We start from the raw sequence: 114,067 nt of genomic DNA on the forward strand, positions 1-114,067 counted from the left end.
TCTTCGGGATGCGTTTGTTGTCGTAAAAACGATGCAATCGGCGGTTGGTCATGGCAAGGGAATGCTGAGCTGATCGCAGTGTGATCGGCTGAGGTTCAGAACACTGCGGGCGGCATAGTCCGAAGAACGGAGAGACGAGATGTTTCTGGAATTGATCGGCACAGTCTTTGCAGGCATTGCGTTTGCGGGCGTTGTGATGGCGCTGAACAAACTCAGCGGCGGCCGTCTGCCCCGCTGGGCGGCACCGGTCGCTGCGGGTGTGGGCATGATCGGAGTAACCGTCGCCAGCGAGTACTCGTGGTACAACCGACAGCTCGAAAACCTGCCCGAGGAGTTGGCGATCATTCAGGAAGTGGAAAGCCGCGCCTTCTATCGTCCGTGGACCTATGCGGTGCCCTTCGTAGATCGATTTGCCGCCATCGACACAGTGTCCGTGCGCACCAACGATCAAGTGCCGGACCAACGTCTGGTCGATCTGTATTTCTTTGGCCGCTGGGCTCCGGTCTCGAAAATGCCCGTGGCTGTAAACTGCGCCGAAAACCGCCGCGCCAATCTGGCGGATGGTGCCGAATTCGCCGATGATGGGCGCCTGTTGAACGCAGATTGGTTCACCGCCGGATCAAGCGACCCCATCATCGAGGCCACTTGCGGAGTGTAGTTATGCTGACCCGTCTGAGCCTACGGATCAGAATTTTCTTGTTCTTCTGCTTGCTTGCCTTGGGCGGGTTGGTTGTCAGTTCCGTCGCGCTTTGGGTCAGTTATGTCCGGTTGGACAATCCAGAACTGCTGACCGCCTTTGTGTTTGCTGAAATTCTGATCGGATTCGGAATGCTGGCAATGGTTGCCGGGGTTTGGCTTTTGTTTGACGACAACATAGCCAAGCCTATTGAACGACTTTCCGCCGAACTGCGTGCCCGGGCGCATGCCGGGGTTAGTACAGATATGGACCTGCAAGCCGCCAGGTATCTGGGCGATCTGGCCCCCGCTGCGGCAGGTCTGGCCGATCAGCTTTCTGACAAGACCCTCAACATCGCCGAGGCGGTCGCCGTTGAAACCGCACATTTAGCAGCAGAAAAGCAGCGATTGACCGCCCTTTTGACCGAGATCCCGGTGGCCATGTTGCTGGCCAGCCCGACCCATAAGATCGTCCTGTATGATGCGCAGGCTGCCGAAGTCCTGGCTCAGATCTGCCACCCCCGCCTGAACGCTTCGCTGTTTGAGTACCTGAAACCGGGGCCGTTAGAGGACGCCTATTCCAAACTGGTGAAAACCGGGATGGACGTGGAATGCAAGCTTATCAGCATTGACGAAAACCAGAGCTATTCGGCACGCATGAAACCGTTGGGTGATGCTCCAGGATACATGTTGATTTTCGAAGACAGCACCGCGCGCATCTCGCCTGATGCCGCGCGCCCACTGGTTTATGATTTTGAGCTTCTGCACACTGCAGCAGAGGACGCGTTAGAAAACCGCGCCTTGCCCGATTTGTGTTTTGTTGTCTTCGACACCGAAACCACCGGCTTGCTACCGCATAAAGACGAAATTGTCCAAATCGGCGCGGTGCGGGTCATCAAGGGTCGGATCGTTGACTCGGAACAGCTGAATATGCTGGTGAACCCGGGCATTCCGATCCCGGCCGCCTCGACCAAAGTACATAAAATCAATGATCGGATGGTACAGGGCGCACCAGATATTGCCAAAGCCGGAAAGGTGTTTCATCAGTTTGCACGCGACGCGGTGATCGTCGCGCATAATGCACCTTTTGATATGGCTTTTCTGCGGCGGCACGCCGATGACATGGGCGTCGAATGGACCCATCCCATTCTGGATACGGTCTTGCTATCGGCGGTTTTGTTTGGCGCCAGCGACACGCATACGCTGGATGCGCTATGCGAACGGCTGGACATCACCATTCCTGACGCGTTGCGCCACACAGCGCTGGGGGATGCCCTTGCGACGGCCGAAGCTTTGGTCAAGATGCTGCCCATGCTGCAAGCCCGAGGCGTGACCACATTTGGCGCGGTCTTAGTTGAAACGCGCAAGCATGGACGGTTGCTGGAAGACCTGAACTGATCCGGACAGCCTTGCGGGCGCTGTCAGCTTTCCATGGACAATCTCTTCGGGTCATGGCACCTGATGCGCGAGCACAGAACGAGCGCGTCATGACCGAAAGAACCTTCTCACCCGGCCCGGATCAAAGCGGCGCGTTCCGCGAGGCATTGGGATGTTTCGGCACCGGCGTAACCGTTATCACGACAAATACCGAAAACGGCCCGCGCGCGATTACCGCAAACTCGTTTTCGTCGGTGTCGCTTGATCCGCCTTTGGTCTTGTGGTGTCTCGCCAAAGACTCCAACCGCTTTAATGCGTTCAGTAAGTGCCAACACTATTCCATCCATGTTATGGCGCAGGATCAACAGGATCGCGCCTTGAGATTCGCGCGTGACGGAACAGATTTCTCGCACGCTGAATGGCGAACGGATGACGCCGGACGTCCGCAATTGACCAATTGCCTGGCGCGGTTTGATTGCCACCTGCACGCCCGACACGAGGCAGGTGACCACCTGATTGTGGTCGGCCATGTGGACCAGGTGATGTATCGCACAGGCAAAGGTCTGATCTTCAAGCGCGGCCAGTTCGGCGGCTTTGTCGACTTGATCTAATCGTCCAGCGAGCCGTGAACGGCCAACGCCTCCAATTCGGCCTCTTGCGGGGTGATCACTCGAAACGCTTCACGTACACCTGTGTCCGTCAACTCACGTGAAACTGTCAGCAATGTATTTGGATCGTGGGCATCGCAAAGCTCTGACATATGGTCAATTTCAGCTTGCGCGACGCCCATTGCGGCCTCGGCTGACGGTGCGCCATAGAATTGCACAAAATGCTCGGCCAGGTTCTGTTTTGCCCGTTCGATTTCCGCTGGTTCAATCTGTGTCACGGCCACGAAGGTGACGCGCCCGAAAGTGTCCAGACCCAGCCAGCCGTTGGCGAAAGCCTGACGTGGCTTTCCTTCCAGATCCCCCGGGCCCCAGTTGGAAAACTCGAACCCGCCCGAGATGCACCATTCACCCGTGCGTGCAGGAGAGTGAAAGACGTTCATATCACTTTCATCAAAGTGAATAGCACGGGCCAGTTTCATCTGTCAGTCTCCAGCAATTGTGTGAGAGGGCGCAGATGCGTATCTGATCCATTCCGGATGAGCATTCCAAACCGCTCATCCGTTCCTAGAAAGACACCCTCTTCTCCCAGCGGTTCTCCGACGCCTTGCAGCAATCCCAGCCATTCGCTGTGCAAAGGTGCATTGCCATCCTGTTGCCAGCGGTTCAGCCAGGTCAACATGTGGCGTGACCAGCTTTCGACCAGCTGTGAGGCCGACACATCGGCGCAGCCCTCGTCATAAAGCGCTGTGACGTCCGGCGTATCTCCGGGGGCATCACTGGTCTGCAACAAGGACAGTTCCCACCCCACAACAAGCCAATCGGGAAAATCTGTCGGCTCGGTCGTGGACGCTGCAACATCGAACTGCCCACATTTGGCACCGTTCACGCAGATCAGCCCGTCCCACCCAAGATGCACTGCAACTTCGGGTGGGGCCAAAGCGCCCAGCGCGTTCTGAAACCCTACTGCGCATAAGGGCAGCATAGCCATCGCATCCTGCAAGGAAACCTCGGGGGCAAACACGATGGCTACACGCAGCCTGTCAGCCTGGATGTTGTAAACAACGGCCCCTGCATCGCACCCGAGTGCGGCCATTGACTGCGCGCGCTCAAAGGGATCTTCCCCTCCCTGCACAGGGTGGCCTGATAGCAGTGGTGGGAAGACGAGCTCGCTCATGCAACGCCTTTTGTGATCAGATCGCGCGCAATTTTTCGGAACGCTTCGGCCTGTTGGCTGTCAGGCTTGCTGACCACGATTGGTGCGCCACCGTCCGCGGCGACGCGGATATCCAGATGCAGTGGGATCTCTCCCAACAACGGAACGCCCAGCGTTTCGGCCTCTGATGCAACGCCGCCATGGCCGAACACATGCTCTTCGTGCCCACAGTGCGAGCATATGTGCGTGGACATATTCTCGATCATTCCGACGATTGGTGTCTGGAGCTGGTTGAACATGTCGATCCCCTTACGAGCATCGATCAACGCTACATCCTGCGGGGTTGAAACCACAATGGCACCATCCACTTTGAACTTTTGGCTCAGCGTCAGTTGCACGTCGCCGGTCCCGGGCGGCAGGTCCACGATCAGAACGTCCAACGCGCCCCACTGGACCTGGCTCATCATTTGTTGCAAAGCGCCCATCAACATAGGTCCGCGCCAGACAACGGCCTGCCCTTCGTTGGTCATCAGCCCCATCGACATCATTGTGACGCCATGATTGCGCAGCGGCAGGATTGTCTTGCCATCCGGGCTGGCCGGACGACCAGAAACCCCCAACATCCGGGGTTGCGACGGGCCATACACGTCAGCATCCAACAGACCGACACGACGTCCTTCTGCGGCCAGTGCACAGGCGAGATTGGCTGAGACAGTAGACTTGCCCACACCACCCTTGCCAGAAGCTACGGCAATGATCCGATCTACGCCGGGCACGGCTTGCGGACCAGTTTCCGACGGCCGAGGCTTGGGCTTCAATTCAGGCGGCGCCTTGTCTGAATGCGCCGTCATCATCGCCGACACGTTACCAACACCCTCAACCATCTGTGCGGCCTGTTCGGCAGCCGCACGTACTGGCTCCATCCGTTCGGCCTGCTTGGGATCGACCTCAAGCACAAAGCGGACGGTATCGCCTTCAACATTCAACGCGCGCACCACGCCAGCGCTGACAATATCCTGCCCGGATACGGGGTCGGTTATCTTTTTCAGGTTCGCAAGAACCGCATCGCGGACACTCATGCCTCAATCCCTTTGAACTGCGCCACCGTGTGGTTGCTTTTCATTGCATGTGTCTCCGTCTTTAACCGTTCATTTGACGCATTTGCCCCTTGCCCGTTAGGCTTGGTCATGCGCTTTGTCCTTTTGTGCCTGAGCCTGACGCTCACCGCCAGCCCCTCTTGGTCGCAAGAGGCAATTGGCCTCGCCGCCCCGGCCGAGGTTTCGGGCTCTGGCCTGTTGCAACATATTCTGCCCCGCTTCTCTCTCAAGACCGGCATACGCGTGATCGCAGATGAATCCGGTACAATGTCCATTACGACTACACCATCCGGAGACCCTGTCTTTGCCCGTGACGGGATTATCTACCACCTGAACATTGACGACGATCCCCGTCAGGATCGGTTCCGCGAGTGGATGCTGTCCGATATCGGCAAGCGTACAATCGAAAGCTATGCGCCCCCTCAGGGCTCGGCGTTCAGCGCGAGTTTTGAAATCACTGCAACAGAAGAAACCACGACCTTGGATGGTGACGCTGTATTGGGCGAGAAGCTGTCGATGACCCATTGCGGGCGATGCCATGTGATCGGACCCAAAAACCGAATGAACGGTTTGGGTTCGACCCCGTCTTTTGCCGTGTTGCGCGCCATGCCGGATTGGTCGGATCGATTTGAAGCGTTCTTTGCATTGAACCCCCACCCGGCGTTTACGCAAATCGACGGGATCACGCCTCCTTTTGACCCGGAACGTCCCTCGCCCATTTATCCGGTTGAAATGTCGGTGGACGATCTTGAGGCGATCCTTGCCTTTGTCTCGGTCATCAGCGCAGCCGATCTGGGCGCGCCTCTGCAACATCAGTGATCTTTCCGTTTTGAAAGATAATCGTCTGTCGTAACGACACGTGGCTTTGGTTTGGATTGAAACGGATTATCCTTAAGCTGAAACTGCGCATTCACCCTGCAATCATCGCACATCTGGATCATGCGCGCCTGCTCGGACGTGGCAAACATCGGATGTGTTCCTGACAGCTTGTCCATAATGCGCTCGACCGTCGACTTGACCCCAAACAAAGCGCCGCATTCGACACAGGCAAATGGTTCCTCTTCATTCAGCACTTGCTGGGACAAGGCCGCATCGCTCAGATCAAATTGGGGAACCAGGGTTATGGCAGTCTCGGGGCAAATCGTCCGACACAGCCCACATTGCAGGCACGCGTCTTGCTGAAAGTTCAGTTGCGGCATGTCCGGGTTATCGATCAACGCACCCGAAGGGCACAGCGATACACAGCTGAGGCACAATGTGCAGGCGTCAGTATCTACCGCAACGGCCCCATAGGGCGCATCTTTCGGCAGTGGCAGCGGGGCCTCGGCCTGTGGGTTCAACGCTTGTGCAGCAAGCCGTGCGATCTGTCTGCGATTGCCCAGCGGTAACACCGGATCGGCCAACGGGGCCGGAACCGTTTGGTCATAAAGACGGTTAGACATTGCATCGGGATCGGCGTCATCAATCAGGCCCAATCCAGCGTCTCCGGCGATGGCCTGCGCCAGCTCAAGCTCACGATCCAACGCATCCCGTTCGGTTGTTGGCGACAACAGGACATCGACCCGCGCAAACCCATGCGCTAAAGCGGCGAGCATCTCGGCATGGCCAAATCCTGAAATCACGCCAAGCTCCAAGGGGATGACATCCGCTGGCAAGCCCCGTCCAAAGCGGGCGGCCAGGCGGATCTTCTCGGCCCCATGTGCATCATGCACCAACAAACGCGGCGCGACACCCCCCGCGCGGCGGTAACTGCGGGCCAGAATGTGCATCCGTGACAGCAGCGCCGATACCGGAGGATCTTCATATGTGATTGCGGTTGAAGGGCAAACCGCAGCGCACGCTCCGCACCCGGCGCAAACCATTGGATCGATTGAGACATGTTCACCCGCGGGTGTGATCGCCCCAGTTGGACAGATATCCAGACAGTTCGTGCAAGCAACCTGTTCGGCCCGGGAATGAGCGCACAAGGTTTCTTCCATGCGGACGTATAAGGGTTTCTCAAAAGTTCCGACCAGTTGCGCCGCTTCAAACGCCAAACGTTCAACTGCAATTGTATCTCGGGGGTCGGCGCGCAAATAGCCTTCGCGTTTGGCCGGGGCCGACACAAAAGCCTTTCCCCCGGTTAGGTCTATCAGGATGTCACAAGACGACCGTGCACCGTCCCGAGGGTCGGTCCAGCCAAACGGGCCACGCCCACCAGGTTCTAGTTGTTGCAACGCATCCAATTTGATCAAAAAACCACCCAATGCGCCTTGGACCGCCCGAACCTGGCCGCGGACCACGTCATAAGCGCGCGAAACAGGCTGAGAGTCGTCTGAAACCACGACCGTGACAGCCAGCGTTGCAGACAGCCGCTCTGCAAGGTCAAACGCCACATCTCCAGGACCGATAATGCAACAAGTGCCTTCGCTCATCACATCTACGCTTTGTGTGACCGGCAGCGGTAAAAGGGCCTCGGCAGCCAGGGCGGCCATCTTCGCGGACGCATCCTGCCCTTGTTCCGACCATCCCGCGCGGTCGCGCAGATCGACGAAAGCTGGGGTTTCCATGTCCAGATCTGCAGCGAGATCGCGAAACACATCCTGCTCCTGCCCACAGGCGATCAGAACGGCTTCGCCATCTTTCATAAGCTCAGCAGCGGTGCTCATTTCGCGAGTACACAAAGCGGTATGGACCTTCGAGCAAGCGACATCACAGGCTAAAGCGATCTGGTCCGCATCCAGTGATTGCGTCCCCTCGCAATCACAGAGCAATAGTTTGGTCACCATATTCCTCCCCCGGACAGCTTCCATTCTAACAGGACATTAGGCTGTACCCCCCCAGACGCAATGTAAACCCTGCGGGCCACGTCGTTTTCAACAACCCGACACATCGTTAACACCTAAAAACAGGGGCGTCCGACAACAAGATCACGAATACGTAACCACTTCTAAGACTAAGGTCGTACACTGCGGGCTTGGCACGAGGCCATTTTGTGTACCATAGTGGACGCAGGGGAAGGCTGGGGAGAGCCTTCCGGGGAGGACGCGTGGCAAAAGCCGCAAGCCAAATCGAAATGCCTGTTGGCGTAATCGTGCGCAAGACACCCGGCGTGACCCGTTGGGCAAAATGGTGCTGGCGCGCGGTTGCCGCCTTGCCCGGTGCCGGACCTGCCGATTGGCAGGAGTTGCGGCGCGAAGGCGACGCCATCGAATACCATGCCGCCACACTGCCCCTGGTGCTTTGGGCTGACGAGGCTGAGGCCTATATGGTCAACCTTTCTGACGGGCAGCCTTCGATCTATCTGGTCCTGCGGGATGAGATAAATGGTGAGCGACCGATGGACGCTGTTTTGATCACAGCCTCTCCGTTCGAAGGTCAGGATTATGCTGATACCGGCGAAGAGATTGTAGAGAAGATCCCGATGTCCGAAGGCCTGATCGCCTGGGTTCGGGATTTCGCCTTGGAACATCACCGCGATGAGGTTTTCGTCAAGCGCCGTCGCGACAAGAAACGGACGGACCTTGTTGAAGACGGCAAAGGCGACGCCCGCATCCGGCAGGACTCGGACGTTTACCGCGCCCCGCGGAGGGTCGTGCAATGAGCGAAGCCCGCGATTTCTGGTCCCGCCGCAAAGCCTCCGTTCAGGCCGAGGTTGACGCCGAGCACGCAGCTGTCGAGGCACAGGTTGTCGCCGCGCAGCAGGCTGAGCTTGAAGAAAAGACCGATGCCGAGATACTGGCAGAGCTCGACCTGCCCGATCCGGACGAGTTGCAAGCAGGTGACGATGTCTCAGGCTTTATGGCCAAAGCAGTGCCTGACCGCCTGCGTCGCCGCGCATTACGCCGGTTGTGGCGGCTAAACCCTGTTCTGGCCAATGTGGACGGGCTGGTGGATTACGGTGAAGATTACACCGACGCCGCCTGCGTGGTCGAAAACCTGCAGACCGCCTACCAGGTTGGCAAGGGAATGCTGGCACATATCGAAGCTTTGGCTGCCACCGAAGACAAAAGCGAGACCGAGGTGGAAGCTGAACCCGAGCCGCAGGAGCCAGAAGAAGAGACGGCACCAGATCCTGCGCCACCTGCGCAGACCGTCGAATTGGCCTACGCGGACGAGGTTGAAGAAGCCGAAGTTGCCCCTGCTCCGCGTCGTATGACATTTAAATTTGAAGGATAGCGAAATGGCCGCAAACAACGCACAAAATCTGGAGGTTTCGGCCGAGGATCGCCTGCGCGCGGATTTCTACAATTTTCTTGGATTGCTGCTCTCAGGTCCGCCCGATCAGATATTGCTAGATCAGATGCGCGGGCTGTCGGGGGATGAAACAGATTTGGGACAGGCCATCCAGGCGATGGCCCGTGTTGCCAAGGTGACCAAACCGCCAGCGGCTGAACGCGAGTTCAACGCCCTTTTCATCGGCCTTGGACGCGGAGAGCTTCTGCCTTACGCCAGCTTCTACCTGACAGGGTTCCTGAACGAAAAGCCATTGGCGCAGTTGCGCAACGATATGGCCGCGCGCGGTGTGACGCGCGCCCAGAATGTGTTCGAACCCGAGGATAACATCGCCTCGCTGATGGAGATGATGGCAGGGATGATCGTGGGCCGCTTTGGCGCACCCGCTTCGTTAGATGAGCAAAAAGAGTTCTGGAACAAGCACATCGGCCCGTGGGCCGCGCATTTCTATTCGGATTTGGAAGCCGCTGAAAACTCGGTTCTCTATGCCTCGGTCGGTACGGCCGGTCGGGTCTTTATGGAGATCGAACGTGAAGCGTTTCGAATGACGGCGGCATAGCCCGCCATTCACCGGTACCCGACGGGTGCCACACCGCAAATGGGAAAGGAGACCCCCATGAGCAAGACCAAGGAAGAAGGTGCCACGCGCCGCGACTTCCTCAAACTGGCCGGAACCGCAGCGCCCGCTGCCGTTGCCGCAGTCAGCCTGAGCGGAGATGCCGAAGCAGCAGAGCTGCCGACGGATGAGACCCGCATGCAGGACACCGCGCACACGCGCGCATATCTGGACAGCGCCCGGTTCTAAACCGGACGGCGTCATACCCGACAGACGGTTGCGATTGGCCCTGACGTCGGTTTCGAGAAGTACCAAGCCAGCCATGGCTTACATGGCCAGCAAGGGAGGAAAGAAATGCTTAGGAAAAAGACCAACGGGGTTGCGAGACGCCCCCAGCGGACAAGTATCCTGTCCCAGGTCGGCGAGAAAACCGTCGATCGCCGCGCGTTCCTGCGTGGCTCGGGCCTGACGATCGGCGGCCTTGCCGCGATCAGCGCTACGGGTGGAACCGTAACGCCAGCCAGCGCCCAGACAGCGGCCAATCAGGCCGTCGAAAACATCAAATCAGTCTGCACCCACTGCTCAGTGGGCTGTACCGTCGTTGCCGAAGTGCAGAACGGCGTCTGGATCGGGCAGGAACCCGGCTGGGACAGCCCCTTCAACCTGGGTGCGCACTGCGCCAAGGGAGCCTCGGTCCGCGAGCACGCCCATGGCGAACGCCGTCTGAAGTATCCGATGAAAAAGGAAGGCGGCGAGTGGAAGCGCATCAGCTGGGAAGAGGCGATCAACGAGATCGGCGACGGCATGATGTCTATTCGCGAAGAATCCGGGCCAGACAGTGTCTATTGGCTGGGTTCAGCGAAGCATAACAATGAACAGGCCTATCTGTTCCGCAAATTCGCCGCCTATTGGGGCACGAACAACGTGGACCATCAGGCCCGTATCTGCCACTCGACCACCGTTGCGGGTGTTGCGAACACATGGGGCTACGGCGCCATGACCAATTCGTACAACGACATCCATAACTCCAAAGCCATCTTCATCATCGGCGGCAACCCGGCCGAGGCGCATCCGGTCTCACTGCTGCACGTTCTGCGCGCGAAAGAACAGAACAATGCACCGCTGATCGTCTGCGACCCGCGCTTTACCCGCACCGCAGCGCATGCCGATGAATATGTCCGCTTCCGCCCCGGCACCGATGTGGCGCTGATTTGGGGGATGTTGTGGCATATCTTCGACAACGGCTGGGAGGACAAAGAGTTCATCCGCACCCGTGTCTGGGGCATGGATCAGATCCGTGAAGAGGTCGCCAACTGGACGCCGGAAGAGACCGAGCGCGTCACCGGCGTACCGGGTTCACAGCTGAAACGCGTGGCGCGGACTATGGTTAACAACCGCCCCGGCACCGTGATCTGGTGTATGGGTGGCACCCAGCATACCAATGGCAATAACAACACCCGCGCCTATTGCGTGCTGCAGCTTGCGCTTGGCAACATGGGCACCTCGGGTGGTGGCACCAACATCTTCCGCGGCCATGACAACGTGCAGGGCGCGACAGATCTTGGTGTTCTGTCCCATACCCTGCCCGGCTATTACGGCCTGTCGAAGGGCGCTTGGGGCCATTGGGCACGCGTTTGGGGCGAAGAACCCGAGTGGCTGGCTGGTCAGTTCGCCACGATCAAGGACAAGGAGGGCAAGGACAAACCGCTGCAGAACGAGCGCGGCATCCCGGTCTCTCGCTGGATCGATGGTGTTCTGGAAGACCCCGGAAATATGGATCAGGACAACAATGTCCGCGCCATGGTTCTTTGGGGGCACGCACCGAACTCGCAAACACGCGGGACGGAAATGAAGACGGCGATGGAAAAGCTGGACATGCTGGTCGTGATCGACCCGTACCCAACTGTTTCCGCTGTTATGCATGACCGCACCGATGGTGTTTACCTGCTGCCGGCCTGTACGCAGTTCGAAACCCGTGGCTCGGTCACGGCCTCGAACCGCTCGCTGCAGTGGCGCGATAAGGTGGTCGATCCGCTGTTCGAAAGCCTGCCGGACGAGGTCATCATGGCCAAGTTCGCCAACAAGTTTGGCTGGGCCGACCGCTTCTTCCGCAATATCGAGATGGAAGACGCCGAGACCCCGAATGTCGAGAGCATCACGCGCGAGTTCAACTCGGGCCTCTGGACCATCGGCTATACCGGTCAGTCGCCGGAGCGTTTGAAAAGCCACATGGCCAACCAGCACACGTTCGACAGAACCACGCTGCAAGCCATCGGTGGACCCAACGACGGCGAGTATTACGGTCTGCCCTGGCCTTGCTGGGGTACGGCAGAGATGGGTCATACAGGGACACCAAACCTCTATGACATGTCGAAACCGGTGGCCGAAGGTGGTCTGACCTTCCGCGCCCGCTTTGGCGTGGAACGTGATGGCGACAACCTGCTGGCCGAAGGGGTTTACAGCGCTGGGTCGGAGATTCAGGATGGTTATCCCGAATTCACGATGCAGATGCTGATGGATCTTGGTTGGGACGGAGATCTAACGTCCGAGGAACGCGCAGCAATCGACGCCGTTGCGGGGCCGGAAACCAACTGGAAAACCGACCTGTCCGGCGGCATCCAGCGGGTTGCAATCGAGCATGGCTGTGCGCCCTTCGGGAACGCCAAGGCCCGCGCGGTTGTCTGGACCTTCCCGGATCCAATCCCACTGCATCGCGAACCGCTCTACACGAACCGGCGCGATCTGGTTGAGGACTATCCGACCTACGAGGACCGTCAGGCCTATCGCCTACCCACGCTTTACGCATCGATTCAAAAGAACGACTTTTCAAAGGATTACCCAATAATCCTCACGTCTGGTCGTCTGGTCGAGTATGAGGGCGGCGGCGATGAGACACGGTCAAACCCGTGGCTGGCTGAACTGCAACAGGACATGTTCGTCGAGATCAACCCGCGTGATGCCAACAACCTTGGTATTCGCGACGGGGCTCAGGTCTGGGTCGAAGGTCCCGAGGGTGGCAAGGTCAAGGTGATGGCGATGCTGACCAACAGGGTCGGTGCCGGTGTTGCCTTCATGCCCTTCCACTTTGGCGGCCATTTCCAGGGCGAGGACCTACGGGACAAGTACCCCAAAGGCGCTGACCCCTATGTACTGGGTGAAGCTAGCAACACTGCCCAGACCTATGGCTATGATTCAGTGACCCAGATGCAGGAGACCAAAGCCACTCTCTGCAAGATCTGGTCAGCGTAAGGAGGAATAGAGAAAATGGCAGCAAGAGCAAAATTTCTCTGCGACGCCGAACGCTGCATCGAGTGCAATGCCTGCGTCACCGCGTGTAAGAACGAGCACGAGGTGCCGTGGGGCGTGAACCGCCGCAGGGTGGTGACGATCAATGACGGTGACCCGGGCGAACGCTCGATCTCGGTGGCCTGCATGCATTGCTCGGACGCGCCTTGCATGGCGGTGTGCCCGGTCGACTGCTTCTATCAGAACGAGGAAGGGGTCGTACTGCATTCCAAGGACCTGTGCATTGGCTGTGGTTATTGCTTCTATGCGTGCCCGTTTGGCGCGCCGCAATACCCACAGGCGGGCAACTTCGGATCACGTGGCAAGATGGACAAATGTACCTTCTGTGCCGGTGGTCCCGAGGAAACGCACTCGACTGCAGAGTTCGCCAAATATGGTCGCAATCGGATTGCCGAGGGCAAACTGCCCATCTGCGCCGAGATGTGTTCCACCAAGGCCCTGCTCGCCGGTGACGGCGATGTGGTCTCGGCCATCTACCGCGAGCGCGTCGTCGCGCGCGGGTTTGGTTCGGGCGCTTGGGGCTGGGGCACCGCCTACGACCAGAAAGACGGCTGATACGCCACTTATGTGAGCGACAGATGACCCGCCCCAAGGTGGGTCATCTGACTGGGAATTTTGACTGAGGTTCAGATGTTCCGCCTACTCATCGCATTTCTGTTCACCGTTGGATTGACTCAGAGCGCTATAGCGCAATCGAGCGACAATGAAGTCGTCACACAGACCGACGAACGCACCTCGACCGGAGGCGCGACGACGTTGGAAGACATTCTCGCACGTCAACGTGGCGAGAAGGTGGACGACAGTTATCGGTCCGAGAACACCGGGCAAGGCAATGTCGAAGGCCTAATGGGTCAGTTTGGCGCCCGTGGTGTTGCGTCGGACAGCGATGTCTATCGGGCGCTTCGGTATGGATCGGCTGATGTGACCGTGTCATCCCGAGGGCCCGCCGATAGCGTTTTGATTCAGGATGGCGGTATGTGGTGGCTGAGCTTTCGCACTGGCCCCTTGCGTGACTACGGAACTTATATTCTCGGCGGTATGCTCGTTGTCTTGCTGCTGTTTTTCCTGATCCGTGGGAAAATCAGAATTGATGGCGAGAAAACGGGGCGGACCGTGACCCGCTTTAACGGCTTCGAACGGTTCGGCCACTGGCTGTTCGCCGGGTCGTTTCTTGTATTGGGCGTTACCGGCCTGCTGACACTTTATGGCCGCGACTTCCTGATCCCTATCTTCGGAAAAGAAGGCTTTGCGATGGTCGCCCAAGGGTGCAAATGGCTGCACAACAACCTTGCCTGGGCATTCATGTTGGGATTGGTGATCGTCACCGTGAACTGGATTGCGCATAACATACCCAACCGCACAGACCTGAAATGGCTGGCCGCCGGCGGCGGGTTGTTCACCAAGAACAGCCATCCCCCAGCCAAGAAATTCAATGCCGGGCAAAAGATCATTTTCTGGCTTTGCATTCTTCTGGGCGTATCGATCAGCCTGTCGGGCCTCTCGCTGCTGTTTCCGTTCGAGATGCCGCTCTTTGCCAAGACGTTCTCAATTGCCAACTCAACCGGCCTGCCCCAGATGCTGGGCCTGAGCCTTCCCGCGCAGATGTCACCTCAGGAAGAAATGCAGTATGCCCAGCTCTGGCACGTGATCGTGGCCTATGCGTTCATCGCGATCATCCTTGCACACATCTATCTTGGATCAGTGGGCATGGAAGGTGCGTTTGATGCCATGGGCACCGGCGAAGTCGAAGAACAATGGGCCCGCGAACATCATTCGCTATGGCTTGAAGAAGTTCAGGAAAAAGAGGCCAGCAAGGCATCGGCCTCACCCGCCGAATAGATGCGGGGATTGGTGCTGGTCCTGGCGCTGCTGCCCCTGCCCTCCTGGGCAGAGTTCTTTACTCTGAAAGGGCATGGCGGACCGATCATGGGGATCGCCACTGCACCTGATGGACGCATTGCAACTGCCAGTTTTGACAATTCCGTCGGACTGTGGACCGGGCAGACCCCGGAATGGCTGGAAGGGCATGAGGCCGCGGTGAACTCGGTCGCCTTCAACGGCACCGCGATCTACTCTGCGGGGGACGATTTCACCCTGCGCCGTTGGCCCGGTGGTGGGATCGTCGGTCAACATAAGGGCAAGATTGTCGGTTTGGCCGCCTCGAAAACCCATGTCGCCACAGCAAGCTGGGATGGAACGATTGGTCTTTGGCCGGTTAACGGATCAGACCCGAATATGCTTGGCCCAACCGGCAGTGGCGTCAACGCTGTGGTGTTTTCAAGCGATGGGTCGGAGCTCTATTCAGCGGGAATGGACGGAACCTTGCGCATTTGGGATGTGGCCAACGGACAGGAAACAAACCGATTGGTGGAACATGGATTCGGCATCAATGAGCTTGTTTTAAACGCGCAAGACAATTGGATCGCGTATGGCGCAGTCGATGGCGTGACCCGCATTCTAGACCTGGAAACCGGGGAAGAGCGCGATTTCACATTGGACCGACGCCCGATCCTGGCGCTTGCCCTCAGCCCTGACCGAAATCTTTTGGCCGTTGGGGATGGCGAAGGCTACATCATGGTCATCGACACCGTCGAATGGCGCATCGCTCAGGATTTCCGGGCAACCTTGCGTGGACCGGTTTGGGCGCTGGCTTTTTCGGTCGATGGCGAGAATCTTCATGCAGGCGGCATTGATGAGGCTATGTACAGCTGGCCGGTTACCGCCTTATCGGATCAGAAACAAATGGCGACGGCGCAACCAAGCTTTTTGAAAAACCCTGAAAAAATGGGGAATGGGGAACGGCAGTTTTCGCGAAAATGCTCGATCTGTCATAGTCTAACGCCAGATAGTGCGCGACGCGCTGGCCCAACCCTTCATGGCATCTTTGGGCGATCTGCTGGAACGCTGCCGGGATATTTGTACTCGGATACGCTGCAAGACTCTGATATCATTTGGAATGACGAGACGATAAATGCCCTTTTCGACGAGGGCCCAGACCACTACATTCCGGGATCGAAAATGCCGATGCAAAGGATTGCCCAACCGCAGGACCGAGCCGATCTGATCGCCTTTCTGCGCCGTGCAACGGCAGACCAAAACTGAACCGGAGGAGATCATGAAAGCCTTTCTCACCGCAATCGCGGCGATGGTCGTCATCACAGTTGCAGCACCGTTTGTGCTGGATCAGATCGGGTTTAGTGCCGCAGATGCGGGCTCTGGCTCTGCCGTGCGTCTCGACTGAATGTCCGAATATCTGACCACCCGGGAACTGGCCGATCTTCTGCGCATTGGCGAGCGGAAGGCCTATGACCTTGCTTCATCCGGCGAGGTCCCTTGTGTCCGCGCCATGGGGAAGCTGCTGTTTCCCAGGGCCGAAGTCATCGCCTGGCTCAATGCCTCACGCTCGGGTCCGCAGGTGGCGGAACCGCCTCTGCCCCCGATCGTCGCAGGCAGCCACGACCCTTTGCTGGACTGGGCGCTGCGAGAAAGCGGATCAGGTTTGGCCACCTATTATGACGGCTCATTCGACGGATTAAGCCGCCTTGGCGCCCGCACGGCTCAGGCTGCCGCCCTGCATATCCACGAGGAACACGGCTTTAACACGCAATCCTTGCGCGATGCGCTCGGCGAAGCGCCGGTGGTTCTGTACGAAGTGTCCCGAAGAGAACGCGGATTGCTGCTGGCACCCGGTGTCTCGGATATTGCGGGGTTCGACGACCTCAAAGCCCGTCGGATCGTCTTGCGCCAGAACAGCGCTGCCAGCCAGCGGCTGTTTGACGCGCAGCTTGAGGCGCATGGAATGGCCAGAGACGATCTGGAGACCCTACCCACCTGCGCCCGTACCGAAGAAGAACTTGCCGTCGCCCTTCACGACAGCAAAGCTGATGCTGGATTTGGCTTGGGTGCGTTAGCGGGGCTGTACGGGTTGGGCTTTGTGCCCACCCACACTGAACGGCTTGACCTGGCGATCTGGCGACGCGCCTATTTTGATCCACCGATGCAGAAGCTATTACGCTTCATGCGGTCTGATCGGTTTGCACAAAGGTCTGCTGAATTCGGCGGTTATGATCTGGCGCAGATGGGTGATGTTCACCACAATGGCGCCAGCGGATGAGCACAGTGCTGTTCATTCACCGGCGTTTGGGAAGAAAACCTGCTGCCCATCCAACATGTAGGACGCGATCGCCGCTTGCCCGTCCGGTCCGATCAGCCAATCAATAAACCGCTGCCCGGCATTTGCCCGCACGTGCGGGTGAGTTGTTGGGTTGACCAGGATGACGCCATATTGGTTGAACAGGCGCGTGTCTCCTTCGACGAGTACCTCAAGGCTGCCTTTGTTGCCGAAGGACAGCCATGTTGCCCTGTCGGTCAGGGCATACGCATCCATTCCGCTGGCAACATTCAACGTGGCACCCATGCCGGATCCGGTTTCCCGGTACCACGTGCCTGATGCGTCTGTTGGGTCAACACCAGCAGCGCTCCAATGGCCCATCTCGGCCTTGTGCGTTCCGCTGTCATCCCCGCGCGAAACAAACGGCGCTTCGGCAGCTTCGATGGCGGTCAAAGCCGTCAATATATCAGCCCCTCCCCCAACCGCAGCCGGATCGGACTTAGGTCCAACCAGAATGAAGTCGTTGTACATGAGGTCAAACCGCTCGACCCCCCAGCCGTCGGCGACAAACTTTTCTTCATCAGGCTTGGAATGGACCATCAAGACATCACCGTCACCGTTGACGGCATTTCTGATGGCCTGACCCGTTCCCACTGCGACTACACGCACTTCGATCCCGGTTTCCGCCTCGAACCCTGGCAGAATGAAATCCAACAGGCCCGAGTTCTGGGTCGAGGTTGTGGATTGAACCACTATGAAAGGCTCCTCGGCCCAAGCGGGTCCAACCACCAGCCCAAGGGTCACCAATGCCGCCCGAATGCAATCCCGGAACATCAAATTCTCCGTCTCTTTGTTTTAAGTAATCAATCCGCCTGCCAAATAACGGCGCGATGCTTCGGTTTTTGGCGCAGCCAATACCTGTTTCGCTGGGCCATGTTCAACGACATTCCCGGCCTGCATCATCACCACATCCGACGCCAAACGACGTGCCTGTCCGATATCATGAGTCACCATCACGATCCGGACACCCTTTTTCGACGCGCGCAGAACCATCCGTTCGATCATTTGCGTGGCGCCCGGATCAAGCGCACTTGTGGGCTCGTCCAGCAGCAGAGTTTCCGGGTTCAGAGCCAGTGCGCGCAATATGGCAAGGCGCTGCGCCTCACCGCCAGAAAGAGATCGGGCAGACTGTCGCGATTTGCCTTCCAGGCCACCCTCGGCCAACAGCTCAACAATCCGTCGCTTGCGGTTCGTCCAACCAACCTCCTGCCGCCTGAGAACAAAGTCCAGATTGGCCGCCACCGACCTCCGCAACAACACCGGCTGTTGAAATACCATGGCCTGACGGGCCTTGTGATCCGAATTTAGCGAGGTGCCATCCTGCGTCACTTGCCCCTGGTTCGGTGTGATCAACCCATGCAGACAGCGCAACAAAAGGCTTTTTCCAGATCCGTTGGGACCCAAAATCAAAGTGGGGCCCGGACCGTCCAGTATCAGTTCGGGAACATCCAGCAGCGTTTTTCCGTTGCTCTGAACTTGTAACTCACGCACTCGTAGACACGTCGTCATTTCCGACACCAGGTCACGCATGATGCAATCCTTCCAGCTCGGCCCGCAGACTCAGCGCGCTGACCATGGCGTTCACGGCCACGGCAATGCCAATCAGGATCGCACCTAGGGCCAACGCGAGCGCCAGATTGCCTTTTGAGGTCTCCAACGCGATGGTCGTGGTCATGACACGCGTGACGTGGTTGATATTGCCACCGACGATGATCACCGCTCCGACTTCGGCAATCGCGCGTCCGAAACCAGCCAACAGAGCCGTGACCAGCGCAAGGCGTGCGTCCCATAACAACACAGGGACAGAGGACAACCGGGACACTCCCAAAGACCTGAGTTGCTCGGAATATTCCTCGGCCAACATCTCGGTCACTTGTCGCGTCAACGCGGCGATGATGGGCGTGACCAGAACCACTTGGGCGAGGATCATAGCGGTTGGTGTGTATAACAGTTCAAGCACACCCAACGGCCCAGAACGCGACAACATAAGATATACCAGCAGGCCCACAACTACGGGCGGGAGCCCCATCAGAGCGTTCATCAACACAATCAGCACCCGTCGGCCCGGAAACCGTGCAACAGCCAACGCCGCCCCGACAGGCATACCGATAATCGCAGCAATCAACACGGCAAACATAGAAACACGCAGAGACAAGAGCACGATTGCCCAAAGCTCTGAGTCTCCTTCGAAGATCAAAGAAAGGGCATTGCTGAATTCTGACGCAAAATCCTGCATTTTCTACGCACTGAGCCTCACACCGTATGAAATGCTTGTAATTTCACTGAAATACTACCGCAATTCCCACTCAAGTACAGTTACGAATCCGACATCGTGAACGAAAAACGCGGCCCGGATTGGACCGCGTTCATCTACGTTACTAAGGGGTGCTTTAGTTCAGGGCCGCATCCGTGATTTGATGGGTCCAGGCACCGTCGGGCTGCTGGGTGATCACCGGATCCGAACCACCTGCAAGCAACGTACCTACTGTGCGCTCAAAATCTGCAGGATCCAATGCACCGTTTGAGCCTGCCGTCAGCTTGGCAATCTCGCCCATCATGCGTTTCTGATGCTCTTCGGTCTGCGCACCGGTTTCGTCATTCTCAAGCACAATATCAGCCGCTTCATCCGGGTTTTCTTCGGCGTATTTCCACCCCTTCATCGAGGCACGGACGAAGCGCTCCATCTTGTCGACAAAGGCAGCATCGCTCAGGTTTTCCTCAAGCACATACAAGCCATCTTCCAGCGTCGCCACGCCCTGGTCCTCGTATTTGAAAGTCACAAGTTCTTCCGGAGCAACACCCGCGTCGATGACCTGCCAGTATTCGTTATAGGTCATGGTACTGATGCAATCGGCCTGACGCTGTAACAGTGGGTCAACGTTAAAGCCCTGCTTCAGTACCTCGACACCACTTTCGCTTTTGCCGCCGGTGTCGATGCCCAACTGGCTCATCCAGCTCATGAACGGGAATTCATTGCCGAAGAACCAAACGCCCAGCGTGCGGTTCTTGAGGTCCGCAGGTTCGGCAATGCCAGCATCTTTCCAGCAGGTCAGCATCATACCCGAGCTTTTGAACGGCTGCGCGATGTTAACCAAAGGCAGGCCTTTTTCCCGTGCGGCCAAGGCTGCTGGCATCCATTCGACAGTCACGTCGGCCCCGCCCCCCGCGATCACCTGTGTCGGTGCGATGTCCGGACCGCCGGGCAGGATCGTGACATCCAGACCCTCTTCTTCGTAAAAGCCTTTGTCCTTGGCCACGTAATAGCCTGCGAACTGCGCTTGTGTGACCCACTTGAGCTGTAACGTCACCTCATCCGCAGCAAGCGCTGCGCTGGCGGCCAGGCTAAAGGCGGCAACCGCCCCGCTGAGTAGCTTATTCATCTTCATTTCTCCTAGTTGCTAATTGCGCCCCGTTCACGGGGTCTGTTGAAGTATTTCCTTTGTTATCCGCGTTGCGATGGGTGCCAGAACGTCACCGCTTTTTCGATCATCGCGACCAATCCGTAAAACGCTGTACCAGCCAGCGCGGCCACAACGATCTCGGCCCAGACCATATCGAGCGACAATTGCCCGACGCTGGTTGATATCCGAAACCCCATGCCCAAAGTGGGCGAGCCAAAGAACTCTGCCACGATAGCGCCGATCAACGCCAGAGTGGTGGAAATCTTCAACCCGTTGAAAATGAATGGCATCGCGGCAGGCAGACGTAGTTTCAGGAAGCTTTGCCAATAACTCGCCGCGTAGGTCTCCATAAGATCACGCTGCATGGCCGTGGCCTCGCGCAGCCCGGCGACGGTGTTCACCAACATGGGAAAAAAGACCATAACCACCACGACGGCCGCCTTGGAATGCCAGTCAAACCCGAACCACATCACCAGAATGGGCGCGGTCCCAACAATCGGCAAGGCCGCCACGAAATTGCCAACCGGCAACAGACCAAGGCGCAGAAAATCCCAGCGATCCACCGCAATCGCCATTAGGAACGCCGCGCCACACCCAAGGAGGTATCCGCTGAGTGCCCCCTTGATTATGGTCTGAACAAAATCTGCCCACAGGATGGGTAAGCTGTCGGCAAAACGCACGGCGATCACAGATGGTGCGGGCAGAATGACCAAAGGTACTTCGAGCCCGCGCACCAACAACTCCCATATCCCAATGATTGTCAGACCAAAGATCAACGGAGCCAGAAACCGGACCATACGCGTGTCGGCTTGCGGTCCGCTGGCCAGACGACCGTTCAACCACCAGCCAAGCAGCCAAAGACCGAATGCAAATAGCACCAACATCATTGCGCCATCCCCATCCTCTTAAGCACTGATCGCTCCATCAGGCCAAGTAGCCCGACCAGACACGCAGCCAGAATGGCAGCCGCAAACAGAGCCGACCAAATCTGGACCGTTTGACCGTAATAGCTGCCCGCCAACAGCCGCGCACCCAATCCAGCGACCGCGCCGGTTGGCAACTCTCCGACAATTGCGCCGACCAGCGACGCGGCGATACCGATCTTGAGCGACGTGAACAAGTAAGGCATCGATGCAGGCAGACGCAGTTTCCAAAACCCCTGCCCCCTGGTTGCGTTGTAGGTCTGTAGAAGGTCAAGCTGCATCGCATCTGGGCTGCGCAGGCCTTTGACCATCCCAACGACGACGGGGAAAAAACTCAGATAGGCCGAGATCACTGCCTTGGGAATAATCCCCTGAATGCCCACCGAATACAGAACTACTATGATCATCGGTGCCAACGCGATGATCGGAATGGTCTGACTGACGATGGCCCAGGGCATGACCGACAGATCCATCACACGGCTATGCACAATCCCAACGGCCAACAGAATGCCCAGCCCTGTGCCAATCGCAAATCCCAGCATTGTTGCGCTGAGCGTGACCCAGGCGTGATAGATCAAGGACCGTTTTGAAGTAATCTTTTTGAGAACAGTCGTTTCCCACAGCTCTACCGCGACCTGATGTGGCGCGGGCAGACGCGGGCGGTCCTGTGCCCATGTGGCCGGAATGGCAAAGTTGTTGTCTAGTGTCAGGCCGATCTCGCTCATATCCCGACGGTCTTTGGCCGACGGGGGCTGTACTTCGGCCCCAGCGCGTTCCTGTTCGGTCAGAACGCCTTTGATGTTCATTGGAACACAGGCGGCGTACCAAAGCACGACAATCGCGGCGATCACGGTCAGGATTGCAAAAACCTGCTTCATGCCCGCCACTCCATCCGGATTACCGGCAAAGTCTCGGGCGGTGTCGGCGGTTCCATTCCCGTTGCCTCAAACCCTTCGCGCCGATAGAATCTTTGTGCGGATTTGTTTGGCTCATGGGTCGTCAGCCAAAGGTAGTCGCGACCTGTCTTGGCTTTGTCTAACAATTGCTTCCCGATCCCTTGTCCGGTTCGCAGACAGTACAAGGCACCGACTTTGTTTTCTTTGGGATCAACGGACATGTAACAATCCACCGGGTCGCCTGCGACCCAGATTTTCCGGCTTGGGAAAGCTTCGCGGATCAAGGCCGTCATCACTTCTTCCGGCAGCTCGTCCGGCATCCAATCAGTCTGCGCCGCCCATGTCGAAATGACATGCCCACAGGCCGAAATGTCATCCTGCGTTGCTCTTCTTATGTCGGCACCCGCCATCAGACGTCATCTCCGTGCCCGGCCCGCAAACCCTCGCGGACTCGGTGGGCGACTTCGATAAACTCTGGCGTATCACGGATGTCCAGCGGCCTTTCCTTGGGCAACGGGCTGTCAATCACATCGGTAATCCGCCCGGGCCTGGGGCTCATCACTACAATCTTGGTGCTCAGATAGACCGCCTCTGGGATCGAGTGCGTTACAAAGCCAATGGTCTTTTCCGTGCGCGCCCAAAGGGCCAACAGTTGTTCATTCAGATGATCCCTTACGATCTCATCCAGCGCGCCAAACGGTTCGTCCATGAGAAGAATGTCAGCATCAAATGCCAGTGCGCGCGCGATGCTTGCACGTTGCTGCATGCCCCCCGAAAGCTGCCAAGGGAATTTCCCACCGAACCCTTCGAGATCAACGAGTTCCAGGACGTTTCTGACCCGCTCCGCTTGCTCTGCAGCCGAGTAGCCCATGATCTCAAGCGGCAGTTTGACGTTCTTTGCAATGGTCCGCCACGGGTAGAGACCCGCAGCCTGAAACACATAGCCATAAGCGCGGTTCCGGCGCGCTTCATCAGGGGTCATACCATTTACGGTAAGTGTCCCCCCGGTCGGCGCCTCAAGCGCCGCGATACAGCGCAAAAAAGTAGTTTTGCCACAGCCCGAGGGCCCGATGAAACTGACAAATTCACCCTTGTCGATAGTAAGGTTCACATCTTTGAGTGCATGAACCGGCCCGTCATTGGTCTGGAAGGTGAGGTCGAGATCGGCAGCTTCGATAACGCTGGCCTGCTGCTCTGTCGTTGTAGTCACTTTCACACTTCCTATTTTTTCCGCTTTTTCAGCATCTTTTCAATGGTGAGCAACCCAAGGGCCACGCCAAACGTTGTCGCTAAAGCCGAAAGCACGACCGGTGAAAAATCGACCAGCGGTTTCAGCGATACCGGCACGCCCCGTGACCCGACAACTAAAAATGCGCCGATCCCCAACACGATCACAACTGATGTGAGGACTGCGATCAAAAATGCCTGAGCTTCTGGGATTCGTGTTTTCAGTATGTCATGGACCAACAGAATCAACGGGGTCAAAACGATTGTTGCCACCGGAACGACAAACGCACTCGCCAAAAGTCCCCATCCCCCAATTGCAACTATCAAATCCCCGATCGATTGGGGGCAGATAAAGTCGCAGCGCGTCCCGAACAGTTCAAAGTAGACAATCGTCCAGAGGACAGCGTTGCACAGGAAACAACTGACAAAGACCACAAGCGCAAGACGCTTCGCCAGCTTCCACGGAGAAGTCATAGGTCGAAAGTTAAGGCTCATCGCCCCCACCATCAAACACCCGTCGCCGGTATACCCGACCGCTCAACCGGCCGCGGCGCTGTCAGCTCTTTCCACGTACTCAGCGCTTTGTTGACATGGCTGTTCGGTTCCCGGGCAACAAAGTCGCCATGACCTTCCTCCGTTCGAATTTCGCCGTCATGCACCGCGACCTGACCTCGTGTGAGTGTGAAGCGCGGCAGCCCTCTGACCTCTTTGCCCTCAAACACATTATAGTCGATGGCAGATTGCTGGCTGTCAGCGCTGATCGTCTTGGATTTCTCCGGATCCCAGACGACGATGTCCGCATCCGCACCAACCAAAATTGCCCCCTTTTTAGGATAGCAATTCAATATCTTGGCAATATTTGTTGAAGTAACCGCAACGAACTCGTTCGGAGTCAAACGTCCAGTCCCCACACCGTTGGTCCATAACATCGGCATCCGGTCCTCCAGCCCCCCTGTACCGTTGGGAATCTTGGTGAAGTCCCCAACGCCATAGCGTTTTTGCTCGGTCGTAAAGGCACAGTGGTCAGTCGCCACAACGCTTAGTGAGCCTGATTGTAGACCAGCCCACAAACTGTCTTGATGCTGCTTGTTACGGAAAGGCGGGCTCATGACACGACGCGCAGAATGGTCCCAGTCAGGGTTGAAATACTCGCTCTCATCCAGCGTCAGGTGCTGGATCAAAGGTTCGCCCCAAACCCGCTTGCCCTGCATCTTGGCGCGACGGATCGCTTCGTGCGCCTCTTCGCAGGACGTGTGGACGACGTAAAGCGGTACACCCGCCATATCGGCGATCATGATCGCGCGATTGGTGGCCTCTCCTTCAACTTGCGGTGGACGGGAATAGGCGTGTGCCTCCGGCCCGGTATTGCCCTCAGCCAGTAGCTTGGCGCTCAGTTCCGCGACCACATCACCATTCTCGGCATGCACCATTGCGATACCACCAAGTTCGGCCAACCGCTTGAACGAGGAAAACAACTCGTCATCATTCACCATCAGCGCGCCCTTGTAGGCCATGAAGTGCTTGAATGTGTTGATGCCGCGCGTTTCGATCACCGTCTTGATGTCGTCAAACACCTGTTCGCCCCACCATGTGACAGCCATGTGAAACGAATAATCGCAATTCGCACGCGTCGATTTGTTGTCCCAGCGCTTCAGCGCGTCCAGCAGGCTTTCACCCGGGTTCGGCAAAGCGAAATCGACCACCATCGTAGTCCCGCCCGCCAGCGCTGCACGCGTACCGCTTTCGAAATCATCACTGGAATAAGTGCCCATAAACGGCATTTCCAGATGCGTGTGCGGGTCGATCCCGCCGGGCATCACGTAACAGCCGGTGGCATCCAGTTCCTTGTCGCTTTTAAGATCCAGACCGATCTCGGTGATGACACCGCCTTCGACCATAACATCCGCCTTGTATGTCAGATCAGCGGTAACGACTGTTCCGTTCTTGATCACAGTGCTCATTTTCAACTCCCTGATGCGGTCTTCGCCGCTTGCTTCATCTGGCCAGAAATATCCCGGGGGAGTCGCCCAACGGGCGACGGGGGCAGCGCCCCCCTATCCCACAATCTCTGCCGTTTCGACGACGGCATGCAACAGAACATCCGCCCCTGCTGTGGCCCAGTCTTTGCTGATCTCTTCAGCTTCGTTGTGGCTGAGCCCATCAACACAGGGGCACATGACCATGGCCGTCGGCGCCACCAGGTTGATCCAGCAGGCATCATGCCCCGCGCCCGAGATGATATCGGTATGGGAATAGCCCAACCGCTCGGCAGCGCTGCGCACTGCAGCAACGCAGGCCGCGTCGAATGTTACAGGATCAAACCCGCCAACTTTCTCGAACTCGATCTGCAGACCCATTTCTTCGACAATGTCTTCCGCTGCAACACGCAGGCGGTTTTCCATATCCGTGATCACGTCCAGATCAGGTGATCGCAGATCAACCGTGAACACCACCTTGCCGGGGATGACGTTGCGAGAGTTCGGATAAACATCGATATGCCCCGCCGCGCCAACCGCATGTGGCGCGTGGGACCATGCGATTTCATCCACTTTTTCCAAGACCCGCGCCATCGCCAGCCCAGCGTTCTTGCGCATCGGCATCGGGGTTGACCCGGTATGTGCATCCTTGCCGGTGATGGTGATTTGCGTCCAGCTTAGGCCCTGCCCGTGCGTGACGACGCCGATATCCTTTTCTTCGGCTTCAAGGATTGGTCCCTGTTCAATGTGCAGCTCGAAAAAAGCGTGCATCTTGCGTGCGCCAACCTCTTCATCGCCGCGCCAGCCGATCCGGTTTAATTCATCGCCGAACTTTTTCCCCTCGGCATCCTCGCGGTCATAGGCCCAATCCTGCGTGTGCATGCCGGTAAAGACGCCCGAGGACAACATAGCCGGGGCATAGCGCGTGCCTTCTTCATTGGTCCAGTTGGTCGCTATTATCGGGTGTTTCGTTTTGATGCCCAAATCATTCAGGGTACGGATAATTTCCAATCCGCCTAACACCCCCAGCACACCATCGTATTTGCCGCCGGTCGGCTGCGTATCCAGATGCGATCCGACATAGACCGGCAAGGCCTCAGGCTCGGTGCCCTCGCGCCGGGCAAACATGTTGCCCATCTGGTCCAGTCCCATTGTGCATCCAGCGTCCTCGCACCACTTTTGAAACAGGGCACGCCCCTCGGCGTCATCATCCGTCAAGGTCTGACGATTGTTGCCGCCCGCAACACCGGGACCGATCTTGGCCATCTCCATCAGACTATCCCATAGCCTATCGCCATTAATCCTGAGATTTTGCGCCGGAGCTGCCATAGTCTTTCCCCTATTGCTTGCGATTTGGCTCGCTTTTGGTGTCTTGATTTGACCATCTGGTCAAACTCACGCTATCACGGGTTCGACATCAGTCAAGAAATTGCGCGACATAGCCGAAATTTTCGGCGTATTTCGCATCTGCATGACGGAAAAAGAGACACGCTGGAAACATGCCCAAAGACCGCGCACCGACCCGAATACAGAAAAAGAATCGCGCTGCGATTATCGAGGCCGCCCTGAATGTGTTTTCAGCGCATGGATTTCGCGGTGCAACCGTGGATCAGATTGCGGCCGAGGCAGGCCTGAGCAAGCCAAACCTTTTGTATTACTTTCCGTCGAAAGAGGCGATCCACACGGCATTGCTGTCCGGCTTGCTCGACGTCTGGCTTGCCCCGCTACATGATCTGGACGAAACCGGAGACCCGCTGCAGGAAATCCTGTCCTATGTTCATCGCAAGCTTCAGATGAGCCGCGAGTTACCAAGGGAAAGCCGCCTGTTCGCCAACGAGTTGGTGCAGGGCGCGCCGCGCATTCACCAGGCATTGTCGAATGACCTGAGGGTTTTGGTCGATGAGAAGTCCGAAATTCTGACACACTGGATGGACCAAGGAAAGATTGCGCGTCTTCATCCCCACCACCTGATCTTCTCAATCTGGGCGTTGACGCAGCATTACGCTGATTTTGACGTGCAAGTTCGGGCAATCCTAGGGGATGAAGATCCCTTTGAAGGTGCTGAACCGTTTATTGATACGCTGTATCGGAAGCTTCTTACTCCATAAAAAAGGGCCGTGAACCGGCCCCTTTTTGCGAGATTTGCAACCTCTATTCAGCCGCTTTGGCCATTGGGTTATTGGGATGTGTTGTCCAGTTGGCATATTCTTTCTGCACAACGGTGCCCGTGCGCGGATCCACTTCACCGGCGTCCATCGGCACCATCGAGATGCACCCCTCAACCGGGCACACATCTACGCAGAGGTTACAGGCGACGCATTCTTCGTCGATCACTTCGAATACACGGTCAGGCGTCATTGAAATTGCCTGATGGCTGGTGTCCTCGCAGGCGGCATAGCACCGGCCGCATTTGATGCACTGATCCTGATCGATCTTCGCCTTGGCGATGTAGTTGAGGTTCAGATACTGCCAGTCCGTCACATTCGGAACCGCGCGGCCAACAACTTCAGAGACGTTGGAATATCCTTTTTCATCCATCCATTCAGACAGCCCGGCAGTCAGTTCATCAATGATCTTAAAACCATATGTCATGGCCGCCGTGCAGACCTGAACATTGCCGCATCCCAAAGATATGAATTCCGCTGCATCGCGCCAGGTGGTCACGCCTCCGATGCCCGAAATTGGTAGACCATGCGTGTCAGGATCGCGGGCAATCTCAGACACCATCGACAAAGCAATCGGCTTGACCGCCGGCCCGCAATATCCGCCATGGCTGCCCTTACCATCGATCGAGGGTTCAGGGCTGAACGTGTCCAGATTGACGCTGGTGATCGAATTAATCGTGTTGATCAGCGACACCGCGTCCGCACCGCCATTTTTGGCTGCAGCAGCAGGCTTGCGAACATCAGTGATGTTTGGCGTCAGCTTCACGATGACCGGCCGATCATAGTATTTTTTGCACCACCGGGTGACCATCTCGATATATTCAGGTACTTGCCCAACGGCGGCGCCCATACCGCGTTCGCTCATCCCGTGGGGACAGCCAAAGTTCAGTTCAATTCCATCTGCCCCGGTTTCTTCGACGCGCGGCAGAATAGCTTTCCAGGCCTCTTCCTCGCACGGCACCATGATCGAGGCGATCAAGGCGCGGTCCGGGTAGTCAGCTTTCACGCGGGCCATTTCTTCAAGGTTCACTTCAAGCGGTCGGTCCGTGATCAGTTCGATGTTGTTGAGACCCAACAACCGACGATCTGCGCCGTAAATGGCGCCATAACGCGGACCGTTCACGTTTACGACCGGCGGCCCTTCGGACCCCAGAGTTTTCCAAACGACACCACCCCATCCGGCCTCAAAGGCGCGGCGGACGTTGTATTCCTTGTCAGTCGGCGGTGCTGAGGCCAGCCAGTATGGGTTAGGGCTGGAAATTCCCAGAAAGTCAGTTGTCAGATTGGCCATGGGTACTCCTTCCCGGCTCCTCAGCCGGTTTTCTTGAAAATCATTTCCGTCGGGCGAATGCGCCCGGCTTCAAGGTTTGCGACATAGTTTTGGAATTTTTCAGGTGCCGTCTCGCCCATCATCAGGTGAATCCCCAGCGGCGCTGGTCCGCTTTCGGCAACACGTTCAAAGACCTCTTGGAAAAATGCGATCGCGAATTCCGTGCGATCGTTTTCCGCGACCAGTTCCATGCCCGCAGCCGCCGCCGCATTCTTGTAAACATCAGGCGAGTCGACGAACGATGTCTCGGGCAGCGTCGACCACGGCAGTGGGAACGCCAAAGGCTCTTCAACGGACCCACCCATAACATCGAACAACGCAAAGGTCCCGTCTGTGGCCAGAGCGCGCGCCACTTCAGAAAACAGCCCGGCCTTGTCATCGATATTCATGCCAACATGCAACATCACGGCCAGATCGAAACCAGCATCCGGTACCGGTAAATCCAACGCACTACCTACCTGAAAGCTCATCTTCTGCGACAGGCCGACAAGGTCGCTAAGCGCAATCGCCGTCTCGACAAACTCCGGTGTCAGATCAACTCCGGTGACGTTCGAGTCGTAATGATCCACGACGTACCGCGAAGTGCCACCAATGCCGCAGCCAATATCCAAGACGCGCGTGGCATGGGTTGGTGCAAGCTGGGCAAACAAATGATCCGTCGCCGCAACTCCGCCCGTGTGGAACTCATCACCAGCCTTCAGGTCCGCGACCGTCGCCGCATCAGGATCAACGCCACTGGCCTGCAAGGCGTCGCGCACCCGTTCTGTCAGGGCACCGGTTGTGTAATGTTGAGCAACTGCATCTTCGATCTGGGACATGGGGATACCTCAGCGATATAGGAGAGTTGGATGTCTCACCCTATCACGAAACAAGCGTTGCGTGGATGTCCATCGCGGCATCCCGACCCTCGGCAACCGCTGTCACGGTCAGGTCTTCCCCGCCTGTGGCGCAGTCTCCACCCGCCCAGACACCGGTAATCGACGTCCGCCCTGCACCGCTGACAGCGATCTTGTTTCCGTCCAAGGTCAACCCTTCCGGTGCACCTTCCAGGGTTTGGCCAATCGCCTTGAGAACCTGATCCGCCTGCACCCGGATAGTTTCTCCGGTCCCGGACAGTTTTCCGTCTTGGCTGGCGGTGTATTCCAACTCAATCTCTGCTGCCGCGCCATTTCCATGGATTGCAACCGGCTGGACATTGGTCATGATCCGCACCCCGTGCGAGGCTGCAAGGTCCTGCTCGTACCGGCTGGCCCCCATTGCATCGCGACCGCGACGATATGCTATCGTCACATGTTCCGCGCCCAGCAGTTTGGATTTCACAGCCGCGTCTACGGCCGTCATTCCGCCGCCAATCACCACGACATTGCGCCCGACGGGCAGATGCGCCAGATCTGACGCCTGCCGTACGTCCGATATGAAATCGACCGCATGTCGCACGCCCTCTTTCTCGGCACCTTGCGACCGCAGAGCGTTCACGCCGGCAAGGCCAATGGACAAGAAGACGGCGTCATAGTTTTCCTGCAGCCCTTGCAATGAGATCGTCTCACCAAGAACCGAGCCCGTTTCGATTGCGATGCCGCCAATCTTCAGCAGCCAATCAACCTCGGCCTGCGCAAAATCATTAGTCGATTTGTAGGCTGCGATTCCGTATTCGTTCAGGCCGCCCGGCTTGGGTTTGGTTTCGTGGATCACCACGTCATGGCCCAACATCGCCAAACGGTGCGCACAGGCCAGACCCGCAGGCCCTGCCCCGATCACCGCGACTGTCTTGCCGGTCACCGGCGCGCGTTCAAAAGGATGTTCGCCTGTGGCCATCAGGTCGTCGGTGGCAAAGCGCTGCAAGCGTCCGATCTCAACCGGTTTACCCTCGGCCGCTTCGCGCACGCAGGCTTCTTCACACAGTGTCTCGGTCGGGCACACGCGGGCGCACATGCCACCCAGAATGTTCTGTTCCAAGATCGTTCGCCCGGCCGCCTGCGGCTGACCTGCCTGAATCTGGCGAATGAAAAGCGGTATATCGATATCCGTCGGACAGGCCGTGATACATGGCGCGTCGTAGCAAAAATAACAACGATCAGCCGCAACCGCAGCTTCGTGCGGCGCCAATGGCGCATGCAGATCGCTGAAATTCGAGGTCAGCTCATCGCTGGAAAGCCGCCCGGAGACAATGCCGGGTGCCATCTGGCCCTGTGCCATCACTCTACTCCCTGTAGATATGTTCGTTATGGCACCAGCTTGCCACATTCTCATTTTTTATCAATTGGTAAAATTTGCCAAATGGTCAAAAAATGAAAAATCCGGGCCACAGACCCGGATTCCAGCGAAAATCGCCTCAATTTCGTGCAGCTTTTAACTCAAACCATGCTGCTCAGGTGACCGGATTTGGTCCAAACACGTGCTCCGCCCTCTCCTGCGATAGCCTGAGATTGCGTTCCCGGCGGCAGGCGCAGCCAATCCCAAACCGAGAATTCTTCGCCCCCTTCGGCAAAACTGCCGTCCACGACAAAGACCTCCAGCCCCTGATCAGCATCCAATTGGACGACCTCACCGGCGCGCCAAGTTTGAACCCGCACATCCTCATGCGCGTCCTGAAACAGCTGCAGGTCACCATCACCGCTGATCGAGCGATGAACTTCTGTTCGGTCTTGCGGATCGAACTGATGCAACTTGACCAGAATTGTCGCGCCTGCCATCGCTGATGGCGTATGCGACGTGGTCGGCGGGTTGCGCACATAACTACCCACGGGGAAATCTCCGCTTTCATCCTGAAACACGCCGTCCAGAACCAGATACTCCTCGCCACCATCATGCGTATGCGCGGCAAAGGCGCTGCCGGGGGCAAATCGTACGATCGTGGTCGCACGCGCAACTTCGTCTCCGATCCGGTCCAGCATCTTGCGGTCTACCCCGGTTGCTGGGGACGCCACCCAATCGGTCTCATCAAAATGGACCGCAACACGTTTGGTGAAGTCTGCATTGACCCGCATCATCTCTCTCCTGAACAGCCGTCATGTCCCAAAATGGATTGGTTTGATCGAAATTCAAACCAACATCTTTTGACGCCCCTTGTCGCTTACTGTAATTCCGATGAGAGGGGCCGGAAAACAGACCCCCAACAGGATCGGGCTGGAATGCAGGCACCTACGCAGAAATTCAACATCGTCGTCATTGGGCAAAACAATCGCCTTCAATACGAAGCTGTGTTGTTCGCCGCGTCCCTGCGGCATTCGTCGCCCGACTTCGAAGGGAAACTGTATGTCGCCACCCCCAAACCGGGGCCGCGTTGGAGCCAGAACCCAAGCCTTCAAAACGAAGATGTTCTAAAGGTGTTGGGTCAGTTGGATGCCGAGATACTGCCGTTTGACTCGCACGTTTTCGGTGAAAGCTACCCTTATGGCAACAAGATCGAAGCACTTCTTGCCATGCCCGAAGGAGAGCCGTTTGTGTTCTTTGATACCGACACTCTGATAACAGGTGATTTGAACGGCGTGCCGTTCGACTTTGACCGACCCGGCGCGTCGCTGAAGGTCGAAGGTACCTGGCCAAAGCCGACACTCTATGGACCCGGATTTGACGGGATTTGGCGCGCGCTCTACGACCGTTTTGGGCTGGATTTCAAAAGCTCGGTGGATGACAGCCAGCCACATGATCACTGGCGTCGTTACCTGTACTTCAATGCAGGGTTTTTCTTCTACAAATGCCCGCGTCAGTTCGGCGAACGGTTTCTTGAATACGCCCTGGCCATCCGCAATGAAGCCATACCCGAGTTAGTCGGACAAAACCTGGATCCATGGTTAGATCAGGCAGCTTTGCCCCTGGTGATCCATTCCTTTGGTGGCGGGCGGGATGCCTTGCCGGACGGTTTGCTGGATGGTTCGGTCAGCTGTCACTATCGCCTGTTCCCGCTGCTCTATGCCCGCGAAAGCGATCATGTGATCGAGGTTCTGGAAACGGTTGTGGCGCCGAATAGGGTGAAAAAAGTTCTGAAAAACTACGACCCATTGAAAAAACTGGTGGTTCAAGGCAAAGGCAAGAAAATTCGCGAGATGTTCGATCAGGACAACCTGCCGAAACGCGAGCAGGTGTATCGCAACCGGATCAAAAGCAAAGGCCTGTGGATGCGCTGACAGGATCGTTGTGCGCAGGCGGGCAATGCCCTACAGATTCGACCAAACGAATTCCAATAGGAGATGTTCAAGATGTCTGATGGCCCGACCTACGGTTTCGACACATTGCAAATTCACGCGGGCGCCCGCCCTGACCCGGCCACCGGAGCACGTCAGACACCGATCTATCAAACGACGGCTTACGTGTTCCGGGATGCGGACCATGCCGCAGCTTTGTTCAATCTTCAAGAAGTCGGGTACATCTATTCCCGCCTTACAAACCCAACCGTCGCCGTATTGCAGGAGCGTGTTGCAACGCTGGAAGGGGGCGTTGGCGCAGTTTGCTGTTCATCCGGCCACGCAGCCCAGATCATGGCGCTGTTTCCACTGATGGGGCCAGGCTGCAACGTCGTCGCCTCAACCCGCTTGTATGGCGGCACGGTCACGCAGTTCAGCCAGACGATCAAACGCTTTGGATGGTCGGCGAAGTTCGTGGACACTGACGATCTGGACGCAGTTAAGGCGGCCATCGATGACAACACCCGCGCGGTATTCTGCGAATCCATCGCCAACCCTGGCGGCTATGTTACAGACATCCGCGCTTTGGCTGATGTGGCCGATGGTGCTGGCATTCCGCTGATCGTCGACAACACTTCGGCCACGCCATACCTCTGTCGTCCTATTGAACATGGCGCGACACTGGTGGTGCACTCGACCACGAAATACCTGACCGGCAATGGCACAGTAACGGGTGGCTGCATCGTGGATTCAGGCAAGTTCGACTGGTCGGCAAATGACAAATTCCCTTCGCTCAGCCAACCGGAACAGGCCTATCACGGGTTGAAGTTCCACGAGACTTTCGGGCCGTTGGCCTTCACCTTCCACGGCATTGCCATCGGCCTGCGCGATCTGGGCATGACAATGAACCCACAGGCGGCGCATTATACGCTGATGGGGATCGAAACCCTGTCACTGCGGATGGAGCGTCACGTCGAGAACGCACAAAAGCTCGCCGCATGGCTGGAGGCGGATGACCGGGTGGAGTACGTGACCTATGCGGGTCTGCCGTCGTCACCTTATCAGGACAGGGTTAAAAAGCATTACCCACGGGGTGCAGGCGCGCTGTTCACATTCGCGGTCAAGGGTGGGTATGATGCCTGTATCAAGTTGGTTAACGCGCTGGAGATATTCAGTCACGTGGCCAACCTGGGCGATGCGCGGTCGCTGATCATCCACTCAGCCTCGACCACCCACCGTCAATTGACTCCAGAGCAGCAAGAGGCTGCAGGCGCAGGTCCAAATGTGGTCCGTGTGTCCATCGGGATCGAGGACATAAACGACCTGATTGCCGATCTGGATCAAGCACTGTCCAAAGCCAGCGCCTGACTATGACAAGGAACGAAACGAACGACCTTGGACAACCCATCGGATGGCCGGTAGAGGGCGACTTTCCGCGCCCGACACCGCCCTACACACCGATGGAGGGCCGTTACTGTTCAGTCGTGCCACTGGATGTGAATCGGCATGCGCCCGGACTGTTTCGGGCGTTTGCCAACGATACGGACGGGCGTAACTGGACCTATCTGCCGTATGGCCCGTTTGAACGCGAAAACGACTTTTTTGAGTGGGCGCAGGCCAATTGCATGGACGCTGACCCGATGTTCCACACGGTTCTGGATCAGGACGATATCCCGGTCGGAATGGCATCTTTTCTAAGGATTGAACCCGCAGCCGGCGCTATCGAGGTCGGACACATCCATTTCTCGCCCCTTCTGCAGCGTAAACCACAATCAACCGAGACCATGTATCTGATGATGCGCCGCGTGTTCGACGAGTTGGGATATCGCCGCTACGAATGGAAATGCGATGCACTAAACGCGCCATCCTGCCATGCGGCCAAACGACTGGGCTTTACCTTTGAAGGCGTGTTTCGTCAGGCGACCCATTACAAAGGACGCAACAGAGATACTGCCTGGTATTCAATTGTAGATAGTGAATGGCCACGTGTTCGCGCAGCTTTCGAGACCTGGCTATCCGCGGACAATTTTGACGACGCGGGCCAACAACGCCAACCGCTGAAAGCCCGCGCAGACGCTTAGGTTTACTCGGAAATCCCGAATTCCATCGAGACAGTGACAGAGACCGAAATCTCGCCGCCTGCAACGGGCACACCGCCTGTATCCGCCATGGCCATCTCACGCATTGCCATCATCGGGCGAACGCCCCCGGATTGTTCCGAAATCGACTGAACAGCGCCCAGCGTTACACTGGCCGCTTGCGCCAGTTGTTCGGCCTTCGCCATGGCTTCACCAACGGCCTTTGCACGGGCCTGCGCCTCGACAGGCTTGGGATCCTGAACACCAAAACTCAGCCCTCCGAAATCATTAGCGCCGTCCTGAATGACCGCGTCCATGATTTGTCCGAGATTGTTCAGATCGCGCACACGCACAAAAACCCGGTTGGATGCCACAAACCCGGTGATCTCGGGCTTATCAGCGTTTTCGCCCAGACGGCCAGACCAAACCGGCGTCAGCGACAGGTCACGGGTCTGAACGTCCCGATCCTCAATTCCCATCTCGTCGAGGCGCGCCAATACCTGCGACACCGCGTCCGATGTGGCCTGCATTGCCGCCGACGCTTCGGCGTTTTCGTTCGTCACACCCAGCGTAATCGTTGCCATATCGGGTGCAACCTGCACGGTCCCAGTGGCATCAACGGTGATGCGACGTTCTTCCGCATGGGCGATTCCCGCAGCCGCGACAGCCAATAATGCGATCAGAAAAGCGAATGTCTTCAATGTCATCCCTCCAATTTTCTTTGTCCAAACATGGGTCGGCAGGGCATTGCCATACAAGAGGTGAGTATGCCTTTTTCTTTCCCTCGGCGGGTTCCTGCTTTAATATCGGTCTGCAGACATAAAGTCGTTTGCATTGACGATGACAATTATGGTTCCTCCGGATTATGAAACCCGCCTTTGCGCTGTCTTTTTCGGCCACCGGAATTTCGCTTAAGCACCAATCGGATGACGATTGGTTCGATATTGGCGTTGTCCCGTTGGATGCGCCTGACCTGACCGAGCAGGTGCAGGCCTTGCGGGACAAAGGGTTTGCGCTGGAAAACGACCTGAGTTGCAAGGTGATCATTCCCGCCGATCAGGTTCGGTATCTGACAATCTCGACCGAGGGTATGACCGCGGAAGACATCGAGCAAAAAGTGCACGACGCGCTGACAGAGGCTACGCCCTACGAGATTTCTGAGCTGTCCTTTGATACAGAAACTCGGGGACCGACAACATATGTGGCGGCAGTTGCGCACCAGACTTTGGCAGAGGCACGGAGCTTTACTACCGATCATGGGTTTATCCCTGTTCGCTTTAGCGCGGAACCAGGTGAAGACGAGTTCCCTGAGGAGCCTTACTTCGACCTGGTCATGGATGCGGTCACGGAACCGACTGAAACAGCTGTTGTGTCCTTGCCGGAACTCGATGAACAGCCTTCAGCACCGGAACCAGTCCTTTCTGATGTTGCCGCGGAACAGTCCGAAACAACCGTTGCGCCCCCCCCCGAAACCGATGAAGAGCCGAAGACACTGAAACCGGCACTCTCTGAAAATGACGATGAGCCCGAACCAACTGTACATGCAATTGCACATGCAGCCGCGCCAGACATGTTTCGGTCTCCCGAGCCTGCCAATACGCCCGCAGGTGATAGTCATGCGATGATACCGGCAGAGGCGAAGCGCTTTGTCCTGCCCACTATTGCTGCGTTGATCTTTATCGGCGTTGCTATCGGTGCATGGTCTTTGCTGGGGTCGCGCACTGACAGCGATCTGACTGAAGCCGAAACAGCGGCACCAGATACATCGCCCCCGGAACCCGAAGTCACTGCAGGGGTGACGCCAGAAGAAGCCGAACCAAATACTCAGGTCGCCGTAGCTGCACAGCCCGAAGTCGCAAATCCGGAACCTTCGACAGAACAGAGTGTTGCAACCCCTGAAGACAGCGAAACGGTGATGGGTGTTCCCACTGTTGAACAGCCGGAACTCACACCCACAGACGCAGCCATTCTGGAAGCCTTGAAGGTTCAGCCAACCCCCGTCGAGGAGATCGAGCGCGACCCGGAAGCGCAGGAAGACCTGGAAACACTCACAGGGTTGAACCTGTCACCACCGGCGTCGCTTATCGAGCCAACTCAGGTCGAGCCTGACGATCTGTATCAGGCGTCCATCGACAAATCTGACCTGTCCAGCGATGCGATTGCCCTGCCCCCAGCTGAAAGCTTCGACACGGATCAGCCATTTGACCAAGCTGCGCTACCCAGCATCGCCGGTACACGTTTTGATCTGGACGAACGCGGCCTTGTCACGCCAACGCCGGACGGCACCCTCAACCCGGACGGAATATTGGTTTATGAAGGCAGCCCATCGTTGGTCCCCCCCGAAATTCCGGTCCGGTTCGAAGAAGAACCGATTGTTGAAGACACTGAATCGCGTCTGGCCCGGCTGCGCCCGCAGCCACGTCCCAATGATCTGGTTGAACAGTTTGAGCGGGAACAACTCGGTGGTCGATCCCTAGAGGAGCTTGCGGTTTTACGTCCGAAACTCCGCCCCAAGTCGCTGCAGGATGAAATCCAGGTGGATCAGACACCCACCGCATTGGCCGTTGTTCGTGTCCCTAGGCCGAAAACACGTCCCGCTGGAATAGCGGCAATTGTTGCCAGCGCGACAAAGCCCAGCACGTCCAATCTTGGCTCAACGGCTGCGGTTGATCAAAGCAACGATACCACCGAAACGGTTCAGCCAAGAACAGTCTCGCCCAAGATTCCGACCACCGCATCGGTTGCGAGACAGGCCACAATAGATCGAGCGATCAACCTGCGCAGACTGAATCTGATTGGTGTCTATGGTACACCCGCAAACCGCCGCGCGTTGGTGCGCCTGCCAAGTGGTCGATACAAAAAGCTGAAGGTCGGGGACAGGATCGACGGCGGTCGTGTGGTTGCGATCGGGGACAGTGAGTTGAGGTACCAGAAAAAGGGCCGCAACGTCACCATAACGATGCCACGTGGCTGAGCCGAGCCAGCAGAAGATTATCGAAGGTTATGAACAGGCCGCGGCTGAGCTTATACCAATCTACGAAAACCTCTCGCCGGAAATCGTCTTGGCACCCGTGCTCGACTATTTGCCCGAAACAGGGTCCGAGGTTTTGGATATCGGTGCGGGTCCTGGGACAATAGCGGCGTGGCTCGCGTCACGTGGAAATCACGTGACGGCGGTCGAGCCGGTCTCGGAGTTTCGGACGTATGGTCAGAAGACGTACCAACACCTGAGTATTTCGTGGTGCAATTCACACCTGCCCGAGCTCACCCATTCTCGTCCATGGCGCCGTTGTTTCGACATTGCGTTGGGCATCGGTGTTTTGCATCACCTAAACCCGCCAGACCAAGATCGCGCTATTCACATCCTTGCGTCCTGTCTCAAACCTTCCGGGCGAATGATTCTGTCACTGCGCCATGGCCCCTGCCCTGATGATCGGCCCGGTTTTGAGATATCCGTCGAAAAGGTCCTGCACAGCGCTGAATCCGCAGGGATGCAAGTTCAGTACACTTCCCACCGAGCATCCATTCAAGATGGCAACCGGCGCGCCGGGGTCACTTGGACCTGGTTGGTTCTGGGCGCACCGGGAGTAGCGTCTTAAGCCGCAGAAATCTCACCGCTTTCGATCTGTTCGCGTTCGATGGATTCAAACAACGCTTTGAAATTCCCTTCACCAAAACCGTCATCGCCCTTGCGCTGAATGAACTCGAAGAAAATCGGGCCGATGACTGTTTTTGAGAATATCTGCAACAGGATGCGTGTTTCACCACCATCCACGACACCCTCGCCATCAATCAGGATGCCGTGCTTCATCATACGGTCCAACGGTTCGGCATGGTCCGTCACACGTTCTGTGGACAGCTCATAATAGGCTTTGTTTGGCCCGGGCATGAATTTCAGCCCGTTTTCGGCAATCGCATCGGTGGATGCGTAGATATCCTCGCTGCCAACTGCGATATGTTGAATCCCTTCGCCTTTATACTTCTTGAGGTAGGCCACGATCTGGCCTGTCTCGCCGCGATCCTCGTTGATCGGAATGCGGATACGACCACATGGTGACGTCAGAGCGCGGCTGAAAAGCCCGGTGAACTTGCCCTGAATGTCGAAGAAACGGATTTCACGAAAGTTGAACAGGTCGCCGTAGAATTTGAACCATTTGTCCATGTTTCCCTTGAAAACGTTATGCGTCAGGTGATCGAGGTAATAAAAACCCTCGCCGCGTGGTTTTGACTGCTGAATCCACTCGAACTCATGATTGTAAGGCGATGTGTCGTAATACTGATCAATGAAATACAGCAGCGATCCGCCGATCCCTTTGATCGCAGGAACATCCATTGTCTTATCAGCCCCTTCATAAGGTTCTGCACCCTTGGAAACGGCGTGTTCAAATGCCTTTTGTGCGTCCACAACCCGCCAGCCCATCGACGGCGCGCAGGGCCCATGTTCTGCAACAAACTTGTCAGCAAAGCTGTCGGGGTCAGCATTCAGGATGTAGGTGATATCGCCTTGCTGCCAAAGCTCGACTGCAGGTTTGTCCTTGTGGCGGGCAACCAGTTCGAACCCCATTTTTGCAAACAGATCGCGCAACTCTTGCGGCTCGGGGTGGGCAAATTCGACGAATTCAAACCCGTCGGTTCCAGCCGGGTTTTCTTCGCTGATGACAGATTTCGGGGCGTTGTGTGGGAAAGGACCCATGGTGTGTCTCCTCGGGAAACAGGAATTTCTTTGCTGATTCAAAAATACGACTTATCCAACGCTGTTTCTGCGCATAGTTTTCGTGTAACCTATAGGTAAATGCGTGAATTACGCATAAAGTAAGAAAAATTTGGGATAATTCCGCATATGCTGGATGCCACAGATACGCACCTTCTGTCTGCCCTTCAAAAAGATGCTCATCTGACCGCCCATCAACTGGGCGAGATGTTGAACCTGTCACCCAGCCAGGCAGGCCGCCGCAGGCAACGGCTGGAAGCAGAAGGGTACATCACAGGCTATGCCGCCCGACTGGATCCGCTGAAACTGGGGTTACAGGTGCAAGGTTTCATTCAGGTCCACCTGGGTACCCATGGGCCGGAACAATCCGCAAGTTTCGCCCGTATGGTCGAAACCCGCCCAGAAATAACAAGCGCCTGGACGATGACGGGTGAGGCAGATTACCTGCTGCACGTCTATTGCGACGATCTATCCGGCCTGAACAGCTTGCTTCATCAGGTTATCCTGCCGCATCCTGCGGTTGCACGGGTTCAAAGCCAGATCGTAATGGACCAACTCAAACGCGACGCGCCCCTGCCGACCTGAGCGGGGCAAGAGGAAGAATATGGACGATTTCCTTTACCAGGCTTCAATCTATCTGGCTGCAGCTGTAATCGCTGTCCCCTTGTCTGCCCGTTTGGGTTTGGGGTCCGTTTTGGGTTACTTGGCTGCCGGTATCATCATTGGCCCTGTGTTCGGCCTGGTCGGCGCCGAAACCGAAAACCTGCAACATGTCGCAGAATTCGGCGTTGTGATGATGCTGTTCCTGATCGGATTGGAACTGGAACCGCGCGCCCTTTGGGATATGCGCGACCGGTTGCTGGGCCTTGGCGGGTTACAAGTGTTGCTGTCCACCACCGTTATTGCAGGGGTGGCAATCTATGCCAATCACCCCTGGTCCGTCGCGCTGGCGGTAGGCTTAACTCTTTCCCTATCGTCAACAGCCATCGTCCTCCAAACCTTGTCCGAAAAAGGCTTGATGCAAACCAATGGCGGCAGGGCCACATTTTCCGTTTTGCTAACACAGGACATCGCGGTCATTCCGATACTGGCCATGCTGCCATTGCTGGCCCTGCCCGCAATGCCGCATATCGAGGCCGATGGATCGATTGATCGTGGGGCGGACGATCTGCACGCCGCAGGCCACCACAGCCTGTCGCTTGTCGAAGGCCTGCCGGGTTGGGCGGTAACTCTGGTAACGATCGGCGCCATTGCTTTCATCATACTGGCTGGCATCTACCTGACTCGGCCTTTGTTCCGCTTTATCCATGCAACGCGTCTGCGCGAGATGTACACAGCGCTGGCCCTTATGATCGTGGTCGGCATTTCGTTTCTGATGACACTTGTCGGGCTATCACCCGCTTTGGGGGCCTTCCTGGCCGGGGTCGTGCTGGCCAGTTCGGAATTCAGGCACGAGATGGAAAGCGACCTTGAGCCGTTCAAAGGCTTGTTCCTGGGGCTTTTCTTTATCACCGTCGGGGCCGGGATAGATGTGGCATACTTCTTTAACGATCCACTCGATTTGATTGGCCTGGCGCTGCTGGTCATTCTGGCCAAGGGGATCATCCTTTATGTCGTGGGCAAGGCCTTCAAGTTGAAAGGGCGGGATCACTGGCTGTTCACGCTGGGTCTGGCGCAGGCAGGGGAATTCGGATTTGTGTTGCTGGCCTTTTCCGCCCAGCAGAACGTCATCCCACCTGATTTGTCGCAAAAGCTGTTGATGATCATCGCCTTGACGATGCTGATCACGCCGCTTCTGTTCATTATCTACGACCTCCTGTCCCGCAAAATCGGCGACACAAAAGCGGAAATGGAACCTGATGAGATTGATGAGAAGGGGCCCGTCATCATTGCCGGCATCGGACGGTTTGGGCAAATCGTCAACCGGTTGGTGCGCGCAAGTGGCTTCAAGACGGTTGTTCTGGATCACGACATCGAAACCATCCAGCTGATGCGCCGGTTCGGCGTCAAAGGCTTTCTGGGCGATCCAACGCGGCCCGAGCTGTTGCGTGCCGCAGGGCTGGAAAAGGCATCAGTTCTGGTTGCCGCGATGGATGATCGCAAAGAAACCACGCGGCTTGTCGCCTATGCAAGGCGCCAGCGTCCGGATCTGCACATCGTTGCTCGGGCGCGCGATCGCACGCATGTATATGAGCTGTATCAGGCCGGAGCCAGCGACATCGTGCGCGAGATGTTCGATAGTTCCCTACGCGCGGGTCGCTATGTGCTCGAGAATATCGGCCTCAGCGAATACGAAGCGGCACAGGCCGAGCAGACGTTTTATCACCACGACCGATTGTCCGTGCGTGATCTGGCTGAACTCTGGATCCCCGGCAAACCTACGGCTGAGAACAAACCGTATATTGAGCGCGCGCAGCAGTTGGAGAAAGACCTTGAGACTGCGCTGCTTGAACTGGCCGAAGAACACGCCAAAAAATCTGCCTGACCCGGCGCCGGGCTGTAGTCAGGCGCTTTCTTCACCCGTCAGAGACGCCTGCTTCGGCGAAGGTCGCCATACCAGAATGGCACGCCACGGCGCTTTTTAGGATGTTGATGGCCAAAGCACCGCCTGATCCCTCACCTAAACGCAGACCAAGGCTTAGCAACGGGTCTTTGCCGATCTTCTCCAGGACTGCCCCATGGGCACTTTCCGCACTCTGATGCCCAGCGACAGCGTGATCCAGTGCGCTGGGTGATATCTGTGCCAGACATGCAGCAGCTGCCGAGCAAATGAACCCATCCAAAATGACCGGAATGCGTAGAACACGGGCGGCCGCAATGGCCCCCACCATCGCTGCGATCTCACGCCCGCCCAGGCAACGCAGGACTTCCAGCCCGTCATCGGTTGCATGCAGGGCCACGCCTTCGGCGACGACACGCGTTTTGTTCGCGAGGCCCGCGTCATCGACACCGGTACCACGCCCGGTCCAATCCGCAGCGTCGCCACCAAACAAGGCGCAGGCAATCGCGGCGGCTGGTGTGGTGTTCCCGATGCCCATTTCGCCCACAACCAGCAAATCGGCCTGGGGGTCGACTGCCTGCCAACCAGTTTGCAGGGCCCGCAAAACTTCTGCTTTGGTCATAGCTGGTGTTTGGGTGAAATCCGCTGTCGGATGCTCCAGATCCAGCGCATGTACGTCCATTTTTGCGCCTGCTGCCTTGGCCAGCTGATTGATCGCGGCACCGCCATGTTCAAAGTTCATCACCATCTGCACAGTTACTTCGGGCGGAAACGCCGAAACACCCTGTGCCGTGACGCCGTGGTTGCCCGCAAAAACGATGACTTGTGGTGCAGTGATTTGCGGTTGGTCATTCCCGCGCCAACCTGCATACCAGATCGCCAGATCTTCGAGCCGCCCCAACGCGCCCGGCGGTTTCGTCAATTGTCCATTACGCTCGGTTGCGCCCTGTACCGCAGCACTATCGGGGGCCGGCGCACTGGTCAGTGCATCGCGGAAAGTCTTCAAATCGTTAAGTTCGGGCAGCATCTAAGCCTCATTGCATCAGAGTGATCCTGCGTGTTTAACCGAAGCATTCGATCCAACAAGACCCTGAAAGGCGCGGGAGTGCATAAAAACGACACCAAACCCTTCTTAGTGTGGGATGTTCCGCTGGCGCTGGTGCTTTTGACACGCCTGCCCCTGCCCCGTTTGCCTGACGCCGTCTTCGCAAGGCAGGCACAAGCTGCATGGGCCTTCCCCTTGGTCGGTTTGGTGGTCGGTCTGCTGGCGTGTTGCGCTGGCTGGGTAGCACTGTCAGCAGGCCTGCCACCACTCGCCAGCGCCGGGTTTGTTGTCGCTGTTCTGATCTGCACCACCGGAGCAATGCACGAAGATGGGCTGGCAGACACGTTTGATGGGCTCTGGGGCGGTTTCACGCCTGAACGGCGACTAGAGATCATGAAAGACAGCCACATCGGAGCCTATGGCGTGCTGGCCTTGTTGATTTCCCAGCTTATTCGAGTCTCCGCGATTGCCGCATTGCTGACGTCTGGTGACATTTGGACAATTCTCGCCGCATGTGCGTTTTCACGCGCCACCATGCCAGTATTGATGAAGATTCTACCAAACGCGCGGCAATCAGGTTTGAGCCACTCAGTTGGCGTACCCGGCGTCCGGTCAGTTGTCGCTTCATTGGGTTTGGCGGCTTTGATTGCGCTTTTGTTGATCGGGGCGCAGGCGCTGGTTCCAGCCATTTGCGCAGGACTAGTTGTCGGCGTTCTGGCCTTAGTAGCACAGGCAAAGATAGGCGGCCAAACCGGAGATATCCTGGGCGCCGCGCAGCAATTGGCCGAGATCGCGTTCTTGCTGGCACTGACTGCGCAACTCTAACTCTGCCAAAGCCAGAGAAATCACACCGCCTTAAGGCACACCACGAAAAAGACCGCCCCAATCAGGAGCGGCCTTCTTTCCCGTCGTTGCCAAAAAGTCAGGCAGCAGCAGCACGCGATGTCAAAACTTCATCCACTTGTTTGGCAGCAGAAATCTCACCTGCGCCCGAAACGGCGGCCACTTCGCGGGTCAGACGCTCCAAGGCGGCTTCGTACAGCTGACGCTCGGAATAGCTTTGTTCGCGCTGATCGTCAGTGCGATGCAGATCGCGGACCACCTCGGCAATCGAGATCAGATCACCCGAGTTGATTTTCTGTTCGTATTCCTGGGCGCGGCGCGACCACATGGCACGTTTGACTTTGGCCTTGCCTTTCAGTGTCTTCATCGCCTGACTGATCACATCCGGTGAGCTGAGTGAACGCAGTCCGGATTCGGTGGCCTTGTTTGTAGGCACCCGCAGGGTCATTTTGTCTTTCTCAAATGAGATGACGAACAGCTCGAGCGAGAAACCCGCGACATCCTGTTCTTCGATCGAAATGATCTGGCCCACACCATGAGCGGGGTAGACAACATAGTCGTTCGGGCGGAACTCAAGCTTTTTCGACTTTGTCATTCAGTTTTTTTCCTTGGTTGCAGATCAGGACACAGGCGACAAAAAGACCACGTGCGGGGACTATTTCAGCCCCGGCAGGCGGCAATAGTGTCATAAATTCAAGACTCCAAAGCGAGCATACTTACGGAGTTCATCCCAATCTCAGTCATCATGTAAGGACAGAGTATATCACAGAATTGCGACACCCGAAAGTTGACCTTAGGACAATTGTCAGAGTTTACCCTGTTTTCAACAGGATAGGTCGCATTTCAGTCGATTTTGGACCGCGCGGGTGCTGCGAATCGTTTATCCGCCCTCACCCGGCGCTTCAGAGAAATACTTCTCCATCTTACCTTCTTCGCCATCGCGTTCTTCAGCGTCTGGCAATGGATCTTTCTTGGTCACGATCACCGGCCACTGTTCCGAGAATTTGCGGTTGAACTCGACCCATTGTTCCATACCAGGTTCGGTATCCGGGCGGATCGCATCCGCAGGGCATTCAGGTTCGCATACACCGCAGTCAATGCATTCGTCTGGGTGAATGACCAGTGCATTCTCGCCTTCATAGAAACAGTCCACCGGGCACACTTCAACACAGTCGGTGTATTTGCAGGCGATGCAATTCTCGGTGACAACATAAGTCATGGTCGGTTTCCTGTTAGCGGCTTGACGTGTAGCTAGTTCAGTCTGAGGCCGTCTTCAAGATCAGATCAGCTGTCAGGCATACGAGAAAGATCAATTGCCCTTCGATCTTTCTTGGTCGGGCGACCTTTTCCCTCAGAACCAGGGTTTTTGGGCTGCGCGTCCTGTTTTTCGGTTATGTCCGTATACAGCATTTGCGCCTCAGGCGCCGGACCACGCCGGGTGCCTAAGGCCTCGACATGCACAACCCGAACAATCCGACCCTGAGGAAATGTCAGAACGTCCCCGGGTGACACGGATTGCGCCGGTTTCAGCACCCGGTTTCCGTTCAGGCGCACGTGGCCGCCGCTGACCTGTTTGGCGGCCAGGCTACGGGTCTTGAAGAACCGTGCCTGCCACAGCCATTTATCGATCCGCAGTTTGGCCTGAGCCTGGGACATTCCGATTAGTTGCCGTCCTTCAAACCCATCAACGCAGCCGCGAAGGGGTTGTCGGGATCAATGGCCTTCTCCTTTTTCGCAGGCCGCGAAGAGAAGGTTTTGGCACCTTGCGGTTTGCCACCCTTCTTGCCCTGCGGTTTACCACGGCCGTCCTGAGGTTTGCCGCGCGGCTTGCCTTTACCCTGCCCTTGCCGTTGATCACGACGCGGGGCCCGGTTGGCCGGACGCTGACGCCCCCAAGTGAAGGTGTAGAACACTTCGACCTCAGGTTCGCCCGCCGCAGGTGCCTCGGCTACCGCCTCGGTGCTTTCGGTGGCCTCAGCTGACGCTTCGGCGGGTTCAACAACCGGCTCCGGTTCGGCCGCAGATGACTTGATTTCTGCGACGGCGGGTTGCTCGGGCGTTTCAGCCGCAGGTTCGGCAGAGGTGGCCTCCGTCGCTTCTGGCGTAGTTTCGGCGGGCGCTGGCTTTACCTTTGCCCGTTCACCTTGTTCAGCCTTGTAGCCAAGGCCCTGCATAAGGTCGGCGAACTGCTCAAGCGTCATACCGGTGATCGACAACATATCGGGTTTGGCTTCAAACCCGCCACGGCTGTCTTCGGCGCGTAGCATATCAGCCAGGCGTTCCAGCATGTCGATGCGGATCGAGCGCTCGCCTGCATCGCGATAGCCGCACATGGTATCGTAACCTTCGGGCGCACCTTTGGCGACGGGCACGGTGACCAAACCCGGAGGTGGCGCTTCCGGAAACTCCTGCAATCCCCCCGCCAAAGCCCAAAGAACCAGACGCAACCGCGTCGGTGCCGGCTTCAACAGCAATGGCATGAAGATGGTGAACTGACCAAAGCGGATACCGTGCTTGCGCAGCGCACCACGGGCATCCTGATCCAGATCTTTGACCTCTTGCGCGACGCCGGCCCGGGGCAGAACGCCCAGACCTTCGACCATGCGGAAGGCAAAACCCTTGGCAAGACCCGACAGTTCTTCATCGCGCGACAGGTTCAGCAACGGCTCGAACAGAGCTGCGACCTTGCGATCAATAAAATGCTGCAGGCGGCGCTGGACCTTTTGTTCGACATCCGGGCCTGCGGCGTCATCCACAAAGACCTCGACAACCGGCTTTAGAGGCTCGGCACCGGCGACCAGCTTGCCGACGGCGTATTCGCCCCACATAAGGCCACCCTGTTCGGTAAAATCAATTTCTGTATCGGGCGCATTGTAGAAGCGATCGGCACGCAGATGGAATTGCGGCGCGAGAGCTTGCAGAGAGGCTGACTTGAGGGTTTTCGCCTCAGCTCCCTGCGCGCTTTTGTCCGGGCTGAACCGGAACCCTTCCAGACGACCAACGAATTCGCCTTCGACGGTCACTTCACCCTTATCATTTACTTCGGCCAAAAGGGCCTCCTTCTGTTTGAGCCGGCGCAATAATACGGATGTGCGCCGATCCACAAATCTTTGAGTCAAACGTTCGTGGAGAGCGTCCGACACCCTGTCTTCTACAGCGCGCGTTTCGGCACGCCAATGGGATTCGTCACGCACCCAACTGTTTCGCTGCGCAACATAAGTCCAGGTGCGGATATACGCCAATCTTTTGGATAATGCATCGATATCACCGTCGGTCCGATCAATCCGGCGGATTTGCCGCGCCATGAAGTCATCAGGTATCGCGCCGCCTTCGTGCAGGTGGCCAAAAATCACCTCAAGTAAGCTGGCATGCTCTGCATGGCTGATCCCGCGAAAATCCGGGATTCGGCACACATCCCATAGAAGACGGACGGATGGACCATCGCTGGCACGGGCCGCAACCTCGATCTCGGCCGACAAGGATTTCAGTACGTTCAGGTCATCGGCTGGGCGGGCTTTGATCAGGTGCTCGCTGTCAGGGGCGACCTCGAGCGAGTTAATCAAGGCGTCGACAGACCCGAACCGCAAAGCAGCATTTCGCCAGTTCAGCTTTTTGATCGGCGTGAATCGGCCGTCCGTGATGGACTGCGCCACGCCTTCATCCAAGGGCGGCGCCTCACCCGTGACCCCGAATGTGCCGTCTGACATGCCACGGCCTGCCCGCCCGGCGATCTGAGCCAACTCGTTCGGTGCCAGTGGCCGCATCCGTCGCCCGTCAAACTTCGACAAGGCTGAAAACGCAACATGGTTCACATCCAGATTCAGCCCCATACCGATGGCGTCGGTTGCCACCAGATAGTCGACCTCGCCGTTTTGATACAGGTCCACCTGCGCGTTCCGTGTACGCGGGCTGAGTGCGCCCATGACCACGGCCGCCCCGCCCTTTTGGCGCCGCAACAACTCGGCAATCGCGTACACATTCTCGACCGAGAATCCGACAATTGCGCTGCGTGATGGCATGCGGCTGATTTTCTTCGAGCCGGAGTAAACCAACTGGGACATCCGTTCACGGCGGTGGAACTGCGCCTGTGGCACAAGTGCCGCGATGGGGCCGCGCATGGAATCAGCGCCCAGAAAGAGCGTTTCGTTGGTTCCGCGTGCGCGTAGAAGACGGTCGGTAAAAACATGCCCCCTCTCAGGATCGGCGCATAGCTGAATTTCATCAATCGCTACGAAATCTGCACCCATGCCATCGGGCATCGCCTCGACGGTGCAAACCCAATATTGGGCGCGAGGAGGAACAATGCGCTCTTCCCCAGTGACCAATGCCACAACGGAAGGTCCGCGAATCGCTACGATCTTGTCATAGACCTCGCGCGCAAGCAGCCGCAGCGGCAGACCGATCACACCGGTACGGTAGCCGAGCATCCGCTCAATCGCATAGTGGGTTTTACCTGTGTTTGTCGGGCCGAGCACGGCCACGATTCGGGATGACCCGTTCACCTTTGCCCCCTGCCCTGGACTTTAAAGTGCCTTGCCTTCGATCTGAGGCTTTAGCCGATTCACGGCATTGGTTACTTTTTCATGATGGGGATGTATAGCCAAAGCACGCGAGTACGCCTCAAAGGCTTTTTCAGGTTGATCCAGAACCTCAAAAATAAGGCCAAGGCCATATATGGCTTGGTAGTTGTTGGGGTTTAGTGTCAACGCATACTCCAGATCGGCAGCCGCCATTCCAAACCGTTCGATCCCAAAGAAGGCCGATGCACGCAGATGCCAGCCTTCGGCGAACTCGGGTGCATGATCAGTCAACGCCGTCAGATGTTCGATGGCAATGTCCACATCGCCGTTGTCTAGCGCTTCACGCCCACGCTCCAATAGTAGATCGGCCGATGACGACCCCGATTGCGACCACAGCGCCTGTAACTGTCGATCGATTCCATGGGCCTGTTCCGGCGTTGCCTCGATCAATTGCTGCAACAACGCGTCCTCGTCCCGCGAATCGGCTTGTTGCGCAATGCAACTGGTGGAAAACATGACTAGGACGCCAAGTGCCGCAACGGTACCTTTGAGATTGTTGATTGCAATGCCCATAACAATGTTCAGTGTAGCGTTGCGGCCGAAGATGTCCATTCACGGCGCATAAACAATATGAGGAAGATCATGAGCGACATTCTGGAAAAAGCCGCAGAAGTTCTGAACGAGAAACTCTCGGGTGGTGACTTTGATGCGTCCGCAAAATTTGCCATCGCCGATCAGGGCTCTATCGTTCTAGATGCAAGCGGTGCTCGGGTGAGCGATGATGACGCAGACGTAACCCTCAGCGCTGATGCTGATACGTTTGAACAAATCCTCAGCGGCGAACTGAACCCAACTGGTGCGTTCATGTCTGGCAAGCTGAGTGTCGACGGAGACATGGGGATTGCCATGAAACTTGCTTCGGTGCTGGCCTGATGGAATTTACGCCGGCCCCTTTATTTGAAGACGTGGCCGGCGGTCCAGCCGGTGGTGTTGCCCATTGGCTTAAAACTACGGATGGCAAGCGCATTCGCGTGGGCCACTGGTTGCCCGATGGCGAAGCCACCGGAACCGTGATGATGTTTCCCGGTCGTACAGAATATGTCGAAAAATACGGTAGCACTGCCCGTGAGTTCGTCGAGCGTGGCTTTGCCATGCTTGCGGTAGACTGGCGTGGTCAGGGATTGGCTGATCGGCTTTTGGACGACCGGCGGGTGGGTCACATTGATCACTTCCCGGATTACCAACATGATGTGCAAGCGACACTTGATCTGGCCACCGAGCTCAATCTGCCGCAGCCATGGTACGTCATTGGCCATTCGATGGGCGGGGCTATCGGACTGCGGGCGGCAATCGAGCACAAGTGCTTTGCTGCTTGCGCCTTTACCGGGCCCATGTGGGGAATTTTCTTCACACCTATCATGAAACCACTCAGCCGGGTGACAGCCTATTGGGGAACACGCTTGGGATTGGGGGAAAAGACACCTCCAACGACAACGCTCGAAAGCTATGTCCTGTCGCAACCTTTCGAGGGGAACGTTCTGACCCGCGACCCTGACACATTCAAGATGATGCAAGACCAGTTGAAAGCACATCCTGAACTGGCCCTGGGTGCGCCATCCAACCTTTGGCTGCGGGAAGCACTGACCGAATGCGAATGGCTTATGGAACAACCTGCTCCGGCGATACCCTGCCTGACATTCATGGGCGCACACGAGCAGATTGTGGACCGTAAAGCGATCCGCGCCCGCATCGTCAACTGGCCCAATGGCAAGTTGGTTGAAATTCCAAATGGAGAGCATGAGGTGCTCATGGAAGCGCCGGACGTCCGGCGGCCTGTCCTCGATCAGCTCGCCGCGCATTTTGTGGCAGCTCAATCAACACGCGCACCAGAAGCGACATTGTCGCGTTGATCAACCACCCAAGAACTGCTTGCTTGTGATCCAGGCGCGCCATCCCTAGATGTTGCGCAAAGCAGTTTTCAATAGGTGATCCATGCGCGACCTTCCCTTTCCCGTCCGTGATGCAAACGCAGGTGGCGGCGCCGATAATCTGGGCAACCTTCCTGAATGGGATCTGAGTGATCTTTACACCTCGGAAGATGCGCCTGAACTGTCCCGCGATCTGGATTGGCTTGAAGGGGAATGCGCATCTTTTGCAGCGGATTATGAAGGCAAACTGGCCGATCTGGACGCCGGGGGTCTGCTGAATTGCGTGCTGCGCAACGAAAAGATCAACGCAATCGCAGGCCGGATCATGTCTTTTGCGGGCCTGCGGTATTATCAACTGACCACCGATGCCGAGCGCGCGAAATTCTTGTCAGACATGCAGGAGAAGGTTACGATCTTCACCACGCCGCTCGTGTTCTTCACGCTTGAGATCAATCGGATCGACGATGATGCGTTAAAGGCGCATTTCAGCGCCAACACGGATTTGGCCCGATATGAGCCGGTCTTTCGGCGTATCCGTGCCATGAAGCCATACCAACTGTCGGATGAGTTGGAAAAATTCCTCCACGATCTGGGTGTCGTTGGCGACGCGTGGGAGCGTTTGTTTGACGAAACCATTGCGGGTCTCACCTTCACGGTTGACGGCGATGATCTGAACATCGAGGGCACCCTGAACCTGCTGACCGAACAAGATCGCACCAAGCGCGAGGCCGCGTCGCGGGAACTGGCATCTGTGTTTCAGGACAACATCAAGACCTTTGCCCGTGTTCACAACACGCAGGCCAAGGAAAAGGAAATCCTTGATCGCTGGCGCAATATGCCGACCGCGCAAACAGGGCGCCACCTATCCAACGACGTTGAACCCGAAGTGGTCGAAGCGCTGCGCGAGGCGGTCGTTGCCGCGTACCCGAAGCTGAGCCATCGTTACTATGAGCTAAAGCGCAAATGGCTGGACCTAGACGTTATGCAGGTCTGGGACCGTAACGCGCCCCTGCCGATGGAAGACACACGGATTGTCGACTGGGCCGAGGCCGAGACGATGGTGATGGACGCGTATAATGCCTTCGATCCACGGATGGGCGAAATTGCAGCGCCGTTCTTCTCAAAAGGCTGGATCGACGCCGCCGTAAAGCCCGGCAAAGCCCCGGGCGCTTTCGCGCATCCCACGGTTACCGATGTGCACCCCTACGTCATGCTCAATTATCTTGGAAAACCGCGCGATGTGATGACCTTGGCGCATGAGCTTGGTCATGGCGTACATCAGGTTCTGGCCGCAGATCAGGGTGAGATGTTGTCATCCACCCCGCTGACGCTGGCCGAGACAGCGTCAGTGTTTGGTGAGATGCTGACCTTCCGCACAATGCTGGATCAGGCCGAAACACCCGAACAGCGCAAAATTCTGCTGGCCGGTAAGGTTGAGGACATGATCAACACCGTGGTCCGCCAGATCGCGTTTTACGACTTTGAATGCAAACTCCACGCCGCCCGCCGCGAAGGTGAACTAACCCCGGACGACATCAACGCCTTGTGGATGAGCGTTCAGGCAGAAAGCCTTGGACCGGCATTCGAATTCATGGACGGGTACGAAACCTTCTGGGCCTACATCCCGCATTTCGTCCACTCGCCCTTCTACGTCTACGCCTACGCGTTCGGGGATGGCTTGGTCAACGCGCTCTACTCGGTCTACGAGAGCGGCGCGGAAGGATTCGAGGACAAGTATTTCGAGATGCTGCGCGCCGGTGGGTCAAAACACCATTCGGAGCTGCTGGCCCCATTCGGGCTGGACGCCAGCGACCCAAAGTTCTGGGACAAAGGCCTGTCGATGATTTCCGGTTTCATTGATGAACTGGAAGCCATGGAGAGATGAGGATTGCCCAAGCCTATAGCGGCAGGGAGACTGTCCGCTTTGCGGGACAAAGCCGCCATTCGTCGCGAGCGAGCGAATGTATGCAAGCAGTAATGAGTATTGCTACAATCATCTAAATGCTTTCCCGGCTTGTTCTGGCTGTTGGTGGATTGTAGCGCAGTGCTAAATCGACACAAGCAGTGCGGCAACACTGGTGACCACTAAGCCCTACACTGTTTTTTCATGGTTTGAGCACCGTTCTGCCCAGATCCCCGCGAATAAAAGACTATTGACCTTGTGACCACTTGCTCGCAAGTCTGCTGAACGTTGATGGGAAGAACCAATGAGCCTCACTCGCCTGATATACTATAGCCTGCGCAATCCATCGGTAAGCGCAGATGTACCCAAGCTGATTGAGACATCTATCCGCAACAACAGGGCAATGAACGTCACGGGTATCCTGCACTACAACAAACACGCTTTTTTGCAGGTTCTTGAGGGCCATCGCGCCGAGGTCAGCGCGATCTATCACCGCATTACCGCAGATACACGCCACATCAACATTATTCTAGTCGAGTGCGTCGGTGTGAACGAGCGAATGTTTCCCTATTGGTCTATGGCTCTGCATGAAGGCATGGACGATACGACAAGAAGCATATTCCTTAGATACTTTGGTAGCACCAAGGTAAATCCGGAAACTGTTGGCCCACAAGAACTGTTGAAAGCACTGCAAGAACTGTCAGCTGACTTGAAACATAATCTACCCGCCGAATCGGACTGATTTCAGTTTCATCTGATGTCAGCGCTTCTACTGAGCAAGACTCCGTTGATGTGACTATGGATTGTTAAGCGTGGGCCTGATCTGGTGGATCCGGGATCAGTCATTCAGGCACCCTCAATTCTGTTCCTCACGAGGGGTGACTGGTGAACCATGCATCACGGCGGGCGTCGATGTGGACCGCGGAACTGGTAAAATGGGCTCGCATGGGACACTCGGACCCTCACTTCAACTGACTGTCCTTTGAGCCCCGGCGGTTGATCCCGCCTCGGGACTGAAACGAACTGTCGCGCTCCTGTTGGCAATCCATGCACAATTTGACGCCGGGCAGTGCAAGACGTCGCTTTTCAGGGATCGGTTCTTCGCATTCTGCACAGTGGGTCAGGCTGTCACCGACGGGTCGCTTTTGCGACCGCATCCGCGCCAGCTCATCAGATATCGACGCCTCGATCTGCTCGCTTACCGCGCCGTCGCGTGCCCAGCCTCCGGCCATGGGTCCTCTCCTGAATAGTGGATGTCAGAATAACCAAGCGACGGGTGGCATGGCAAGCTACAGTGATACTGCCCCGTCGAAGATCTGGTCGATCATGTCTTGCGTTCCGCGCGAAAACTCCAACGGGCATGGGTATTCAGCACCACCTCGCACCGACCGACAGAAGGCTTCAACCTGAAGTTTGTAGTGATCTTCCCCGGGAAAGCGTGTGACCTGCACCTCAAGCCCTGGCCGGTGTAGTTCAACCCGAGCTTCGCCGAACACCCGCGCATTGAAGGGGGCGGTCAGCCGGATTACGCCGCCCTCTCCGTGAAACACCATCTCTTGATGGGGGTGCATGCGGATTGAGACATAGCTTGAATAGGTAAAGCCGGGAAACTGAGCGCGAATTTCGGCGAAACTGTCGATACCGTTTTCCCACCGGATCGCCGACTGGACCGTCACCGGTTCTTGGCCGGTGGCGTATCGCGCGCTGCCAATCACATAGACGCCAATGTCCCGCAGACCTCCCCCACCGGTTTCTGCGTGATTGCGGATATTCGTGGTATCCGTGCGGTTGTCAAAACTGAACGCGCCCGTCACATGCGCAAGTTTGCCGATCGCCCCATCAGCGATGAGCTTCCGGACCATCTGCCATTGGGGATGATGCACGATCATATACGCCTCAGCCGCAAGCAGGCCGGTATCATCGCGTTTCTTGATCAACGCGTCAAATTCGTGGGCCCGCATCGTCATCGGCTTTTCACACAAAACTTGCTTGCCCGCATCCAGCGCCTTCAAGCTCCATTCCACATGCAGGTGATTGGGCAGTGGGATATAGACGGCATCGATGTTTGGGTCGGCGAGCAGGGCGTCGTAGTCATCATAGACGTTTAGATCAGGGCAGAATTCAAGGAACGGCGCGGCCTTTGCCGGATCGGACGTTGCCAGACCAGACAATCGTGCGCCGTTTGCGGCATGGATGGCGGGTGCCATGTATTGACGTGCAAATTTGGCCGCACCCAGTACACCCCACTGAACTGGTTTTTCCATCATACTCTCCATCAAATAGACGCCGAAGCCTTGGGACCCTCAGGAACTCTGCTGACCCAACATCTTTATCAAGCAACCGACGCCAAGTCAGGCTTTTCTCAGTCGCGTGGCATCGTAATCTGCTGATGCATGTTGGGAGAGAGCAAATGAGCAGATTTTTGAAATGGATCGGCGGCTTGATCATGTTGGCCCTGATCGCCGGAGCGTTGATTTTCTTCGTGTTCCTGCCACCATATGTCGAAAACGCGCGCAACAGCGTGATCGATCACGATCCCTACCCGGTTTCAGATGGCGCCGCCGAATTACATGAAACACTGATCATCGGGGATCTGCATGCTGACCCTCTGCTTTGGAGCAGAGATCTGACGGAGCGTGGCACGCGTGGACAAGTTGACATCCCGCGCCTGCTTGAGGGCAACGTCGCGTTGCAAGTCTTTACCGCCGTAACCAAATCACCAGCCGGGCAAAACTATGAGGCGAACTCTGCCGAGGCATTCGACAACATCACCTTGCTGGCCGTCGGGCAATTGTGGCCGCTGCGCACGTGGGACAGCTTGAAAGAACGCGCGATCTATCAGGCCGAAAAGCTACACCGGTTCGAGGCGGCATCGAACGGGCACCTTAAGGTAATCAAGACGCGCGCTGATCTGGACAGCGTCCTGAACGCCCGCTCCAACGGAGAACAGATTGTCGGCGGCATTCTCGGGATCGAAGGGTCCCATCCCCTGGAAGGCGATCTTGCCAATCTGGATGCGATCTTCGACGCGGGGCACCGGGTGTTTGGATTACACCACTTCTTCGACAATGAACTGGGCGGGTCCTTGCACGGGCAGGCAAATACCGGCTTGTCCGATTTCGGCCGTCAGGTCGTCCAAGAACTGGCGCAACGTCCTGTCGTCATTGATCTGGCCCACTCAAGCCCGCAGGTTGCACGTGACGTGATCGGGATGACGGATGTTCCGTTGATCGTCAGCCATGGCGGGCTGCACGGGTTTTGTCCGGTAAAGCGCAACTATCCCGACGAACTGATGCAAGAGATTGCAGCGACCGGCGGCGTTATAGGTATGGGATACTGGGCTGATGTTACCTGTGGGGATACCGCGCCGTCAGGCATTGCCAAGATGATCAAGGCCGCGATCGAAACCATAGGGGAAGATCACGTCTCGCTCGGGTCGGATTACGATGGGTCGGTCGAAACGGCGTTCGATACATCCGAACTTGCGGCAATAACGTCTGCACTATTGGACGAAGGTGTGACTGAGGTTCAAATCCGCAAAGTCATGGGTGAAAACATGGTTCGTGTTTTCAGGGATCGCTTGAACTAGATTAAAACGGCTACTATGATTTTGAATTCAATTTGAATTCCTGCACCAGCTCTGGGTCTGGCTTCGCATTTTTCTCAGAAAACGACCTTAGCCCGCATATCCTGCGGGCTAAGGTCACTAATGATCAGGCTGTCGCCAGCATTCCCTTTTCACGCGCCAATTCGCGCATTTTCTTTTGCAGTTTTTCAAAGGCGCGTACTTCGATCTGACGAATACGTTCGCGGCTGACATTGTATTGCGTGCTGAGTTCTTCCAGCGTCACCGCTTGGTCCATCAGACGGCGCTGCGTCAGAATATCCTTCTCGCGGTCATTCAGGACGTCCAACGCGGCAGCAAGGAGCTCACGACGTGCTTCCAACTCGTCCCGGGCTTCGTAGTCACCGGCCTGGTCGGCATCCTCATCCTCCAGCCAATCCTGCCACTGCATGGTTCCTTCGCCTTCGGAGCCGACCGTCGCATTCAGCGATGCATCGCCACCGGACATCCGGCGGTTCATGCTGATCACTTCCTCTTCGGTCACGCCCAGATCGGTCGCGATCCTTGCGACGTTTTCTGGACGCAGATCGCCCTCTTCCAAGGCGCCAATGCGGGCTTTGGCTTTGCGCAGGTTAAAGAACAGCTTTTTCTGAGCTGAGGTTGTTCCCAGTTTGACCATCGACCACGATCTCAGGACGTATTCCTGAATCGATGCGCGAATCCACCACATCGCATAGGTCGCAAGCCGGAAACCTTTCTCTGGGTCAAATTTCTTGACAGCCTGCATCAGACCCACATTCGCTTCGGAAATCACCTCGGCTTGCGGCAAACCATAGCCGCGATAGCCCATCGCGATCTTTGCTGCCAGACGAAGATGCGACGTGACCATTTTATGTGCGGCTTCAGTGTCTTGCTCTTCGACCCAGCGCTTGGCCAGCATATATTCTTCTTCCGGCTCCAGCAGGGGAAACTTGCGAATTTCCTGCATATAGCGGTTCAGGCCGCCCTCAGGCGTCGGCGCGGGGAGATTTGCGTAGTTTGCCATTTTGATGTCCCTCCGACAAATGTTTACGTCTTTAACATAGGATATGGGTAAGGAACCCAGCCCTTTCAAGAGGTACCGTTAACAGTTTGAAATTAAGCTTCGGTAAAGGAAAGCTAAGAACGTCTTACTCACAATGGTTTGCTAATTATGTCAGCGGATCGTACAGCCTTGCAATCAAGTTTTTCATGTCAGCCGGCAGTTCTGCCTCGAAGCGCAAGATTTCACCGCTGACAGGGTGCTCAAAGCCCAAAATAGCAGCATGAAGCGCTTGACGCGGAAAGGCCTTAACGGCATCGGCGGTCTTATCCCCAAAGGACCGCCCGGCCAACTTACGCCTGCCGCCATAAATCGGATCGCCAACCAAACCATGCCCTGCATGTGCCATATGGACCCGAATCTGATGCGTCCGCCCAGTCTCAAGCCAACATTCAATCAGTGCCAGCCCGGCGGGCTTTCCAAAAGTCTCAACCACGCGTGCGCGCGTCACTGCGTGGCGACCGCCGTGAAACAGAACCGCCTGTTTCTGGCGATCCGCCTTGTGCCGTGCCAGTTGCGTGGTCAGACGCATGATGTTCCCAGACTCGAAATTCACCCCTTTAACACCACGCAAACGCGGGTCATTGGCATCCGGTACACCGTAACAAATGGCGCGGTAATAACGTTCGACGCTGTGTGCCTCGAACTGTGCCGCCAGACCGTGATGGGCGGCATCCGATTTAGCGACCACCAGCAGACCGCTGGTTTCCTTGTCGATCCGATGCACGATACCGGGACGTTTGACGCCGCCCACGCCAGACAGATCGTCTCCGCAATGATGCAACAACGCATTCACCAACGTTCCGTTGGGTGAACCCGGCGCGGGATGGACCACCATACCTGCCGGTTTATTCACGACGATCAGGTCTGCGTCCTCGTAGACAACGTCGAGCGGGATATCTTCCGGGCCAATATGGCTGTCCTCGGCTTCGGCCACAACGATCTTCACCATCGCGCCCTCGGACACCTTGAACTTCGGATCATGCACGTCGACACCGTCGATTTGAACAGCGCCGCTTTCGATCAATCGGGTCAGGCGTGTACGCGACAGGTTCTCCTCGACTGGCACATCCCGCGAAAGCGCCTTATCAAGGCGAGGCGGCGGAGCGGCCGCAATCTGAAACTCTATCTGGCGGGTGCCCATGACTGTCCCTTCCGAACCCCAAGAACCGCTGGAAACGCCGCAGCTGCGACTGCTAAGGCGTATGGTCATGTTGCTGACCGCGGTGATGATTGGCGGGGTTCTAGTGACATTCGCGCTGATTGTCATCCGGCTATCGGACAGAACGCCTACCCTGCCCGATCAGATCGAGCTGCCTGACGGCGCACAGGCGCAAGCGCTGACTATCGGCAACAACTGGTACGCTGTGGTAACTGATGACAATCGCATCCTGATCTTTGACAAAACGACCGGAAAACTGCGCCAGGACATCCCGGTCGAGTAACCTTGCCATGTCAGTTGATGCACCGGCGCTCTAGTTTGGAAACAACCGGGTCCCAGTCCATGCATCGCCCAATTGCTTATCCAATTCGGGCGTTCGCATTTTCCGCTTCCCACCAAATGGGCACAGCGTGATTTCACCAAGATAAATCTTGTCACCAATGGCATAGAGATCCACCCGCGCGAACTCCACGCGTTGTCCAATAGCTTCCGCAATCTGGACCATATCGTCATATCGTTTGGGTCGCGGTTCTGTATCTTCACTAGTCTTAAAGTACAGTTCCTTGGGAATAAAATTGAAGTCCCGGTCATGGATCATCTGGACATGCCCGCGTGAGCGGTCCCGATCCACTTGCACCATTTGCACCTTGCCCGCCACAACCCAGAACTTCCAGTCGATGATGTCCTCACCTTCCGCGGCTAGGTTTTCTTCGATGAAAAAGCGCGTGTCGATCGTGGAATACCACCACTCGGCCGCCCAATATCCGTGTGGAATTGGCTTCTTGCTCCAGCTGGTCAGCTTCTCGTTAGCCAGTTCGCTTTCTTCCTTGCTCATTGGCCAGTTCAAACGGTGATTTTGCCCCTGCCCGTTGTTGCATTTGAGCCAGTATGAACCCGGCTCAAGCTCCAGCTCTTCCGGCAGAACTGGAGAAGAAGAATCCCAGTATCGTTGCACCGGAGTAAGGAGGTTTCCAGAAGGTTGCGGAACAAAGCTTTCCGCGGTCAGCTTGTCGGCGGCCGAAACTTTTGGCATATCGCCAAACAGCTTCATAACAAGAAGCTTTTCAGTGATTGTCTTAGGGTCCGAGAGATCCGGCAGATACCGCTGGTTGTTGGCAAAGCGCGACAATGACATCGAAAGGGCGTTCAACCGGGCTGCGTCGTTCTCGTAGTGATCCCAGCCCCGCTTATGACCAGGACGCGCGGCTTCGTTCACACCGTACAACTCACCCGACTTGATTTTATCCAGTTCGAACTGCGCAACCTTTAGAAATTGCTCTGAAGTGGAAATTTGAGCAACCGACATGATCCCGTTTGTCGCCTGGCTGATCGTCTCTTTGCTTAGCCGCAATTCAGGAAGATTGCTTGGAAACTCTATCTTCTTTGGAGCTTCTTTGCCCTTTCGCGGCAACGGTGCGTCGGCTGGACTGACACCAAGACCACGTAATCTGCGATCCAGGAAAGAGTGCCGCTTGATACCCTTGTTGACCCACCATCGCATCCTGCGTCCCCAAAGGTGCACGGCAAGCGTGTCATCGGTCAGGTACTTGCGGCGGAATTCTCGTGCAGGAATATCATTTGCCTGTCCTGTGTGCCTGAAGGGAAGCGGATAAAATACAGACACTGGACTGGCGTGGTCGATTTCGCCGTGATGACGCAGGAACCATGTCAAAACACCGGGGCCATAAACGCTGTGGGCCTGATCCGAAGCATGAGGCAATTCACCGGCGGCTTTCTGGCGTTCAAGTTCGTGCCTTTCATCGCCCTCAATCCATGGACGGATCGGAAAAGGATCTAGGCTGTAATCGGTATAGGCCTGCAACGCCGGGCTGTCGGCGGGCAGGCGCATGATTGCGTTGCAGATTGTTGTATTGTTGAAATATCCGAAGATGTGATCTGCTTTCGGAATGGGCGCCAAAGAAATCACATCGGTATCGCACCACAAAAAATCGGTTTTCTTCATAAGCTGTAGTCGGAAAATGTCCGATTGGGGGACAGGCGTTTTAAACTGACTGTTTACAATGAACTGTTTCGGTTCGTGAATCTCATTTGCCGACACCAGTTCGATACCTTCCGGAACGTTCTCGACCTCACCGTAGTGGAACAGCACCACTTTGTGCCCGTTTGACACGAAGGACAAAAGGCACATCTGTTCCAAAAAGCTGAGCGGCCCTTCGAGCCAGAGCATCCCAATCGTAGGAAGATTGTTTTCGGCAACCATTAACACACTTCTCCGGGGGCAATTTTGTCAGGGGTCAGGTTGATCTGCATCGGAGGAGCCAACCACAACGGCTGAAATCCGTCCTTGTACACCGCGATCCTGTGCGACAAAGCTTACAGCGGGTTTTTCGACGAGGATCTGATAAAGGTCCTTGTATTCAGGTATTTCCATCAGATTGGTGATCAGGTCTTTGTGCCATCGAAAGGCTTTTCTATGCAGCCGGTGCAAAACCTCGTCGGACTTGAACTCTTCCAACAAAGCGTCCACTTCATCCCTGTACCTTAAAATTGTGGTGTCAGGCGAACCGCCACGGTTCCAGCGATCCCAGTATTCGGTCCCCAAAGTTTGCGAGGAATGGTTCGCACGGCCCCGGCTGCGCTTGGCCATATAGGCCTGCGTCGAGCGCACCGCATAGTGATTTATCTGTGCCACTTCAAAACCGAAGGGTGGTGCAACATGGTTTCCGAAGGGCGCGGGCTCTTTCGCGTGGCCACCCGGCACAGACCGGAACATGCCAGCCTGAAAATCGGGTTTGGGGTGCGGGTTGTGCAAGCCAAACCGGGTGTAGAACTCACCCTGCCGGAACAGAGATTTCACAAATCTCCGCCCGGCTCCACCTTGCTCAAAGTCCAGTTCACAGTCGGAAAACTGACCTGTGACAGACTGGTCTCGCAATACGTGCCGACCGTTGTTTGAGAATATTTTCCACGGGATGGATATGACATCTACATCAGGCGTCGCCTCGATAAGGTCGTCGACCTTGTGTTCTCCGACGTGGATGTTCAGAAACTCATCGGCGTCACAGACGTAGACCCACTTTGCCTCTTTCACAAAAGGCAGCCGCCGCGCCTGTCGCAGCGCTGACCGATGGATGCCACCAACCCCAACCCGATTTCGGCGAAACTCCACATGGCCCAAATCCTGCAAACGTCTCAAGATCCGATTTGTACCGTCAGAGCAGTCGTTGGTGTACACAACGATCTTGTCAAAGCCGAGAACCTTGTGATGTGCGACCCATTCGAGGATGTACGGCCCCTCATTCTTCATTGCTGAGATGAGGACTTTTTCAGGTTTGTCCATCGTTTTAACTCAGCCTCAACGCCTAGCTGTCCTTCCCTTTACCCTTGTCTAGGGGGGCAATCTTTTCAATCGCGATCTGAGCGCCGGCTATGGCGCGAATACGCAATTCTCTCGGGTAGCGGCCCAGAAATTCGTTAACTGCGCGGATCACGCCATCGCCCCACCAACCGCGGCGGTGATAGTCATCAAACGCCATGATACCGCCCAGCTTTATCTTTGGAAAAAGCGCCGCCAAATCCGCAGACACACCTTCGTAAGAGTGATCGCCATCGACATAGGCAAACGAGATGCTCTCATCATCAAAAAGCTTCAAGGCAGGAACCGAAAAATCGCGGATGATGCCAACCTTGCCGTCGTCGATTTCTTTTTTGAATGACTTGACCACTTTCTGAAAAATGGCCTCCATCTTTTCGTCTTCCGTCCGACCAACAAAGGCGGTCGTGTGCGAATCTTCACCAATGTGTTTCCAGGGGTCGATCAGGAACAACTGGCTGGGCTCGATAAGCTTCAGGATTGTCGGAGAAAACTCACCTTGCCAAACGCCAATTTCCACGGCCATGCCCCCTTTGGGCAGCCGAGACAGGAATGTACGGCGAATGGCTTCTTTGGAATTCTTGCGCTTGTTGGCCTTGTCCGATTTCGGCTTTTCCTTGTGTCCAGGCATTGCGCCGATGACCTTAGGTTCGTTTGGCATCTCGACCTCACTGTGCTGTCGGGCTTTTGTCAGGATACACAAAACCTGCCCGTCTCGTTAGTTGAGGAACGGGTACCATGCGATGGCTGCAAGGGCCAGAAACTATGTGTCTTCTTTATTTAAAGGCGGCAGTTTGTCGATCCCAAGCCACGGTGGCTGCAAACTGGTGATCCGATATCTGCTGGCATTGCGCCCCAAAAAACTGTGAATGGCGGCAGCCATGCCTTTGTACGGTGCACCGCCACGGCGATAGGATGTAAAGGCTATACTGCCCCCTGGTGCCAAAACCCGGTCAATTCGTTTCAACAGTTGGTTCATAACCCGTTCGGCCCGAACGCCCCGAATGATGACAACGCCGACGCTTTCGTCTTCGAAAAGTTTCAGCATCAATGGCGGTAGCGCCCTGAAAACGCGCAGGCGCCCTTTGATGATTGGTTCGCGAAAGTGTTCTAGGAATGCATAAAACGCTAGATCCAAAGCTTGGAGGTCGGGATCCTGTGTGGTGTCTGGACAAGCAAAACGGTCCCAGGACAGGCCCCAAGGGGCGATGATCGTCAATTGCGAAACCGCTCCAAGCGCCAGAACTTCCTCAACAATTTCAGTCTCAACCTGGCCGATCAGAACCCATGATTTCTTACCGCTGATCGATTTCAGAAAATCGCCGCGCTGCTTTTTGGTCCTCTCGATCTCGGGCGAGGCTGGCGGCAGCAGCGTTGGGTCCTTTGGGTCAAACGGTAAAGATATCTGCTTTGGGTCAGTAATCGCGGCATGTTGCGCCGAAGCCTCTTCATGCTCTAGTGGCGTTCCAAGAGCATCGAGTCTGACAAACCAAGGATAGTTGTTTGGCTTAGCGTTCGACCTCTCTGCCATTTGGCCAAGGCGATTCCATTTTGCGACTTGGGCAAAACTGACCTCGGGATCTCTATAAGTCTCTGGATCGAAAGATGCATTGGCTTCTTCAACGACTCCAAACTTCAGTGCCTTTACATATTGCCCGCTACGGAAGCTCTTATTTTTCTTAATAAAACCCTTGGCAGCATCTGTCTCGCGAATAGCGGCGATGCGATCCTTGTGAAACACTACTGCTTTTTCATGCAGCTCCCCCAAAACTGGATCTGCCCGCAACTGAGAATAGACATCGCGCAGACGGCCTATTTTCGAGAGGATCGAGGATTCCTCGACGGCATTGTAGCAATGCAGGTTCCAATATGCCTGCCCCGTTTCCTCCATCTTAGGATGAAACGACGTGGTTTTTACGTCCCCGCGCAAACGTTTCATCAGGTAACTTTCAATGGATCTGACCGCATAGTGATTCATCCGAAACAACTGCTGGCCAAACGCAGCGCCTGTGGTGGAAAAAGCCCAACCGCGCCGACGCATTGCAGGCGGCAAAGGGTCCCCATCGCCGTCCACCCAAGCGAAGTGTTCGGCTTTACCCTGGACAGGTCCTCGCGGCCTATGGGTATTTATCAAACGGTATGATCCATTGTTGCGGATTAAGGACTTATACGCGCGCAGGTTTTGCGGAATGACCGCACCCAGCTCACCAGCCCTTGTAAACTGTTCGACCACGAAACGATCTTCGAAATCAACAACACCGTTATGTCCAAAAAGCTGCCAAAGCGCCGCAAATCCATCTGCGTGCGGCAAGGCGAGGAAGAGATCATCCAATGTTCCTTCGCCTACGCGGATATCTAAAAACTCGTCGACATCGCAAACCAAAATCCAGTCTGCCTGTTTGTACCAGGTTTGCTGCATTGCATTGGCATAGGCCGACGCCTGTGGTCCCATCTTCCACGGACCCGGATTATCAATGTGCTTCAGAAAACCCAGCTCTTCGCAGCGCATCAGTATCTTTTCTGTGCCATCCGAACAATCGTTCGAACTTACGATGAAATGCGTAAATCCAATCGAAAGATAGTAGGCAATCCATTCCAGAATAAACGGGCCTTCGTCTTTCATTGTGGAAATGACAAGTCTCATTGACATAAACCCGTAACCATTGTGCCAGCTCAAATATCTTCTGCAAAACAACGTCGTCGCCGCGCATAGGGTCTTTAAGCACGTGACTTTGTTACGTTTCCCCAAAAGGCATTGCAAGGGAACAGACGTGATCCAAGAGCCACGGTACTAGATGCTTTGGCATGCCCTGCCGAGTTTGAACTTGCGTGCCGACCAGCGCTTCGTACACCACGGATCGAGACATTGCCCCTGTAACGGTGAACAAGAGGGCGGAACCCGCGCAAAGTTGGTGTTGTTTGTTCTGTAACGGAGGATTGGATGCATGCCGACCATTTATTCCAATGCACCATTGGGCAATAATCCCTACCAACGCATGATCTACAGCCGTTTTGACGACTACGATGTTCGGGTCGTCCGATTGAACGCTTTCTATGCAGGCGAACTGCCCGCAGTTCGAGAAGGCGACATCTACTGGATCCACTGGGAAACTGTGGAATTTGGCAGTCCGAAGAACGAAGTCCCTATCGCCGAACGTTTTCAAAAGATCGATGCCGGACTGTCAGAGCTCAAACAGCAAGGTGTGAAGATCGTCTGGACAGTGCATAACTTCCATCCCCACAACTCGGCCAGAGACATGGAAGCAATTCATGAAGGTCGAAAAATACTGGTTCGGCTCGCTGACAAGATTCACGTTCACACACCTTATGCCGAAGATTTGTTGGCAAAGACCTACGGAATACCCGCGCACAAGTTTGTTCGCGTTGCGCATCCCAGCTATCTCGGGGTTTACGAACCACTCGACGCTACAATGGCGCGGCGCGATGTCCTGCCGTCCGCCGAAAACCGAAGGTTCGTGCATATCGGGAAAGTGCAGGAAAACCGTGGCGGACAATTCATGTGGAAGGCACTAAAGTCTTTGCATCTCCGAGATCAGTCTTGGGAACTCGATATCTCGGGGGCGGTCATCGCAGGTGAACGCCGCGGTCAGCAAGCAATACGTGAGATGTCGAATGTTCGGTTCCATGATAGGTATCTGCCGGATGATGAACTGCGTGACATTGTTGCGTCATGTCATATTTGCGTGGCGCCCTTTAGTAGAATTCTAACATCCGGGTCGGTCAATCTTGCGCTGACATTCGGGTTGCCGGTTATCGGCCCCAACACACAAGCTCTGGTCGATCATCTGCCAGAACAAGTGCGGCACTTCCTTTATGTTGATGGGAATCCGCGTGGTATGATGTTCCAGATGCGCAAGGCCATAGATTTGGATGACGAAGACTTGCTGGCAATGAAAGCGACTTGCATAAACCACGCCTATGAAATCAGGCCCGAAATGCAGAGTGAAGCGTTGAAGACAGCGCTTGACGTGCGCGTTTCATAGATAACGATTGCAACAGGTATTAGACCAAGGACCCTTCGAATGCCTAAGATAGACGCGTTTACCTTTCGTAAGAAACTTCGTTCTGCCGGGCTGAAGGTTGTCGAATTTGAAAATGGCGAATTCGTTGGGCCCAGGCCAGTGATGAGGCGGCTTAACCAGACCGGACTTTCCGTGATCAGCGGTGGCGTGACAGCGTCGAACCTGCAAAGCTATGGGTTTGAGGTGGACACCGTTCTGGATGTGGGCGTGGACGCAGGTACCCCATTTCTCTATGACGCCTTCCCGGACAAAAAGTTTGTGCTGTTCGATCCAATCGAAGAAACCGCAACGCGCGTTGCCCCGTGGCGCGATAAGATCGACTACGATCTGCACATTGTCGCACTCGACTCCGAAGACGGTGAAGCCGAACTGGTCATTCCCACAACCGACCGCAAAAGGCGCTCACTGGCAACGGTTGCAGGGTTTTCCGATGACTATGAAAACCGGATTGTCGATATGGAGAAACGCGTCGTGGAAAAGCGTCGCCTCGATTCCTACTCGGCAGGTATACCAGGTCGGTTTGGCTTGAAAATCGACACGGAAGGGAATGAGCTGGCGGTCATCCGTGGTGGGTTGGAAACACTGAAGCGCACGGAATTCGTCCTTGCCGAAGTTTCCGTAAAGCGGCGTTTCAAGGATGGCTACCGGTTCAGTGAGTTTGTCGCAGAAATGGGCAAACACGGGTTCGAACTGATCGAAGCCCTGCGCCCGGTCGATCGCGCCTCGCCGGACTGCGACCTTCTATTCGTTCCATGGAACTCAAGCTGGTTTGATTTAGACTGAGAAATACGCCCACCAAGTCGAAATGTGCTGCGTTAACCACTGATATTCACGTGGGTCACAACAAAGCGTATTTGACCTTCAGAAAAATGGTGCGGTCGAGAAGACTCGAACTTCCACGGGTGTTACCCCACAGCGACCTCAACGCTGCGCGTCTACCAATTCCGCCACGACCGCACTGCCTGTGACTTGGTACGGGGGCGTATAGACGTTGGCGCTCATGTTGTGAAGAGGCAAAAACACGATGGTTTAAAATCCTTTGGGGCCGCCTTATCTTAGGGATCAAACACCGTCGTAAACGCCTGATCGGAACCGCTGATGACCTCGCCCGACCCACGCCCAGTTGTTCAAGTCGACATCGTTTCGGATGTGGTCTGTCCGTGGTGCATTGTCGGGTTTCGGCAGCTTGATTTAGCGCTTCAGCAATTGGGTATTCTGGCGCATCTCAGGTGGCATCCGTTCGAGCTGAACCCGAATATGCCTCTGGAAGGTCAAAATCTGCGCGAGCATATCGCAGAAAAATACGGCTCGACGACCGAGCAAAGTCAACAGGCGCGTGCGCGACTGACGGAATTGGGGACTACCCTGGGATTTACCTTCAATTTCAACGATGAAAGTCGGATCGTTAATACGTTCTCTGCCCATCAATTACTTGATTGGGCTGAAACGCAAGGTCGGCAACATCCGCTCAAGCTTGCGCTGTTTGAGGCATATTTCACGCAACAGCAAGATGTATCCGATCTGGACGTCTTATTGGCAGCCGTCGAAACAGCTGGACTAGATGCTAAAAACGCACGTGTCGTGTTGCAAACGGGCTCACATGCCGAATCCGTTCGCAAGAAGCAGCAGGTTTGGACCAGCCGAGGTGTTTCCGGTGTGCCTTCGATGGTGTTCGGCGGAAAGTACCTGCTGACGGGTGCGCAAGGTACAGACACTTATGTTCAAGTTCTGCAGCGTTGTTTGGCCGAGGCGGCTTGACCCCTTTCCCCTGCCCCGCTCGCACGATATGAGGCCCGCATGGAATGGAAAATCACGGATGGCCTGATCAGCTATGACGATGCGGTCGCCTTTATGGAGGCGCGTGTCGCCGCGATTGCAGCGGGCGATGCCGATGAATGCGTCTGGTTGCTTGAGCATCCCCCGCTCTACACCGCCGGAACTTCTGCCAAGATCGACGATTTGACGGATCCGGAACGCTTTCCAGTCTATCAAAGCAAGCGCGGCGGTGAGTACACCTATCACGGCCCCGGACAGCGAGTCGCCTATGTTATGCTTGATCTGAACAAACGAGGCCGCGATGTGCGCAAGTTTGTGAAACAGCTTGAGACCTGGGTGATTTCATCCTTGGCAGAATTCAATGTACACGGCGAAGTAAGAAACGGTCGTGTCGGTGTCTGGGTCCGTCGGGACGACAAGCCGCTGACAGCTGCAGGCGAGCCTGCAGAGGACAAGATTGCCGCGATTGGCCTGCGTTTACGTAAGTGGGTCAGCTTTCACGGTATCTCGATCAATGTAGAACCAGAGCTTGACCATTTTTCCGGCATCGTCCCCTGTGGCATCACAGATCATGGCGTGACCTCACTGGTCGATCTCGGGTTGCCGGTCACAATGGCAGATCTCGACGCTGCGCTGCAGAAGACATTTGATGACGCCTTTGAACCGGTCAACGCGTGAAAGTGCCGGGGTATGGCAACGGGCTTCGATTCGCTTTTTGACGTGATGAGAACAACAATCGTTAAAAGCGGCCTCGTCTGTTTCCTAAGGGCAACTCTGTTTACTAAATGTTGACCCGATTTGGGGCAATCTTTAGCCAAAATCCATTTAACTGACATACATATGCCTTGTTAACGAGTAGCATGGAACGACCAGTCTAGAGTGAGTGGTATGTTAAACCGGTGATCCGGGGTTTGCGCCCTGCGAAATCCGATAAGTGTTTGGTTACGAGTCTGCCGTTCCGACCCCAAATCGGAACGGCAATTCGCTTAAAGCCCTTATTCTTCCTGATGCCCAAACCGAGAAGAACCGACGCACGCGCTTTCAGATTGCTCGATTTCCAACGTCGCGTGCCCTATGGCAAAACGGTCTATCAAGCTCTGCCGTACATCGGCGCGTATGCCATCAGCTCTCGACATAGCATCTGCGTCAATGACCAGATGAGCGGTCAAGGCGGGTTGCCGCTCTTGCATGCTCCACAGGTGAACATGGTGCACTTCGCGAACACCTTGTGTTGCTTCAATGGCCGCGGCGACCTCTTCTGGGTCCAAATCAGGGGGGGCGCCCAGCATTAACACACGGATGGTTTCTCCAATCTCGGATTTGACGTGCCACAAGATGTAGATCGAGATCATGATCGTGACTGCCGGGTCCACCCAGGTCCAGTTGAACAGAATAACCGCCGCCCCCGCGATAATAACGGCAATCGAGCCCAGTGCGTCGGCGAGGTTGTGCAGAAAGGCCGCGCGGATATTCATGCTGTCCTTAGCCATGGAATACGTCAGCGCCGCGGTAATCAGGTCGACAACAAGGGCCAGTGTCGCGACCCAAACCACCATCCAACCATTGATGGTTTCAGGTTCAAAAAACCGCATGACGCCTTCATAGAACAGGTAAACCGACAAAACGACCAAGGTGGTGTAGTTCACAAGCGCGGCGACCACCTCTGCCCGGCCATAGCCAAAGCTCATCCGGGCATCAGCCGGTCGCCGGGCAATCTTGCGCGCGAAAAACGCAATGATCAGCGCCACGGCGTCTGAAAAATTATGCAAGGCGTCCGCAATAAGCGAGAGAGATCCCGAAAAAATGCCGCCGACAACTTGCGCAACCGTCAACAGCATATTGACCCCGATCGCCCAGGCCACACGCGCATCGCCCGCGTTTGGGTCCACGTGACCATGTGAATGCCCATGGTGGGAATGTTGATGTGCCATATCGTTTTGTGTCCCTTGTTTCGGCTACACACCGCATGTAATACCTCTAGTCACTAGAGGTTCAAGGGGGTTGGGAAAAATGCATTCAATCGGGGACTTATCGCGACTAACCGGTGTGAAGGTACCCACCATCCGCTTTTATGAAAGCAAAGGTCTACTGCCGGAACCGGGTCGCACGACCGGCAATCAACGCCGATACGATGCTGCAGCCTTAAAGCGATTACATTTCATTCGTCATGGCCGAGATCTTGGACTACCTCTGGCCGATGTGCAGGCCTTGCTGTCACTGGAAGGGGCCAAGGGGCCCGATCTGAACCGGGCCCATGAAATCGCCAAGCGACAGTTGGCGGATGTGCGGGACCGGATCGCGCGGCTGCGTGGTCTCGAGTTGGAATTGGCTCACATTACCAAAGCATGCGATGGGCATCACGATCACGTTTGCGCGGTGCTGCAAGCTTTTACGGATTGTGGTCCGCGCTGTGCAAACCCAGGCGCGGACCCAGACTGATCAAGGCAACACGGCTTTGATCTTGTCGGCATGTGCGCCGATCACATCGAAGTCGCCCATCTTCCCCGGCGGGCGCATGGCAATGCCTTCGTGGCGAGGAAGCACGTGAAAATGCAGGTGAAACACCTCCTGCCCTCCGGCCGCTTCGTTGAACTGCTGAATTGTGACACCATCCGCGTCAAAGGCCTGCTTCACGGCATGCGCCATCTTTTGGACAGTTGCAATGACGGTTGAGAGTTGTTCCGGTGTGGCATCCAGCACGTTGCGACACGCGGTCTTGGGGATCACCAACAAATGCCCGTCTGTACGTGGCATGATATCCATGAATGCCAGAGTATCCTCATCCTCATACACCCGCATCGACGGGATTTCTTCGCGCAGGATTTTGGCAAAGATGTTTTCTGGATCGTAACTCATGTCGCACCTTCCGTGTTGTCCACGCGCCCGTTTTTGCGGCCCATCTAGCAAAGGTCAAGGGATCAAGACAAATCCCTCGATTTCTCAACACCCAAATTCAGAATCGACAAGACTTGCAAGGTTCTGGATGGCAAGCTGAAGCGGTATAGAAACCGGATGGAACATGATGGCAGACCTGATCCTGCGCGGAATGGCAATTGGCGTGATCGCAATCACCATCGTCGTCATAATGCTGCACCAGCGACCACATGGGGCGCTGTCTGTTGTCGCGCTGGGTTTGTGCACAGGTTGCTACTTGCTGGTTTCGGCACCGGTAGAGCTGCCGGGTGTTTTGCGGGGGGCACTCGTTATCGGGGCCACACTGACGCCGATGGCCCTGGCTTGGATGGCGACCATCCAACTTACCGATGAGCGATCACAACGCAGGCCTGTTTTGATATTGGCCGCCCTTACCGTTGTGGCAGCTATGCTTGTACCAGTATTGCCGATGTTCGCGCCGATCCGGGGCGGGTTGGCAATCGCACTGTACCTGGGGCTGATCGTCTTGGCACTGGCAACAGACAGTGATGATCTGGTCAACCAGCGTCGCAGGTTCAGGCGCGGGTTTCTGGCCGCAATGGGCGCGTTGGGTCTGATCGTTTCCATTGTCGAGGTGAGCGGGCTGGATGCGAATTTACCCATCTGGGTGTATCCCCTGCAGGCCAGCGCCATTCTGGTGCTTGTACTTTTATTCAGTATCTGGGCACTGGAACCTGCCTGGGTTCCGCCCACGGATCGCATCCGGCTTAAACCAAGACCGGACCTTGTTGAACGAATTGAACAATCCATGCGTCGCGGCATCTGGCAGCGCGAAGGCCTGACCATCGGCGCCTTCTCAGAAGAGCTTGGCGTGCCCGAACATCAACTGCGTGCCACGATCAACAGCCAAATGGGGCACCGCAACTTTTCGACGTTCATCAATACCGCCCGCATCAAAGCAGCCAAAACCCTTTTGGATGACCCGCAACACGAACGAACGACGATACTTGAGATCGCGCATGAGGTTGGTTTTGCGTCCCTTGGACCATTCAACAAAGCCTTCCGTTCCCAGACCGGAACAAACCCGCGCGACTATCGCAATCGGGACTGATCGATTTCGAAAAATACCGGTTCATTCCGCAGTAAATGCGTTGATTTCAGCATCGACGAGACCTGCCCACCGCATCCAGACATCCTATTCGTATCTCAACACATGACGGAGCTTGGATATGAGTGAGTTTTCCCTGATCGATGCAATCATCGGTACCCTGACCCATGATACGTTGCGGTATGCGCTGGGGGCCGGCGGCACCTTTTTGGTCGTAAACACGATGCTGGCCCGCCGCCTGCAAGATCGCAAGATACGTGACCGAACGCCGGGATGGTCCCAAATCAAGCGAGAGGTGCTGACCAGCGCGCGGACAGTTTTGATTTTTGCCGCAACCGGTATCCTGATCGGCCTCGGCCATTCCAGTGGTCTTGTCCCGATCTATGACAAGGTCTCAGACTTTGGCTGGACCTACCTGATCGCTTCGCTTGCGTTGATCATAGTGGCCCATGATGCGTGGTTTTACTGGACCCATCGTCTGCTGCATACAAGGCGCCTTTTCAGACTGGCCCACCGCACGCATCATCAGTCGCACAATCCAACGCCGTTCACATCTTATTCGTTCGACATAACAGAAGCTGTCCTTAACGCATTGTTCCTACCTATCTTTGTCGCTTTGGTGCCCATGAATACAGTCGCCCTGCTTGTCTTCTTGTTTCACATGATGTTGCGTAATGCGCTTGGCCATTGCGGGTACGAGGTTTTTCCCGCTGACCGAAACGGAAAACCCTTGCTCGATTGGATGACGAGTGTCACGCATCATGACCTCCACCATAGCCACGGGCGCCACAACATGGGTCTGTACTTCACTTGGTGGGACAGGCTCATGGGAACCGAACATCCAGACTATCACAAGGAATTCGCACGCGTCGCGCGTCGGGTCGGCTTTCAATCCGTCGGTTGGTTAAGGATAGTCACGGTTTCGGGCCTGCTGTTTCTGGCCGGCAAGGAAGCACGTGCGGAACTGTCGGGCCTCTACTCTGCCCCCTATCTTGGCGCTGTCGTTCGGTTTGAACCCTGCCCTGGCGATCCCGCCTCAACATGCGGTCGCGTCCTTTGGGGTTGGGAAACCGCAAGTTGGCGGCACATGCGACCAGGAGAGTTCATGATCACAGGCCTACGCCCAGGCGCAAATGGTTGGGGGCAAGGACGGTTGTTGCACCCTGAAACCGGGCTGTCTTTTCGCGGCTCCGCAACCAAGCTTCCAGACGGACGGTTACGCCTTAAGGGATGCGCCGGGCCGATCTGCGCGACACAGAATTGGGTACCGCTGGATCACCTGAGGAACACCCTTTCTGACCTGGAGTAAGGCGGCATATAGCGCACCCTTTTCAAGAGGGTGCGGCTATTTATCTTGATCTATATCAAACTCGACCATTGAAGGTGCCCTCTTCGCAATCTAAAACCAGCAGGAAACCCGCGTGTCAGAGAGGTCTGTCTGCGCGGTGCAGTTGCAACAGGAGGCACCTAATGGCAGACGCAGCCATTCATGGTCACGAGCATGAAGACAATCGCAGCTTTTTTACGCGCTGGTTCATGTCGACCAACCACAAAGATATCGGGATTCTGTACCTGATCTTCTCGGCGCTTGCCGGGTTTATCTCGGTGGCGATGACCATCTATATGCGGCTCGAACTGATGCATCCGGGCGTGCAGTACATGTGTTTGGAAGGCTTCATGGCCGACCCGTGTACCCCCAACGGACACCTGTGGAACGTCATGATCACCTATCACGGTGTTCTGATGATGTTCTTCGTAGTAATCCCTGCCCTGTTCGGTGGATTTGGCAACTATTTCATGCCGTTACAGATCGGTGCGCCAGATATGGCGTTTCCGCGGATGAACAACCTGTCCTTCTGGCTGTACGTTGCCGGTACATCGCTGGGTATCGCATCGCTTCTTGCGCCCGGTGGCAATGATCAGGCCGGATCAGGCGTTGGCTGGGTTCTTTACCCGCCGCTGTCTACGACCGAAGGCGGCATGTCCATGGACCTTGCGATTTTCGCCGTGCACGTATCGGGCGCCTCCTCGATCCTCGGCGCGATCAACATGATTACCACCTTCCTTAACATGCGTGCCCCGGGCATGACCCTGTTCAAGGTGCCATTGTTCAGCTGGTCGATCTTCGTCACCTCGTGGCTGATTCTATTGTCCTTGCCGGTTCTGGCGGGCGCAATCACCATGTTGCTGATGGATCGGAACTTTGGATTCACCTTCTTTGACCCTGCCGGCGGCGGTGACCCGATCCTGTATCAGCACATCCTGTGGTTCTTTGGCCACCCGGAAGTGTACATCGTGATCCTGCCCGGTTTCGGCATCATAAGTCACGTAATCGCGACCTTCTCGCGCAAGCCGATCTTCGGGTACCTGCCTATGGTGTGGGCGATTATCGCGATCGGCGTTCTGGGCTTCGTCGTGTGGGCGCACCACATGTACACCGTTGGCTTGTCGCTGCGTCAGCAGGCTTACTTTATGCTGGCCACGATGGTCATTGCCGTACCGACAGGGGTTAAGGTCTTCTCATGGATTGCGACCATGTGGGGCGGTTCAATCGAGTTCAAGACGCCGATGCTGTTCGCCTTCGGCTTCCTGTTCCTGTTCACCGTCGGCGGTGTGACCGGTGTGGTTCTGTCGCAGGCGGGTATCGACCGCGCGTATCACGACACCTACTACGTCGTTGCGCACTTCCACTATGTGATGAGCTTGGGTGCCGTCTTCGCGATCTTCGCTGGCGTCTACTTCTACTTCTCGAAGATGACGGGTCGTCAGTACTCGGAGTTCTGGGGCAAGGTTCACTTCTGGCTGTTCTTCATCGGCGCGAACCTGACCTTCTTCCCGCAGCACTTCCTGGGCCGTCAGGGCATGCCGCGCCGTTATATCGACTACCCTGAGGCCTTCGCTCAGTGGAACTTTGTCTCGTCGATTGGTGCATTCGTGTCCTTCGCCTCGTTCCTCCTGTTCTTCGGCATTGTGTTCTACGCCCTGTTCCGGGGCGCTAAAGAAACACGACCGAACCCGTGGAACGAATACGCAGATACGCTGGAATGGACCCTGCCCACCCCACCGCCCGAACACACGTTCGAGCAGCTGCCCAAGCAAGAAGACTGGGACAAAGGCCACGCGCACTGATCCCTGCATTCTGATCTGAACTCTACAAAGCCCCGCGTTTCGCGGGGCTTTGTGTTTTAAATTCCCCAGTATCGAATTTGCTCGCCTTCTCGCGTGGACTCGTCAGAGAACAAATCGCTAGTATCCCCAAAACGCCATTCCACCGACCAGCACTAGGCAAAGATCCACATCACATGATTCTCCACGACGGCATCTCGCTCCGGCAAATGGTCAAAGGGTCCTTTGGCTTCATCTGTATCGTTCTGACCTGGATCTTCCTACTTGAGCTGGTGGATGCGATCACCCCGATAGACTTGATCTCCAACTCCAGCCCTCCGGTCACGATATTGGGGCTAGCGGTGGCGTTCTTTCTGGGCTTCAAGAACACCTCAGCCTATGCCCGCTGGGTCGAAGCGCGCAAGATTTGGGGCGATCTGGTCAATACCAGCCGGGATTGGGGCAATGTGATTACCAACCTTGTCCAGCTTGACGGTACCCTGATTGATCCGGAAGTACGTCGTGAGTTGCTTGAGCGTCACCTAGCATGGTTGAACATGCTGGCATATCAGTTGCGTCAGCCTTCTTCGAACGGACGGACGCGCAGACCATGGATGTTTGGACACAAACCAGCCTCGGACAAGACTGCGTTGCACCAGGATCCTGAAAGCTGGCGCAAAAGCCAGCTTGCGCAAGATTTGCCCAGGCTGAAAGGAAAGTCCAACCGCGCCGCATACCTGCTGTTTCTACAGGGTGAGCGGCTTTCGGCGCTGGCGCAAACGCACAGTATCGATCCGTATTGGCATGTGGCGCTGATGAACAGGCTAACGCGGCTCACCGATGCGCAGGGTCAGAGTGAGCGTATCAAGAATACCCCGTTCCCCAGACAGGTTGCCGAGGTCGGGCGAGTCTTCAGCTATATCTTCATCTTCTTGCTGCCACTGGCGTTCAACGACGAACGTTCGATCACTATTGGGTTGGATATACCGATGCTGCAATCGGTGTTTCTGGATTGGATGATATTCGCCCCGATCGGCGCGCTGGTGTGCTGGATATTCTTCGTGACGGAACGGGTCAGCGCGTCGATGGAAGACCCGTTTGAAGGTGATGCCACCGATGTCCCAATCTCGGCGATCAGCCGCATGATCGAGATCGACCTGCGCCAGATGACCGGCGTTGGAACGGCACCTAACCCTTTGGCTCCAATTGACAAAACTCTTATCTGAGGCGTAGCGTCTTCCCGCCACGACGCGCAAAGATCGAAAAATGTGGCCGTTTGATGTATCCTGACTGCAGAGCCCCTGCAACAGGAGCGGTACAATGCCCGAAATTGACTTTTGGTTTTCAATTGGCAGCACCTACAGCTTTCTGACGGTCATGCGCTTGGATGATTGGTGCGCCGAAAACGATGCGACGGTTGTTTGGCGGCCCTTCAACGTGCGCACCGTCATGTCGGAACAACAGAACATTCCCTTTGCGGGAAAGCCGGTTAAGTCAGCCTATATGTGGCGCGACATTGAACGGCGCGCAGCCAAGTACCGCATCCATGCCAATCTGCCAGCGCCCTACCCAATCTCGGATTTAGCACTGGCCAATCAAGTGGCCTTGTTGGGGATGAAAGACGGGTGGGGAAAGCTGTTCACTCAGAATCTGTATCGCATCTGGTTCGAGGAAGGTATTGAGGCGGGCAGTGAATCGGCCCTGTCCGAGGCGCTACTGCGCTGTCAGCAGGATCCGCGTCTTGCGCTTGCCCGCGCGCGCAGCCCTGATACGGTCTCCGCCCTTGAGGCCGAGACAGATCAGGCCACCCGGCTTGGGGTGTTTGGCGCACCCAGCCTTGTTGTACGCGGAGAGGTATTCTGGGGCGATGACCGGTTGGATGATGCACTGTCCTGGGTGCGCGTTGGTCACGTCATCTGATCATTAACCGTCGACACCCGACCATAGTACGTTAGTTTTCGGTCATGCCTTATCGATGGAATCAAACATCGGAAACCGAACAAGAACTGCGCCTCTGGCCGCATAACTCTCTGCCACCGCGCGGGGCGATGATCGTTATCTTGTCGGTATTTCTGTTTGGTCTTATTCCGCTGCTGGCAATGTTGGGTTCGGTGATTTTGTGGGGATTACTACCGTTTCTGCTGCTCACCGTTTTAGGACTGTGGCTGGCCATACAGACAAACTATCGTGCCCGCAGTGCGTTCGAGGTGCTAACCTTAAACGGATCTCAGGCGAAGCTGGTTCATTCCACGCCGGGCCAAGGTGATCAGGAATGGTCGTGCAATCGCTACTGGGCACGCCCACAGATGCACCTAAAAGGCGGGCCGGTCCCGCACTATGTCACATTGATCGGAGATGGTCGCGAGGTCGAGATTGGTGCATTCCTATCCGAAGATGAACGCATCACACTCTATGACGACCTCGTCGAGAAACTGCGCAGTCCAGCCGCGCAGTAGCCCATTTCATTTGTGCAATTTGCTCAGCAGCCACCGTTCGACGCAGCGCAAAGATGATCCTTGACCATCGATCCGACCTTGCCGAAATCCATTTGCCCAGTGTAGCGGGTCTTGAGCTCGCCCATCACCTTGCCCATGTCGCGGATCGAACCCGCACCGGTTGCAGTAATGGCGGTTTGAATGGCGTCGCTGACCTCATCTTCATCAAGCTGCTTGGGCAGAAATTCTTCGATAATGCCAACTTCGCGCAGTTCACGCGCGGCCAAGTCCAAACGCCCACCTTCTTCGTAGGCCCGCGCGCTTTCCTTGCGTTGCTTGGTCATTTTTCCAAGGATTTCAAGAACCTCAGAGTCGCCGCATCCTTTGGCCTCTTCACTACCGGATCCGCGCGTGGCGATATCCCGGTCTTTAATTGCCGCATTGATCAGCCTCAGCGTCGACAAACGCTCAGCTGCTTTATCTTTCATTGCTTGCTTAAGGGCGATATTCACCCTCGATCGCATATCCATCTGGTTTGTCCATCCCCATGGCAACGGAACCACGAACATATCGAAATAAAAAGAGCGATACAACAGCCTTCAGGTACAGTTAAGTTGTTGAATTTAAACAATAGCCGAAAAATTGAACAGACTTGACCCAGCGGCCTAACCCCCTTAGGTATGCGCCGATTTACCCTGCAGGAGAGTCGTGCCATGGCCCAGAACGTCCAGTCCAAGCCCACCGCATGTCTGGCATTGGCCGACGGAACTCTGTTTTACGGTATCGGCTTTGGGTCAACCGGCCAAACTGTGGCCGAGCTGTGCTTTAATACAGCGATGACCGGGTATCAGGAGATCATGACAGACCCCTCATACGCGGGACAAATCGTGACATTCACCTTCCCACATATCGGCAATGTCGGCGTGAACCCGGAAGATGATGAAACCGGCGATCCGGTTGCAGCTGGCATGGTGGTCAAATGGGACCCAACCGAGCCGTCGAACTGGCGTTCGGCAGAGGAGTTAAAAGGGTGGCTGGCCCGTCGTGGCCGTATCGCCATCGGTGGCATCGATACAAGGCGCCTGACCCGTGCGATCCGTCAGCAAGGCGCGCCGCATGTCGCACTGTCACATGACCCCAACGGCAACTTCGACATTGAAGCTCTGATCGCCGCTGCGCGCGGATTTGCCGGGCTGGAAGGCATGGATCTCGCCAAAGACGTCACGTGCGCGCAAAGCTATCGCTGGGACGAAATGCGTTGGGCATGGCCTGATGGGTATCCGCAGCAGGAAAACCCGGTCCACAAGGTCGTTGCGGTCGACTACGGTGCAAAACGGAACATCCTGCGCTGCTTGGCCTCTGCCGGTTGCGATGTCACGGTCTTGCCCGCGACAGCAAAGGCTGAAGAGGTTCTGGCGCACGAGCCAGATGGCGTGTTTCTGTCCAACGGTCCCGGTGACCCCGCCGCAACCGGTGAATACGCTGTACCGATGATCAAAGAAATCCTGGATACGACTGACCTGCCCGTGTTCGGAATCTGCCTTGGCCATCAAATGCTGGCACTGGCGCTTGGCGGTCAGACCGTCAAAATGAATCACGGTCACCATGGCGCAAATCACCCGGTCAAAGATCTGGACACAGGCAAGGTCGAGATCACATCGATGAACCATGGCTTTGCTGTTGACGCTCAGACCCTACCTTCTGGGGTCGTTGAAACCCATCGCTCGTTGTTTGACGGGTCGAATTGCGGAATCCGCATGACTGATCGTCCGGTTTACTCGGTGCAATATCATCCGGAGGCTTCACCCGGACCACAAGATAGCTTTTACCTGTTCGAACGCTTTGCAGCTGCAATGACGGACAGCAAAGAAAAGGCTTAGCTTCCAATTCGTCCAGTGTTAACTGGGTGTTAACCTAGATTTCACAACCTTGGCCGCAGGTAACTGCGTCAGGGTTGTTTGATGGTCGAGCTAAATCTCCATAATTTCACCGCTGCCGAACCAGGCCCTGCAGAAGGCCTGCGCAAACCGCTTGGGTCTTGCTTGGTGGAACAAGGTGCAATCACCCTGTCGCAGCTGGATCTCGCCCTTCGTCTGCAAGACCAGCAAAAAGCACCATTGGGTGAAATCCTGGTGGGCGAGGGCTGGATCACCCGACACGACGTGTTGAACGCCTTGGCGTTACAATCCGGTTGGCAAATTGCAAATCTTGATGAAATTCCGCCGATGCCGGAACTATGCCACCTGAAGCCGGTCAATTTCTGGTTGGCGCACAACGTAATCCCATGGATGCGCATCGGTCCCCTGCTCTTGGTCGCAACAGCGCGGCCTGACCGCTTCGTTACAGTTTCAAAGGAAATTCAGGATTGCGGTTACGCCGTCATCCCTGTTCTGGCTGCCCCAGATCAGATTGATCATACAATCGGACGCCAGTTTTCAAAACCACTCGTTCAGGCCGCGGAAACGCGGGTAGACGAAGCGCAAAGCTGCCGCACCTGGACCGCCGGATCGCGCATGCGCCCTGCTGCAGCAATCGTCGCTGCTTTGACTCTTTTGACCGCAGTGCCTCAAGTCAGCCTCGCAGTTTTGCTCTTTTTGACGATCAGCACACTGATCCTGTTTTCCGCCCTGCGAATTTCGGGTGCTGTAGCATATGTTCTTCATCAGCTTGCTCGCAAACCTGATCGATCAGAAATCGCCACCGTTCCTCTCCGCCATCCCTGTGTGTCGATCATGGTGCCTTTGTATAAGGAACGAGAGATTGTCGACGCACTGGTCTGCAGGCTCCAACGACTGACATACCCCAAAGCTCTGCTGGACGTTGTTCTGGTTCTTGAGGAAAAGGATGACGTCACGCGCGAGACACTGGCAAAGGCAGACTTACCCAGCTGGATCCGCACGATAGAAGTGCCCGAATTCAACGGGCTGACAACAAAGCCCCGTGCAATGAACTATGCGTTGGACTTTTGCAGGGGTGACATTTTGGGCGTCTGGGACGCCGAGGATGCGCCCCAACCGGACCAAATCGAACGGGTGGTCAATCACTTCACTCAAGCCGCCCCCGACGTTGTGTGCCTGCAGGGTGGTCTGGACTATTACAATCCACGCACCAACTGGCGTTCACGTTGCTTTTCAATCGAATACAACAGCTGGTTCCGGGTTGTCCTGCCGGGAATTGCCCGCCTGGGACTTGTCGTTCCGTTGGGCGGAACCACATTTTTCTTCCGTCGTGACAAGCTGTTAGAGCTCGGCGGATGGGACGCCCACAACGTCACCGAAGATGCAGATTTGGGCGTAAGGCTCTGCCGTGCGGGCTATCGAACGGAAATGGTCGATACTACGACGTTTGAAGAGGCAAACTTTCGCGCCTGGCCATGGGTGAAGCAACGCTCTCGCTGGCTCAAGGGATTTATGGTCACCTACCTCGTGCATATGCGGGATCCGCTGCAACTGTACAAAGATCTTGGGCTGCGCAAGTTCATGGGTATTCAGGCTTTTTTCCTGGGAACTATCGGTCAATTCCTTCTGGCTCCGGTGCTGTGGGTGTTTTGGTTAACCGCGCTGGGGCTGTACAACCCAATGGTGCAGGTCATCTCTCATGAGGTGCTGACATCACTCGTTTGGATGTTTCTGGCAGCCGAAGGTTTGAATATGGCCGTCAGCGCCCTCGCCGTTTCTGCCCCAGAGCGCCGGTTTTTGTTGCCGTTTGTTCCAACGATGTGTCTGTATTTCCCTCTGGGCATAATCGCAGCCTACAAAGCCCTGTGGGAGCTGGCAGTCAAACCCTTCTATTGGGACAAGACCCAACATGGTCAGGCCGACGAAGATCTGCCATTGGCCTGAGGATCAGCTTTCGCGCCGGACGGCGTCTTGCTTCAGGCGAGTCATGAACGCGATGGAAATGTGTTCTTTCAAAGCGCGATCTGCAGCCTCTTCATCGCGGGCGGTAATTGCCTCGACGATGCCCTTATGTTCACTCTGCGCAATTTCTCCGCGGCCCTGAACCGCCAATGACGTGGTTGCCATAAGGGCCATGGTGCGATGCACCAAATTCAGCTGTTGAACCAGATAGCGGTTATGTGACGCCAGGTGGATTTGTTCGTGGAACCTGCGGTTGGCGCGCGACAAAGCCGACGGATCATCCACCAACGCATCATCTGCCGCAACCATATCCTGCAACACCTTGATCTCTTCTTCGGTGGCGTGCTTGGCCGCCAGACGCGCAGCAAGTCCCTCCAACTCGCGGCGCACGATGTACAACTCGGCCATTTGGTTGTGATCAAGAGAGGCGACAATCAGCGACCGCCCGTCCCTTTCTAGCAGCGACTGAGTTTCCAACCGCTGCAACGCCTCACGGATAGGCGTTCGGGATACGCCGAACCGTTCTGCCAACTCGCTTTCGACCAGACGGTCACCGGGTCGATAGACACCCACATCGATCGCTTCGAGTATCAGGGTATAGGCGTCTTTGTTAGAGGTTCGTGTCTGGCTCATGGGGTGCATCGTCTCCTCGTTCGGACATGTCTATCCGTCACATGGCCCCGCAATCAAGAGCAGCATTGAAAACCGCGACGCTCCGCCCTAAACCCCACTCATGGTCAAACCTGCCTTTACTCACGTCACCCAATGGGTGTTCGATCTCGACAACACGCTTTACCCGCCGCACATGCGCCTGTTCGATCAGATCGAGGTGCTTATGACCGACTATGTGGTTCAGGCCATCGGCGTGGATCGCGCAGAAGCGGACCGGTTGCGATCTCACTACTGGCGTGAATACGGCACCACGCTTGCTGGGCTGATGGCCGAGCATGATCTGGACCCCGACCCTTATCTGCATGCGGTGCATCAGGTCGACATGAGCCATATGACACCGGACACTGCGCTGGCAGACCATATCCGCTCACTGCCCGGCAGGTGCATCGTCTACACCAACGGCAGTGCGCCATATGCAGAAAAGGTATTAGAGGCGCGAGGCTTGTCAGGTTTGTTTGACGCGATCTATGGCGTCGAACATGCCGGCTACCGCCCAAAGCCCGAGAAAGCGGCCTTTGAGACGATCTTCGCGAAAGATGGAATAAAAGCTGATACAGCTGCGATGTTCGAAGATGACCCCCGGAACCTGGCGGCTCCTCACGAAATGGGTATGTGCACGGTTCACGTCGCACCAGATCCGCACGAAGCGGATCACATTCATCATCACACGGATGACCTGACAGCGTTCTTGGCCCGCCTGCGATAGGCTGTCACACTGCGACGATCTGCACGTTCTGCGGCTACATTGGCATCCCTATATGCCCTTGAGCGACGAACAGAACGGAGACCCCCATGAGCGCGATCGAGATGCCTCGGCACCTGCCGATGTGGCAGCGTATGTTGTATTCAATCCCCTTGTTTGGCTGGATGGCCCGTGACGTGGCCGATGGCGAACCCGAAGATCTGGGATATACGGCCGCCGCGATTTTTAGCATGTGGGGCTGTTCCGCGCTGGTGTTTGGATTGCCTGGACTGTACTTGCCAGCGGTGGCAATGGTGCCAGTGATGTTTCTGATCCTCATCCTGATTTCACTGGGCTGAGAAACGGGACAGGATGTCACTTGGCGCATGTGACGGAACCGCATTAGGGTCTGTCCTGAACGGAGAATGGCGCCATGACCGACAGCTGTGACATCCTGATTTCTGGCGGTGGTATTGCCGGCCTGACTGCTGCCGCGGCCTTTGGATCGGCTGGGTTCGACGTGATCTGTGTTGACCCGACACCGCCTGTCACGGAACGGGATGCGGATGGGTCCGACCTGCGGACCACGGCATTCCTGCAACCTGCACATAGCTTGCTGGAACAATGCGGATTGTGGGGTCGGTTGGAAGCTGATGCTGCGCCGCTTCAGATCATGCGGATCGTCGATGCGGGCGGGGACGTGCCCGAGCCGCGCGTTGTTCGCGATTTCAATGCCTCCGACGTGTCCGATCAGCCCTTTGGTTGGAACCTGCCCAACTGGCTGTTGCGCCGTGAAATGGTGGCCCGCCTGTCCGAGTTGCCCAATGTCGACTTTCGCCCTGGCACGGGCACCGTCAACCTGCTCACCCGCATCGCTGAAGCACGTGTGGGTCTAAGCGATGGCAGTCGCATCCGCTGCAAATTGGTCATCGCTGCAGACGGGCGCGCGTCACCAATGCGCGAGGCTGCCGGGATCCAGGTCAAGACCACACGTTATGGTCAGAAAGCGCTGGCCTTTGCAGTCACGCACCCAATTGCGCACGAAAACGTCTCGACCGAGATCCACCGTTCCGGAGGGCCCTTCACCTTGGTGCCCCTACCGGACTGGAGGGGTCAGCCGTCTTCAGCAATCGTTTGGATGGAACGCGGCCCGCGCGCACTTGAGCTGTTGAACCTGGGCTCTGACGCCTTCGAGACCGCGATGACCGAACGATCGTGCGGGTTGTTCGGGCCTTTGAAACTGGCCTCGCGTCGTACCATATGGCCGATCATCAGCCAGTCTGCGGAATACCTGTCGGGCGAGCGCATTGCACTGATGGCCGAGGCCGCCCATGTTGTGCCGCCCATAGGTGCGCAGGGCTTGAACATGTCCCTAGGCGACCTGCGCTGCTTGTTGGAATTGGCGCAAGCCCGTCCCGATGGGCTTGGGGACGCGGATATGCTTGAGGCTTACCACAAAGCCCGCCACGCCGAGATCGAACTGCGCGTCAAAGGTATCGACTTGCTGAACCGCGCCTCCATGATTGAAGCGCGTCCGCTGCGCGATGCGCGCGCCATGGGGCTGAACGCGCTTTATTCGCTGCCACCGGTACGCAAAACGCTCATGCAGATGGGGCTCGGCGTCCGCTAAGCCCCAATTGGTTTCAAAGCACCTGATCCAGCACGCGCTTCAAGCGACCAATGGTGCCATCCACATCATAGAGCTTGTCCAATCCGAACAGACCCAAGCGGAAAGTGCTGAAACCTGCGGGTTCGTCACACTGCAGCGGCACACCTGCAGCAATCTGCATGCCCAATGCAGCAAATTTCTTGCCGTTTTTAACCTCGGGGTCCGATGTATAGCTGACAACCACGCCGGGCGCGCCGAACCCATCGGCAGCCACGGACATGATGCCTTTGTCCTTCAGCATCCCTCTTACACCATTGCCCAAGGCCCATTGGGTTTCGCGCAGTTTTTCGAACCCATAGTCTCGTGTTTCAATCATGGTATCCCGAAACTCTGTCAACGCGTCGGTTGGCATCGTGGCATGATAGGCATGCCCGCCATTCTCATAGGCCTGCATGATCTGACGCCACTTCTTCAGATCGATGGCAAAACTATCGGAACTGGTTTGTTCAAGCCGCGCCTCAGCCCGGTCTGACAACATGACCAGACCAGCACAGGGCGATGCGCTCCACCCCTTTTGTGGTGCCGAGATCAAAACATCCACACCGGTTGTCTTCATATCGATCCAAGCGCATCCCGATGCGATGCAATCCAGAACCATCAGCGCCCCGACCTCATGCGCCGCTGATGCCATGGCAGTAACGTAGTCGTCAGGAAGGATCACTCCAGCCGATGTTTCAACATGGGGCGCAAACACGACATCAGGTCGTTGGTCAAGTATCGTTGCCACCACCTCGTCGATGGGTGCAGGCGCAAACGGGGATGGGCTGGAATTGCCGACCTCCCGCGCTTTCAGAACTGTGGCCGATGCGGTCAGCTCACCGCTCTCGATGATCTGGCTCCAGCGGTAGGAAAACCAACCGTTGCGAACCACCAAAACATTAGCGCCGCGGGCAAATTGACGGGCCACCGCCTCCATTCCATAGGTCCCGCCACCGGGAATTACGGCAACCCCATCGGCATTGTAGACCTGTTTCAACAGGTCCGAGATGTCCCGCATGACGGTCTGAAACTTCGCGGACATATGATTTAGCGAGCGATCGGTGAAAACGACGGAGAATTCCTCGAGACCATCGGGATCAACAGTGTTCAGCAAAGCGGGCATGAAACATCCTTTCATCAGGGTTACGGGAGTTTTGGCGTCTTTGATCCTGATGGTAAAGCCCAAACCCGACAGAAAGGTGACCCAAGGTTACCCACGAATTCATAGTAAAAGTGCCTTATACAGGGCTGATATCACTCAAAATGACGCCAAATAGTGTCACCTTCCCCTTTACACTTTTACTTGCTTCTGACCAGATGAACACACTTAATACTTGAAGGGATATCTTTGCCCGTGGCGGAACAAAAGCGCGTCAGTTTCCAGGTCGTTCGTGATGAAGTAAAGCGCCGGATCGAAAGCCGAATCTGGCCGCAAGGTGCGCTTTTGCCGACCGAGGCACATCTGGCCGAGGAGTTTAACTGCGCCCGCGCGACCGTAAACCGAGCCCTTCGGGAACTCGCTGATGAAGGCTTTGTTGAACGCAAGCGTAAAAGCGGGACCCGTGTCAAAAAGGAACCCAGCAAACAGGTCAAACTCGAACTGTCATTGGCGCGGCAAGTGATTGAGAACCAGAACGCAAGCTATCGCTATGCTCTGGTCGAACGGAATGTGGTGCTCAGCCCCGGCTGGCTTTCATCGCAACTTTGCGTTTCTCCGGACGCTCGTGTTCTTCATGTCATTTGCATGCACTACGCAGACAATCGTCCATTTCAGCTGGAGGAGCGCTGGATCAACATCAATGCCGTCCCCGAGGTGGAGCATGCAGATCTGAGCGCACACGGACCGCATGAATGGCTGCTGAATGCAGCCCCCTTTACAGAGGCCGAGATCGCCTTTTGCGCGGTGTCTGCGGATTTAAGGTTAGCAGAATTCATGGGAACGACGGCTGGAACATCGATGATCCAGATGGAACGGACCACGCGCAAGGACGACAATCCAATAACCTTTGCCCGCGTGACCCATCATCCGGGCTATTACATCAGAACCAAATACTGACCTCGATTATCCTATTGGTCCCGGTAGCCGTTCTTCGCTGAGAAGAACATTAGCCTCGACGTCGCCAGCACCCGGCAGCGTCATGATCCGGCGCCGCAAAACCCGCTCGAAGTCAGAAATGTCTCTCGCCACAACACGCAGGCGATAGTCGTATAGCCCCAGAACATGCTCAACCGTCTGTACCTCGGGGATGGCGCTGACGGCCCGTTCAAAGTCTTCCAAACTGACTTGCCCTTTACGGGCGAGCTTGACGCCCAGAAAGACTGTCACGCCGAACCCAAGCGCCTCGGCATTCAGTCGCAGGCGCCGACCTTTGATCACGCCCGCCTCTTCCAACCGCCGGATGCGCCGCCAGGTTGCCGGTTGCGACAGCCCAAATTTGCGACCCAACGCACCCGCACTTTGGGTGGCGTCCTGCGCTAATGCGCGCAAAATCTTTCGGTCGATCTCGTCAAGGTCAATCATATCGGCAGTGCCTCATCGCGTTTCACCCGTGCGATGTGCATCAGCGCCTCGATATCCGCGATATGTGGCAGGGTCAGAATCAGGTCGCGATAGACCTGCTGATAATGAGACATATCCCGGGCAAGTACAGAAAGGCGCACATCTACGCGGCCCAGAAAAGTCTGAATCTCGATCACCTCGGCCACCTCACGGGCTGCCGTGGTAAAGTCATCAAACGCGCGTGCCTGTGTCTTATCCAACGTCACCCGCAACGACACTTCGACCGCATAACCAAGCACTGACCAGTCGATCACAGCCTCTTGCCCTTGGATGATGCCCGCCGCCTGCATCTTTTCGACGCGCCGCCAGCATACACCCTGACTGATCCTGCAACGCTCGGCGAGTTCTGCCGTCGTCAGGGTAGGCTCAGATTGGTAATGGCGCAGGATCCGGCGATCGACGTCATCAAGCATGATTTCTCCACATATCGAACAAATAGAGAATTAATCTTCATCTTTTTTCCAAATACTCGATTCACAACCTATCGCCAATACCAAAACCTCAGGATAAAAGCACGGCAATCGAAACTGAAAGGACCAGCGACATGCGCGTCTATTACGATCGCGATTGCGACATCAACCTGATCAAAGACAAAAAAGTGGCCATTCTGGGTTATGGCAGCCAAGGCCATGCCCACGCGCTCAACCTGCGCGACTCGGGTGCCAAAAACCTCGTCGTCGCTCTCCGCGAAGGCTCTGCCTCGGCCAAAAAAGCCGAAGCCGAGGGTCTTCAGGTAATGGATATTGCCGAAGCAGCGGCCTGGTGTGACGTCATCATGTTCACCATGCCCGACGAATTGCAGGCTGAAACCTACAAGAAATACGTGCATGACAACATCAAGCCGGGTGCGGCGATCGCATTCGCCCATGGCCTGAACGTGCATTTCGGTCTGATCGAGCCGAAAGAAGGCGTCGACGTCATCATGATGGCACCCAAAGGGCCCGGCCACACTGTACGCGGTGAATATGTCAAAGGCGGCGGCGTACCCTGCCTGGTTGCCGTTGACAATGACGCAACCGGAAAAGCGCTGGAAATCGGCCTGTCCTATTGCTCGGCCATCGGTGGCGGTCGTTCGGGCATCATCGAAACGAATTTCCGCGAAGAATGCGAAACTGACCTGTTTGGTGAGCAGGCAGTCTTGTGTGGTGGCTTGGTCGAACTGATCCGCTGCGGTTTCGAAACACTTGTCGAAGCGGGCTACGCGCCTGAGATGGCATATTTCGAGTGCCTGCACGAAGTGAAGCTGATTGTCGACCTGATCTATGAAGGCGGTATTGCCAACATGGACTACTCGATCTCGAACACCGCAGAATACGGCCAGTACGTCACCGGCCCGCGCATCCTGCAATACGACGAGACAAAAGCACGCATGAAAGCCGTTCTGAACGACATTCAGCAGGGTAAGTTCGTGCGTGACTTCATGCTGGAAAACGCCGTTGGTCAGCCGACCATCAAAGCGTCGCGTCGCGCCAATGACGAGCACATGATCGAGGAAACTGGCGCTAAACTGCGCGCCATGATGCCCTGGATCTCGGCCGGTAAAATGGTTGACAAAGAAAAGAACTAAGTCTGGCCTATGTCAGCGAAAAAGCGGCCCAAGTGGCCGCTTTTTTATTTTCTGACTGCGTTCACAAAGCAATGACCCAACACGTGATCCCATCCCGTATCGTAACCACCGCGCTTTTCGGGTGCTTCATCAGCCCAAACCTCCCAGCCGGAATGCGTAAGGGTCACCTTGCTCTGCGCTGAGCCATGGCTTTCAAAGGTAACCTCTACCCGTGTCGGGCAATCTTTATTCGTACCGGGGTGCCAGCTGAGCGCGAGTCGACGCCCGGCCTCAAAGACAAGAACCTCGCCCCAATCGGCCCGTGTTCCATCGAACATCGTCTCATACACTGCTCCGCCCACGTGTGGTTCAATCGTGACAGCAAGCGCCGGTTTTCCTTTGGAGGCTGACACGGCATGGCCGTCCAACGGCCACCATTTTGCGATCCGGTTAACGAAAACATCAAATGCCTGTTCCGGTGCCGCATTCACAGTCACTCTCTTAACAATAGGATCGGTCACGAGCCCCGCCCTCCTTCGTTTACTTCCGCTGCAAAATTTTCAAGAACGTCAGACCAATATCGCTCTAGCCAGTCGCGCATTTCGGCAAGCCCCTCGGGCCGTGCCGCATATATCCGACGAGTTCCCTCGGCACGGCAAACGACAAGCCCCGCATCCGAAAGTACTTTTAGATGCTGCGATACTGCCGGGCGGCTGACAGGCAATTCAGCGGCCAAAGCCCCCACCGCGCGCGGCTGACTGGCAACCGCCTCAAACACCTGTCGCCGGGTCGAGTCTCCCAGAGCTGAAAAAGCATCACCGTAAGTCATTACTTACCGTAAGTGATTACTTACGCAAAATCAAGACCGCCCCGTGACACTTGTTGAATCGCAGGTTAAGGGGATGGAATGGTTCAACAACCCGATTACCGCGATTGGAGCGGCGTCATATCCCTTGGCCTGATTTGGGGCGGTACGTTCATGGTTGTTGCCATGGCGCTGGACGGGTACGGGCCGGTCACAGTTGCGACGGCACGCACGACGTTGGGCGCAGTGACATTGTTGATCCTGATGGCAGCAACAGGGCGCCGAATTCCTGCCCCAAGCCCCGCGCTTTGGGGATCGACAATTGTCATTGGTGTACTCTCCACCGCCCTGCCTTTCCTATTACTAAGCTGGGGACAACAATATGTAGCTTCGGCCTTTGCCGGTCTGTCTATGGCAGCAATCCCGTTGATGGTCTTGCCGTTGGCCCATTTCTTCTCTGACGAACCGATGAACGCACGTCGGTTGTTTGGCGTCACCCTAGGGTTCTCGGGTGCACTGATCCTGATCGGTCCGGGGTTGGCTCAAATCGGTCAAGGGGCTGAGCCGTTGGCCCAACTGGCCTGTATTGGCGCCGCGCTCTGTTATTCGGTGGCGTCTATCTTTACCCGCCGCTGCCCGCCGATCGATCCGGTGACACTGGCGGCACTGACATTGGTGGTCGGAGCGGTAATCCTGCTGCCGATCATGCTCATATCCGAAGGCATACCGCGCTGGGAAGGCACCCGACCCGGCCTTGCCATCGTGGGTCTGGGACTTGTTCCGACAGCTTTTGCCACGCTGCTGCGCGTATCGATTATCCGCAGTGCCGGGTCCGTTTTCCTGACATTGGTGAACTATCAGGTACCGATCTGGTCGATGATCTTTGGCGCATGGATACTGTCCGAAGCCCTACCCTTGCGGTTCTACATTGCCTTGTCGATGATCCTGACCGGATTGGCCATCAGCCAATGGTTCAGCCTGAAAAAACTACTAACCGAGCGTTAGCCCGCTACAGCCTCGACCTCGGCCACAATAGTGTCAACGACCTGTGTCAGCAAAACATCGTCTTCACATTCAGCCATGACACGGATCAAAGGCTCTGTGCCCGATTTGCGTATCAGCAAACGGCCCTGCCCGTTCAGACGCGCCTCGGCATCGGCAATTGCCGCCTGAACGTTCTGAGCGTCCAGCGGAACCTGGCCTGATTGGTAGCGCACATTCTTCAGAAGCTGCGGCACCGTCTCGAATTGTTTGGATAGATCAGACGCTTTGCGACCGGACAGAACCATCTCGGCCAGGAAATGCAAACCGGCCATCAGGCCGTCGCCGGTGGTGGCATAGTCGCTCATCACGATATGCCCGGACTGTTCTCCACCCAGGTTGAAGCCGCCTTCGCGCATTCGCTCGACCACATACCGGTCGCCAACGGCCGTTCGTTCAAGGCGCAGACCTTCAGCCGAAAGATGCCGTTCCAAACCCAGGTTCGACATGACGGTCGCCACCAAAGCGTCACCCTTCAATTGTTCGGATTTCTTCCAAGCTGTGGCCAGCAGCGCCATCAGTTGATCGCCGTCTGCCACCTGGCCGGTCTCGTCGATCACAACAACCCTGTCCGCGTCCCCATCCAGGCAGATGCCCACATGCGCACCATGGGCCACCACGGTTTCAGCAGCCAGTTGCGGCTTGGTCGAACCACAATTCAGATTGATATTCTTGCCATTGGGGTCGATGCCCACTGGGATAACCTCAGCACCCAACTCCCACAAAACCTCTGGCGCGGTGCGGTGTGCGGCGCCATTGGCGCAATCGATAACCACCTTCAACCCGTCCAGACGCACATTGCGCGGCAGCGAAGACTTGACGCGTTCGCCATAACGGAACCGCGCATCATCGACGCGTCGAGCCCGCCCGATATTTTGGGCCTGCGCGGGTTTGACCCCTTCTTCGATCAGATTCTCGATTTCAATCTCGGCCTGGTCGGACAGTTTGAACCCATCAGGGCCAAAAAACTTGATTCCGTTATCTTCTGCCGGGTTATGGCTGGCCGAAATCATCACCCCAAGGTCTGCCCGCATCGACTGGGTCATCAGACCAACCGCGGGTGTTGGTACCGGCCCCAACAGCAGCACGTTCATACCGGTCGAGGTCAGGCCAGCCGTCAATGCGCTTTCCAGCATGTAACCCGACAAGCGCGTGTCCTTACCGATCACCACGCGGTGCACGCCCGTCGCATCACGGCGAAAATAGCGGCCCACAGCGGCACCGATGCGCAAGGCCATTTCCGCCGTCATCGGGTGCGTGTTGGCGGTGCCCCTCACCCCATCGGTTCCGAACAGCTTGCGCATACCTGTCACTCCGTAAAACTAACCTGCGACCGGATTACCGGACGGCAGCCCATAGACGCAAGGCCTGAGCTGTTTCAGCGACATCATGCACCCGAATGATCTGCACGCCCTGAGACAATCCAGCCAAAGCCAATGCAATTGATCCCGGCGCGCGCGCGTCTTTGCGCGGCTCTTGCCCGATGGATCCGACGAAGCCCTTTCGGGAAACGCCCAGAAGGATCGGACAACCAAGCCCGTGGAATAGGCTTAGACTGCGTAGCAAAGCCAGATTGTGGTCTTGCGACTTCCCGAACCCGATACCCGGATCCACCACGATGTTTTCGCGGTTCAGACCTAGCCGTTCCAGATGCGTGATCTGACCCTCAAGAAAGTCATAGACGTCCAACAGTACGTTGTCGTATTGCGGATCATCCTGCATCGTGGCTGGATCACCCTGCATGTGCATGACACAAACCGGGGTGCCCAATTGCGCGCATAATGGCGCCAAATCCGGGTCAAAGGTGAACCCAGAGACATCGTTGACCAGCCCGGCCCCGACGGCACTCGCCGCTCTGGCCACGCTGGCCTTTCGCGTATCGATCGATATCAGAACATCTGTTTCTGCCCGGATCGCCTCGATCAGAGGGCGGGTTCGGGCGATTTCCTCGTCCTCGGGAACGAAATCTGCGCCAGGCCGGGTCGACTCGCCCCCGATATCCAGAATGGTCGCACCATGCGCGACCATTTCGGCGGCTGCATTGCGCGCGCCTTCGACCGAGTTATGCAGGCCGCCATCCGAGAAACTGTCAGGCGTTGCGTTGAGGATGCCCATAATTTGCGGATGCTTCATATCCAAACCGCACAAGTCTGCGCGTGGATTGGTCAACCTGCCCAACGCATCGGATGGGATTTCAGCAACTGGCACAGTCTGCGCGGGGTTTTCTCGTGTCAAAACCTCAGCATGTGTGAACCAAAGTGGCTGACCAGCAAGCTTTACGGCACCTTTTGGACGTGCCGGACCGTGCTGGACCAAGGGTCGGAAATAGGTTTTCACAGCTGTGCCTGATCTACATCCACAGCCCGCAATGGCGTTTTCGGTGTTTCTGGCAGATCTCCGCCGATCACCATCATCTCACTGGCTTCAAATGTGGCTGCGAACCAGGCCGCCAAAGCCACCGCGTCCGAAGGCGCTGCCGATGGGCCATCAACAGCGTCCAAGACGATCTTGGAGGGAGCCCAAACGCAAATTTGTCCATTTTTCATGGCCCAATCCAACTCGGTCCGGGTCGAGACAACAACGCAGCGAAAATCGCGCGCGGCGAGCACCCATGCGTTCTGCTCGATAGCAAGCAGGTCGATCCTGCGCTGGGTCATCGCATGTCCGGTTTGCGGCGCGTCCAGATCTGAGGCTCCGACGCACAGGATCAACGGGCCTTGACGGTTCTCTAGCTGATCGATCCAGCCCGTCAAATTGTCCGAGGCAATCGCTTCATTCGACAGAAAAACAAGCCGTGGATGCGGGCGCTCTTCCTCGACTATATCGTGGTGATGCGCATCTTTGCCACGGACGATTTCAACACCAAGCGCCCCAGGGCCTCGGTCAAGTTTTTCTATTCTAACAAAAGCTCTTACAGCCTGAGGTTCAAGTAAAATTCGTTCGGCCACGCGTTCAGCCAAGGTCTCTAACAGGTTCAACCGCTCAGCCGACAACTCATATGCAATCGCTTCGGTCACGCGATCATAAGACAGTATGCGATCCACATCGTCATCAATCGGGTCGGTCAGCGGGCGCACTTCAACGACTATATTGAAGCAGACACGCTGCGTCGTCCCACGCTCGGCCTGAAACGCGCCGATCTCAACTTCGACGATATGGTCGCGCAACGAAATGCGATCCAGCGACCCTTTGGACGAGGTCGCCTCGGACCGCTCAGAGGGGTGCGCAAATGCCAGGCGGATTTCAGAACTCATGGGTCAGGCCTTCTCGGGCTCATTGGAAGTTTGCCTATATTAGGCTTTGCGAGAGCCTATAACATTCAAGCAAGCGCCATTCCAACCGCCGAATGCGGCGTCAGGTTACGCGAATCCAACTCATCATACCCGAAGCGGCATGGCCAAGCATGTGGCAATGCAGCAGCCAGCCCCCCGGATTATCGGCCAACAACGCGATCTGGCGGGTCTGCCCTCGGTCGACGAGTACGGTGTCTCGCCAGGGCCCAAATGAGCCATCTTCAAGGATCAACCGAAAGTGATGGCCGTGCAGGTGCATCGCATGCGGGAAAGCAGTTTCATTGACAAATTCGATCCTGTGCAAGCTGCCAAGACCAGTGTCCAAAAACGGATCAGTTGGGCGTTCGGCATAGCCGTTCAAAGCCCAAAACCTCCCAAGTTGCGCTAACTCGCGCCCGGACATCTCGGTGTCTCCGATCCGCGCGTTTTCAAGCCACCGCATCGCCCCGCCCTGCAAAACCATTCGATGAAGCGGCGCCGTTTCAACATCTCGCAGAACGGGCAAGGGATTGGGCGGCAAAGCATCCACTCCGTCTCGACGTGTTTTTGCGAACTCACCGGTTACATTGAACTGAACCAAACCATACGCGCCGTCCTGTTCAACACTCAGAAGGCTTGCCGCGTCATCATCAGTGCTCACATCAACAACAAGATCCGCGCGTTGTGCAGGCGCAAGTGGGAAGGATTGCGGAATTGCCAGAGGTGCTTCCAGCGGCATACCGTCCAAAGCAACGATCCACCCAGACAAACCGTCAAGCCCGACATCAAAGATCCGCGCGTTGGACGCATTGATCAGGCGCAGCCTGAGGCGTTCGTTGCGTTTGACAGGGAATGCAGGATCAAAGGAACCATTGACCGTCACAAGATTGCCGAGACGACCGGCGTGACTCAGATCTCGGCCATTGTCGAAGTCATCCGTGATTTGCGCGGTTTCAGGGTCGAGCCGCCAGTCATCCAGCATCAAGATCAGATCCTGATCAACGTCTGGCGGCGTCGCTTCTTCGACGATCAAAGGCCCGTAGAGACCCCGCGCGACCTGTTCCATGGACCGGTTATGTGCGTGATACCAATAGGTTCCAGCATCCGGAACCTCGAAATCGTAATCGAAGGTATCGCCTGGAACTACAGGGGCTTGCGTCAATCCGGACACACCATCCATTGCGTTTGCGACACGAATTCCATGCCAATGAACCGATGTCGGCTGCGGCAGATTGTTAACAAGCCTGCGCTGGACGCGGTCACCCTGTTTCAAGCGCAGTGGAATTCCGGGAACCTTTCCGCCGTAACTCCAAAGTTTGGTCTCAGGGTACCCGTCCGGGGCGATCAGCTGATCTGCTACCCTCGCCTCAAGCGACAGAAAACCTGCACGGGCCCTGCGGGGCACAAGTAAAGCCGCTGCTGCAGATTGCATGAATTGTCGACGATTAACGGTCATTACGGACCTCCTGGCCCGCAATATAGAGTACCCCGCGCTGCTGGCATCAAGCTTCCAGCGCAGGTGCGTCAATCAGTTGCTCGCCGTGCGGTAGTTGTGGCGATAGAAAAGATGCACACCGATCCGTGCAGTTTGCTTGTACACCTTGGCCCAGGATGGACGCACGGCGGTGGTGTGATAGTGGGTTGCCCCTTCGGTCAGCTCCTTAGCCACCCCATCTATTGCGGCCCGAGCCACTTTGGACACACGCTCATACGCCTTCTTTTCGTGTATCACTTCTTTTTGGCCATCACAGGTGTATGTGAACTGGCACTGATACTTCTTACCAGTGCCCTGACGGATCACCCCACAAAGAGAGTTTGGGAAACGACTACTTTTGACCCGGTTCAAAATAACCTCGGCCACAGCAAACTGACCGCGCACGCTTTCGCCACGCGCTTCGAAATACAACGCCTCGGACAGGCACTTCCAGTTCTCGTCACCGGCCGCGTTGGGTTGTTGGTCCAACCAATCCTTGGAGTAGGATACTGTGATCGGCTCAACCGCTTTGCGGGGCTTGAACAATTTCAGATAGTCACGAAAGCTTTGCGCCGGCAATTCATTGCGGGCAACAAGTTCTTCCTTGGCAGAATCGGTCGCTTCCCTCTCGGCGAAGGACGCACTTGGCAGCATGGTTGCTGCCAATGTGGCAACAGCCATTATATAACGTAGCATCAGATAACCTCGCACAGGCACTATACGCGCCAAACCCTCCCCCGGCGGGCGCGACGAGGCATCTACCCCAGTCTTGGGCAAACGTCCAGATCAGAAGAAAAAGCAAGTGGAAAACCGCCCGTTAGGTCAAAAAATCTGACCCCAGACCCATGCTTAAACCACTATTCTTAGGGCTTTGAGGCTATGTCAACCCCCAAGTCTGGATGAAATTGCCAGTTGAGCGGCAGCCAGCCGAGCGACCGGCACCCGGAACGGAGAACATGACACGTAGTCAAAGCCAAGGTCCCGGCAAATCGCGATTGATTCGGGATTGCCGCCATGCTCACCGCACACCGACAGAGTAACATCCGGCTTTGCAGCACGCCCACGCTCGGCCCCGAGCTTCAACAACTCTCCGACCCCATCGGGATCAAGAACATGAAACGGATCTTCGGTAAATACGCCTTGTCGGACATATGCAGACATAAACCGCCCGGCATCGTCTCGCGAGAGACCATAAGTCATCTGGGTTAGGTCATTTGTTCCAAAACTCAAAAAGGATGTGTTGGGTGCGATCTCTTCAGCGCGCAAACACGCCCGTGGCGTTTCCACCATCACGCCGAGGCGATATTCGAACTCTTGCCCGAACTCTGCGGCAACCGCAGTTGCCACTGAATCGATACGGGATTTGACCAGCTCAACCTCGCGTTTGGCAGAAACCAACGGGATCATGACTTCGGGCACCACCGGCGCACCGTTCTTGCGGGCCTCCAAAGAGGCCTCAAAAATTGCCCGCGCTTGCATATCATAGATTTCTGGCACAGTGACACCCAGCCGAACGCCGCGTAGCCCCAGCATCGGGTTGTATTCAGTCATAGAATCGACCCGGCGTTCAACGTCCGAAATCGGTAGATCTAGTGCCTCGGCCAGCTCACGCTGTCCGTTGCGGGTGGTTGGCAGGAACTCGTGCAGCGGCGGATCGAACAACCGGATACAGACCGGTTGACCTTCCATGATCCGGAAAAGTTGCATGAAGTCTTCACGCTGCATGGGAAGCAGGCGTTCTAGTACCGCCGCACGACCAGAAGAGGTTTGGGCAAAGATCATCTCGCGCATCACGATCAGGCGGCCAGGATCGAAGAACATATGTTCGGTCCGGCACAAACCGATACCCTGGGCCTGGAAGTTGCGGGCTGTCTGCGCGTCTGCAGGCGTGTCGGCGTTGGCACGGATTTCGATGTCGCGCTCGGCATCGGCCCAGGCCATCAGTGTCTGAAAACAGTCATCAAAGACCGCCTCGAGCATGGCGGGCTGTCCTGCCAGCACTTGACCCGAAGTGCCGTCAATCGTCAGAACATCACCGGTTTTGAAAACCCGACCATCCGGGGCCGTCAGCAATTTCTTCTTAGTCTGAAACCGCATATCCGAAGCGCCGACAATACAAGGCAGCCCCAAACCTCGGCCGATCACGGCTGCGTGGCTGGTCATGCCGCCCTTCTCGGTCAAAACGGCGACCGCGGCGTGCATACCCCGCACATCTTCGGGTGATGTCTCGCGCCGGACGAGAATGCACGCTTCACCACGCGCTGCGCTGGCTTGTGCCTCGGCCGCTGTAAAGACAATCTTCCCGGTCGACGCGCCGGGGCTTGCTGCAATGCCAGTTGTCAGAACGTCGCGCCGTGCTTCGGGATGTACCTGCCGGTGCAGAAGTTCGTTTAATGCATGAGGATCAACGCGCATCACCGCCTCTTGTGGCGGCAGGATGCCATCCTCGGCTAACCGCACGGCAATCCGCATGGCGGCGCGGGCGCTGCGCTGCACCCGCACACCATCAAGAATGTGAACATGGCCGTTTTCGATCACAAACTCGACCTGCATTTCTTCGCGCAGCTTCTGGCGCATCAAAGCGGCCTGAGCCTTTAGTTCTGCAAAGGCTTTGGGCGCAACCTCCTCCAGCGACGGACCACGCGAGTCCCTCTCGAGGAACAGGGCAGCGACACCCTCTCCCAATGCGTCCCTGCCCTGACTTTGGCTAAGGTATCGACCGGTGATCTGCGGCATACCGGTTGTGGAATCAACAAGTTGCAGAACGCCAGATCCGCACTCACCCTGCCCGACGCCCGGGATCATCTCTTGTATGACCAACCCCAATCCGGCATCCGCTGGGGCACCTTTTGCCTGCCGCAACAACCTGGCCGACGTGCCATCCCAGGCTCGCGCCATTGATCGCAGAACTGCGACCAACTGTTCGCCCCTGTCTTGCGGAAAGGCTTCATCCGTCTCGTCTTCATAAGCACGCAATGACAGGCGCAAGCCTTCCCGACCATCCGCTTCAATGTCGTCAAACACATCAGCGTCCAGCCGCGCCACATGAATTGCGTAGCTTTGTACGAACCTCAGATACAATGCTGCTGCCGCCTCGACCCCCATCTTATCTGACAGATCGACATAGCGTGCATCGTTCATACCAATGTTCAGCACCGCCCCCGGACCACCCCAATCAGGGTCTTCAGAACTGGGTCGAACACAAAGCAGAGCTGTCGGATCAAACTGTTCCAAGATCGCGGCCAGATCGGGAACATGCCCCTCGGCAATGCGATGAACTGCATCAAATGACAATGCGACCGTGCGCGGAACCGGCAGGTCCAGCCGAACAAGGCGTTGCAGACACTTTGCCCGACCGCCATGTGTACTTGCGGCGACAGGCGCTTTGGATGTGATAAGCGTGGTATGCGGATTATTCTGCACTGCGGCACCTTTTGATTTGTCCGCAGCATAAGCGCCTGCGCCCTTCGCGCAAGGGTGATCTGGGCGCGTTGCGACACGCGCCTGTGGCTTTATCCTTCGATTTTCGTCAGATCCGCAACGCTGGAACAGATCTGCCGGATCTGGCTAAGCAAGTTCAATCGGTTACGACGTAGAATGTCATTGTCGGTGTTCACCTGAACATCCTCGAAAAACGCATCCACCGGCCCGCGCAGCGCAGCCATCGCCGCCATGGCGGCCGGGAAATCTTCGGCTTTCAGCGCCGGATCGATCTTTGCCTGTGCCACGTCCAATGCTGCGAACAACGCCTTTTCGCTCTCGGTCTCGGCAAATTTCACATCCGCCCCGTAGGAGTATTCGACGCCGTCCTTTTCCTCAGCCTGAGCCAGGATATTGTTGGCCCGCTTGAAACCCTGCACGAGGTTTTCCCCATCCTCGGTCGCAATCGCCGCATTCAGTGCACGGGCACGTTTGACCAGCAGGTTGAGGTCGTCATTGCCCTCCATCGCGATGCAGGCGTCGATGACGTCGTGGCGGATTCCTTCGTCGCGGAGAAAGACTTTAAGACGATCGTGGAAGAAGGAGAGGAGATCGTCAGATGCGTCAGGAACCTTTTGCTCAAGTTCAAGAAAACCCGCAGGAGGAGTATCCCCGATTTTTACCTTCACAGCTTGGAACGCTGCGCCGAACACGCCGTGTTCAGCGATCTCTTCTAACAAATCCTCGACTGATTCAGCCGAGAAATTGCCGTTGATCCCGCTTTCGATCCGCACAAACTGACTGTCAAAAAAGCGATCCAATCGAAGCCTCAGGTCGTTTTCCAGAATCAGGCGGGTCACGCCCAAGGCTGCACGGCGCAGCGCAAAAGGATCCTTCGAGCCGGTTGGCTTTTCATCGATTGCCCAAAACCCGGTCAACGTATCCAGCTTGTCGGCAAGCGCGACCGTGATCGACACTGGTGCGTTGGGAACACTGTCTGAGGGACCCAAGGGCGAGTAATGCTCCTCACTTGCCAGCCCTACCGCTTCAGGCAAGTCTGCGGCCGCAGCATAGTAGCACCCCATAAGGCCTTGCAGTTCCGGAAATTCGAAAACCATTTCGGACGACAAATCGGCCTTGCACCCCTGCGCTGCCATCATCGACAGTTCGCGGTCCGCGCCCACGGCTGGGGCCAACTCATAGGCCAGTGCAGCAATACGGCTGACCCGCTCACCCTGAGATCCGAGTTTGGCATGGAAAGTAACATTTTCGAGTCGACTAACCCACGGCTCAAATCCGTCAGACTTGACGATGCGCAGATCGTTCTCCCAAAAGAATTTAGCATCTGCCAGACGCGCCGACAGCACCTTTTGGTTCCCTGCCAGAATGGTCGCGCCATTGTCTGCGGTCTCGCGGTTGGCGACGGTGATAAACCGTTCGATCCGCCCGGTTTTTGGGTTGCGGACCGAGAAGAACTTCTGGTGTTCCTTCATCGAGGTCTGCAGAACCTCGGGCGGCAGATCAAGGAATTCATCATCAATCTGACCCATCAGCACAACCGGCCATTCGACCAACCCGGCAACTTCGGCCAACAGGCCCCGGTCCTCGACCACTTCCAATCCGGCCGCAAAAGCCATGTTCTTGGCATCGTTCCAGATATGCTCGGCGCGCTCATCCGGCGACAGAACCACAAAGGCGCGTTTCAGCTTGGTCGCATAGTCCTCGAACGAAGAAACGGCAAACCGCTTCGGGGCCATGAAACGATGCCCCTCGGTCGTGTCACCGGACGTAATCCCCTCGACCTCAAGCGGCACGATATGTGCGCCGGTCTCATCACTCAGAATACATAGGATCGAATGCAAAGGACGTACCCAGCGCATCGCGCCGCTGCCCCAGCGCATCGACTTGGGCCACGGAAAATCGCGGATCGTCGCCTCAAGAACTTCGGCTACGATCTCGGCAGCTGGGCGACCGGGTTTCTCAATGGTGGCGAAATATACAGAACCTTTGGGGGTTTCACGTTCTTCCAACTGATCACGGGTCAGCCCTGCCCCGCGCAGAAACCCTTCAATGGCTTTGTCCGGTGCGCCAACCTTTGGTCCTTTGCGTTCATCGCGAACAGTTGGGCTTTCCGCCAACAAGCCTTCGACTGCCAGTGTCAGACGGCGCGGAGTCGTCAGGGCTGCCGCCCCAGCATAGGTCAGACCGGCCTCAACCAAACCATCGGTGATCCGCTTTTTCAGGTCTTCACCTGCGCGAGTTTGCATGCGCGCGGGGATCTCCTCGGAAAACAGTTCGATCAGCAGGTCGGGCATTTTTGGTCCTTAGAAGTTGACGATCGTCTGGATGACGATGGCATTGGCGATGTCCACAAAGAAGGCGGATACAAGGGGGAGCACAATAAAGGCAATAGGTGACGGCCCATATCGTTTGGTGACTGCTGTCATATTGGCGATTGCCGTTGGGGTCGCACCGAGCGCAAAGCCCCCGAACCCGGCGGACAAAACAGCTGCACGGTAGTTACCGCCCATCACGGGAAACAGCACCCAGATCACGAAACCAACAGCAAACAATGTCTGCGCGGTCATAATGACCACGATTGCCAGTCCCAGTTCGGCGATGGTCCAAAGCTGTAGACTCATAAGCGACATTGCGAGAAACGCGCCTAGTGAGAATTCCGATATCAGTGCCAGCGATGGCGTCCGCGAAACGGCTGGGGCATTTGGTGCCGTCAGCGCGCGCATATTGGCAATCACGATGCCCATGATCAGGCAAGGCACAAAAAGAGGCAGCTTCAGGCCCGCTGCTGTGATCGCTTCGCTTAGAAAAAATCCGGCGATTATCGCCAGGTTCAGGTACAGCAAAACGCGCATGATCGTCAGGTGATCGATCAGCGGTGCTGCTTCATCCTGGTTGTCCGGAACACCGATGGTGTGCTCTTCCTCAGGTCGCGACGGGCTGAGGTTTCGACCTTCGACCAGAAACCGCGCAATTGGGCCGCCGACTAACGCTGCCAGGACCAGACCCAGCGTGGCAACAGCGACGCCCAATTCCGTCGCTCCGTCCAGCCCGGTCACTGCGGTCACTTCCGGGGCCCATGCGATGGCTGTTCCGTGCCCCCCAATCAATGACGCGGACCCGAACAGAACTCCCGCCTGGGCCGGATATCCAAAGGTAACCGCACCGGCCGCACCAATGACGTTCTGAAAGACAATCGTCGCCAGTGTCAAAACCAATAGCAAAAGCAGTGGCTTGCCGCCTGCAATCAAATCAGCAAGTCGTGCATTCAACCCAATTCCGGCAAAGAAAACCACCAAAAGGAAATCTCGGGCCGCCAGATCGAAGTTCATCTCCATGCCGAACAGCAGGTACAGCGCCAAAATCACCAGCGACGCCAAGAGGCCACCGGTAACCGGTTCGGGGATGTTGAACTGCCGCAGAACAGCGACACGCGCATTGATTTCAGCACCAAGAAGGTAGACGGCGAAACCGAGTGTTACCGTAATAAAAGCCGGAATTTCCAGGATTTGCTCGGCCATCTGCATCTCAACTCTGCGGTCTGGGCGGACATTCTTCGCCGACGACCGTACCGTCATAGGCTTTCTCGCCGCAATTGTTCAGAACGTGCCAGATGAAACCTCGGCCATCCTGCGTTACTGCCACAATGCGGTCCACTCCGAAATGGACGTTCTTCACGCCAATGAACGCTTCTGCCTGACCTGTTTTCATGGCATCTGCTAGCTCGATGGCATCGTAGCAGTCAAACCAACCGGGCGCAGTCAGCGGCGTTGCCTCCTCGGCGGGTATGTAGGTGGCGCGCAATTCATCCAGCGTCAATTCAGTTTCAAAGCATGCACGATATCGGATCGGAGAGCTGTCGGCATCAATCGCCTGAAAGCCGGTATAGGGGATGGGTTGCGGTGTATCCGCACCTTCGGCCAGTAACACCACATCCGCGCCGGGATTGGGTTGAACAGTGTAATAGTAGCCATAGACCTGCAAGTAATACATGCCCGCGCCAGCAATCGTGGCGGATAACAAAAGTATGAGTGCCAGAACCTTTCCAGTCATTTTTTCGCTCTTCCTTTTACGCAGGCTCTTTCAAGTGGCTTAGAAATAGGACAGGTTCCATTGCGGAACAGGCAAAGCTGAGGCTGCTTTTATGGAAACGACCCTTGCCGTAGGATTTTTCGGCGCGCTCTTTGCGATCATGAACCCGATCAGCAACTTGCCGGTTTTTCTGAGCGTCACACAAGATCTTCCTGCGGCTGACCAAAGAAAAGTCGCTTTGAAAACCTGCCTCTATTGTTTGATCCTTGGCGGCGCTTTTGCGTCTATTGGCAGTCAGACCCTGGGTTTGTTCGGCATCACGGTCAATCATTTGCGCGTGGCCGGAGGTCTGGTTGTCCTGATGATTGGGATGAACATGTTGAACGGCAGCGAAAGCAGTTCGCATCACGGGACCGAAGGTGAGAAACGGTCTTATCCGTCGCCCGACACGGTGGCTTTTTACCCTCTGGCATTCCCCATTCTGGTTGGGCCGGGAACGATTACCACGCTGATACTCTATGCCCATCATGTGACAAAGCTCACCGAAGCCGTTGTCTTTGCAGGTGTTTTTCTGAGCGTTGTGCTGCTGCTGCTGATCACCTTCTGGAATGCCGCGTGGTTGGCCAAGCGCTTGTCCGAGAACGCGCGCGTGATCATGAGCCGGTTCATGGGCATGATCCTGTCGGCCATCGCGATTGGCATGATCGCAGATGGCCTTAAGGTCTTGTTGCCTGGGCTGGCCTAAACGACCCATCAGGCCGTATGCCCGGCTGCCTCGGTCTGAACAAACGCATCGGCGCATTGTTTGGCCAATGCGCGCACCCGGCCGATATAGGCTTGGCGTTCGGTCACCGAGATCACGCCGCGCGCGTCAAGCAGATTGAAAATATGGCTGGCCTTAATGCACTGGTCATAGGCCGGGTGCGCCATGACAATGCGTTTGCCGGTTTTAGGATCGTCATGTTCCTGCGCCAGAATGCTGGCACATTCGGCTTCAGCCTCTTCGAAATGGCGCAATAGAACTTCGGTATTAGCCACGTCAAAGTTCCAGCGGGCGTATTCCTCTTCGGTTTGCTTGAAGATATCGCCATAGGTCAGCGGGCTGGGGGATTGCGGATCGTTAAAGGGCATGTCCATCACATGGTCGATGCCCAACACATACATCGCCAGACGCTCCAAGCCATAAGTCAACTCGCCCGAAACAGGCGCGCAGTCATGGCCACCGACCTGCTGGAAGTAGGTGAACTGGCTGACTTCCATACCGTCGCACCAGACCTCCCAGCCCAGACCCCAAGCACCCAGCGTGGGGCTTTCCCAGTCATCTTCGACAAAGCGGATGTCGTGCAGATCCATATCAATGCCGATGGCCCGCAATGAACCAAGATAAAGCTCTTGCAAATCTGATGGGCTGGGTTTGATCAGAACCTGATACTGATAATAATGCTGCAACCGGTTCGGGTTCTCACCATATCGCCCGTCGGTGGGACGGCGTGACGGCTGCACGTAAGCCGCGGCCCAGGCTTTCGACCCCAGCGCGCGCAGCGTCGTCGCGGGATGGAACGTCCCTGCCCCAACTTCCATGTCATAGGGTTGTAGAATGGCACAGCCCTTGGACGCCCAATAGGACTGAAGTCGCAGGATAATCTCCTGAAAAGATCGAGGTGCGCTGGACGGTTCGGTCATGACATTCCCTTTGGACGCATCAGCGCCCGGTTCCGGTCGGTTTTGCCCTTCCTATGCAAGGGGCCAAGGGGCGTCAACGGGCCAATGGCTTATTGCTGTAACTGCGCGGCCACACCCTAGAAACCCGTTCATCTCAGCATGGTATTCGCCGGGTGAAATCGCGTACTCTGCGCCAAAGAACAAACACTGCACAAGACGGGCGGAAGATGACACGCATTTTATCAGCTACTTTATTGTTTCTTATGTTTGGCCTGCGTGCCGCAACGGCCCAACAGGATCCGGGCGTTTGGGTCCAAGTCGAAGCCCAACCGTCACTACGTGAAGCACGGGACCGGGCGCAGGCTTATGCCAACACATTGCCTGACGTGAACGGGTTTCGCCTGAACAGCGGCTGGTACGCAATCGTCGTTGGCCCCTATTTGCGCAGCGATGCAGAACAGGTCCTGCGGGTGTACCGCGCCGAAGGTCAGATACCATCGGACAGCTTCATTGCGTTCTCCAATACCTTGGGACAACAGTTTTGGCCGATCGGAGCAAATGTGCTGAATCGTGGCGCCGTTAGGCCTCCGGTAGAGCCCGAAGTGCAGCCAGAACAAAACCTGACCGAAATTCAACCGCAAAGCACAGACGAAACCCGGTCGGAAGCCCTGCAAAACGAACGCCTTCTGACCGCGCAGGAACGGAAGGACCTTCAGACCGCGTTGCAGGCAGCCGGGTTCTACAACTCGACCATCGATGGCGCGTTCGGCCAAGGCACACGCCGATCCATGGGCGACTGGCAGCGTTTCAACGGGTACGAACCAACTGGCGTTCTGACCACCCTGCAGCGGCAGGCTTTGATGGAGGAGTACAACGCCCCCTTGATCAGCGTTGGAATGGCGCCCTATTCGGACGATCAGGCAGGCATTGCGATGGACATGCCACTTGGCGCAATTGAGTTTGATCAGTACAAGGCGCCGTTCGCCCATTTCCAAAGCTCAACCGATCTGGGCGCCAAAGCGCTTCTGATCAGCCAGGACGGCACCAAATCCACCTTGCGCGCGCTTTATGACGTGATGCAGTCCCTGGAAATCGTACCGCTGAATGGCCCCCGTGAATTGAAAGGGGATCGTTTTACTCTGGAAGGGCGTGGAAACGGCATCGTCTCCTACACCCAGGCAAAGCTTCAAGACGGGCAGATCAAAGGGTTCACGCTGGTTTGGCCAGAAAACGACGAAGCCCGCCGGATCAGAATTTTGGCTGCAATGACGTCCAGCTTTGCAACCTCTGAAGCTGTATTGGATGCCAGCGCCGGAGCGAACGCCGAACAGCGGATCGATCTGGTGTCTGGCCTTCAAGTGCGCAAACCACGTTTGTCGCGGTCAGGTTTCTTTGCCGATGCCAGCGGTGCTGTTTTAACCGTATCCGAGGCCGCCGACAGTTGCACACGTATCACCCTGGATGGCGATCAGGAGGTCGAGGTGGCGTGGACCGATGCCGATCTGGGCGTCTCGGTTCTGCGACCTAGTCAGGCCCTAGCGCCGATGAGTGTGGCTGAGTTCAGCGCAGATCGCCCTCGTATTCAGTCCGAAGTGGCCGTCTCAGGTTATTCCTATCAGGGCGCCTTGGGCGCGCCGACACTGACTTATGGGCAAATCGCCGATATCCGAGGTCTCGACGGCGAGGAAGGTGTCAAACGTTTGGCACTGAACGCACAACCCGGCGATGCCGGTGGCCCTGTCTTCAACGACAGTGGAAACGTTGTTGGAATGCTGCTGCCAACGCCATCCGAAGGGCGCACGCTTCCCGACTCCGTCAGCTTGTCTGCATCAGTCGAGCGGTTGACGGATATCCTGACCCAAGCTGGTGTCTCAGGTCAGTCGGGGCAAGCAAGCGCGCAGATCTCGCCTAATGAGTTGAACCGCCGTGCCGCAGGTATGACTGTTCTGGTCAATTGCTGGGACTAAACAAGTTCCAATCTAAGTAGTGAAAGCGCCGCAGAATTGCGGCGCTTTTTTTCGTGAGGCTACAGAATGTTCGGCGTAACGTGTATCAAGGTGGGTACCGGCGCTTGGAATGCGGCGCGAACCGCATTCTGCATCTCACTCAAATTGGTCGGTGATGCAGATAGTGCCCCGAACGCTTCGGCAAGTTTGCAAAAATCGGGGTTGCGGGCCACGACCGCGTTTGGCGCAATCTGCCCCCGCACCATGCTGTCTTCGATCTCTTTGAGTTTGCCATTGTCCCAAAGGATAATCGGAAGGGGTAAGCCAAGCTCGACCGCGACCCCAAGCTCTTGCATTGTATAGTGAAAGCCGTAATCGCCTGCGATCACTGCTGTTGGTTTGCCGCGTCGCGCAACCGCTCCACCGATCCCGGCAGGCAATGCGTACCCCAATGTCCCAAACCCGGTTGGGTGGTGCCAGTGATGGGGATAGGCCATGTCCCAGACTTCTTTCGCGACATAGGCGAACTGGGTCATGTCCGAATAGATCATCGTATCAGCCGGCATCGCTGCGCGCAGAGCATCCGCCACCGGAACAATGCCGGGCCGTTCTGCATCAACCTCGGCCCGCCAGCGTGCACGCGCCTCGGCAACCTCTTCTGGTGTCCAGCCGCTGGCTGGTTTCGCGCTTTCGGTAGCGGCCCATAGTGAACGGGCAAAGCTCTCACTGTCGGCCTGTATCTTCACAGCTGCCCGGTGATGGTCCGACAACACTTCGGGGTCCAAATCGATGCGCACCAGATTGACCGTATGGCCCAAGGCGTTGCGCCATAAATCGACGTCGCCCAACTCTGCACCGACCGCAATCACCAGATCTGCCGATGCAATCACTTCCGCGCTGCCCGGTCGCGGCAGCATCGCGCCAAAATCCAACGCGTAGTCAAGCCCAACCATTCCCCGCCCGGCATAAGTCGTAAAACACGCCGCGCCAAGTTGTGTTAGAATTTGCCGCCAATGATTAGACCTGCATCCGCCGCCAAGGACAAACAAGGGCCTACGCGCAATGTTCAGCAAGGAAACGACCGGCGCAACGTCAGGCGGTAGGGCTTGGGTCCGTAGTGCAGGTTGATTGGGGAATGGCGCAGGGTCCGCGCCAGCCTCAAGTTGAGCAATCGGCACCTGTATGTGCTTGGGGCGGGGACGTGACAGTTCGAATTCTTCGAAGGCGCGTTCCACCAGGCTATAGGCAGCCATGGCCGTGTTGGCCTGCACAGACCAGTCCGCCACTGTGTCCGCCGCAGCTCGCTGGTCTTTCATCTGGTGCAATTGGCCCCTTTGCGCCTGTGCCTCGTCCAGACAAGACGACAGAACCAGCATCGGTACCGAGTCGCTGTAGGCCTGCCCCATCGGGGTCATGATGTTGCACAGGCCTGGCCCCGTAATCACATAGGCAACCCCGGGCTTACCAGATGCGCGAGCGTATCCGTCAGCCATGAACCCTGCACCCTGTTCGTGACGGGCCAGAACATGGGTAATTCCGGCCTCTTCAATGCCACGATACATTTCCTGATTATGCACGCCGGGAATGCCAAAAATCACGTCAACACCGCGATCCCTGAGCATGTGCGAAATTTGCGCACCAAGGGGTCGTTTCATCAGCCTCTCCAGAATTGAACGGTAAAGATGGCGTAGACAGCCAAAAGCTCGAGACGCCCAACAAGCATACCAATCGTCAGCAGCCATTTTGCAGTGTCGTTCAGACCTGCAAAATTGCCAGCCGGTCCGATCTGATCGCCCAAACCGGGCCCGACATTTGCCAAGGCCGTCGCGGCCCCCGACACAGATGTGATGAAGTCCAGCCCGGTCAAAGCCAGTGCCCAGGATAAAACGCCCATCGACACCACGAAGAACATAAAAAAGCTCATGACCGAGGTCAGAACATCTCGCCCGACCGGGCGCCCATCATAGAGCGGCATGAACACACCATGCGGCGAGCGGATCCGCCGAATCTGAGTTTTGATCGACGCGAACAGAAGCTGGTAGCGGAACACTTTGATGGAACAAGCAGTGGATCCCGCGCATCCTCCGATCAGGCCAATCAGAAAGAACAACATAATCGGAAAGCTGCCCCACCCCATGTAGTCGACGCTGGCATATCCTGTGCCAGAAATGATCGACGTGATGTTGAACAAAGATTCCCGAAAGGCCTGTTCCCAATGATGCGGGAAGACCGAAGTCAAAAAGACCGACATGATGACCACCAGCACAAAAATCGTGGCCAGAAACGCACGGATCTGGCTGTCTTTCCACAGAGGGCTGGTGTGTCCGTTTGCCAATTGGACGTATCTGACAAAGGGCAACGCTGCCAAAATCATAAAGACCGAAGCCGCGTATTCAACGGGCCCCGAGAATGTTCCAAACGAGGCGTCGTAGTTCGAAAATCCGCCCGTCGAAATCGTCGTCAGTGCATGCACAAGGGCATCAAAAAAGCTCATCCCGAACCCGGTATAGACCAGGACGCAGACGACGGTCAGAAACACGTAGATCAGGGAAATCTGGCCAGCAATCTCCTGCGCGCGCGGCAGGATTTTACCCATGGTTTCAAACCCTTCTGAGCGGAAGATCTGCATCCCACCAACGCGCAGTTCAGGCAAAAAAACCATGGCGACGACAATGATGCCGATACCACCCAACCATTGCAGGATGCCGCGCCACAACAACAATCCGCGCGGCAATGCATCCAGCCCTGAAATCACGGTAGATCCGGTTGTTGTCAGACCCGACATCGCTTCGAAATAGGCATCGACAAACCGCAGATCGGTTTCCCCGAACAGAAACGGGATTGCACCAAAGACTGGCAAGGCCACCCAAACGCCTGTGGTCAGCAAAAAGGTCTGCCGGATCGTTAGCCCTTCGCCGACGCCATTTGCGCAGCTCATCGCCAGAACGGCACCGGCCAGCGTCGTGATGATAGCGCTTTCGAGAAAGACATACCACTCACCCCGGCCTTCGATCATGTCGGCGACCATAGGCAACAGCATGGTCGCCCCAAGAATGGCGACCAGCAGGCCAATAACATATCCGACCGGGCGAAGATCCATCATGACGCGCAGCGTTGGCGTGGCAGCCCGACCGTGTCAAGCAGATGATCGACGATTACTTGTCGGTTTTCGCGGTCACTGCTGGCAAAGCAGGTGGTTTCGAAGGTGCACGCGTCCGGCGGGGTTGTGGTTTCGGCTTCTCTGTAGCCGTGACCTGCTTGGTCGTTTGCGTGCCCTTCGCCGAAGCGCTTTGGCGTGCTTGGGGCGCAGGTTTAGGCTGCTCCGTCGTCACATTTGACACCGCTGCAGGCGTTGGTTTTGTTTCAGTTGCTTTGCGTACGGCGGGTTTAGCCGCTTGCGTCTTTGGCGCAGCGGCTTTCCGGGCGGTTGATTTCGGCGACTTAGCCACAGGTTTGGGCGACGCCTCAGCAGGCTTCGTTTCGGGTTTTGCGACCGCTACGGGCTGTGCCTTTGCCTTTGGTGCAGCCGCGGTGGCGCGTGGCTTTGCAGAGAACGCTACAACAGGTTCCGACTTGGGCTTTGGCTTTGGCGTAGGCTTTTTAGCGGCAGGCGAGGCTTTGACAGCCCCGGGTTTCGCGCGTTTTGTAACTGGCTTCTCTGTTGCTGAACGCTTTGGAGCCGGCTTCTTGGGTGCGGAAGGTTCCGCAGAAGTTGGTATTTTCAGCGCGCTGATAGACGCCATCGGCAGCTCGATCGCTGATCGGGTCATGATCTGCATGATCTTCAGCTGGTTCACCATCGCATATCCTGCGACGCGAACTGCAGCAGCCTGAAGCTCCAGCTGTTGGGTAATTGGATTCATAACGTATTTCTCCTGTAATCGCGACGCAGCTCGAAACTTTAGGATGAAGTGCCCTGCCCGCTCCAATTGCTCGGTCGGATGTTAAGGTATGGCAGTCCAAGGCGTCGCACGTCTCGGGTTCCTTTCGGGGCAACACGCCATAATTGGCGCACGCGTGCTGCAGCAGCATTCGTCCACACTGTATCGCAGATTATAACGCAATTGCAGCATTTTTTGCTGCGGCGCGGCAAAAAACATCAACTCAAGGGATATCTTTTTAAATTCTAGAGACTTACACGCTGGTCAGCCGATGTGAAACAACGTCGTGAACAACCTCGGATCAAGGCTAGACGCCTCAAACGTTGGCCCTTCTGTCAGAATCGAAACCGCATCATGGCTGTGCAGGCTTTCCTGATGGCTGGCAATTATCCTGAAATCCCCAACGTGATGATCCGCAAGAAGCTCCGAACAGAACAAGCGCGCCGCATCTTCGACGAAGATGGGATTGGCGGCGTTCAACTCCGCAAACGCTTGTTCATCTTCACGCTTGACCATCACCTGAGTTTCGGTCGGTACCGCACGACGGCACAGCGCGATCAGGTCCTCGAACCAGAGGCAATCGGCATCGCAATCCACGACTACAGAAATCCGGGCCACGGACCGTTGCGAATGTGGGGTCGCCAGTTGACCACGCATCGACCGCGCATGTTCGCTCAACTCAAGAGAACAAGGACAGGTCGACGAATAGACATAGTCGAGATGCATGATCTTTTGCCGCACGCCATTTTGCTCGATCAGTTCCAGCGCGATATCGTAGTACTGATACCCCTCCAGACCGGATCGCAGGCTTGTTACCTTGTCCGGAAAAGAAAAGCGCATCTGGATACGGGCATCAAAGCTTTCCAGATCGGTCATATAGTCATTCAGAGCCGCTTCCATCACCTCGAAACTAAAGGTGCGTTCTGCGTGCTTGTAGAAAGACCGCATGATCCGGGACATGTTGATGCCCTTTTTCTCGGCCTCAAGGCTGACTGTACCAGTGATCGAGGTTTCCAACGTCAGATCTTCATCGTCTTTGCGGTGAAACCGGATCGGCAGACGGAAGTTCGAGATGCCGACGTGCTGAATCTGCTGCTTGGCCCCACGGATCAGACTGGATGGGCCATTCTGCAAATCGGGCAAAGATGCACGATAGGCAGTATCAACGGTGAAACCTTCGGGGTATTCCCGCGTCAGTGACGGGTAGTTCACCGGCGTTAGACCAGGAATCAAACGGGCGGCGGCCGGGTCCAACTGACTGATCTCGGCTGCGGATGCTGATCGCGCCCATTCCCGCAGAACCTTTAGGGCCTCAGCGGCCTGTTCACGATCAGGGGTTTCGTCAATGTCGCGCGGATGAACGTTCATTGCATGGGGTTCCTTGATTGGTCGCAGGAATATATACAACTGTCGGTCTTTTTCCAGTCTATCCCTATACGTGTCATATTGCAGCCCGGATCGAAAAAAACGGCGCAAAATGGTCGCCTTGCGCCTTAAAGCGCCTACACCAAACGAAATTGCCGCTAAAGGGATGTGCGTTCCATCGCAAATGACCAAGCTACAGCGCTGCAAAAGGCCGGATCGCCGTCGCAAACTAGCTTTGTGAGACGTCCAGTGCCTGCCGTATGTCAGCCAAAAGATCGCCAGAATCTTCCAGCCCAACCGACAAGCGGATCAGCCCCGGCGTGATCCCCAGCTCTTCTTTCTGATCATCACTCAGACGCTGATGAGTTGTTGTCGCAGGATGGGTTGCGATCGATTTCGCGTCCCCGAGATTGTTGGAAATCGCTGGAATGGTCATTGCGTTCAGGAACGCAAATGCAGCATCCTTGCCGCCCTTGATATCCAATGAAAGAACCGTGCCACCTTTGCCGCCAAGTTGTGCCTGGACCAATTCATTCTGCGCGTGAGTTTTCAGACCTGGGTAAAGAGTCCGCTCCAACGCCACATGCCCTTCCAGCGCTTCTGCGATTTTCAAAGCGGTGTCTGCCTGTGCATTGACCCGCAAAGCCATGGTTTCCAACCCTTTGAGCATGATCCACGCATTAAAGGGGCTTAGCGCACCACCGGTGTGTTTCAGGTAAGGTTCGACCGTTCCGCGAATGAATTCTTTGGTGCCAATGATAACGCCACCCAGGGCACGCCCCTGCCCGTCTATGTGTTTGGTGGCCGAATAGACGACGACATCTGCCCCCTGCTCGATCGCGCGCGAAAACACCGGGGTCGAGAACACATTGTCCACAATTACGACGGCCCCGACGGCATGCGCCAACTTGGACACAGCGGCAATGTCGATAACTTCCAGTGTCGGATTCGACATGGATTCAAAGAACACTGCTTTGGTCTCGGGGCGGATTGCCGCCTGCCATTGCTCCAGATCCGTTCCGTCAACAAACGTCACATCGACGCCATAGCCGGTCAGGATGTTCTCGAGGATGTACAAGCATGAGCCAAACAGCGCCTTGGCCGAAACAACATGATCGCCAGCCTTCAACATAGACGTCAATGCACCATTGACTGCCGCCATGCCAGACGCCGTGGCAAATGCATCTTCGCCACCTTCCAGCGCGGCAATGCGCTGCTCGAACATGGACACGGTGGGGTTGCCGTAACGGGCATAAATGAACTCATCCGGACCACATTCCAGAAACCGGGCTTCGGCCTGTTCGGCGGTATCGTAGACGAAGCCCTGTGTCAGGAAGATCGCTTCGCTTACTTCGTTGTACTGACTGCGACGGATGCCGCCATGGACGGCTTGGGTGCGCTTGTTCCAGCTCTCGCTCATGTCATTCCTTTCGGCTCCGAACCCGGAGCGCCCAACAAAAAAACCCCAGACGCGGTCAAGCGAAAGGGGTCTTTCATCCTGACCTTTTAGCGGTGTTGTTTATCGTGGCCCGCAATCCGGTAACAAATCGCCACGTAGCTTCTAGCAGGCCAATACGCCCCCTGTGTTTGGTCGTCAAGTCCGACGATAATTTGTCACGGTTTCGTAACCAACCTTGCCGATCCCACCGAAAACCGCATGATCAAGCCAAAACGCGGAGGCCCCATGACACACCCGATCGACCTGTATTTCTGGCCCACGCCGAACGGCTGGAAAGTGTCTATCGCTTTGGAAGAGATGGAGCTGCCCTACACCACTCATCTGATCAACATCGGCAACGGCGATCAATTTGAACCTAATTTTCTTAAGATCGCGCCCAACAATCGGATGCCCGCCATCGTTGATCCCAAAGGTCCAGATGGCGCGCCGATCTCGGTTTTCGAAAGCGGTGCCATACTGATGTATCTGGCCCGCAAGACAGGTCAGTTCTACGGTAATACCGAACGCGACCGGATTGCCGTTGAGGAATGGTTGATGTGGCAGATGGGTGGCGTGGGCCCGATGGCCGGTCAGGCGCATCACTTCCTGAAATACGCCCCACAGATGGATCCGCCGCAAGACCTGCCCTACGCCAAAGATCGCTACCGAGCCGAGGTCGCGCGTCTATACGGGGTGCTGAACCGGCGGCTGGCCGAAAACGAATACGTCGCGGGCGATTTCTACTCGATTGCAGACATGTCGGTCTGGGGTTGGGCCAGCTTATGGGAGGGCCAACAACAAGTGCTGCAGGATAAACCTCACTTTGCGCGCTGGCTGGAGGTCGTCAGCTCTCGGTCCGGGGTCCAAGCAGGACGCGCGCTGCATGCGGATCTGCGGGGGGACCATAGGGACAAGCAGTCGCAAGGGATCTTGTTTCGGCGTTAGAGCGTTTTGCCTGATGTCCAATTTGAGATCATGATGGACATCCGTTTCTTCGTTGCTTTAAGTCTGAACCGTGTCGTTGGTTGAAGACCTTGAACAAATTCTGGACGTGGTCGTCCGAATCGACCCCAGCTTTCAAGCGGTCGAACCAAGTATTGTCGAAGCCTGTATCAGGGACGTACGACAGGACGCGTTGGCCGAGAAAGAAGGCGAGTTCTTGCTTTCGGCAATGCGTCTACTGGCACTACCGGCGAATGGACACACGCGCCTGATCCCAAATGATGCGATCTCGGTGCTGCCGCTTCGGTTCGTGACCGTCGGGAAATCTGTATTCCTGACGAAATCTGGGGTGGTTCCCAGCAACAGCCCAATCGGAAAGCTGATTGCTGTCAATGGCATTCCGGTCGAACAGGTTGAAGCGGCCGCGCAAAGTTATCTTGCCGGGACGCCGCAAAGGAAACGCGTAGTTGGCCCTATCTTGCTTTCGTGGCCACTGGCCCTGTCTCATTTGGGGGCTGCTTCGGCCGGCGATACAACAAGTTACCTAATGCAAGGCGCGGAAGGGCAAGCCGATACTATGGTCGTGGACAAC

Annotated in this window: 112 protein-coding genes, 1 tRNA gene and 1 riboswitch (2 of these 114 cut by a window edge); of the genes, 54 read left to right on the plus strand and 59 right to left on the minus strand. The window is 56.3% G+C overall.

The features are described from left to right. The 4 genes from ACR0BU_RS00515 to ACR0BU_RS00530 form a co-directional block, all read left to right on the plus strand. On the plus strand, positions 1–73 hold the 3' portion of the coding sequence (locus tag ACR0BU_RS00515; RefSeq protein WP_299078514.1) for a putative nucleotidyltransferase substrate binding domain-containing protein. 1,751 nt of this gene lie to the left of the window's left edge; 73 of the gene's 1,824 nt are visible here — the last part of the coding sequence; its start codon lies off the left edge, out of view; its stop codon occupies positions 71–73. Between the two features lie 66 nt (positions 74–139). Next, positions 140–658, plus strand: a complete 519-nt coding sequence (locus ACR0BU_RS00520; RefSeq protein ID WP_298932405.1) for a hypothetical protein — start codon at positions 140–142, stop codon at positions 656–658. A 2-nt stretch (positions 659–660) separates the two neighbouring features. Continuing rightward, positions 661–2,073, plus strand: coding sequence for a 3'-5' exonuclease (locus tag ACR0BU_RS00525; RefSeq protein ID WP_480735295.1), 1,413 nt, complete (start codon positions 661–663; stop codon positions 2,071–2,073). Between the two features lie 89 nt (positions 2,074–2,162). Continuing rightward, complete coding sequence (locus ACR0BU_RS00530) at positions 2,163–2,663, plus strand: flavin reductase family protein (RefSeq protein ID WP_480735293.1); 501 nt, start codon at positions 2,163–2,165, stop codon at positions 2,661–2,663. Here ACR0BU_RS00530 and ACR0BU_RS00535 read toward each other — a convergent pair. Genes ACR0BU_RS00535 through ACR0BU_RS00545 form a run of 3 tightly spaced genes read right to left on the minus strand, consistent with a single transcriptional unit; the run spans position 2,660 to position 4,892 of the window. Beyond that, positions 2,660–3,139, minus strand: a complete 480-nt coding sequence (locus ACR0BU_RS00535; protein ID WP_300067278.1) for a DUF6505 family protein — start codon at positions 3,137–3,139, stop codon at positions 2,660–2,662. The genes ACR0BU_RS00530 and ACR0BU_RS00535 overlap by 4 nt on opposite strands. Further along, positions 3,136–3,834: a biotin/lipoate--protein ligase family protein gene (locus tag ACR0BU_RS00540; protein ID WP_298932413.1), complete on the minus strand. Its 699-nt coding sequence runs from the start codon at positions 3,832–3,834 to the stop codon at positions 3,136–3,138. The genes ACR0BU_RS00535 and ACR0BU_RS00540 overlap by 4 nt, the downstream gene beginning before the upstream one ends. Then, positions 3,831–4,892, minus strand: coding sequence for an Mrp/NBP35 family ATP-binding protein (locus ACR0BU_RS00545; RefSeq protein ID WP_480735291.1), 1,062 nt, complete (start codon positions 4,890–4,892; stop codon positions 3,831–3,833). Before ACR0BU_RS00545 ends, ACR0BU_RS00540 begins: the two co-directional genes overlap by 4 nt. 108 nt (positions 4,893–5,000) lie before the next feature. Here ACR0BU_RS00545 and ACR0BU_RS00550 point away from each other — a divergent pair, with 108 nt between their 5' ends. Further along, entirely contained in the window at positions 5,001–5,729 is a 729-nt protein-coding gene (locus tag ACR0BU_RS00550; RefSeq protein ID WP_480735290.1) for a c-type cytochrome, read from the plus strand. Here ACR0BU_RS00550 and ACR0BU_RS00555 read toward each other — a convergent pair. After that, positions 5,723–7,678: a 4Fe-4S binding protein gene (locus ACR0BU_RS00555; protein WP_480735288.1), complete on the minus strand. Its 1,956-nt coding sequence runs from the start codon at positions 7,676–7,678 to the stop codon at positions 5,723–5,725. The two genes, ACR0BU_RS00550 and ACR0BU_RS00555, sit on opposite strands and share 7 nt — an antisense overlap. Positions 7,679–7,938: 260 nt before the next feature. Here ACR0BU_RS00555 and ACR0BU_RS00560 point away from each other — a divergent pair, with 260 nt between their 5' ends. From ACR0BU_RS00560 to ACR0BU_RS00605, 10 genes are all read left to right on the plus strand, one after another. After that, on the plus strand, positions 7,939–8,493 hold the full coding sequence (locus ACR0BU_RS00560; RefSeq protein ID WP_298932420.1) for a DUF3305 domain-containing protein: 555 nt from the start codon (positions 7,939–7,941) through the stop codon (positions 8,491–8,493). Further along, positions 8,490–9,068, plus strand: a complete 579-nt coding sequence (locus ACR0BU_RS00565) for a DUF3306 domain-containing protein (protein WP_480735286.1) — start codon at positions 8,490–8,492, stop codon at positions 9,066–9,068. Before ACR0BU_RS00560 ends, ACR0BU_RS00565 begins: the two co-directional genes overlap by 4 nt. Before the next feature lie 4 nt (positions 9,069–9,072). Further along, a complete protein-coding gene (locus ACR0BU_RS00570; RefSeq protein ID WP_299078490.1) occupies positions 9,073–9,684 on the plus strand; it encodes a TorD/DmsD family molecular chaperone in 612 nt (203 codons plus the stop codon). 57 nt (positions 9,685–9,741) lie between these two features. Further along, on the plus strand, positions 9,742–9,930 hold the full coding sequence (locus tag ACR0BU_RS00575) for a ubiquinol-cytochrome c reductase iron-sulfur subunit N-terminal domain-containing protein (protein ID WP_480735284.1): 189 nt from the start codon (positions 9,742–9,744) through the stop codon (positions 9,928–9,930). A 105-nt stretch (positions 9,931–10,035) separates the two neighbouring features. Next, entirely contained in the window at positions 10,036–12,930 is a 2,895-nt protein-coding gene (locus tag ACR0BU_RS00580; RefSeq protein ID WP_480735282.1) for a formate dehydrogenase subunit alpha, read from the plus strand. A 15-nt stretch (positions 12,931–12,945) separates the two neighbouring features. Then, on the plus strand, positions 12,946–13,542 hold the full coding sequence (gene fdh3B / locus ACR0BU_RS00585) for a formate dehydrogenase FDH3 subunit beta (protein ID WP_039530246.1): 597 nt from the start codon (positions 12,946–12,948) through the stop codon (positions 13,540–13,542). 75 nt (positions 13,543–13,617) lie between these two features. Further along, a complete protein-coding gene (locus ACR0BU_RS00590) occupies positions 13,618–14,826 on the plus strand; it encodes a formate dehydrogenase subunit gamma (protein WP_298932431.1) in 1,209 nt (402 codons plus the stop codon). Continuing rightward, a complete protein-coding gene (locus tag ACR0BU_RS00595; protein WP_480735280.1) occupies positions 14,827–16,089 on the plus strand; it encodes a c-type cytochrome in 1,263 nt (420 codons plus the stop codon). A 13-nt stretch (positions 16,090–16,102) separates the two neighbouring features. Beyond that, positions 16,103–16,228 (plus strand): hypothetical protein, encoded by a 126-nt coding sequence (locus ACR0BU_RS00600; RefSeq protein ID WP_300067296.1) that lies wholly within the window; start codon positions 16,103–16,105, stop codon positions 16,226–16,228. Then, positions 16,229–17,101, plus strand: coding sequence for a substrate-binding domain-containing protein (locus ACR0BU_RS00605; RefSeq protein ID WP_480735278.1), 873 nt, complete (start codon positions 16,229–16,231; stop codon positions 17,099–17,101). A gap of 12 nt (positions 17,102–17,113) precedes the next feature. Here ACR0BU_RS00605 and ACR0BU_RS00610 read toward each other — a convergent pair whose 3' ends face one another. The 11 genes from ACR0BU_RS00610 to ACR0BU_RS00660 form a co-directional block, all read right to left on the minus strand. Beyond that, on the minus strand, positions 17,114–17,932 hold the full coding sequence (locus tag ACR0BU_RS00610) for an ABC transporter substrate-binding protein (protein WP_480735277.1): 819 nt from the start codon (positions 17,930–17,932) through the stop codon (positions 17,114–17,116). 21 nt (positions 17,933–17,953) lie between these two features. Next, positions 17,954–18,688 (minus strand): ATP-binding cassette domain-containing protein, encoded by a 735-nt coding sequence (locus ACR0BU_RS00615; RefSeq protein WP_480735276.1) that lies wholly within the window; start codon positions 18,686–18,688, stop codon positions 17,954–17,956. Continuing rightward, a complete protein-coding gene (locus ACR0BU_RS00620; RefSeq protein WP_480735274.1) occupies positions 18,681–19,394 on the minus strand; it encodes an ABC transporter permease in 714 nt (237 codons plus the stop codon). The genes ACR0BU_RS00615 and ACR0BU_RS00620 overlap by 8 nt, the downstream gene beginning before the upstream one ends. Before the next feature lie 154 nt (positions 19,395–19,548). Beyond that, positions 19,549–20,538 carry an ABC transporter substrate-binding protein gene (locus ACR0BU_RS00625; RefSeq protein WP_298932442.1) on the minus strand — a complete coding sequence of 330 codons (990 nt, stop codon included), beginning with the start codon at positions 20,536–20,538 and terminating at the stop codon, positions 19,549–19,551. Between the two features lie 62 nt (positions 20,539–20,600). Further along, entirely contained in the window at positions 20,601–21,446 is an 846-nt protein-coding gene (locus ACR0BU_RS00630) for an ABC transporter permease (protein ID WP_480735272.1), read from the minus strand. After that, positions 21,443–22,360: an ABC transporter permease gene (locus tag ACR0BU_RS00635; RefSeq protein WP_298932446.1), complete on the minus strand. Its 918-nt coding sequence runs from the start codon at positions 22,358–22,360 to the stop codon at positions 21,443–21,445. The genes ACR0BU_RS00630 and ACR0BU_RS00635 overlap by 4 nt, the downstream gene beginning before the upstream one ends. Next, positions 22,357–22,788: a GNAT family N-acetyltransferase gene (locus ACR0BU_RS00640; RefSeq protein WP_299078462.1), complete on the minus strand. Its 432-nt coding sequence runs from the start codon at positions 22,786–22,788 to the stop codon at positions 22,357–22,359. The genes ACR0BU_RS00635 and ACR0BU_RS00640 overlap by 4 nt, the downstream gene beginning before the upstream one ends. After that, positions 22,788–23,588 carry an ABC transporter ATP-binding protein gene (locus ACR0BU_RS00645; protein WP_480735270.1) on the minus strand — a complete coding sequence of 267 codons (801 nt, stop codon included), beginning with the start codon at positions 23,586–23,588 and terminating at the stop codon, positions 22,788–22,790. Before ACR0BU_RS00645 ends, ACR0BU_RS00640 begins: the two co-directional genes overlap by 1 nt. Before the next feature lie 11 nt (positions 23,589–23,599). Then, positions 23,600–24,100, minus strand: a complete 501-nt coding sequence (locus tag ACR0BU_RS00650) for a hypothetical protein (protein ID WP_480735268.1) — start codon at positions 24,098–24,100, stop codon at positions 23,600–23,602. Between the two features lie 11 nt (positions 24,101–24,111). Further along, complete coding sequence (gene hydA, locus ACR0BU_RS00655; protein ID WP_480735267.1) at positions 24,112–25,566, minus strand: dihydropyrimidinase; 1,455 nt, start codon at positions 25,564–25,566, stop codon at positions 24,112–24,114. Positions 25,567–25,659: 93 nt separating this feature from the next. Next, positions 25,660–26,910, minus strand: a complete 1,251-nt coding sequence (locus tag ACR0BU_RS00660) for a Zn-dependent hydrolase (protein ID WP_480735265.1) — start codon at positions 26,908–26,910, stop codon at positions 25,660–25,662. A gap of 170 nt (positions 26,911–27,080) precedes the next feature. Here ACR0BU_RS00660 and ACR0BU_RS00665 point away from each other — a divergent pair, with 170 nt between their 5' ends. After that, positions 27,081–27,689 (plus strand): TetR family transcriptional regulator C-terminal domain-containing protein, encoded by a 609-nt coding sequence (locus tag ACR0BU_RS00665; protein WP_480735263.1) that lies wholly within the window; start codon positions 27,081–27,083, stop codon positions 27,687–27,689. A gap of 43 nt (positions 27,690–27,732) precedes the next feature. On the opposite strand, the gene preA is transcribed toward ACR0BU_RS00665, so the two are convergent. The 4 genes from preA to ACR0BU_RS00685 all read right to left on the minus strand — a co-directional run bounded on the left by preA (position 27,733) and on the right by ACR0BU_RS00685 (position 32,063). Then, positions 27,733–29,037 carry an NAD-dependent dihydropyrimidine dehydrogenase subunit PreA gene (gene preA / locus ACR0BU_RS00670; protein ID WP_299884786.1) on the minus strand — a complete coding sequence of 435 codons (1,305 nt, stop codon included), beginning with the start codon at positions 29,035–29,037 and terminating at the stop codon, positions 27,733–27,735. Between the two features lie 20 nt (positions 29,038–29,057). Next, positions 29,058–29,894: a methyltransferase domain-containing protein gene (locus ACR0BU_RS00675; protein WP_298932460.1), complete on the minus strand. Its 837-nt coding sequence runs from the start codon at positions 29,892–29,894 to the stop codon at positions 29,058–29,060. A 43-nt stretch (positions 29,895–29,937) separates the two neighbouring features. Next, positions 29,938–31,272, minus strand: a complete 1,335-nt coding sequence (locus tag ACR0BU_RS00680; RefSeq protein WP_298932461.1) for an NAD(P)-dependent oxidoreductase — start codon at positions 31,270–31,272, stop codon at positions 29,938–29,940. A 158-nt stretch (positions 31,273–31,430) separates the two neighbouring features. Next, entirely contained in the window at positions 31,431–32,063 is a 633-nt protein-coding gene (locus tag ACR0BU_RS00685) for a cupin domain-containing protein (RefSeq protein ID WP_298932463.1), read from the minus strand. A 144-nt stretch (positions 32,064–32,207) separates the two neighbouring features. Here ACR0BU_RS00685 and ACR0BU_RS00690 point away from each other — a divergent pair, with 144 nt between their 5' ends. The 3 genes from ACR0BU_RS00690 (at position 32,208) to ACR0BU_RS00700 (ending at position 35,281) form a co-directional block, all read left to right on the plus strand. Further along, entirely contained in the window at positions 32,208–33,203 is a 996-nt protein-coding gene (locus ACR0BU_RS00690) for a hypothetical protein (RefSeq protein ID WP_480735261.1), read from the plus strand. A gap of 72 nt (positions 33,204–33,275) precedes the next feature. Further along, complete coding sequence (locus ACR0BU_RS00695) at positions 33,276–34,568, plus strand: O-acetylhomoserine aminocarboxypropyltransferase/cysteine synthase family protein (RefSeq protein WP_480735259.1); 1,293 nt, start codon at positions 33,276–33,278, stop codon at positions 34,566–34,568. A 2-nt stretch (positions 34,569–34,570) separates the two neighbouring features. Further along, positions 34,571–35,281, plus strand: a complete 711-nt coding sequence (locus ACR0BU_RS00700) for a GNAT family N-acetyltransferase (RefSeq protein WP_480735258.1) — start codon at positions 34,571–34,573, stop codon at positions 35,279–35,281. Positions 35,282–35,283: 2 nt separating this feature from the next. On the opposite strand, the gene ACR0BU_RS00705 is transcribed toward ACR0BU_RS00700, so the two are convergent. Beyond that, entirely contained in the window at positions 35,284–35,985 is a 702-nt protein-coding gene (locus tag ACR0BU_RS00705; RefSeq protein ID WP_298932471.1) for an SIMPL domain-containing protein, read from the minus strand. 158 nt (positions 35,986–36,143) lie between these two features. Here ACR0BU_RS00705 and ACR0BU_RS00710 point away from each other — a divergent pair, with 158 nt between their 5' ends. Together ACR0BU_RS00710 and ACR0BU_RS00715 are read left to right on the plus strand one after the other, a co-directional pair. Continuing rightward, the gene (locus ACR0BU_RS00710) at positions 36,144–38,252 is read left to right on the plus strand and encodes a hypothetical protein (protein WP_480735256.1); all 2,109 of its coding nucleotides are present in this window, start codon (positions 36,144–36,146) and stop codon (positions 38,250–38,252) included. Continuing rightward, entirely contained in the window at positions 38,245–38,877 is a 633-nt protein-coding gene (locus ACR0BU_RS00715; protein ID WP_480735254.1) for a class I SAM-dependent methyltransferase, read from the plus strand. The genes ACR0BU_RS00710 and ACR0BU_RS00715 overlap by 8 nt, the downstream gene beginning before the upstream one ends. Here ACR0BU_RS00715 and hppD read toward each other — a convergent pair. Next, a complete protein-coding gene (hppD, locus tag ACR0BU_RS00720) occupies positions 38,874–39,971 on the minus strand; it encodes a 4-hydroxyphenylpyruvate dioxygenase (protein ID WP_299078419.1) in 1,098 nt (365 codons plus the stop codon). The two genes, ACR0BU_RS00715 and hppD, sit on opposite strands and share 4 nt — an antisense overlap. A 147-nt stretch (positions 39,972–40,118) precedes the next feature. Between hppD and ACR0BU_RS00725 the strand changes: the two genes are divergently transcribed. Both ACR0BU_RS00725 and ACR0BU_RS00730 read left to right on the plus strand, forming a co-directional pair. Then, entirely contained in the window at positions 40,119–40,574 is a 456-nt protein-coding gene (locus tag ACR0BU_RS00725) for an Lrp/AsnC family transcriptional regulator (RefSeq protein WP_298932478.1), read from the plus strand. Between the two features lie 19 nt (positions 40,575–40,593). Then, positions 40,594–42,474, plus strand: coding sequence for a monovalent cation:proton antiporter-2 (CPA2) family protein (locus ACR0BU_RS00730; protein ID WP_480735251.1), 1,881 nt, complete (start codon positions 40,594–40,596; stop codon positions 42,472–42,474). 31 nt (positions 42,475–42,505) lie between these two features. On the opposite strand, the gene cobT is transcribed toward ACR0BU_RS00730, so the two are convergent. After that, positions 42,506–43,516 (minus strand): nicotinate-nucleotide--dimethylbenzimidazole phosphoribosyltransferase, encoded by a 1,011-nt coding sequence (gene cobT / locus ACR0BU_RS00735; RefSeq protein ID WP_480735249.1) that lies wholly within the window; start codon positions 43,514–43,516, stop codon positions 42,506–42,508. A 78-nt stretch (positions 43,517–43,594) separates the two neighbouring features. Here cobT and cobS point away from each other — a divergent pair, with 78 nt between their 5' ends. Next, positions 43,595–44,359, plus strand: coding sequence for an adenosylcobinamide-GDP ribazoletransferase (cobS, locus tag ACR0BU_RS00740; RefSeq protein WP_480735247.1), 765 nt, complete (start codon positions 43,595–43,597; stop codon positions 44,357–44,359). 97 nt (positions 44,360–44,456) lie between these two features. Here cobS and ACR0BU_RS00745 read toward each other — a convergent pair whose 3' ends face one another. The 5 genes from ACR0BU_RS00745 to ACR0BU_RS00765 all read right to left on the minus strand — a co-directional run bounded on the left by ACR0BU_RS00745 (position 44,457) and on the right by ACR0BU_RS00765 (position 49,509). Continuing rightward, entirely contained in the window at positions 44,457–44,972 is a 516-nt protein-coding gene (locus ACR0BU_RS00745; protein WP_298932484.1) for a CarD family transcriptional regulator, read from the minus strand. Between the two features lie 285 nt (positions 44,973–45,257). Continuing rightward, positions 45,258–45,596: a ferredoxin FdxA gene (gene fdxA, locus ACR0BU_RS00750; RefSeq protein WP_170608293.1), complete on the minus strand. Its 339-nt coding sequence runs from the start codon at positions 45,594–45,596 to the stop codon at positions 45,258–45,260. A gap of 65 nt (positions 45,597–45,661) precedes the next feature. After that, positions 45,662–46,033 carry an RNA-binding S4 domain-containing protein gene (locus ACR0BU_RS00755; protein ID WP_480735244.1) on the minus strand — a complete coding sequence of 124 codons (372 nt, stop codon included), beginning with the start codon at positions 46,031–46,033 and terminating at the stop codon, positions 45,662–45,664. 5 nt (positions 46,034–46,038) lie between these two features. Beyond that, a complete protein-coding gene (locus tag ACR0BU_RS00760; RefSeq protein WP_480735243.1) occupies positions 46,039–48,879 on the minus strand; it encodes a helicase-related protein in 2,841 nt (946 codons plus the stop codon). A 21-nt stretch (positions 48,880–48,900) separates the two neighbouring features. Continuing rightward, positions 48,901–49,509, minus strand: coding sequence for a tetratricopeptide repeat protein (locus ACR0BU_RS00765; protein ID WP_298932494.1), 609 nt, complete (start codon positions 49,507–49,509; stop codon positions 48,901–48,903). A gap of 30 nt (positions 49,510–49,539) precedes the next feature. Between ACR0BU_RS00765 and ACR0BU_RS00770 the strand changes: the two genes are divergently transcribed. From ACR0BU_RS00770 to ACR0BU_RS00785, 4 genes are all read left to right on the plus strand, one after another. Next, a complete protein-coding gene (locus ACR0BU_RS00770) occupies positions 49,540–49,830 on the plus strand; it encodes an SCP2 sterol-binding domain-containing protein (protein ID WP_298932496.1) in 291 nt (96 codons plus the stop codon). Then, positions 49,830–50,807 (plus strand): alpha/beta hydrolase, encoded by a 978-nt coding sequence (locus tag ACR0BU_RS00775; RefSeq protein WP_480735241.1) that lies wholly within the window; start codon positions 49,830–49,832, stop codon positions 50,805–50,807. Before ACR0BU_RS00770 ends, ACR0BU_RS00775 begins: the two co-directional genes overlap by 1 nt. An 82-nt stretch (positions 50,808–50,889) precedes the next feature. After that, positions 50,890–52,710: a M3 family oligoendopeptidase gene (locus ACR0BU_RS00780; protein ID WP_480735240.1), complete on the plus strand. Its 1,821-nt coding sequence runs from the start codon at positions 50,890–50,892 to the stop codon at positions 52,708–52,710. Between the two features lie 322 nt (positions 52,711–53,032). After that, entirely contained in the window at positions 53,033–53,470 is a 438-nt protein-coding gene (locus tag ACR0BU_RS00785; RefSeq protein WP_480735238.1) for a BLUF domain-containing protein, read from the plus strand. Positions 53,471–53,690: 220 nt separating this feature from the next. Here the strand turns inward: ACR0BU_RS00785 and ACR0BU_RS00790 are convergent, their stop codons facing one another. Together ACR0BU_RS00790 and ACR0BU_RS00795 are read right to left on the minus strand one after the other, a co-directional pair. Then, on the minus strand, positions 53,691–53,960 hold the full coding sequence (locus ACR0BU_RS00790) for a DksA/TraR family C4-type zinc finger protein (RefSeq protein ID WP_298932504.1): 270 nt from the start codon (positions 53,958–53,960) through the stop codon (positions 53,691–53,693). Positions 53,961–54,017: 57 nt separating this feature from the next. Beyond that, on the minus strand, positions 54,018–54,992 hold the full coding sequence (locus tag ACR0BU_RS00795; RefSeq protein ID WP_480735237.1) for a Gfo/Idh/MocA family protein: 975 nt from the start codon (positions 54,990–54,992) through the stop codon (positions 54,018–54,020). 146 nt (positions 54,993–55,138) lie between these two features. Here ACR0BU_RS00795 and ACR0BU_RS00800 point away from each other — a divergent pair, with 146 nt between their 5' ends. Next, complete coding sequence (locus ACR0BU_RS00800) at positions 55,139–56,317, plus strand: dipeptidase (protein WP_480735235.1); 1,179 nt, start codon at positions 55,139–55,141, stop codon at positions 56,315–56,317. Between the two features lie 124 nt (positions 56,318–56,441). Here ACR0BU_RS00800 and rpoH read toward each other — a convergent pair whose 3' ends face one another. Beyond that, the gene (rpoH, locus tag ACR0BU_RS00805) at positions 56,442–57,338 is read right to left on the minus strand and encodes an RNA polymerase sigma factor RpoH (protein WP_299078389.1); all 897 of its coding nucleotides are present in this window, start codon (positions 57,336–57,338) and stop codon (positions 56,442–56,444) included. Positions 57,339–57,483: 145 nt separating this feature from the next. Continuing rightward, positions 57,484–58,518, minus strand: coding sequence for an RluA family pseudouridine synthase (locus ACR0BU_RS00810; protein WP_480735232.1), 1,035 nt, complete (start codon positions 58,516–58,518; stop codon positions 57,484–57,486). Here ACR0BU_RS00810 and ACR0BU_RS00815 point away from each other — a divergent pair. Continuing rightward, positions 58,517–58,819: a DUF6476 family protein gene (locus ACR0BU_RS00815; protein ID WP_298932513.1), complete on the plus strand. Its 303-nt coding sequence runs from the start codon at positions 58,517–58,519 to the stop codon at positions 58,817–58,819. The genes ACR0BU_RS00810 and ACR0BU_RS00815 overlap by 2 nt on opposite strands. 30 nt (positions 58,820–58,849) lie before the next feature. Here ACR0BU_RS00815 and ACR0BU_RS00820 read toward each other — a convergent pair whose 3' ends face one another. The 4 genes from ACR0BU_RS00820 to ACR0BU_RS00835 form a co-directional block, all read right to left on the minus strand. Continuing rightward, positions 58,850–60,757 (minus strand): ATP-grasp fold amidoligase family protein, encoded by a 1,908-nt coding sequence (locus ACR0BU_RS00820; protein WP_480735230.1) that lies wholly within the window; start codon positions 60,755–60,757, stop codon positions 58,850–58,852. Between the two features lie 27 nt (positions 60,758–60,784). Then, the gene (locus ACR0BU_RS00825) at positions 60,785–61,837 is read right to left on the minus strand and encodes a glycosyltransferase family 2 protein (RefSeq protein WP_298932517.1); all 1,053 of its coding nucleotides are present in this window, start codon (positions 61,835–61,837) and stop codon (positions 60,785–60,787) included. A 22-nt stretch (positions 61,838–61,859) separates the two neighbouring features. After that, on the minus strand, positions 61,860–62,531 hold the full coding sequence (locus tag ACR0BU_RS00830) for a class I SAM-dependent methyltransferase (protein ID WP_299884864.1): 672 nt from the start codon (positions 62,529–62,531) through the stop codon (positions 61,860–61,862). A gap of 102 nt (positions 62,532–62,633) precedes the next feature. After that, the gene (locus ACR0BU_RS00835; protein ID WP_480735228.1) at positions 62,634–64,514 is read right to left on the minus strand and encodes a glycosyltransferase family 2 protein; all 1,881 of its coding nucleotides are present in this window, start codon (positions 64,512–64,514) and stop codon (positions 62,634–62,636) included. A gap of 301 nt (positions 64,515–64,815) precedes the next feature. Between ACR0BU_RS00835 and ACR0BU_RS00840 the strand changes: the two genes are divergently transcribed. Next, positions 64,816–65,874 carry a glycosyltransferase family 4 protein gene (locus tag ACR0BU_RS00840; protein WP_480735226.1) on the plus strand — a complete coding sequence of 353 codons (1,059 nt, stop codon included), beginning with the start codon at positions 64,816–64,818 and terminating at the stop codon, positions 65,872–65,874. Positions 65,875–65,913: 39 nt separating this feature from the next. Further along, positions 65,914–66,696, plus strand: a complete 783-nt coding sequence (locus tag ACR0BU_RS00845) for an FkbM family methyltransferase (protein ID WP_299884874.1) — start codon at positions 65,914–65,916, stop codon at positions 66,694–66,696. Positions 66,697–66,783: 87 nt separating this feature from the next. Here ACR0BU_RS00845 and ACR0BU_RS00850 read toward each other — a convergent pair. Continuing rightward, positions 66,784–66,870: transfer RNA gene (locus ACR0BU_RS00850), tRNA-Leu, on the minus strand. Positions 66,871–67,011: 141 nt separating this feature from the next. Between ACR0BU_RS00850 and ACR0BU_RS00855 the strand changes: the two genes are divergently transcribed. Both ACR0BU_RS00855 and lipB read left to right on the plus strand, forming a co-directional pair. After that, entirely contained in the window at positions 67,012–67,671 is a 660-nt protein-coding gene (locus ACR0BU_RS00855) for a DsbA family oxidoreductase (RefSeq protein ID WP_480735225.1), read from the plus strand. 39 nt (positions 67,672–67,710) lie between these two features. Next, positions 67,711–68,367, plus strand: a complete 657-nt coding sequence (gene lipB, locus ACR0BU_RS00860; protein WP_480735224.1) for a lipoyl(octanoyl) transferase LipB — start codon at positions 67,711–67,713, stop codon at positions 68,365–68,367. Between the two features lie 317 nt (positions 68,368–68,684). Here the strand turns inward: lipB and ACR0BU_RS00865 are convergent, their stop codons facing one another. Continuing rightward, complete coding sequence (locus tag ACR0BU_RS00865; RefSeq protein WP_480735222.1) at positions 68,685–69,620, minus strand: cation diffusion facilitator family transporter; 936 nt, start codon at positions 69,618–69,620, stop codon at positions 68,685–68,687. Positions 69,621–69,699: 79 nt separating this feature from the next. Here ACR0BU_RS00865 and ACR0BU_RS00870 point away from each other — a divergent pair, with 79 nt between their 5' ends. Then, positions 69,700–70,128, plus strand: a complete 429-nt coding sequence (locus tag ACR0BU_RS00870; protein ID WP_299078361.1) for a MerR family transcriptional regulator — start codon at positions 69,700–69,702, stop codon at positions 70,126–70,128. Here ACR0BU_RS00870 and ACR0BU_RS00875 read toward each other — a convergent pair whose 3' ends face one another. Then, positions 70,129–70,545, minus strand: a complete 417-nt coding sequence (locus ACR0BU_RS00875; RefSeq protein WP_299884925.1) for an HIT family protein — start codon at positions 70,543–70,545, stop codon at positions 70,129–70,131. It lies immediately after the preceding gene. A gap of 166 nt (positions 70,546–70,711) precedes the next feature. On the opposite strand from ACR0BU_RS00875, the gene ACR0BU_RS00880 reads away from it, so the two are divergent. From ACR0BU_RS00880 to ACR0BU_RS00905, 6 genes are all read left to right on the plus strand, one after another. After that, the gene (locus ACR0BU_RS00880; protein ID WP_480735220.1) at positions 70,712–71,674 is read left to right on the plus strand and encodes a helix-turn-helix domain-containing protein; all 963 of its coding nucleotides are present in this window, start codon (positions 70,712–70,714) and stop codon (positions 71,672–71,674) included. A 118-nt stretch (positions 71,675–71,792) separates the two neighbouring features. Next, positions 71,793–72,980: a sterol desaturase family protein gene (locus tag ACR0BU_RS00885; protein WP_480735218.1), complete on the plus strand. Its 1,188-nt coding sequence runs from the start codon at positions 71,793–71,795 to the stop codon at positions 72,978–72,980. Positions 72,981–73,141: 161 nt separating this feature from the next. Then, positions 73,142–74,800, plus strand: a complete 1,659-nt coding sequence (gene ctaD, locus ACR0BU_RS00890) for a cytochrome c oxidase subunit I (protein ID WP_298932538.1) — start codon at positions 73,142–73,144, stop codon at positions 74,798–74,800. A gap of 173 nt (positions 74,801–74,973) precedes the next feature. Further along, a complete protein-coding gene (locus ACR0BU_RS00895) occupies positions 74,974–76,002 on the plus strand; it encodes a bestrophin family protein (RefSeq protein ID WP_480735216.1) in 1,029 nt (342 codons plus the stop codon). Positions 76,003–76,096: 94 nt separating this feature from the next. After that, on the plus strand, positions 76,097–76,696 hold the full coding sequence (locus ACR0BU_RS00900; RefSeq protein ID WP_298932541.1) for a 2-hydroxychromene-2-carboxylate isomerase: 600 nt from the start codon (positions 76,097–76,099) through the stop codon (positions 76,694–76,696). 44 nt (positions 76,697–76,740) lie between these two features. Beyond that, positions 76,741–77,232, plus strand: a complete 492-nt coding sequence (locus tag ACR0BU_RS00905) for a DUF2244 domain-containing protein (protein ID WP_480735214.1) — start codon at positions 76,741–76,743, stop codon at positions 77,230–77,232. Positions 77,233–77,255: 23 nt separating this feature from the next. On the opposite strand, the gene ACR0BU_RS00910 is transcribed toward ACR0BU_RS00905, so the two are convergent. Then, positions 77,256–77,741 (minus strand): GatB/YqeY domain-containing protein, encoded by a 486-nt coding sequence (locus ACR0BU_RS00910; RefSeq protein WP_480735213.1) that lies wholly within the window; start codon positions 77,739–77,741, stop codon positions 77,256–77,258. Positions 77,742–77,924: 183 nt separating this feature from the next. On the opposite strand from ACR0BU_RS00910, the gene carA reads away from it, so the two are divergent. Both carA and ACR0BU_RS00920 read left to right on the plus strand, forming a co-directional pair. Continuing rightward, positions 77,925–79,091, plus strand: a complete 1,167-nt coding sequence (gene carA / locus ACR0BU_RS00915) for a glutamine-hydrolyzing carbamoyl-phosphate synthase small subunit (RefSeq protein ID WP_480735211.1) — start codon at positions 77,925–77,927, stop codon at positions 79,089–79,091. Positions 79,092–79,172: 81 nt separating this feature from the next. Next, positions 79,173–81,053, plus strand: a complete 1,881-nt coding sequence (locus ACR0BU_RS00920; RefSeq protein WP_480735209.1) for a glycosyltransferase — start codon at positions 79,173–79,175, stop codon at positions 81,051–81,053. Positions 81,054–81,056: 3 nt separating this feature from the next. On the opposite strand, the gene ACR0BU_RS00925 is transcribed toward ACR0BU_RS00920, so the two are convergent. Next, entirely contained in the window at positions 81,057–81,704 is a 648-nt protein-coding gene (locus tag ACR0BU_RS00925; RefSeq protein ID WP_298932551.1) for a GntR family transcriptional regulator, read from the minus strand. 100 nt (positions 81,705–81,804) lie between these two features. On the opposite strand from ACR0BU_RS00925, the gene ACR0BU_RS00930 reads away from it, so the two are divergent. The 3 genes from ACR0BU_RS00930 (at position 81,805) to ACR0BU_RS00940 (ending at position 84,055) form a co-directional block, all read left to right on the plus strand. Beyond that, positions 81,805–82,449, plus strand: a complete 645-nt coding sequence (locus ACR0BU_RS00930; protein WP_480735207.1) for a pyrimidine 5'-nucleotidase — start codon at positions 81,805–81,807, stop codon at positions 82,447–82,449. A gap of 86 nt (positions 82,450–82,535) precedes the next feature. Next, a complete protein-coding gene (locus tag ACR0BU_RS00935; RefSeq protein WP_120635126.1) occupies positions 82,536–82,784 on the plus strand; it encodes a hypothetical protein in 249 nt (82 codons plus the stop codon). Positions 82,785–82,858: 74 nt separating this feature from the next. After that, the gene (locus ACR0BU_RS00940) at positions 82,859–84,055 is read left to right on the plus strand and encodes a UbiH/UbiF family hydroxylase (protein WP_298932557.1); all 1,197 of its coding nucleotides are present in this window, start codon (positions 82,859–82,861) and stop codon (positions 84,053–84,055) included. 13 nt (positions 84,056–84,068) lie between these two features. Here ACR0BU_RS00940 and ACR0BU_RS00945 read toward each other — a convergent pair whose 3' ends face one another. After that, positions 84,069–85,196, minus strand: a complete 1,128-nt coding sequence (locus ACR0BU_RS00945; RefSeq protein WP_480735205.1) for an aminotransferase class V-fold PLP-dependent enzyme — start codon at positions 85,194–85,196, stop codon at positions 84,069–84,071. 231 nt (positions 85,197–85,427) lie between these two features. On the opposite strand from ACR0BU_RS00945, the gene ACR0BU_RS00950 reads away from it, so the two are divergent. Then, a complete protein-coding gene (locus ACR0BU_RS00950) occupies positions 85,428–86,129 on the plus strand; it encodes a GntR family transcriptional regulator (RefSeq protein WP_298932559.1) in 702 nt (233 codons plus the stop codon). A gap of 6 nt (positions 86,130–86,135) precedes the next feature. Here the strand turns inward: ACR0BU_RS00950 and ACR0BU_RS00955 are convergent, their stop codons facing one another. Both ACR0BU_RS00955 and ACR0BU_RS00960 read right to left on the minus strand, forming a co-directional pair. Continuing rightward, positions 86,136–86,594, minus strand: coding sequence for an Lrp/AsnC family transcriptional regulator (locus ACR0BU_RS00955; RefSeq protein WP_298932560.1), 459 nt, complete (start codon positions 86,592–86,594; stop codon positions 86,136–86,138). Continuing rightward, positions 86,591–87,046, minus strand: coding sequence for an Lrp/AsnC family transcriptional regulator (locus ACR0BU_RS00960; RefSeq protein WP_298932561.1), 456 nt, complete (start codon positions 87,044–87,046; stop codon positions 86,591–86,593). The genes ACR0BU_RS00955 and ACR0BU_RS00960 overlap by 4 nt, the downstream gene beginning before the upstream one ends. A gap of 131 nt (positions 87,047–87,177) precedes the next feature. Between ACR0BU_RS00960 and ilvC the strand changes: the two genes are divergently transcribed. Then, the gene (gene ilvC, locus ACR0BU_RS00965) at positions 87,178–88,200 is read left to right on the plus strand and encodes a ketol-acid reductoisomerase (protein WP_299078326.1); all 1,023 of its coding nucleotides are present in this window, start codon (positions 87,178–87,180) and stop codon (positions 88,198–88,200) included. Between the two features lie 44 nt (positions 88,201–88,244). Here ilvC and ACR0BU_RS00970 read toward each other — a convergent pair whose 3' ends face one another. Both ACR0BU_RS00970 and ACR0BU_RS00975 read right to left on the minus strand, forming a co-directional pair. Further along, complete coding sequence (locus ACR0BU_RS00970; protein WP_480735202.1) at positions 88,245–88,700, minus strand: SRPBCC domain-containing protein; 456 nt, start codon at positions 88,698–88,700, stop codon at positions 88,245–88,247. Next, the gene (locus tag ACR0BU_RS00975; protein WP_480735200.1) at positions 88,697–89,008 is read right to left on the minus strand and encodes an ArsR/SmtB family transcription factor; all 312 of its coding nucleotides are present in this window, start codon (positions 89,006–89,008) and stop codon (positions 88,697–88,699) included. The genes ACR0BU_RS00970 and ACR0BU_RS00975 overlap by 4 nt, the downstream gene beginning before the upstream one ends. Positions 89,009–89,086: 78 nt before the next feature. On the opposite strand from ACR0BU_RS00975, the gene ACR0BU_RS00980 reads away from it, so the two are divergent. Continuing rightward, a complete protein-coding gene (locus ACR0BU_RS00980; protein ID WP_480735199.1) occupies positions 89,087–89,989 on the plus strand; it encodes a DMT family transporter in 903 nt (300 codons plus the stop codon). Here ACR0BU_RS00980 and glmM read toward each other — a convergent pair. The 9 genes from glmM to ACR0BU_RS01025 all read right to left on the minus strand — a co-directional run bounded on the left by glmM (position 89,986) and on the right by ACR0BU_RS01025 (position 102,262). Beyond that, the gene (glmM, locus tag ACR0BU_RS00985) at positions 89,986–91,329 is read right to left on the minus strand and encodes a phosphoglucosamine mutase (protein ID WP_480735198.1); all 1,344 of its coding nucleotides are present in this window, start codon (positions 91,327–91,329) and stop codon (positions 89,986–89,988) included. The genes ACR0BU_RS00980 and glmM overlap by 4 nt on opposite strands. Positions 91,330–91,363: 34 nt before the next feature. After that, positions 91,364–92,362, minus strand: a complete 999-nt coding sequence (gene folP / locus ACR0BU_RS00990) for a dihydropteroate synthase (protein ID WP_480735196.1) — start codon at positions 92,360–92,362, stop codon at positions 91,364–91,366. Continuing rightward, positions 92,359–93,279 carry a dihydroneopterin aldolase gene (locus ACR0BU_RS00995; protein ID WP_480735195.1) on the minus strand — a complete coding sequence of 307 codons (921 nt, stop codon included), beginning with the start codon at positions 93,277–93,279 and terminating at the stop codon, positions 92,359–92,361. Before ACR0BU_RS00995 ends, folP begins: the two co-directional genes overlap by 4 nt. 100 nt (positions 93,280–93,379) lie before the next feature. Beyond that, a complete protein-coding gene (locus tag ACR0BU_RS01000) occupies positions 93,380–94,753 on the minus strand; it encodes a multicopper oxidase family protein (RefSeq protein ID WP_480735194.1) in 1,374 nt (457 codons plus the stop codon). Positions 94,754–94,825: 72 nt separating this feature from the next. Further along, on the minus strand, positions 94,826–95,467 hold the full coding sequence (locus tag ACR0BU_RS01005) for a cell wall hydrolase (RefSeq protein ID WP_298932578.1): 642 nt from the start codon (positions 95,465–95,467) through the stop codon (positions 94,826–94,828). Positions 95,468–95,653: 186 nt separating this feature from the next. Next, positions 95,654–98,194, minus strand: a complete 2,541-nt coding sequence (locus ACR0BU_RS01010) for a putative PEP-binding protein (protein ID WP_480735192.1) — start codon at positions 98,192–98,194, stop codon at positions 95,654–95,656. 89 nt (positions 98,195–98,283) lie between these two features. Further along, positions 98,284–100,506, minus strand: a complete 2,223-nt coding sequence (gene glyS, locus ACR0BU_RS01015) for a glycine--tRNA ligase subunit beta (protein WP_480735190.1) — start codon at positions 100,504–100,506, stop codon at positions 98,284–98,286. A 9-nt stretch (positions 100,507–100,515) separates the two neighbouring features. Continuing rightward, positions 100,516–101,730 (minus strand): sodium/glutamate symporter, encoded by a 1,215-nt coding sequence (gltS, locus tag ACR0BU_RS01020; RefSeq protein WP_480735189.1) that lies wholly within the window; start codon positions 101,728–101,730, stop codon positions 100,516–100,518. A gap of 7 nt (positions 101,731–101,737) precedes the next feature. Further along, positions 101,738–102,262: a DUF6446 family protein gene (locus ACR0BU_RS01025; RefSeq protein ID WP_480735188.1), complete on the minus strand. Its 525-nt coding sequence runs from the start codon at positions 102,260–102,262 to the stop codon at positions 101,738–101,740. 91 nt (positions 102,263–102,353) lie between these two features. Between ACR0BU_RS01025 and ACR0BU_RS01030 the strand changes: the two genes are divergently transcribed. Next, positions 102,354–102,986 carry a MarC family protein gene (locus ACR0BU_RS01030; protein ID WP_298932586.1) on the plus strand — a complete coding sequence of 211 codons (633 nt, stop codon included), beginning with the start codon at positions 102,354–102,356 and terminating at the stop codon, positions 102,984–102,986. A gap of 8 nt (positions 102,987–102,994) precedes the next feature. On the opposite strand, the gene ACR0BU_RS01035 is transcribed toward ACR0BU_RS01030, so the two are convergent. Then, positions 102,995–103,924, minus strand: a complete 930-nt coding sequence (locus tag ACR0BU_RS01035) for a glycine--tRNA ligase subunit alpha (RefSeq protein ID WP_480735187.1) — start codon at positions 103,922–103,924, stop codon at positions 102,995–102,997. Between the two features lie 206 nt (positions 103,925–104,130). Here ACR0BU_RS01035 and ACR0BU_RS01040 point away from each other — a divergent pair, with 206 nt between their 5' ends. Next, a complete protein-coding gene (locus ACR0BU_RS01040; protein ID WP_480735185.1) occupies positions 104,131–105,870 on the plus strand; it encodes a serine protease in 1,740 nt (579 codons plus the stop codon). 59 nt (positions 105,871–105,929) lie between these two features. Here the strand turns inward: ACR0BU_RS01040 and ACR0BU_RS01045 are convergent, their stop codons facing one another. Further along, entirely contained in the window at positions 105,930–107,504 is a 1,575-nt protein-coding gene (locus ACR0BU_RS01045) for a thiamine pyrophosphate-binding protein (RefSeq protein ID WP_480735183.1), read from the minus strand. Then, positions 107,504–108,952 carry a TrkH family potassium uptake protein gene (locus ACR0BU_RS01050; protein ID WP_298932594.1) on the minus strand — a complete coding sequence of 483 codons (1,449 nt, stop codon included), beginning with the start codon at positions 108,950–108,952 and terminating at the stop codon, positions 107,504–107,506. Before ACR0BU_RS01050 ends, ACR0BU_RS01045 begins: the two co-directional genes overlap by 1 nt. Before the next feature lie 41 nt (positions 108,953–108,993). Between ACR0BU_RS01050 and ACR0BU_RS01055 the strand changes: the two genes are divergently transcribed. Continuing rightward, a complete protein-coding gene (locus tag ACR0BU_RS01055) occupies positions 108,994–109,683 on the plus strand; it encodes a hypothetical protein (RefSeq protein ID WP_480735181.1) in 690 nt (229 codons plus the stop codon). A gap of 311 nt (positions 109,684–109,994) precedes the next feature. Here the strand turns inward: ACR0BU_RS01055 and folE2 are convergent, their stop codons facing one another. Beyond that, complete coding sequence (folE2, locus tag ACR0BU_RS01060; RefSeq protein ID WP_300067438.1) at positions 109,995–111,098, minus strand: GTP cyclohydrolase FolE2; 1,104 nt, start codon at positions 111,096–111,098, stop codon at positions 109,995–109,997. A 226-nt stretch (positions 111,099–111,324) separates the two neighbouring features. Then, positions 111,325–112,515: an O-succinylhomoserine sulfhydrylase gene (metZ, locus tag ACR0BU_RS01065; protein WP_480735179.1), complete on the minus strand. Its 1,191-nt coding sequence runs from the start codon at positions 112,513–112,515 to the stop codon at positions 111,325–111,327. Between the two features lie 66 nt (positions 112,516–112,581). Next, positions 112,582–112,659, minus strand: a riboswitch (SAM riboswitch). 120 nt (positions 112,660–112,779) lie between these two features. On the opposite strand from metZ, the gene ACR0BU_RS01070 reads away from it, so the two are divergent. Together ACR0BU_RS01070 and ACR0BU_RS01075 are read left to right on the plus strand one after the other, a co-directional pair. Beyond that, positions 112,780–113,478: a glutathione S-transferase N-terminal domain-containing protein gene (locus ACR0BU_RS01070; protein WP_299885030.1), complete on the plus strand. Its 699-nt coding sequence runs from the start codon at positions 112,780–112,782 to the stop codon at positions 113,476–113,478. 70 nt (positions 113,479–113,548) lie between these two features. Next, positions 113,549–114,067, plus strand: the 5' end (the start) of a protein-coding gene (locus tag ACR0BU_RS01075) for a S41 family peptidase (protein ID WP_480735178.1). Its footprint extends 660 nt past the window's final position; 519 of the gene's 1,179 nt are visible here — the first part of the coding sequence; it begins with the start codon at positions 113,549–113,551; its stop codon lies off the right edge, out of view.

Source organism: Ruegeria sp. CK2 (genome assembly GCF_056536585.1).

Coding starts and splice junctions, on each gene's coding strand:
- ACR0BU_RS00520 (WP_298932405.1), top strand. CDS start 140: ATGTTTCTGGAATTGATCGGCACAGTCTTTGCAGGCATTGCGTTTGCG.
- ACR0BU_RS00525 (WP_480735295.1), top strand. CDS start 661: ATGCTGACCCGTCTGAGCCTACGGATCAGAATTTTCTTGTTCTTCTGC.
- ACR0BU_RS00530 (WP_480735293.1), top strand. CDS start 2,163: ATGACCGAAAGAACCTTCTCACCCGGCCCGGATCAAAGCGGCGCGTTC.
- ACR0BU_RS00535 (WP_300067278.1), bottom strand. CDS start 3,139: ATGAAACTGGCCCGTGCTATTCACTTTGATGAAAGTGATATGAACGTC.
- ACR0BU_RS00540 (WP_298932413.1), bottom strand. CDS start 3,834: ATGAGCGAGCTCGTCTTCCCACCACTGCTATCAGGCCACCCTGTGCAG.
- ACR0BU_RS00545 (WP_480735291.1), bottom strand. CDS start 4,892: ATGAGTGTCCGCGATGCGGTTCTTGCGAACCTGAAAAAGATAACCGAC.
- ACR0BU_RS00550 (WP_480735290.1), top strand. CDS start 5,001: ATGCGCTTTGTCCTTTTGTGCCTGAGCCTGACGCTCACCGCCAGCCCC.
- ACR0BU_RS00555 (WP_480735288.1), bottom strand. CDS start 7,678: ATGGTGACCAAACTATTGCTCTGTGATTGCGAGGGGACGCAATCACTG.
- ACR0BU_RS00565 (WP_480735286.1), top strand. CDS start 8,490: ATGAGCGAAGCCCGCGATTTCTGGTCCCGCCGCAAAGCCTCCGTTCAG.
- ACR0BU_RS00570 (WP_299078490.1), top strand. CDS start 9,073: ATGGCCGCAAACAACGCACAAAATCTGGAGGTTTCGGCCGAGGATCGC.
- ACR0BU_RS00575 (WP_480735284.1), top strand. CDS start 9,742: ATGAGCAAGACCAAGGAAGAAGGTGCCACGCGCCGCGACTTCCTCAAA.
- ACR0BU_RS00580 (WP_480735282.1), top strand. CDS start 10,036: ATGCTTAGGAAAAAGACCAACGGGGTTGCGAGACGCCCCCAGCGGACA.
- fdh3B (WP_039530246.1), top strand. CDS start 12,946: ATGGCAGCAAGAGCAAAATTTCTCTGCGACGCCGAACGCTGCATCGAG.
- ACR0BU_RS00590 (WP_298932431.1), top strand. CDS start 13,618: ATGTTCCGCCTACTCATCGCATTTCTGTTCACCGTTGGATTGACTCAG.
- ACR0BU_RS00595 (WP_480735280.1), top strand. CDS start 14,827: ATGCGGGGATTGGTGCTGGTCCTGGCGCTGCTGCCCCTGCCCTCCTGG.
- ACR0BU_RS00600 (WP_300067296.1), top strand. CDS start 16,103: ATGAAAGCCTTTCTCACCGCAATCGCGGCGATGGTCGTCATCACAGTT.
- ACR0BU_RS00605 (WP_480735278.1), top strand. CDS start 16,229: ATGTCCGAATATCTGACCACCCGGGAACTGGCCGATCTTCTGCGCATT.
- ACR0BU_RS00610 (WP_480735277.1), bottom strand. CDS start 17,932: ATGTTCCGGGATTGCATTCGGGCGGCATTGGTGACCCTTGGGCTGGTG.
- ACR0BU_RS00615 (WP_480735276.1), bottom strand. CDS start 18,688: ATGCGTGACCTGGTGTCGGAAATGACGACGTGTCTACGAGTGCGTGAG.
- ACR0BU_RS00620 (WP_480735274.1), bottom strand. CDS start 19,394: ATGCAGGATTTTGCGTCAGAATTCAGCAATGCCCTTTCTTTGATCTTC.
- ACR0BU_RS00625 (WP_298932442.1), bottom strand. CDS start 20,538: ATGAATAAGCTACTCAGCGGGGCGGTTGCCGCCTTTAGCCTGGCCGCC.
- ACR0BU_RS00630 (WP_480735272.1), bottom strand. CDS start 21,446: ATGATGTTGGTGCTATTTGCATTCGGTCTTTGGCTGCTTGGCTGGTGG.
- ACR0BU_RS00635 (WP_298932446.1), bottom strand. CDS start 22,360: ATGAAGCAGGTTTTTGCAATCCTGACCGTGATCGCCGCGATTGTCGTG.
- ACR0BU_RS00640 (WP_299078462.1), bottom strand. CDS start 22,788: ATGGCGGGTGCCGACATAAGAAGAGCAACGCAGGATGACATTTCGGCC.
- ACR0BU_RS00650 (WP_480735268.1), bottom strand. CDS start 24,100: ATGAGCCTTAACTTTCGACCTATGACTTCTCCGTGGAAGCTGGCGAAG.
- hydA (WP_480735267.1), bottom strand. CDS start 25,566: ATGAGCACTGTGATCAAGAACGGAACAGTCGTTACCGCTGATCTGACA.
- ACR0BU_RS00660 (WP_480735265.1), bottom strand. CDS start 26,910: ATGGCAGCTCCGGCGCAAAATCTCAGGATTAATGGCGATAGGCTATGG.
- ACR0BU_RS00665 (WP_480735263.1), top strand. CDS start 27,081: ATGCCCAAAGACCGCGCACCGACCCGAATACAGAAAAAGAATCGCGCT.
- preA (WP_299884786.1), bottom strand. CDS start 29,037: ATGGCCAATCTGACAACTGACTTTCTGGGAATTTCCAGCCCTAACCCA.
- ACR0BU_RS00675 (WP_298932460.1), bottom strand. CDS start 29,894: ATGTCCCAGATCGAAGATGCAGTTGCTCAACATTACACAACCGGTGCC.
- ACR0BU_RS00680 (WP_298932461.1), bottom strand. CDS start 31,272: ATGGCACAGGGCCAGATGGCACCCGGCATTGTCTCCGGGCGGCTTTCC.
- ACR0BU_RS00685 (WP_298932463.1), bottom strand. CDS start 32,063: ATGCGGGTCAATGCAGACTTCACCAAACGTGTTGCGGTCCATTTTGAT.
- ACR0BU_RS00690 (WP_480735261.1), top strand. CDS start 32,208: ATGCAGGCACCTACGCAGAAATTCAACATCGTCGTCATTGGGCAAAAC.
- ACR0BU_RS00695 (WP_480735259.1), top strand. CDS start 33,276: ATGTCTGATGGCCCGACCTACGGTTTCGACACATTGCAAATTCACGCG.
- ACR0BU_RS00700 (WP_480735258.1), top strand. CDS start 34,571: ATGACAAGGAACGAAACGAACGACCTTGGACAACCCATCGGATGGCCG.
- ACR0BU_RS00705 (WP_298932471.1), bottom strand. CDS start 35,985: ATGACATTGAAGACATTCGCTTTTCTGATCGCATTATTGGCTGTCGCG.
- ACR0BU_RS00710 (WP_480735256.1), top strand. CDS start 36,144: ATGAAACCCGCCTTTGCGCTGTCTTTTTCGGCCACCGGAATTTCGCTT.
- hppD (WP_299078419.1), bottom strand. CDS start 39,971: ATGGGTCCTTTCCCACACAACGCCCCGAAATCTGTCATCAGCGAAGAA.
- ACR0BU_RS00725 (WP_298932478.1), top strand. CDS start 40,119: ATGCTGGATGCCACAGATACGCACCTTCTGTCTGCCCTTCAAAAAGAT.
- ACR0BU_RS00730 (WP_480735251.1), top strand. CDS start 40,594: ATGGACGATTTCCTTTACCAGGCTTCAATCTATCTGGCTGCAGCTGTA.
- cobT (WP_480735249.1), bottom strand. CDS start 43,516: ATGCTGCCCGAACTTAACGATTTGAAGACTTTCCGCGATGCACTGACC.
- ACR0BU_RS00745 (WP_298932484.1), bottom strand. CDS start 44,972: ATGACAAAGTCGAAAAAGCTTGAGTTCCGCCCGAACGACTATGTTGTC.
- fdxA (WP_170608293.1), bottom strand. CDS start 45,596: ATGACTTATGTTGTCACCGAGAATTGCATCGCCTGCAAATACACCGAC.
- ACR0BU_RS00755 (WP_480735244.1), bottom strand. CDS start 46,033: ATGTCCCAGGCTCAGGCCAAACTGCGGATCGATAAATGGCTGTGGCAG.
- ACR0BU_RS00765 (WP_298932494.1), bottom strand. CDS start 49,509: ATGGACATCTTCGGCCGCAACGCTACACTGAACATTGTTATGGGCATT.
- ACR0BU_RS00770 (WP_298932496.1), top strand. CDS start 49,540: ATGAGCGACATTCTGGAAAAAGCCGCAGAAGTTCTGAACGAGAAACTC.
- ACR0BU_RS00775 (WP_480735241.1), top strand. CDS start 49,830: ATGGAATTTACGCCGGCCCCTTTATTTGAAGACGTGGCCGGCGGTCCA.
- ACR0BU_RS00780 (WP_480735240.1), top strand. CDS start 50,890: ATGCGCGACCTTCCCTTTCCCGTCCGTGATGCAAACGCAGGTGGCGGC.
- ACR0BU_RS00785 (WP_480735238.1), top strand. CDS start 53,033: ATGAGCCTCACTCGCCTGATATACTATAGCCTGCGCAATCCATCGGTA.
- ACR0BU_RS00790 (WP_298932504.1), bottom strand. CDS start 53,960: ATGGCCGGAGGCTGGGCACGCGACGGCGCGGTAAGCGAGCAGATCGAG.
- ACR0BU_RS00795 (WP_480735237.1), bottom strand. CDS start 54,992: ATGGAAAAACCAGTTCAGTGGGGTGTACTGGGTGCGGCCAAATTTGCA.
- ACR0BU_RS00800 (WP_480735235.1), top strand. CDS start 55,139: ATGAGCAGATTTTTGAAATGGATCGGCGGCTTGATCATGTTGGCCCTG.
- rpoH (WP_299078389.1), bottom strand. CDS start 57,338: ATGGCAAACTACGCAAATCTCCCCGCGCCGACGCCTGAGGGCGGCCTG.
- ACR0BU_RS00815 (WP_298932513.1), top strand. CDS start 58,517: ATGACTGTCCCTTCCGAACCCCAAGAACCGCTGGAAACGCCGCAGCTG.
- ACR0BU_RS00810 (WP_480735232.1), bottom strand. CDS start 58,518: ATGGGCACCCGCCAGATAGAGTTTCAGATTGCGGCCGCTCCGCCGCCT.
- ACR0BU_RS00820 (WP_480735230.1), bottom strand. CDS start 60,757: ATGGTTGCCGAAAACAATCTTCCTACGATTGGGATGCTCTGGCTCGAA.
- ACR0BU_RS00825 (WP_298932517.1), bottom strand. CDS start 61,837: ATGGACAAACCTGAAAAAGTCCTCATCTCAGCAATGAAGAATGAGGGG.
- ACR0BU_RS00830 (WP_299884864.1), bottom strand. CDS start 62,531: ATGCCAAACGAACCTAAGGTCATCGGCGCAATGCCTGGACACAAGGAA.
- ACR0BU_RS00835 (WP_480735228.1), bottom strand. CDS start 64,514: ATGAGACTTGTCATTTCCACAATGAAAGACGAAGGCCCGTTTATTCTG.
- ACR0BU_RS00840 (WP_480735226.1), top strand. CDS start 64,816: ATGCCGACCATTTATTCCAATGCACCATTGGGCAATAATCCCTACCAA.
- ACR0BU_RS00845 (WP_299884874.1), top strand. CDS start 65,914: ATGCCTAAGATAGACGCGTTTACCTTTCGTAAGAAACTTCGTTCTGCC.
- ACR0BU_RS00855 (WP_480735225.1), top strand. CDS start 67,012: ATGACCTCGCCCGACCCACGCCCAGTTGTTCAAGTCGACATCGTTTCG.
- lipB (WP_480735224.1), top strand. CDS start 67,711: ATGGAATGGAAAATCACGGATGGCCTGATCAGCTATGACGATGCGGTC.
- ACR0BU_RS00865 (WP_480735222.1), bottom strand. CDS start 69,620: ATGGCACATCAACATTCCCACCATGGGCATTCACATGGTCACGTGGAC.
- ACR0BU_RS00870 (WP_299078361.1), top strand. CDS start 69,700: ATGCATTCAATCGGGGACTTATCGCGACTAACCGGTGTGAAGGTACCC.
- ACR0BU_RS00875 (WP_299884925.1), bottom strand. CDS start 70,545: ATGAGTTACGATCCAGAAAACATCTTTGCCAAAATCCTGCGCGAAGAA.
- ACR0BU_RS00880 (WP_480735220.1), top strand. CDS start 70,712: ATGGCAGACCTGATCCTGCGCGGAATGGCAATTGGCGTGATCGCAATC.
- ACR0BU_RS00885 (WP_480735218.1), top strand. CDS start 71,793: ATGAGTGAGTTTTCCCTGATCGATGCAATCATCGGTACCCTGACCCAT.
- ctaD (WP_298932538.1), top strand. CDS start 73,142: ATGGCAGACGCAGCCATTCATGGTCACGAGCATGAAGACAATCGCAGC.
- ACR0BU_RS00895 (WP_480735216.1), top strand. CDS start 74,974: ATGATTCTCCACGACGGCATCTCGCTCCGGCAAATGGTCAAAGGGTCC.
- ACR0BU_RS00900 (WP_298932541.1), top strand. CDS start 76,097: ATGCCCGAAATTGACTTTTGGTTTTCAATTGGCAGCACCTACAGCTTT.
- ACR0BU_RS00905 (WP_480735214.1), top strand. CDS start 76,741: ATGCCTTATCGATGGAATCAAACATCGGAAACCGAACAAGAACTGCGC.
- ACR0BU_RS00910 (WP_480735213.1), bottom strand. CDS start 77,741: ATGGATATGCGATCGAGGGTGAATATCGCCCTTAAGCAAGCAATGAAA.
- carA (WP_480735211.1), top strand. CDS start 77,925: ATGGCCCAGAACGTCCAGTCCAAGCCCACCGCATGTCTGGCATTGGCC.
- ACR0BU_RS00920 (WP_480735209.1), top strand. CDS start 79,173: ATGGTCGAGCTAAATCTCCATAATTTCACCGCTGCCGAACCAGGCCCT.
- ACR0BU_RS00925 (WP_298932551.1), bottom strand. CDS start 81,704: ATGAGCCAGACACGAACCTCTAACAAAGACGCCTATACCCTGATACTC.
- ACR0BU_RS00930 (WP_480735207.1), top strand. CDS start 81,805: ATGGTCAAACCTGCCTTTACTCACGTCACCCAATGGGTGTTCGATCTC.
- ACR0BU_RS00935 (WP_120635126.1), top strand. CDS start 82,536: ATGAGCGCGATCGAGATGCCTCGGCACCTGCCGATGTGGCAGCGTATG.
- ACR0BU_RS00940 (WP_298932557.1), top strand. CDS start 82,859: ATGACCGACAGCTGTGACATCCTGATTTCTGGCGGTGGTATTGCCGGC.
- ACR0BU_RS00945 (WP_480735205.1), bottom strand. CDS start 85,196: ATGCCCGCTTTGCTGAACACTGTTGATCCCGATGGTCTCGAGGAATTC.
- ACR0BU_RS00955 (WP_298932560.1), bottom strand. CDS start 86,594: ATGATTGACCTTGACGAGATCGACCGAAAGATTTTGCGCGCATTAGCG.
- ACR0BU_RS00960 (WP_298932561.1), bottom strand. CDS start 87,046: ATGCTTGATGACGTCGATCGCCGGATCCTGCGCCATTACCAATCTGAG.
- ilvC (WP_299078326.1), top strand. CDS start 87,178: ATGCGCGTCTATTACGATCGCGATTGCGACATCAACCTGATCAAAGAC.
- ACR0BU_RS00975 (WP_480735200.1), bottom strand. CDS start 89,008: ATGACTTACGGTGATGCTTTTTCAGCTCTGGGAGACTCGACCCGGCGA.
- ACR0BU_RS00980 (WP_480735199.1), top strand. CDS start 89,087: ATGGTTCAACAACCCGATTACCGCGATTGGAGCGGCGTCATATCCCTT.
- glmM (WP_480735198.1), bottom strand. CDS start 91,329: ATGCGCAAGCTGTTCGGAACCGATGGGGTGAGGGGCACCGCCAACACG.
- ACR0BU_RS00995 (WP_480735195.1), bottom strand. CDS start 93,279: ATGAGTTCTGAAATCCGCCTGGCATTTGCGCACCCCTCTGAGCGGTCC.
- ACR0BU_RS01000 (WP_480735194.1), bottom strand. CDS start 94,753: ATGACCGTTAATCGTCGACAATTCATGCAATCTGCAGCAGCGGCTTTA.
- ACR0BU_RS01005 (WP_298932578.1), bottom strand. CDS start 95,467: ATGCTACGTTATATAATGGCTGTTGCCACATTGGCAGCAACCATGCTG.
- glyS (WP_480735190.1), bottom strand. CDS start 100,506: ATGCCCGACCTGCTGATCGAACTGTTTTCCGAGGAGATCCCCGCGCGC.
- gltS (WP_480735189.1), bottom strand. CDS start 101,730: ATGGCCGAGCAAATCCTGGAAATTCCGGCTTTTATTACGGTAACACTC.
- ACR0BU_RS01025 (WP_480735188.1), bottom strand. CDS start 102,262: ATGACTGGAAAGGTTCTGGCACTCATACTTTTGTTATCCGCCACGATT.
- ACR0BU_RS01030 (WP_298932586.1), top strand. CDS start 102,354: ATGGAAACGACCCTTGCCGTAGGATTTTTCGGCGCGCTCTTTGCGATC.
- ACR0BU_RS01035 (WP_480735187.1), bottom strand. CDS start 103,924: ATGACCGAACCGTCCAGCGCACCTCGATCTTTTCAGGAGATTATCCTG.
- ACR0BU_RS01040 (WP_480735185.1), top strand. CDS start 104,131: ATGACACGCATTTTATCAGCTACTTTATTGTTTCTTATGTTTGGCCTG.
- ACR0BU_RS01045 (WP_480735183.1), bottom strand. CDS start 107,504: ATGAAACGACCCCTTGGTGCGCAAATTTCGCACATGCTCAGGGATCGC.
- ACR0BU_RS01050 (WP_298932594.1), bottom strand. CDS start 108,952: ATGATGGATCTTCGCCCGGTCGGATATGTTATTGGCCTGCTGGTCGCC.
- ACR0BU_RS01055 (WP_480735181.1), top strand. CDS start 108,994: ATGATCGACGATTACTTGTCGGTTTTCGCGGTCACTGCTGGCAAAGCA.
- folE2 (WP_300067438.1), bottom strand. CDS start 111,098: ATGAACGTTCATCCGCGCGACATTGACGAAACCCCTGATCGTGAACAG.
- metZ (WP_480735179.1), bottom strand. CDS start 112,515: ATGAGCGAGAGCTGGAACAAGCGCACCCAAGCCGTCCATGGCGGCATC.
- ACR0BU_RS01070 (WP_299885030.1), top strand. CDS start 112,780: ATGACACACCCGATCGACCTGTATTTCTGGCCCACGCCGAACGGCTGG.